This window comes from Salmonella enterica subsp. diarizonae, from assembly GCF_008692785.1.
Classification (GTDB): domain Bacteria; phylum Pseudomonadota; class Gammaproteobacteria; order Enterobacterales; family Enterobacteriaceae; genus Salmonella; species Salmonella diarizonae.
This window is the reverse complement of the sequence record NZ_VXJV01000002.1, coordinates 172,111-285,856: the sequence shown is the minus strand read 5'-3', so window position 1 is coordinate 285,856 and position 113,746 is coordinate 172,111. Positions and strand designations below refer to the sequence as shown.

The 113,746-nt window shown below is 51.2% G+C and carries 117 protein-coding genes, 2 tRNA genes and 2 pseudogenes (2 of these 121 running past the window's edge); 64 read left to right on the top strand and 57 right to left on the bottom strand.

Annotated elements, in window-relative coordinates; genetic code table 11:
- The 3 genes from ydeE to F4V72_RS24720 form a co-directional block, all read left to right on the top strand.
- Positions 1-738, top strand: the 3' portion of a protein-coding gene (gene ydeE, locus F4V72_RS05380) for an efflux MFS transporter YdeE (RefSeq protein WP_136058265.1). Its footprint begins 450 nt before the window's first position; 738 of the gene's 1,188 nt are visible here — the last part of the coding sequence; its start codon lies off the left edge, out of view; it ends in the stop codon at positions 736-738.
- A gap of 248 nt (positions 739-986) precedes the next feature.
- Complete coding sequence (gene mgtS, locus F4V72_RS05375) at positions 987-1,082, top strand: protein MgtS (RefSeq protein ID WP_000901531.1); 96 nt, start codon at positions 987-989, stop codon at positions 1,080-1,082.
- The gene (locus tag F4V72_RS24720) at positions 1,082-1,207 is read left to right on the top strand and encodes a hypothetical protein (protein ID WP_418895914.1); all 126 of its coding nucleotides are present in this window, start codon (positions 1,082-1,084) and stop codon (positions 1,205-1,207) included. The genes mgtS and F4V72_RS24720 overlap by 1 nt, the downstream gene beginning before the upstream one ends.
- A gap of 223 nt (positions 1,208-1,430) precedes the next feature.
- Here the strand turns inward: F4V72_RS24720 and F4V72_RS05370 are convergent, their stop codons facing one another.
- Complete coding sequence (locus tag F4V72_RS05370) at positions 1,431-1,823, bottom strand: YdeI family stress tolerance OB fold protein (RefSeq protein ID WP_023248381.1); 393 nt, start codon at positions 1,821-1,823, stop codon at positions 1,431-1,433.
- Between the two features lie 426 nt (positions 1,824-2,249).
- Here F4V72_RS05370 and F4V72_RS05365 point away from each other — a divergent pair, with 426 nt between their 5' ends.
- Positions 2,250-2,777, top strand: coding sequence for a 2-oxo-tetronate isomerase (locus tag F4V72_RS05365; RefSeq protein WP_053510174.1), 528 nt, complete (start codon positions 2,250-2,252; stop codon positions 2,775-2,777).
- A gap of 123 nt (positions 2,778-2,900) precedes the next feature.
- Here the strand turns inward: F4V72_RS05365 and F4V72_RS05360 are convergent, their stop codons facing one another.
- Entirely contained in the window at positions 2,901-3,083 is a 183-nt protein-coding gene (locus F4V72_RS05360; protein ID WP_000807641.1) for a general stress protein, read from the bottom strand.
- 343 nt (positions 3,084-3,426) lie between these two features.
- Positions 3,427-5,469 (bottom strand): peptidyl-dipeptidase Dcp, encoded by a 2,043-nt coding sequence (dcp, locus tag F4V72_RS05350; protein WP_136058264.1) that lies wholly within the window; start codon positions 5,467-5,469, stop codon positions 3,427-3,429.
- Between the two features lie 137 nt (positions 5,470-5,606).
- On the opposite strand from dcp, the gene ydfG reads away from it, so the two are divergent.
- The 3 genes from ydfG (at position 5,607) to ydfZ (ending at position 7,555) form a co-directional block, all read left to right on the top strand.
- Entirely contained in the window at positions 5,607-6,353 is a 747-nt protein-coding gene (gene ydfG / locus F4V72_RS05345) for a bifunctional NADP-dependent 3-hydroxy acid dehydrogenase/3-hydroxypropionate dehydrogenase YdfG (protein ID WP_023248384.1), read from the top strand.
- 130 nt (positions 6,354-6,483) lie between these two features.
- On the top strand, positions 6,484-7,170 hold the full coding sequence (locus F4V72_RS05340) for a GntR family transcriptional regulator (RefSeq protein WP_023248385.1): 687 nt from the start codon (positions 6,484-6,486) through the stop codon (positions 7,168-7,170).
- A 181-nt stretch (positions 7,171-7,351) separates the two neighbouring features.
- Positions 7,352-7,555 (top strand): putative selenium delivery protein YdfZ, encoded by a 204-nt coding sequence (ydfZ, locus tag F4V72_RS05335; RefSeq protein ID WP_000989267.1) that lies wholly within the window; start codon positions 7,352-7,354, stop codon positions 7,553-7,555.
- Between the two features lie 66 nt (positions 7,556-7,621).
- On the opposite strand, the gene F4V72_RS05330 is transcribed toward ydfZ, so the two are convergent.
- From F4V72_RS05330 to F4V72_RS05310, 5 genes are all read right to left on the bottom strand, one after another.
- Complete coding sequence (locus F4V72_RS05330; protein WP_070803532.1) at positions 7,622-9,088, bottom strand: mannitol dehydrogenase family protein; 1,467 nt, start codon at positions 9,086-9,088, stop codon at positions 7,622-7,624.
- Between the two features lie 169 nt (positions 9,089-9,257).
- Complete coding sequence (locus tag F4V72_RS05325; protein WP_023248387.1) at positions 9,258-10,799, bottom strand: MFS transporter; 1,542 nt, start codon at positions 10,797-10,799, stop codon at positions 9,258-9,260.
- Positions 10,800-10,825: 26 nt separating this feature from the next.
- Positions 10,826-12,229, bottom strand: a complete 1,404-nt coding sequence (gene uxaC / locus F4V72_RS05320) for a glucuronate isomerase (protein ID WP_114048790.1) — start codon at positions 12,227-12,229, stop codon at positions 10,826-10,828.
- Positions 12,230-12,276: 47 nt separating this feature from the next.
- Positions 12,277-13,491, bottom strand: a complete 1,215-nt coding sequence (gene rspA, locus F4V72_RS05315) for a starvation-sensing protein RspA (protein ID WP_063390424.1) — start codon at positions 13,489-13,491, stop codon at positions 12,277-12,279.
- Positions 13,492-13,610: 119 nt separating this feature from the next.
- A complete protein-coding gene (locus tag F4V72_RS05310) occupies positions 13,611-13,937 on the bottom strand; it encodes a YnfA family protein (RefSeq protein ID WP_000921382.1) in 327 nt (108 codons plus the stop codon).
- Between the two features lie 155 nt (positions 13,938-14,092).
- Here F4V72_RS05310 and F4V72_RS05305 point away from each other — a divergent pair, with 155 nt between their 5' ends.
- Together F4V72_RS05305 and speG are read left to right on the top strand one after the other, a co-directional pair.
- Complete coding sequence (locus F4V72_RS05305) at positions 14,093-14,434, top strand: DUF1283 family protein (protein ID WP_023248390.1); 342 nt, start codon at positions 14,093-14,095, stop codon at positions 14,432-14,434.
- A 35-nt stretch (positions 14,435-14,469) separates the two neighbouring features.
- Positions 14,470-15,030, top strand: coding sequence for a spermidine N1-acetyltransferase (gene speG / locus F4V72_RS05300; RefSeq protein ID WP_023248391.1), 561 nt, complete (start codon positions 14,470-14,472; stop codon positions 15,028-15,030).
- 40 nt (positions 15,031-15,070) lie between these two features.
- Here the strand turns inward: speG and F4V72_RS05295 are convergent.
- The 3 genes and pseudogenes from F4V72_RS05295 to F4V72_RS05285 form a co-directional block, all read right to left on the bottom strand.
- A pseudogene (locus F4V72_RS05295) lies at positions 15,071-15,316 on the bottom strand (YnfC family lipoprotein); the annotation flags it as partial.
- A gap of 71 nt (positions 15,317-15,387) precedes the next feature.
- Positions 15,388-18,345: an RHS repeat domain-containing protein gene (locus tag F4V72_RS05290; RefSeq protein WP_136058263.1), complete on the bottom strand. Its 2,958-nt coding sequence runs from the start codon at positions 18,343-18,345 to the stop codon at positions 15,388-15,390.
- A gap of 67 nt (positions 18,346-18,412) precedes the next feature.
- Positions 18,413-18,668 (bottom strand): annotated as a pseudogene (locus tag F4V72_RS05285) (YnfC family lipoprotein); the annotation flags it as partial.
- A 104-nt stretch (positions 18,669-18,772) separates the two neighbouring features.
- Between F4V72_RS05285 and F4V72_RS05280 the strand changes: the two are divergent.
- The 11 genes from F4V72_RS05280 to clcB all read left to right on the top strand — a co-directional run bounded on the left by F4V72_RS05280 (position 18,773) and on the right by clcB (position 31,523).
- Positions 18,773-19,081, top strand: a complete 309-nt coding sequence (locus tag F4V72_RS05280; RefSeq protein ID WP_077918492.1) for a DUF1161 domain-containing protein — start codon at positions 18,773-18,775, stop codon at positions 19,079-19,081.
- A gap of 150 nt (positions 19,082-19,231) precedes the next feature.
- Positions 19,232-21,670, top strand: a complete 2,439-nt coding sequence (ynfE, locus tag F4V72_RS05275; protein WP_023249037.1) for a selenate/tellurate reductase subunit YnfE — start codon at positions 19,232-19,234, stop codon at positions 21,668-21,670.
- A 99-nt stretch (positions 21,671-21,769) separates the two neighbouring features.
- Positions 21,770-24,205: a selenate/tellurate reductase subunit YnfF gene (gene ynfF, locus F4V72_RS05270; RefSeq protein WP_053508036.1), complete on the top strand. Its 2,436-nt coding sequence runs from the start codon at positions 21,770-21,772 to the stop codon at positions 24,203-24,205.
- Between the two features lie 10 nt (positions 24,206-24,215).
- Positions 24,216-24,833: a dimethylsulfoxide reductase iron-sulfur subunit DmsB gene (gene dmsB, locus F4V72_RS05265; protein ID WP_023249039.1), complete on the top strand. Its 618-nt coding sequence runs from the start codon at positions 24,216-24,218 to the stop codon at positions 24,831-24,833.
- Between the two features lies 1 nt (position 24,834).
- Positions 24,835-25,689 carry a dimethyl sulfoxide reductase anchor subunit family protein gene (locus F4V72_RS05260; RefSeq protein ID WP_023249040.1) on the top strand — a complete coding sequence of 285 codons (855 nt, stop codon included), beginning with the start codon at positions 24,835-24,837 and terminating at the stop codon, positions 25,687-25,689.
- A gap of 42 nt (positions 25,690-25,731) precedes the next feature.
- Positions 25,732-26,346, top strand: coding sequence for a Tat proofreading chaperone DmsD (dmsD, locus tag F4V72_RS05255; RefSeq protein WP_023249041.1), 615 nt, complete (start codon positions 25,732-25,734; stop codon positions 26,344-26,346).
- Positions 26,347-26,651: 305 nt separating this feature from the next.
- Positions 26,652-27,362: an osmoprotectant ABC transporter permease OsmY gene (gene osmY / locus F4V72_RS05250; protein WP_023249042.1), complete on the top strand. Its 711-nt coding sequence runs from the start codon at positions 26,652-26,654 to the stop codon at positions 27,360-27,362.
- A 28-nt stretch (positions 27,363-27,390) separates the two neighbouring features.
- Positions 27,391-28,293: an osmoprotectant ABC transporter substrate-binding protein OsmX gene (gene osmX / locus F4V72_RS05245; protein ID WP_023249043.1), complete on the top strand. Its 903-nt coding sequence runs from the start codon at positions 27,391-27,393 to the stop codon at positions 28,291-28,293.
- Positions 28,294-28,302: 9 nt separating this feature from the next.
- The gene (gene osmW, locus F4V72_RS05240; protein ID WP_000379677.1) at positions 28,303-28,950 is read left to right on the top strand and encodes an osmoprotectant ABC transporter permease OsmW; all 648 of its coding nucleotides are present in this window, start codon (positions 28,303-28,305) and stop codon (positions 28,948-28,950) included.
- Positions 28,950-30,098 (top strand): osmoprotectant ABC transporter ATP-binding protein OsmV, encoded by a 1,149-nt coding sequence (gene osmV / locus F4V72_RS05235; protein ID WP_000593095.1) that lies wholly within the window; start codon positions 28,950-28,952, stop codon positions 30,096-30,098. Before osmW ends, osmV begins: the two co-directional genes overlap by 1 nt.
- Before the next feature lie 135 nt (positions 30,099-30,233).
- Complete coding sequence (clcB, locus tag F4V72_RS05230) at positions 30,234-31,523, top strand: voltage-gated ClC-type chloride channel ClcB (protein ID WP_064055874.1); 1,290 nt, start codon at positions 30,234-30,236, stop codon at positions 31,521-31,523.
- Here the strand turns inward: clcB and bioD are convergent.
- From bioD to F4V72_RS05215, 3 genes are all read right to left on the bottom strand, one after another.
- Positions 31,479-32,174: a dethiobiotin synthase gene (gene bioD / locus F4V72_RS05225; protein ID WP_023249047.1), complete on the bottom strand. Its 696-nt coding sequence runs from the start codon at positions 32,172-32,174 to the stop codon at positions 31,479-31,481. The genes clcB and bioD overlap by 45 nt on opposite strands.
- Before the next feature lie 125 nt (positions 32,175-32,299).
- Positions 32,300-33,520, bottom strand: coding sequence for a sugar metabolism global transcriptional regulator Mlc (gene mlc / locus F4V72_RS05220; RefSeq protein ID WP_053508043.1), 1,221 nt, complete (start codon positions 33,518-33,520; stop codon positions 32,300-32,302).
- Positions 33,521-33,647: 127 nt separating this feature from the next.
- Positions 33,648-34,547 carry a LysR family transcriptional regulator gene (locus F4V72_RS05215; protein WP_023249049.1) on the bottom strand — a complete coding sequence of 300 codons (900 nt, stop codon included), beginning with the start codon at positions 34,545-34,547 and terminating at the stop codon, positions 33,648-33,650.
- A 119-nt stretch (positions 34,548-34,666) separates the two neighbouring features.
- On the opposite strand from F4V72_RS05215, the gene F4V72_RS05210 reads away from it, so the two are divergent.
- The gene (locus F4V72_RS05210) at positions 34,667-35,920 is read left to right on the top strand and encodes an MFS transporter (protein ID WP_023249050.1); all 1,254 of its coding nucleotides are present in this window, start codon (positions 34,667-34,669) and stop codon (positions 35,918-35,920) included.
- Between the two features lie 67 nt (positions 35,921-35,987).
- Here the strand turns inward: F4V72_RS05210 and F4V72_RS24225 are convergent, their stop codons facing one another.
- A complete protein-coding gene (locus tag F4V72_RS24225) occupies positions 35,988-36,080 on the bottom strand; it encodes a KPN_01571 family protein (protein ID WP_001068154.1) in 93 nt (30 codons plus the stop codon).
- Between the two features lie 234 nt (positions 36,081-36,314).
- Between F4V72_RS24225 and asr the strand changes: the two genes are divergently transcribed.
- Both asr and F4V72_RS05200 read left to right on the top strand, forming a co-directional pair.
- On the top strand, positions 36,315-36,578 hold the full coding sequence (gene asr, locus F4V72_RS05205; protein WP_136058612.1) for an acid resistance repetitive basic protein Asr: 264 nt from the start codon (positions 36,315-36,317) through the stop codon (positions 36,576-36,578).
- Positions 36,579-36,849: 271 nt separating this feature from the next.
- Positions 36,850-37,671: a trypsin-like serine peptidase gene (locus F4V72_RS05200; RefSeq protein ID WP_023249052.1), complete on the top strand. Its 822-nt coding sequence runs from the start codon at positions 36,850-36,852 to the stop codon at positions 37,669-37,671.
- Between the two features lie 44 nt (positions 37,672-37,715).
- On the opposite strand, the gene mdtI is transcribed toward F4V72_RS05200, so the two are convergent.
- The 3 genes from mdtI to F4V72_RS24715 all read right to left on the bottom strand — a co-directional run bounded on the left by mdtI (position 37,716) and on the right by F4V72_RS24715 (position 38,676).
- Positions 37,716-38,045 carry a multidrug/spermidine efflux SMR transporter subunit MdtI gene (mdtI, locus tag F4V72_RS05195; protein ID WP_136058262.1) on the bottom strand — a complete coding sequence of 110 codons (330 nt, stop codon included), beginning with the start codon at positions 38,043-38,045 and terminating at the stop codon, positions 37,716-37,718.
- On the bottom strand, positions 38,032-38,394 hold the full coding sequence (gene mdtJ, locus F4V72_RS05190; RefSeq protein WP_023249054.1) for a multidrug/spermidine efflux SMR transporter subunit MdtJ: 363 nt from the start codon (positions 38,392-38,394) through the stop codon (positions 38,032-38,034). The genes mdtI and mdtJ overlap by 14 nt, the downstream gene beginning before the upstream one ends.
- Before the next feature lie 111 nt (positions 38,395-38,505).
- The gene (locus F4V72_RS24715) at positions 38,506-38,676 is read right to left on the bottom strand and encodes a hypothetical protein (protein ID WP_001539987.1); all 171 of its coding nucleotides are present in this window, start codon (positions 38,674-38,676) and stop codon (positions 38,506-38,508) included.
- Between the two features lie 135 nt (positions 38,677-38,811).
- Here F4V72_RS24715 and F4V72_RS05180 point away from each other — a divergent pair, with 135 nt between their 5' ends.
- Positions 38,812-39,846: an AI-2E family transporter gene (locus F4V72_RS05180; protein ID WP_023249055.1), complete on the top strand. Its 1,035-nt coding sequence runs from the start codon at positions 38,812-38,814 to the stop codon at positions 39,844-39,846.
- Between the two features lie 174 nt (positions 39,847-40,020).
- Here F4V72_RS05180 and pntB read toward each other — a convergent pair whose 3' ends face one another.
- Positions 40,021-41,409 carry a Re/Si-specific NAD(P)(+) transhydrogenase subunit beta gene (gene pntB / locus F4V72_RS05175; protein WP_000014056.1) on the bottom strand — a complete coding sequence of 463 codons (1,389 nt, stop codon included), beginning with the start codon at positions 41,407-41,409 and terminating at the stop codon, positions 40,021-40,023.
- Between the two features lie 10 nt (positions 41,410-41,419).
- A complete protein-coding gene (gene pntA / locus F4V72_RS05170) occupies positions 41,420-42,949 on the bottom strand; it encodes a Re/Si-specific NAD(P)(+) transhydrogenase subunit alpha (RefSeq protein ID WP_150342431.1) in 1,530 nt (509 codons plus the stop codon).
- A 526-nt stretch (positions 42,950-43,475) separates the two neighbouring features.
- Here pntA and ydgH point away from each other — a divergent pair.
- Positions 43,476-44,420, top strand: coding sequence for a DUF1471 family protein YdgH (ydgH, locus tag F4V72_RS05165; protein ID WP_053508048.1), 945 nt, complete (start codon positions 43,476-43,478; stop codon positions 44,418-44,420).
- Positions 44,421-44,717: 297 nt separating this feature from the next.
- Positions 44,718-46,100: an amino acid permease gene (locus F4V72_RS05160; RefSeq protein ID WP_023249058.1), complete on the top strand. Its 1,383-nt coding sequence runs from the start codon at positions 44,718-44,720 to the stop codon at positions 46,098-46,100.
- A 61-nt stretch (positions 46,101-46,161) separates the two neighbouring features.
- Here the strand turns inward: F4V72_RS05160 and F4V72_RS05155 are convergent, their stop codons facing one another.
- On the bottom strand, positions 46,162-46,497 hold the full coding sequence (locus F4V72_RS05155; RefSeq protein WP_079836385.1) for a GlpM family protein: 336 nt from the start codon (positions 46,495-46,497) through the stop codon (positions 46,162-46,164).
- 126 nt (positions 46,498-46,623) lie between these two features.
- Between F4V72_RS05155 and rstA the strand changes: the two genes are divergently transcribed.
- From rstA to tus, 5 genes are all read left to right on the top strand, one after another.
- Positions 46,624-47,358, top strand: a complete 735-nt coding sequence (gene rstA / locus F4V72_RS05150; RefSeq protein ID WP_023249059.1) for a two-component system response regulator RstA — start codon at positions 46,624-46,626, stop codon at positions 47,356-47,358.
- Positions 47,359-47,829: 471 nt separating this feature from the next.
- Positions 47,830-48,981 (top strand): porin OmpS2, encoded by a 1,152-nt coding sequence (gene ompS2, locus F4V72_RS05145; protein ID WP_023249061.1) that lies wholly within the window; start codon positions 47,830-47,832, stop codon positions 48,979-48,981.
- Between the two features lie 151 nt (positions 48,982-49,132).
- Entirely contained in the window at positions 49,133-50,839 is a 1,707-nt protein-coding gene (locus F4V72_RS05140) for an amidohydrolase (protein WP_136058260.1), read from the top strand.
- Positions 50,840-50,950: 111 nt separating this feature from the next.
- Positions 50,951-52,252: a two-component system sensor histidine kinase RstB gene (gene rstB, locus F4V72_RS05135; protein WP_053529759.1), complete on the top strand. Its 1,302-nt coding sequence runs from the start codon at positions 50,951-50,953 to the stop codon at positions 52,250-52,252.
- A gap of 74 nt (positions 52,253-52,326) precedes the next feature.
- Entirely contained in the window at positions 52,327-53,256 is a 930-nt protein-coding gene (gene tus / locus F4V72_RS05130; RefSeq protein WP_053529760.1) for a DNA replication terminus site-binding protein, read from the top strand.
- Here the strand turns inward: tus and fumC are convergent.
- Entirely contained in the window at positions 53,253-54,656 is a 1,404-nt protein-coding gene (gene fumC, locus F4V72_RS05125; protein ID WP_070801200.1) for a class II fumarate hydratase, read from the bottom strand. The genes tus and fumC overlap by 4 nt on opposite strands.
- A 167-nt stretch (positions 54,657-54,823) precedes the next feature.
- The gene (gene fumB, locus F4V72_RS05120) at positions 54,824-56,470 is read right to left on the bottom strand and encodes a class I fumarate hydratase (RefSeq protein ID WP_053508056.1); all 1,647 of its coding nucleotides are present in this window, start codon (positions 56,468-56,470) and stop codon (positions 54,824-54,826) included.
- 199 nt (positions 56,471-56,669) lie between these two features.
- On the opposite strand from fumB, the gene manA reads away from it, so the two are divergent.
- Positions 56,670-57,845 (top strand): mannose-6-phosphate isomerase, encoded by a 1,176-nt coding sequence (gene manA / locus F4V72_RS05115; protein ID WP_053529763.1) that lies wholly within the window; start codon positions 56,670-56,672, stop codon positions 57,843-57,845.
- 102 nt (positions 57,846-57,947) lie between these two features.
- Positions 57,948-59,456, top strand: coding sequence for a YdgA family protein (locus tag F4V72_RS05110; protein ID WP_023248124.1), 1,509 nt, complete (start codon positions 57,948-57,950; stop codon positions 59,454-59,456).
- A gap of 57 nt (positions 59,457-59,513) precedes the next feature.
- Here the strand turns inward: F4V72_RS05110 and F4V72_RS05105 are convergent, their stop codons facing one another.
- On the bottom strand, positions 59,514-60,542 hold the full coding sequence (locus F4V72_RS05105; protein WP_136058259.1) for a Mal regulon transcriptional regulator MalI: 1,029 nt from the start codon (positions 60,540-60,542) through the stop codon (positions 59,514-59,516).
- 172 nt (positions 60,543-60,714) lie between these two features.
- Between F4V72_RS05105 and malX the strand changes: the two genes are divergently transcribed.
- From malX to add, 3 genes are all read left to right on the top strand, one after another.
- Complete coding sequence (gene malX, locus F4V72_RS05100; protein ID WP_023248122.1) at positions 60,715-62,307, top strand: maltose/glucose-specific PTS transporter subunit IIBC; 1,593 nt, start codon at positions 60,715-60,717, stop codon at positions 62,305-62,307.
- Positions 62,308-62,316: 9 nt separating this feature from the next.
- Positions 62,317-63,489 (top strand): MalY/PatB family protein, encoded by a 1,173-nt coding sequence (locus tag F4V72_RS05095; protein ID WP_023248121.1) that lies wholly within the window; start codon positions 62,317-62,319, stop codon positions 63,487-63,489.
- A 216-nt stretch (positions 63,490-63,705) separates the two neighbouring features.
- Positions 63,706-64,707, top strand: a complete 1,002-nt coding sequence (gene add / locus F4V72_RS05090; RefSeq protein ID WP_053508060.1) for an adenosine deaminase — start codon at positions 63,706-63,708, stop codon at positions 64,705-64,707.
- A gap of 74 nt (positions 64,708-64,781) precedes the next feature.
- Here the strand turns inward: add and F4V72_RS05085 are convergent, their stop codons facing one another.
- Complete coding sequence (locus F4V72_RS05085) at positions 64,782-65,822, bottom strand: oxidoreductase (protein ID WP_170245742.1); 1,041 nt, start codon at positions 65,820-65,822, stop codon at positions 64,782-64,784.
- Positions 65,823-66,029: 207 nt separating this feature from the next.
- Between F4V72_RS05085 and blr the strand changes: the two genes are divergently transcribed.
- The 12 genes from blr to gstA all read left to right on the top strand — a co-directional run bounded on the left by blr (position 66,030) and on the right by gstA (position 76,367).
- Positions 66,030-66,155: a division septum protein Blr gene (gene blr, locus F4V72_RS05080; protein ID WP_023179784.1), complete on the top strand. Its 126-nt coding sequence runs from the start codon at positions 66,030-66,032 to the stop codon at positions 66,153-66,155.
- 298 nt (positions 66,156-66,453) lie between these two features.
- Positions 66,454-66,669, top strand: a complete 216-nt coding sequence (gene ydgT, locus F4V72_RS05075) for a transcription modulator YdgT (RefSeq protein ID WP_136058258.1) — start codon at positions 66,454-66,456, stop codon at positions 66,667-66,669.
- 88 nt (positions 66,670-66,757) lie between these two features.
- Complete coding sequence (locus F4V72_RS05070) at positions 66,758-67,198, top strand: DUF2569 domain-containing protein (protein ID WP_000214061.1); 441 nt, start codon at positions 66,758-66,760, stop codon at positions 67,196-67,198.
- Positions 67,199-67,274: 76 nt separating this feature from the next.
- Positions 67,275-67,856 carry an electron transport complex subunit RsxA gene (rsxA, locus tag F4V72_RS05065; RefSeq protein ID WP_000133179.1) on the top strand — a complete coding sequence of 194 codons (582 nt, stop codon included), beginning with the start codon at positions 67,275-67,277 and terminating at the stop codon, positions 67,854-67,856.
- Positions 67,856-68,434: an electron transport complex subunit RsxB gene (gene rsxB / locus F4V72_RS05060; RefSeq protein WP_053508062.1), complete on the top strand. Its 579-nt coding sequence runs from the start codon at positions 67,856-67,858 to the stop codon at positions 68,432-68,434. The genes rsxA and rsxB overlap by 1 nt, the downstream gene beginning before the upstream one ends.
- The gene (gene rsxC / locus F4V72_RS05055) at positions 68,427-70,538 is read left to right on the top strand and encodes an electron transport complex subunit RsxC (RefSeq protein WP_150342430.1); all 2,112 of its coding nucleotides are present in this window, start codon (positions 68,427-68,429) and stop codon (positions 70,536-70,538) included. Before rsxB ends, rsxC begins: the two co-directional genes overlap by 8 nt.
- Complete coding sequence (gene rsxD / locus F4V72_RS05050; protein ID WP_053508065.1) at positions 70,539-71,597, top strand: electron transport complex subunit RsxD; 1,059 nt, start codon at positions 70,539-70,541, stop codon at positions 71,595-71,597.
- Between the two features lie 3 nt (positions 71,598-71,600).
- The gene (rsxG, locus tag F4V72_RS05045; protein ID WP_023187185.1) at positions 71,601-72,221 is read left to right on the top strand and encodes an electron transport complex subunit RsxG; all 621 of its coding nucleotides are present in this window, start codon (positions 71,601-71,603) and stop codon (positions 72,219-72,221) included.
- Positions 72,222-72,223: 2 nt separating this feature from the next.
- The gene (locus F4V72_RS05040; protein ID WP_001289628.1) at positions 72,224-72,916 is read left to right on the top strand and encodes an electron transport complex subunit E; all 693 of its coding nucleotides are present in this window, start codon (positions 72,224-72,226) and stop codon (positions 72,914-72,916) included.
- On the top strand, positions 72,916-73,551 hold the full coding sequence (gene nth / locus F4V72_RS05035; RefSeq protein ID WP_001030318.1) for an endonuclease III: 636 nt from the start codon (positions 72,916-72,918) through the stop codon (positions 73,549-73,551). The genes F4V72_RS05040 and nth overlap by 1 nt, the downstream gene beginning before the upstream one ends.
- A 600-nt stretch (positions 73,552-74,151) precedes the next feature.
- On the top strand, positions 74,152-75,657 hold the full coding sequence (dtpA, locus tag F4V72_RS05030; protein WP_000100918.1) for a dipeptide/tripeptide permease DtpA: 1,506 nt from the start codon (positions 74,152-74,154) through the stop codon (positions 75,655-75,657).
- Between the two features lie 104 nt (positions 75,658-75,761).
- Positions 75,762-76,367 (top strand): glutathione transferase GstA, encoded by a 606-nt coding sequence (gstA, locus tag F4V72_RS05025; RefSeq protein ID WP_053529770.1) that lies wholly within the window; start codon positions 75,762-75,764, stop codon positions 76,365-76,367.
- 58 nt (positions 76,368-76,425) lie between these two features.
- On the opposite strand, the gene pdxY is transcribed toward gstA, so the two are convergent.
- The 5 genes from pdxY to anmK all read right to left on the bottom strand — a co-directional run bounded on the left by pdxY (position 76,426) and on the right by anmK (position 81,000).
- On the bottom strand, positions 76,426-77,286 hold the full coding sequence (gene pdxY / locus F4V72_RS05020) for a pyridoxal kinase PdxY (protein ID WP_000789736.1): 861 nt from the start codon (positions 77,284-77,286) through the stop codon (positions 76,426-76,428).
- A 59-nt stretch (positions 77,287-77,345) separates the two neighbouring features.
- Positions 77,346-78,620 (bottom strand): tyrosine--tRNA ligase, encoded by a 1,275-nt coding sequence (tyrS, locus tag F4V72_RS05015; RefSeq protein WP_053529771.1) that lies wholly within the window; start codon positions 78,618-78,620, stop codon positions 77,346-77,348.
- A 126-nt stretch (positions 78,621-78,746) separates the two neighbouring features.
- Entirely contained in the window at positions 78,747-79,403 is a 657-nt protein-coding gene (gene pdxH, locus F4V72_RS05010; RefSeq protein ID WP_023248113.1) for a pyridoxamine 5'-phosphate oxidase, read from the bottom strand.
- A 58-nt stretch (positions 79,404-79,461) separates the two neighbouring features.
- Positions 79,462-79,791, bottom strand: a complete 330-nt coding sequence (gene mliC, locus F4V72_RS05005; protein WP_023248112.1) for a C-type lysozyme inhibitor — start codon at positions 79,789-79,791, stop codon at positions 79,462-79,464.
- Between the two features lie 87 nt (positions 79,792-79,878).
- Positions 79,879-81,000: an anhydro-N-acetylmuramic acid kinase gene (anmK, locus tag F4V72_RS05000; RefSeq protein WP_136058257.1), complete on the bottom strand. Its 1,122-nt coding sequence runs from the start codon at positions 80,998-81,000 to the stop codon at positions 79,879-79,881.
- 271 nt (positions 81,001-81,271) lie between these two features.
- Between anmK and slyB the strand changes: the two genes are divergently transcribed.
- Positions 81,272-81,739 carry an outer membrane lipoprotein SlyB gene (gene slyB / locus F4V72_RS04995; RefSeq protein WP_023248110.1) on the top strand — a complete coding sequence of 156 codons (468 nt, stop codon included), beginning with the start codon at positions 81,272-81,274 and terminating at the stop codon, positions 81,737-81,739.
- A gap of 47 nt (positions 81,740-81,786) precedes the next feature.
- On the opposite strand, the gene slyA is transcribed toward slyB, so the two are convergent.
- Entirely contained in the window at positions 81,787-82,227 is a 441-nt protein-coding gene (gene slyA, locus F4V72_RS04990; protein WP_077918455.1) for a transcriptional regulator SlyA, read from the bottom strand.
- A gap of 194 nt (positions 82,228-82,421) precedes the next feature.
- On the opposite strand from slyA, the gene F4V72_RS04985 reads away from it, so the two are divergent.
- From F4V72_RS04985 to F4V72_RS04975, 3 genes are read left to right on the top strand one after another with little or no spacing between them, the layout of a single operon-like run.
- Entirely contained in the window at positions 82,422-82,658 is a 237-nt protein-coding gene (locus tag F4V72_RS04985; RefSeq protein ID WP_023248108.1) for a DUF1656 domain-containing protein, read from the top strand.
- Positions 82,659-82,660: 2 nt separating this feature from the next.
- Positions 82,661-83,521 (top strand): efflux RND transporter periplasmic adaptor subunit, encoded by an 861-nt coding sequence (locus tag F4V72_RS04980; protein ID WP_053529773.1) that lies wholly within the window; start codon positions 82,661-82,663, stop codon positions 83,519-83,521.
- Positions 83,521-85,560: an FUSC family protein gene (locus F4V72_RS04975; RefSeq protein WP_023248106.1), complete on the top strand. Its 2,040-nt coding sequence runs from the start codon at positions 83,521-83,523 to the stop codon at positions 85,558-85,560. Before F4V72_RS04980 ends, F4V72_RS04975 begins: the two co-directional genes overlap by 1 nt.
- Here the strand turns inward: F4V72_RS04975 and sodC2 are convergent.
- From sodC2 to F4V72_RS04960, 3 genes are all read right to left on the bottom strand, one after another.
- Positions 85,536-86,057 carry a superoxide dismutase [Cu-Zn] SodC2 gene (gene sodC2, locus F4V72_RS04970; RefSeq protein ID WP_000826818.1) on the bottom strand — a complete coding sequence of 174 codons (522 nt, stop codon included), beginning with the start codon at positions 86,055-86,057 and terminating at the stop codon, positions 85,536-85,538. The two genes, F4V72_RS04975 and sodC2, sit on opposite strands and share 25 nt — an antisense overlap.
- A gap of 79 nt (positions 86,058-86,136) precedes the next feature.
- Complete coding sequence (locus tag F4V72_RS04965; RefSeq protein WP_023248105.1) at positions 86,137-87,033, bottom strand: aldo/keto reductase; 897 nt, start codon at positions 87,031-87,033, stop codon at positions 86,137-86,139.
- A 50-nt stretch (positions 87,034-87,083) separates the two neighbouring features.
- The gene (locus F4V72_RS04960; protein ID WP_001663937.1) at positions 87,084-87,323 is read right to left on the bottom strand and encodes a DUF1289 domain-containing protein; all 240 of its coding nucleotides are present in this window, start codon (positions 87,321-87,323) and stop codon (positions 87,084-87,086) included.
- A 102-nt stretch (positions 87,324-87,425) separates the two neighbouring features.
- Here F4V72_RS04960 and F4V72_RS04955 point away from each other — a divergent pair, with 102 nt between their 5' ends.
- The 4 genes from F4V72_RS04955 to rnt all read left to right on the top strand — a co-directional run bounded on the left by F4V72_RS04955 (position 87,426) and on the right by rnt (position 90,405).
- The gene (locus tag F4V72_RS04955) at positions 87,426-88,025 is read left to right on the top strand and encodes a TetR/AcrR family transcriptional regulator (protein WP_023248104.1); all 600 of its coding nucleotides are present in this window, start codon (positions 87,426-87,428) and stop codon (positions 88,023-88,025) included.
- A 58-nt stretch (positions 88,026-88,083) separates the two neighbouring features.
- Entirely contained in the window at positions 88,084-89,181 is a 1,098-nt protein-coding gene (locus F4V72_RS04950; protein WP_023248103.1) for an alkene reductase, read from the top strand.
- Positions 89,182-89,249: 68 nt separating this feature from the next.
- The gene (gene gloA, locus F4V72_RS04945) at positions 89,250-89,657 is read left to right on the top strand and encodes a lactoylglutathione lyase (protein WP_001237787.1); all 408 of its coding nucleotides are present in this window, start codon (positions 89,250-89,252) and stop codon (positions 89,655-89,657) included.
- 100 nt (positions 89,658-89,757) lie between these two features.
- Entirely contained in the window at positions 89,758-90,405 is a 648-nt protein-coding gene (gene rnt / locus F4V72_RS04940) for a ribonuclease T (RefSeq protein ID WP_001282270.1), read from the top strand.
- A gap of 77 nt (positions 90,406-90,482) precedes the next feature.
- Here rnt and grxD read toward each other — a convergent pair whose 3' ends face one another.
- The gene (grxD, locus tag F4V72_RS04930; protein ID WP_000108176.1) at positions 90,483-90,830 is read right to left on the bottom strand and encodes a monothiol glutaredoxin 4; all 348 of its coding nucleotides are present in this window, start codon (positions 90,828-90,830) and stop codon (positions 90,483-90,485) included.
- Positions 90,831-91,163: 333 nt separating this feature from the next.
- Between grxD and F4V72_RS04925 the strand changes: the two genes are divergently transcribed.
- Positions 91,164-91,988, top strand: a complete 825-nt coding sequence (locus F4V72_RS04925) for a C40 family peptidase (protein ID WP_023248102.1) — start codon at positions 91,164-91,166, stop codon at positions 91,986-91,988.
- A 126-nt stretch (positions 91,989-92,114) separates the two neighbouring features.
- Entirely contained in the window at positions 92,115-92,696 is a 582-nt protein-coding gene (sodB, locus tag F4V72_RS04920; protein ID WP_023248101.1) for a superoxide dismutase [Fe], read from the top strand.
- A gap of 82 nt (positions 92,697-92,778) precedes the next feature.
- Here sodB and F4V72_RS04915 read toward each other — a convergent pair whose 3' ends face one another.
- Positions 92,779-92,868 carry a YnhF family membrane protein gene (locus F4V72_RS04915; RefSeq protein WP_000102276.1) on the bottom strand — a complete coding sequence of 30 codons (90 nt, stop codon included), beginning with the start codon at positions 92,866-92,868 and terminating at the stop codon, positions 92,779-92,781.
- A 295-nt stretch (positions 92,869-93,163) separates the two neighbouring features.
- Here F4V72_RS04915 and purR point away from each other — a divergent pair, with 295 nt between their 5' ends.
- Positions 93,164-94,189, top strand: a complete 1,026-nt coding sequence (gene purR, locus F4V72_RS04910) for an HTH-type transcriptional repressor PurR (protein WP_000190992.1) — start codon at positions 93,164-93,166, stop codon at positions 94,187-94,189.
- Here purR and punR read toward each other — a convergent pair.
- Positions 94,186-95,118, bottom strand: a complete 933-nt coding sequence (gene punR, locus F4V72_RS04905) for a DNA-binding transcriptional activator PunR (protein ID WP_023248100.1) — start codon at positions 95,116-95,118, stop codon at positions 94,186-94,188. The genes purR and punR overlap by 4 nt on opposite strands.
- 112 nt (positions 95,119-95,230) lie before the next feature.
- Between punR and punC the strand changes: the two genes are divergently transcribed.
- Positions 95,231-96,436: a purine nucleoside transporter PunC gene (gene punC, locus F4V72_RS04900; protein ID WP_150342429.1), complete on the top strand. Its 1,206-nt coding sequence runs from the start codon at positions 95,231-95,233 to the stop codon at positions 96,434-96,436.
- Positions 96,437-96,725: 289 nt separating this feature from the next.
- Positions 96,726-97,874, top strand: a complete 1,149-nt coding sequence (gene cfa, locus F4V72_RS04895) for a cyclopropane fatty acyl phospholipid synthase (RefSeq protein WP_023248098.1) — start codon at positions 96,726-96,728, stop codon at positions 97,872-97,874.
- Between the two features lie 41 nt (positions 97,875-97,915).
- On the opposite strand, the gene F4V72_RS04890 is transcribed toward cfa, so the two are convergent.
- Positions 97,916-98,557: a riboflavin synthase subunit alpha gene (locus tag F4V72_RS04890; RefSeq protein ID WP_150342428.1), complete on the bottom strand. Its 642-nt coding sequence runs from the start codon at positions 98,555-98,557 to the stop codon at positions 97,916-97,918.
- A 216-nt stretch (positions 98,558-98,773) separates the two neighbouring features.
- Between F4V72_RS04890 and mdtK the strand changes: the two genes are divergently transcribed.
- The 3 genes from mdtK (at position 98,774) to F4V72_RS04875 (ending at position 100,462) form a co-directional block, all read left to right on the top strand.
- Positions 98,774-100,147, top strand: a complete 1,374-nt coding sequence (gene mdtK, locus F4V72_RS04885) for a multidrug efflux MATE transporter MdtK (protein WP_136058255.1) — start codon at positions 98,774-98,776, stop codon at positions 100,145-100,147.
- A 151-nt stretch (positions 100,148-100,298) separates the two neighbouring features.
- Positions 100,299-100,375: transfer RNA gene (locus F4V72_RS04880), tRNA-Val, on the top strand.
- Positions 100,376-100,385: 10 nt separating this feature from the next.
- Positions 100,386-100,462 (top strand) — tRNA-Val (locus F4V72_RS04875).
- A gap of 179 nt (positions 100,463-100,641) precedes the next feature.
- Here the strand turns inward: F4V72_RS04875 and F4V72_RS04870 are convergent.
- From F4V72_RS04870 to sseF, 19 genes are all read right to left on the bottom strand, one after another.
- A complete protein-coding gene (locus tag F4V72_RS04870; protein WP_136058254.1) occupies positions 100,642-101,697 on the bottom strand; it encodes an EscU/YscU/HrcU family type III secretion system export apparatus switch protein in 1,056 nt (351 codons plus the stop codon).
- On the bottom strand, positions 101,694-102,473 hold the full coding sequence (locus F4V72_RS04865) for an EscT/YscT/HrcT family type III secretion system export apparatus protein (RefSeq protein ID WP_053508075.1): 780 nt from the start codon (positions 102,471-102,473) through the stop codon (positions 101,694-101,696). The genes F4V72_RS04870 and F4V72_RS04865 overlap by 4 nt, the downstream gene beginning before the upstream one ends.
- On the bottom strand, positions 102,474-102,740 hold the full coding sequence (gene ssas, locus F4V72_RS04860; RefSeq protein ID WP_023248094.1) for an SPI-2 type III secretion system apparatus protein SsaS: 267 nt from the start codon (positions 102,738-102,740) through the stop codon (positions 102,474-102,476).
- Positions 102,737-103,384 (bottom strand): SPI-2 type III secretion system export apparatus protein SsaR, encoded by a 648-nt coding sequence (ssaR, locus tag F4V72_RS04855; protein ID WP_023248093.1) that lies wholly within the window; start codon positions 103,382-103,384, stop codon positions 102,737-102,739. The genes ssas and ssaR overlap by 4 nt, the downstream gene beginning before the upstream one ends.
- A gap of 64 nt (positions 103,385-103,448) precedes the next feature.
- Positions 103,449-104,417 (bottom strand): YscQ/HrcQ family type III secretion apparatus protein, encoded by a 969-nt coding sequence (locus F4V72_RS04850; RefSeq protein ID WP_053529777.1) that lies wholly within the window; start codon positions 104,415-104,417, stop codon positions 103,449-103,451.
- Complete coding sequence (gene ssaP, locus F4V72_RS04845) at positions 104,398-104,769, bottom strand: SPI-2 type III secretion system apparatus protein SsaP (RefSeq protein ID WP_023248091.1); 372 nt, start codon at positions 104,767-104,769, stop codon at positions 104,398-104,400. The genes F4V72_RS04850 and ssaP overlap by 20 nt, the downstream gene beginning before the upstream one ends.
- Positions 104,750-105,127, bottom strand: a complete 378-nt coding sequence (gene ssaO, locus F4V72_RS04840; protein WP_024149674.1) for an SPI-2 type III secretion system apparatus protein SsaO — start codon at positions 105,125-105,127, stop codon at positions 104,750-104,752. The genes ssaP and ssaO overlap by 20 nt, the downstream gene beginning before the upstream one ends.
- A 2-nt stretch (positions 105,128-105,129) precedes the next feature.
- Positions 105,130-106,431 carry an EscN/YscN/HrcN family type III secretion system ATPase gene (locus F4V72_RS04835; protein WP_023248089.1) on the bottom strand — a complete coding sequence of 434 codons (1,302 nt, stop codon included), beginning with the start codon at positions 106,429-106,431 and terminating at the stop codon, positions 105,130-105,132.
- A complete protein-coding gene (gene ssaV / locus F4V72_RS04830; RefSeq protein WP_070801194.1) occupies positions 106,421-108,466 on the bottom strand; it encodes an SPI-2 type III secretion system apparatus protein SsaV in 2,046 nt (681 codons plus the stop codon). The genes F4V72_RS04835 and ssaV overlap by 11 nt, the downstream gene beginning before the upstream one ends.
- Entirely contained in the window at positions 108,451-108,819 is a 369-nt protein-coding gene (locus F4V72_RS04825) for a type III secretion system apparatus protein (RefSeq protein ID WP_023248087.1), read from the bottom strand. Before F4V72_RS04825 ends, ssaV begins: the two co-directional genes overlap by 16 nt.
- Before the next feature lie 58 nt (positions 108,820-108,877).
- A complete protein-coding gene (locus F4V72_RS04820; RefSeq protein ID WP_136058252.1) occupies positions 108,878-109,870 on the bottom strand; it encodes a SepL/TyeA/HrpJ family type III secretion system protein in 993 nt (330 codons plus the stop codon).
- Positions 109,860-110,534 carry an SPI-2 type III secretion system apparatus protein SsaK gene (gene ssaK / locus F4V72_RS04815; RefSeq protein WP_023248085.1) on the bottom strand — a complete coding sequence of 225 codons (675 nt, stop codon included), beginning with the start codon at positions 110,532-110,534 and terminating at the stop codon, positions 109,860-109,862. Before ssaK ends, F4V72_RS04820 begins: the two co-directional genes overlap by 11 nt.
- Positions 110,531-111,100, bottom strand: coding sequence for a type III secretion system domain-containing protein (locus tag F4V72_RS04810; protein WP_072162076.1), 570 nt, complete (start codon positions 111,098-111,100; stop codon positions 110,531-110,533). The genes ssaK and F4V72_RS04810 overlap by 4 nt, the downstream gene beginning before the upstream one ends.
- Positions 111,097-111,846, bottom strand: coding sequence for an EscJ/YscJ/HrcJ family type III secretion inner membrane ring protein SsaJ (gene ssaJ / locus F4V72_RS04805; RefSeq protein ID WP_023248083.1), 750 nt, complete (start codon positions 111,844-111,846; stop codon positions 111,097-111,099). Before ssaJ ends, F4V72_RS04810 begins: the two co-directional genes overlap by 4 nt.
- Entirely contained in the window at positions 111,843-112,109 is a 267-nt protein-coding gene (gene sctI, locus F4V72_RS04800) for a type III secretion system inner rod subunit SctI (protein ID WP_023248082.1), read from the bottom strand. Before sctI ends, ssaJ begins: the two co-directional genes overlap by 4 nt.
- Complete coding sequence (locus F4V72_RS04795; RefSeq protein WP_024149673.1) at positions 112,106-112,396, bottom strand: EscG/YscG/SsaH family type III secretion system needle protein co-chaperone; 291 nt, start codon at positions 112,394-112,396, stop codon at positions 112,106-112,108. The genes sctI and F4V72_RS04795 overlap by 4 nt, the downstream gene beginning before the upstream one ends.
- Positions 112,374-112,589: a type III secretion system needle filament protein SsaG gene (ssaG, locus tag F4V72_RS04790; RefSeq protein WP_023248080.1), complete on the bottom strand. Its 216-nt coding sequence runs from the start codon at positions 112,587-112,589 to the stop codon at positions 112,374-112,376. The genes F4V72_RS04795 and ssaG overlap by 23 nt, the downstream gene beginning before the upstream one ends.
- Positions 112,590-112,682: 93 nt before the next feature.
- Positions 112,683-113,378 carry a pathogenicity island 2 effector protein SseG gene (sseG, locus tag F4V72_RS04785; RefSeq protein WP_023248079.1) on the bottom strand — a complete coding sequence of 232 codons (696 nt, stop codon included), beginning with the start codon at positions 113,376-113,378 and terminating at the stop codon, positions 112,683-112,685.
- Positions 113,375-113,746 carry the final stretch of a type III secretion systems effector SseF gene (sseF, locus tag F4V72_RS04780; RefSeq protein ID WP_063390402.1) on the bottom strand. Its footprint extends 417 nt past the window's final position, so 372 of the gene's 789 nt are visible here — the last part of the coding sequence; the start codon falls outside the window, past its right edge; the stop codon is at positions 113,375-113,377. Before sseF ends, sseG begins: the two co-directional genes overlap by 4 nt.

The window sequence follows — 113,746 nt, the reverse complement described above, 5'->3', positions numbered from 1 at the left end:
CTCGGCACGCTGCTGGTCATGCAAAGCATCAATTTACCCTTCTGGCTTGCCGCCATCTGTTCCGCATTCCCGCTGGTTTTTATTCAGGTATGGGTTACACGATCGGTTGCCGCCAGCGAGGGAAAAAACGCCGCAATCTGGTCTCCCTCCGTTCTGCTGCGCGACAAAGCATTATTGTGGTTTACGTTTTCGGCATTTCTGGCCTCCTTTGTAGGAGGCGCATTTGCGTCCTGTATTTCACAGTACGTTATGGTCGTTGCCGATAGTGGTTTCGCGGAAAAAGTGGTAGCCGTCGTCCTGCCGGTTAATGCGGTTATTGTGGTCAGTTTGCAATACGCCGTGGGCCGCCGACTTACCGCCGTCAATATTCGACCGATGATGACGACAGGCACCGTCTTTTTTATCGCCGGGCTCATCGGATTTATTTTTTCAGGCGACAATCTGCTTTTTTGGGGGCTTTCAGCGGCGATATTCACGATTGGCGAAATTATTTATGCCCCTGGCGAATATATGTTGATTGACAACATTGCACCTGCCGGCATGAAAGCCAGCTATTTTTCAGCGCAATCGCTGGGCTGGCTGGGTGCGGCAGTAAACCCGCTGGCCAGCGGCGTGATCCTGACGACGCTTCCCGCCTGGTCGCTTTTCGTTGTCCTGATCATCGCGATTGTATTCGCCTGGTCGCTGATGTTAAAAGGAATGCGGATTACCCCTACGCAACAGGCTATCGCCTGTTAATTATCTGCAACCGATGATGTGCGCAGTTTCTGGCGCACCTGGTTACCCCTATATATTGCAGGCTAATTATCTGCTATTAATGCAGTAATTCAGGAATATTCCTGGGCGCTGACGAAAATATTCTAATACTTTACCCTTCCAGTAAAATAAATAAGTAATTCAGACTTTGTTTAAGTATAAATTAGTACTATAGTCACTACGAGGTTTTTTTAGAAAAGAGGATGCACGCAAAAATAAGGAGAAACGAGATGTTAGGCAGTATCAACCTTTTTATCGTTGTATTAGGAATTATTTTATTTTCCGGATTTCTGGCCGCCTGGTTCAGTCACAAATGGGATGATTAATGAACGGAGATAATCCCTCACAGAGCCGGCCCCTTGCTGCATCGCTGCACAAGGGGCCGATTTTGTCTGGATTTCGGGCAAAAAAAAACCGCCGGTTCACCAGCGGTAAATGCTTGCATGGATAGATTTGTGTTTTGTTTATACGCTACCGGGCAAATTCTTGCGAGGATAACGGATCGCTAATGACTGTAGCACCGTCAATATCAATGAAGGTTAAACAATACGTAACCAGGCCTGAATAAGACATTATGAAACCTTTTGTCCCCCTGGCGCATTTTACAAGGCCCATCGTATCAGGCCAGCCGCGTCCCCTGCATAACTGACCTGGAGATTGCCGGTTAGCGCGCGTTACTTTTGCAGCCGGTTCACGCGAACAAGCGATTCCTTCGCTTTCTTGTCCAGACTACCGTTTATGTTGATCATTTGATCCGGCTGAACTTCCCGCCCATCAAATACAGCGGAAGGGATTATCACGTTAATCTCGCCGGATTTATCGCGGAACACATAGCGATCATCGCCTTTATGATCAATAAGGTTGCCGCGCAGCGAAACGGTCGCGCCATCATGCAGGGTTTTTGCCTGTTCGATGGTCATTTTTTCTGCATCGTCCGTACCGCGATAACCATCCTCAATAGCATGAGGCGGCGGCGGTGCCACGTCTTTTTTTAATCCCCCTTGATCATCCGCTAGCGCATAAGGCATTATCAGAAAACTTAAAAATGCAGCCACCTGTAGTTTCATGCTCTCTCCTTAATAACGTCCATTTGACGTATTAAGTCTGGTCGCTATTTTTAATTTTTACAAACATGAATTTACCAACAGAATATTAAGTAACAAAATCAACCCACCCGGGTTAATACACAACAAATATCAACGCGGGTTAACGCTAAAACGCAACGGCGAAATATAGAGTTGGCCACATAGCTGGGGTAGTATACTTCAATGTCTGGATGACAATTCAGAATAATCGGCTTTATTTTTTGAAGATAATGATTTTACGCATACTCAATGACATTTATCACCGTAGAAAAGTAAGCATGTTATGGAGAGGCTGGTTTGCTGGTGACTGGATAAAATGATCACTCGCTGACAATGTCACAAAGTAAATATGCCATACTTGAGAAGAACGAACAGGTTTCTTTTGTCTCTGTAACGGAAAAATAAACGATGAGATTAGATCAGCACGATATTGCCCCCCTTGATGAAGCCGAATCCGTCGATAGCCTGACAAAAAAACTCGGTGATTTACTGGTTAACCAAAAACTCCGTCTGACCACTGCAGAATCCTGCACCGGCGGGAAACTGGCTTCAGCATTGTGCGCAGCGGAAGATACGCCCTCTTTTTACGGTGTAGGTTATGTCACTTTTACTGATGAAGCCAAAGCAAAAATCTTACGCGTACAACGCCGCAGTCTTGCCGAACATACCGCCGTCAGCGAAGCGGTCGTCATTGAAATGGCTCAGGGAGCTAAAGATCAGGCTGAGGTCGATATCAGTATGGCGATCAGTGGCTATGGCGGTCCGGAAGGCGGCGAAGATGGCACTCCGGCGGGAACCGTTTGGTTTGCCTGGAACATTAACAACATAACTTTTACAAGCCGACAACATTTTAGCGGAGATTGTCAGGAAGTATTAGAAAAATGTGTACGATTTGCCCTCGCTGAATTGCTCTTTCTGTTAACAAAGAAAGCATAAAGAATAATTGCACCTGACCGGCCAGAATAACTCACGGTCAGAATAAATAAAAAAATGCGAGCCTTAGGCCCGCATTGTCTACGCAATATTTCAGAATATATTTACAAGATATCAGGAGTAAAATTAATTGTCGGATTTACGTCCGCCACTGTGGCTATTCTGCCCACCTTTTTTACCCGCTTCAGATGCACGCTGTGGATCGTTTTTAAAGTTCCCACCACTATGCTGGCCGCCTTTACGACCTGCTTCTGAGGCTTTCTCTTTATCTTCTGCAAAGTTACCGGAACCGCCGCGATGTTCTGCCATAATATAATCCTCATGATGATGTTGCGTTTTAAATATGATATGTCTTCTCATATCATGTGATACAGTTCTAAATTTAGTCGCCCTGCGCGCAGTGTCAAATTCATTTCTGCATTATTTACATAATACCACCGCTTGCCGGAAAATATATTTTTAAAAATGTTAATAGCGAAGCGGTAATAAATCTTTGGCAATCAATCCACCACGGAAAAATAAGTAGAAAAATCCGAATGCACGTCCTCTTTATATTCAGACAATTTGCCCCCATAAATTTAATTGGCTGTCGTCAGGAGTGTAGGATTCATTTTCAGGCGGTTGTTCGACAATGCCGAACAACCGTATCAGCTTAGTGATCGAGTCCGCGATATTGCAACATGGGATCAATATGCGGCTCATGTCCACGCCAGGCTGAATAAAGCGTTTCTAAATCAGTACTATTCCCCCGGGAAAGGATGTCATCACGAAAACGCTGCCCGTTTTCACGCGTCAGGCCGCCCTGCTCTACAAACCATTGATAACCGTCATCCGCTAACATTTGCGTCCACAGATAGGCGTAGTATCCCGCTGCGTATCCGCCGCCGAAGATATGGGCAAAGTAACTGCTGCGATAGCGGGGCGGCACTGCCGGTAAATCAAGATGCTCAGCGGTCAGCGCCTGCTGCTCGAAATCAGCGACAGACTGCTCCGCTACGCTCTCCTCCAGCATATGCCAGTGCATATCCAGCAATGCGGCGCCGAGCAATTCAGTCATATCGTAACCTTTATTAAATAAACTCGCCTTGCGCATTCTTTCCTGTAAATCAGCAGGCATTTTTTCACCGCTGTCGACATGACGCGCATAACGTTCGAATACACGCGGATGACTCGCCCAATGCTCATTAATCTGGGAGGGAAACTCGACAAAGTCACGGGGCGTGTTAGTCCCTGAAAGCGTGGCATAACGCTGCACGGCAAACAAACCGTGTAACGTATGACCAAACTCATGGAAGAGCGTAATAACGTCGTCCCAAAGCAGTAATGCAGGCTGCCCATCGACAGGTTTCTGATAGTTACATACATTGTATATAACAGGCCGGGTTTCGTTGAGGGTGGATTGCTCTACAAAATTCCCCATCCACGCGCCGCCACTTTTCGAGTCCCGCGCGAAGAAGTCGCCATAAAATAACGCCATACCGACGCCATCGGAATCGAAAATCTCCCACACCCGAACATCAGGATGGTACACCGGAATGTCAAAACGCTCGACGAAGGTGATGCCGAATAGCTGGTTGGCGGTCCAGAAAACCCCCTCTTGCAACACCGTATTTAAGGCAAAATAGGGCTTCAGTTGCGCTTCATCCAACGCATATTTTTCCCGCCGCACCTGTTCGGCATAGAACATCCAGTCCCAGGCCTGAACGGTGTAACCGCCCTGCTCATCATCAATGACGTGCTGAATTTCCGCCTGTTCATTGAACACACGCTGACGCGCTGGCGGCACAATACCACGTATAAAGTTCAGCGCGGCTTGCGGAGTTTTCGCCATCTGATCGGCGATTTTCCATGCGGCATAATTGGGGAACCCCAGCAGTGTAGCCTGACAGCGACGAATCTCTACCAGACGCTGAACGATCGCGCGGGTGTCGTGGGCATCCCCTTTTTCCGCCCGAGTCCATGACGCTGTGAATAAATTTTCGCGGGTCTGGCGATCGCGCAGCGCAGCAAGCGCAGGCTGTTGCGTCGTATTAAGGAGCGGAATGAACCAGCGATTCTCGAGGCCTTTTTCACGCGCCGCATCGGCAGCGACGGCAATATCTTCCGGGCTTAATCCTTCCAGGCAATACGCATCATCTACCGCCAGCCCGCCCGCTTTACTTGCCGCCAGCAGGCGCTGATTAAACTGGCTCATTAAGGTCGCGGATTCGGTATTCAATACTTTCAGTCGCGCTTTATCCTCTTCGGCAAGCTGCGCGCCTGCCAACACAAAACGCTGGTGGATAACGTCGACCAGCCGTAGCGATTCATCATCCAGCCCCAGTGAATGACGCTGCTGCCAGACGGCATCCACGCGAGCGAATAACGCGCTATTCAGATAAATATCGTTGGAGAGCGCCGCCAGTTCGGCAGAAAACGCCTCATCTAACCGCTGGAGTTCATCGTTAGTGTGCGCGGCGGTCATCGCGAAAAAAACGCTGGTGACGCGTGACAGTAACGCCCCGCTTTGCTCCAGCGCCAGAAGCGTATTCGTAAAGTCAGGGGCCGCCGGATGATTGACGATGGCCGCGATTTCCACGCGTTTTTGTCGCACGCCCTCATCAAAAGCAGGACGATAATGGCAATCTTTGATCCGATCAAAACGCGGCGCCTGATAGGGCAACATACTCTGGTCTAAAAAAGGATTCGTCGACATTCTTCACTCCTGAAAATAGGTTGATCATAAGAGTAAGCTTCCCCTATGCTGACCGCAATCGTGTTAACCAGGATTACCCTTTCATAAACGCCGCGTGCTATGGTAATACAACACAAAAAGCGTTGAGGAACAGTGTGATGATCGTTTTAGTAACTGGAGCAACCGCAGGGTTTGGCGAGTGCATTGCACGCCGTTTTGTTGAAAATGGACATAAAGTCATTGCCACGGGACGTCGTCATGAACGCCTGCAAGCGCTAAAAGATGAGCTTGGCGATAACGTATTGACCGCCCAACTGGACGTGCGCAACCGCGCGGCCATTGAAGAGATGATGGCCTCTCTGCCCGCGCAGTGGCGCGATATTGATGTGCTGGTCAATAACGCCGGCCTGGCGCTGGGTCTTGAACCGGCGCATAAGGCCAGCGTGGAAGACTGGGAAACTATGATCGATACCAATAATAAAGGCTTAATTTATATGACCCGCGCCGTGCTGCCGGGAATGGTCGAGCGTAACCGCGGTCATATCATTAACATCGGTTCGACCGCCGGTAGTTGGCCTTATGCCGGTGGCAACGTCTATGGCGCGACGAAAGCCTTTGTGCGTCAGTTTAGCCTGAATTTGCGCACGGACTTACACGGTACGGCGGTTCGCGTGACCGACATTGAACCGGGTCTGGTTGGCGGTACCGAGTTTTCCAGCGTGCGTTTCAAAGGCGACGATGAAAAAGCGGGTAAAACCTACGAAAATACCACCGCCCTCACGCCGGAAGATATTACCGAAGCGGTATGGTGGGTGGCCACACTCCCCGCGCATGTGAATATTAATACCGTTGAAATGATGCCCGTTACCCAATCCTTCGCAGGACTCAGCGTCCACCGTAGCTAAGGGGTTATACCCGGTCTACAGGCCGGGTAATCCATGGCAAACGTATCTGCAACCAGAAACATGATCGGTATGGACCACAACGGAAAAGTGATAGAGTATCCGGGTCAACCGCCTAAAAAAGTAAGAATGAATGACCGTTGAAACGCAGCTTACCCCTACACAGCCTGTCAACCAGCAAATTTACCGTATTCTTCGACGTGATATCGTGCATTGTCTGATCCCGCCTGGCACGCCGCTATCAGAAAAAGAGGTCTCAACCCGTTTTAACGTTTCGCGTCAGCCGGTACGCGAGGCTTTTATAAAGCTGGCGGAGAATGGGTTGATTCAGATCCGCCCTCAGCGCGGTAGTTATGTGAATAAGATTTCGCTTTCTCAGGTACAGAATGGCTGCTTTGTACGGCAAGCTATCGAATGCGCGGTGGTCCGCCGTGCGGCGTCGATGATCACCGACAACCAGTGCTATCAACTGGCGCAAAACCTGCACCTGCAACACATTGCCATCGAGCACAAACAGATTGATGATTTTTTCCAGCTTGATGACGATTTCCACCAAAAGCTGGCGCAGATCGCCGATTGCCAGTTAGCGTGGGATACCATTGAAAATATCAAAGCCACGATTGACCGGGTTCGCTATATGAGTCTGGATCATGTTTCTCCGCCGGAGATGTTGTTGCGCCAGCACCATGATATTTTCTCCGCGCTGGAAAAACGCGACGGCAATGCGGTTGAGAGCGCAATGACTCTGCATTTGCAGGAAATTAGCGAATCCGTCCAGCTTATCCGTCAGGAAAACAGCGCCTGGTTTAGCGAAGACTAACCCCCCTTTAACTTCGGGGTGAGACTCCTTCTCCGCTCTCTCACCCTGCACATTCCTGCTTAAAAAGCCGTGAGCTTGATCAAAAACAAAAAAAATCCGCAACGATAAGCGTATTTATATGTCGCCCGTCATGTGGGGAAACCCACGGGCTTTGGCAGTAAGTTTGAAAGGAGAAAACACCATGATGACATACGATCGTAACCGTAACGCAATCACTACCGGTAGCCGGGTCATGATAAGCGGCACGGGCCATACCGGGATTATCAAAGCCATTGAGAGCGAAGGTCTGGATGCTGGACAAATTCGCCGCGGCAAAACGGTGATTGTCGAAGGCTGTGAAGGTAAATTCGCGCCAGTCGAACTGATTCGTCTTGGCATGAACTGATACCACTGGCCGCTAAGATCCGCCCCGGCTTTCCCGGTAGCATAATGCTACCGGGTACCTGTTGCGCTATTTCAACCGTTCGGCATATTTCGCCACGCTCGCTTTCGCTCCATATGTCAGTAACCTGTCATAGGCTTCTTGCACTTTTTGCGTAAACCGCGCCGCCTGCGGTAAATCGTTGCCGAAAATTTCTGCCATTCCCAGCAGCGCCTCAACACGACTTGCGCCTTCTTCACTGTTTGCCACGGCACGCTGAATAACCGGCAATAGCGGATCGCTGACGTCGATCGCCTTGCCCTGCTCATCCACGCCGCCAACGTAACGCATCCACCCCGCCACGCCCAGCGCCAGCAAATCAAAATCGCTATGATTAGCAAGATGCCAGCGAACGGAGTCCAGCATACGCTGCGGAAGTTTCTGGCTGCCATCCATCGCTATCTGCCAGGTACGATGACGCAGCGCCGGATTACGGTAACGCGCAATCAACTGATCGGCATAACGCTGTAAATCTACCCCCTGGACTTTCAGCGTTGGCACCTGCTCGCGTAACATTAACGCCTGCGCGGTCAAACGATAGTTATCGTCAGCCATACAATCATTAATATGCAGATAGCCGGCAAGATACCCCAGATAAGCCAGGAAAGAATGACTGCCGTTAAGCATTCGCAGTTTCATCTCTTCAAACGGAATCACGTCGGCGACCAGCGTCGCGCCCGCACTCTCCCATCGCGGACGACCGGCCACAAACGTATCTTCTATCACCCACTGACGAAACGGTTCGCAGGCAACGCCCGCCGGATCGCGCACACCGGTCAAATGCGCCATTTTATCCAGCGTCTCCGGCGTGACCGCAGGGACAATCCGGTCAACCATCGTTGACGGAAATGTCACATTTTGCTCGATCCATATCGCCAGTTCCTCATCCACCGCCCTGGCGTAAGCCGTCACCACATGACGCGTCAGTTGCCCGTTTTCCGGCATGTTATCGCAGGACATCACGGTAAATGCCGGTAAGCCTGCAGCTTTACGACGCGCTAACGCTTCGACAATAATACCCGGCGCCGTTACCGGTTGATGCGGATTTCGCAGGTCGGCGGCAATCATGGGATGCTCCAGCAGAAGCTGGCCCGTGGCTGGCGAATGACAATACCCTTTCTCGGTAATGGTCAAAGACACAATCGCTATCTGCGGTTCACACATCGCCGCCAGCACACGTTCCAGGCCATCAACCTGTACATGCAACGCCGCTTTGACGACGCCCACCACACGCGCCGTCCAGGCATCAGCCGACATCTCCGCCACGGTATAGAGGTTATCCTGCTGCTTTAGATCGGCAATCTGCTGTTCGCCGCCAATAAGGTTAACCTCATAATAGCCCCAGTCGCTATGATGCTCCGCGGCCAGAATATCTGTATAAACGCCCTGATGCGCGCGATGAAACGCACCAAAACCGAGATGGACAATGCGCGGCACCAATGTGCTGCGATCGTAGGTCGGGAGAGTTGCCTTAGCGGTTAATAGTTTATTCTGCATCTTTTGACTCACTGTAGAGAATGGTGATTGCCATACCTGATTAACGAGTTCAACACGAAAGATTCTGATTTGCATTAATATATGCAAAATTGGTGTGACATTATTTTCAGGCTGTGTAACAGCATAAACAAAAGTCGGCGACCGTTGTTTATGCCGTCACGTCAGGTTGTTAGTTCACTTGTGCCGGTCGATAAAGCCTGGATTCCGCTTTTTGCGGTTCATTCCACAGATTTTCATAAGCGTAACCGGTCAGGTCTTCCACCACACGGCGCGTCTCCGGGGTGACGTCCTGTTTTGAACCGTGCGCTTTCAGACGATCGACCTCGTCGACAAAAACCTTGTGAGTACGCTTGTTGAGGTGAAATGTTACCGCCTGCCACAGTGCAATCAGCAGCAGCCCAGCAGTACCAACAAACAGCAGGATTGCGATGGTGTTTACGGCGCTCTCCGGCTGGATCTGGCTCCCCTTCACAAATCCGCCTTCCTGCAACATAACGCCCACGATAAAGGTTGCAATCGCCACCGTCGTTTTGCGTGAGAAAGTCATCACCGCCGCGAACAGCCCTTCACGACGCTGGCGGGTGATCATTTCATCAATGTCCGGAATGAACGGGAACACATTCCACGGCGTGAACTCCAGAACACAACGCCCCACCTGGTACAGCGCAGCCAGTACCAGCAGAATGGTGACGTTATTGTCGGTCGGGAAGTGGTAAACCATAAACAATCCGGCCAGACACAATATCATCAGGGTATAAGCAAATACATACAGACGCGACGGACCAAATTTAATGATCGCGACACCGGCTAACAGCGTGACCGGCAGGCCGACAATGCTCATCGACAGCAGGGTTCCTGAAAGCGAAGACGGCACGTTCAGGCAGTAAACACAAAAGAAAACGAAAACGGTGTTATAAACATCTTTCGCGGTAAAGGAGAACAGATAAATCGCCAGATGTTTACGGAACGCGCGCACCTTCAGAGTGGAGTAGTACTCTTTAAACAGTTTCCCGGTCGCCACAACCTTCGCCATAAAGGACGTGGGTTGACGAGTGTTTTCCAGCTCGACGAGCATCTCCGGCGTCAGTTCGCGCTCCCAAGTCACCTTCCAGGAAATAAACACGCAGAACATAAACAGCACTGCAAAGACGACGCCATTAATAAAGTACGCATGCGGATCGTGTTCACCAAAATAGCTGATTAACAGGCCCGGAATAAAGGTCGCCAGGAAAGTCCCGGATGCCGACAGGAACATACGACAGGTTGATAATTTAGTACGAGAGTTAAAGTCCTTAGTCATTTCTGACGGCAGCGTTTCCCATGGAATGAGCACCATCGCGGCAATCACTTCGAAAGCCAGATAGACAGCCAGATAGAACCAGAAGCTCATGCCTGTGACCCACAGCAGGATATACACCAGCATCAGCGGCGCACCGGCTAATAAGAAGAAGCGGCGGCGACCAAAGCGTTTGCCCAACGGGTTTTTATAGAAATGGTCAGTAAAGCTGCCCATAAACAGGCTGACGACCGCATCCACAATACGGGCGATGGCGACAATGGATGCTGCTTCGACTGGTGACAAACCGACGAAGGTGGTGTAAAAGAATAAAAGCCAGGCACCAATGACGGTAAACGCGCCGCCCCCCATGATATCTGTTAAGCCATAGCCAATACTGACCGGAATGGTTATTTTTTTATTAGTACGAGACATGTTCTACCCTCATTTAAGGAAGGACGTTAGAATCTGAAATAATTAACTGCATTATCGTGACATATATTTTTAACCATCCGTGTCAAGATCCGCTTATTATCAGGGATTTCACCACGCTCAACCCAGCCACCAATCAAATTACAAAGGATGCGGCGGAAATAATCATGACGCGGATAAGAAACCAGGCTGCGTGAATCCGTCAGCATACCGACGAAGTGCATTAATAACCCCTGATCGGCCAGACTATTTAACTGCTTTTCCATACCACGGCGAGTATCGTTAAACCACCAACCGGAACCAAACTGCATAGGCGACTTCACGCCGTCCTCGCCGGACTGGAAATTAGCAATTATCGTGGCGACAATGTCGTTATAACTACCATTCAGGTTATAGAGGATGGTTTTAGGCAACCCGTTGTTCTGCAGCATCGCATCCAGCAAACGGTTAAGGCCCGCCGCCAGATTGTTCTGGTCGGTGATGGAATCAAAGCCGGTATTGATTCCCAACTGTTCACACATTTTTCTGTTATTGTTGCGGAGCGCGCCGAAGTGAATTTGCATTGCCCAGCCGCGTTTTTTGTACTCCCGCCCCAGCATGACAAACATGGCGCTGTTAAGCTGTGCCGTCTCGCCGTCGGTGAGCTCGCCACCGCGTCGCTTCTGAGCAAACAGCGATGCAACAGTCAGCGCATCGGCAGGTTGATACTCAACGGCTACCGGGCCGTGGTCGGAGATACGGCAGCCTACTTCGTGGAAGAAATCAATACGTTCGGCCATCGCGGCGGTAAAGTCGGCGTAGGTATGAATATCACGCCCCGTCACCTGCGCCAGCCTATCAATAAAGGTAGCAAGCACCTGTCCTTCGGCAAAAATATCGTCAGGGCGAAAGGTCGGCAGCACCCGTGTGGTAAAGGTCGGGCCCTGTTGCAGCAGGCGATGATATTCCAGCGTATCCAGCGGCGCATCGGTAGTACAAATGACTTCAACGTTGGAGCGCGTAATCAGGCTACGGGGTTTAAAATCTTCTCCACCAATAAGCTGATTACAATGATTCATTATCTCTTGCCAGTTATCACTGTCCAGCATTTCGTTACAGGAGAAATATTTATTTAATTCTAAATGTGTCCAGTGATAAAGCGGATTACCAAATGCCGCTTCAACCGTTTCAGCATAAGCTTTAAATTTCTCTTCTGGCGTAGCGTCTCCGGTAATATAGCGCTCGGCAATACCGTTCGCGCGCATAGCGCGCCATTTATAGTGATCGCCCGCTAGCCATAATTGGGTGATATTATCGAATTTTTTATTTTCGTAAATTTCTTTTGCGTCAAGATGACAGTGATAGTCGATGATCGGTAATTTTGCGGCAACTTCTTTATATAACCGAACACCGACTTCACTATCGATCATGAAACGACCGGTAATGAAGTCCATATTATTTCTCTCGTTAATATAAAATTTATTTCAGGTCGATGATATAATTACCAGTTCCATAACGTGCCGTCTTCCAGGCGGGCCACCGGCAAACAGGCTGGATCGTAGGGATATTTCTCCGCCAGTTTTTCATCGAACTCAATACCCAACCCTGGCTTGTCGCCCGGATGCATATAGCCCCCTTCGAACGTCCAGTTATGCGGGAAGACCTCCAGCATCGGCTCGGAGTAGCCCATAAACTCCTGCACGCCGAAGTTGGGCACCCACAAATCAAAATGTAATGCAGCGGCCATGCAAACCGGCGACAGATCGGACGGCCCGTGCGAACCGGTACGCACCTGATAGAGCGAGGCGAAATCGGCGATACGGCGCATCCCGGTAATGCCACCGGCATGGGTAATCGTGGTGCGGATATAGTCAATTAATTGCTCTTCAATGAGCTGTTTGCAATCCCAGATACTGTTAAAGACTTCGCCTACGGCAATCGGCGTGACCGTATGCTGGCGGATCAGGCGGAAGCACGCCTGGTTTTCAGCCGGCGTCGGATCTTCCATCCAGAACAAACGATAGTCTTCAATACGTTTGCCAAAGCGGGCAGCCTCAATGGGTGTCAGCCGATGGTGCATATCGTGCAGAAGATGTTCATTAAAACCAAACGTATTACGCACGGCGTCAAACAGCTTTGGCGTAAAATCGAGATACTTTTCCGTTGACCACAGTTGCTCTTCCGGCCATTGCCCTTTTGTCGCAGGCTCATAAGCCAGCCCCTTGCTTTTCGCCATACCGTAGGTAGTTTTCATCCCCGGAACGCCGCACTGCACGCGGATAGCTTTAAATCCCAGCTCTTTATGACGCGCATAATCTTCCAGCACATCATCGATGGTGTGGCCTGTAGTATGGCAATACACCATAACGCCTTCACGAGAGGCGCCGCCAAGCAACTGGTACAGCGGCATATTGGCGGCTTTGGCTTTAATATCCCATAGCGCCATGTCCACGGCGGAGATGGCTGACATGGTGACAGGCCCGCGACGCCAGTACGCGCCTTTGTAGAAGAATTGCCAGATATCTTCGATGCGGTGAGCATCCCGTCCAATCAGTTGCGGGCACAGGTGATCGGTAAGGTACGAGGCCACCGAGAGCTCGCGTCCGTTCAGGGTGGCATCCCCCAGACCGGTGATCCCGTCTTCTGTGGTTATCTTTAAAGTGACGAAGTTACGTCCAGGACACGTAACAAAGACTTCAGCCCCTACAATCTTCATTTTTATTCCTTACATCGCATTATGGGATGCAGAAAATTTACCCAACTGAGCTACTACCATACAAGTATATTTATCAAAAAAGCGATACCAGATCACAAAATGTTCTGGTCGCGGCAACGTTAAGTACGTCCCCATCCGACGACGATAATCAGCATGCCGCACAGCGCGATCAGCGCGCCGCACCAGTCATAAACCGTGAGCCGGACGCCATCGACAACGCGTAGCCAAAGGAGCGCAGTACAGACATATACCCCACCGTAAGCCGCATAAACCCGCCCACTCGCAGCCGGATGCAAGGTCAAAAGCCAGACAAATAACGCGAGTGATGCCGCGGCGGGCAGAAGCCACCACACGCTGGCGCCACGCTTAATCCATAGCCAGGGAAGAAAACACCCTATGATTTCACAGAGCGCGGTGACAAAGAAAAGCAGCGTCGTCTTTAGCATGAGATTCATTTGATTACGAAAAGATAAGTGATAATACGACAGAATATCGCTACACGGTTATCCCGTCATTCTTGTGTATATGCCAGGCATAAGGATTGGTGTAGAATTTAAAGGTGTTTTACCGCTTTTTTCCCCTCTTATGAAAGGATATTGTGATGAACAATACGCTGAGCAAACGCCTGTGCCTGACGGCAATGCTTACGCTGGCTGCCGTTGTGTATACCACTTCCGCATTCGCTGAAACCAGTAAACTGGTGATTGAATCGGGAGATAGCGCACAAAGTCGTCAGGAAGCGGCGATGGAAAAGGAACAATGGAACGACACTCGCAGTCTGCGTCAGAAAGTGAATACCCGCGCAGAAAAAGAGTGGGACAAAGCCGATGCCGCCTTTGATAGCCGCGATAAATGCGAGCAGAGCGCCAACATCAACGCCTATTGGGAACCCAATACTCTGCGGTGTCTGGATCGTCGTACAGGTCGCGTTATTACGCCCTGATGCAGGATAACGAAAAAGAAGTGTAAGGATACAGTATGACAAGCGACTACAACGTTAGACTGCGCCCGCTTGAGCGGGAAGATTTACGATTTGTCCACCAGCTTGATAACAATGCCAGCGTCATGCGGTACTGGTTTGAAGAGCCGTATGAGGCTTTTGTCGAACTGTCGGATCTCTATGACAAACACATCCACGATCAAAGCGAGCGGCGCTTTGTCGTCGAATGCGACGGCAAAAACGCCGGGCTGGTGGAATTGGTTGAAATTAACCATGTGCATCGTCGGGCTGAATTTCAGATTATTATTTCGCCGGAGTACCAGGGGAAAGGTCTGGCGTCACGCGCGGCCAAACTGGCGATGGATTACGGATTTACCGTACTCAATCTCTATAAATTGTATTTGATCGTCGATAAAGAGAATGAAAAGGCTATTCACATCTACCGTAAACTCGGGTTTAGAGTAGAGGGTGAGCTGATACATGAGTTCTTTATTAACGGCGAATACCGTAACACCATCCGCATGTGTATCTTCCAGCAGCAGTATCTGGATGAACATAAAACGTCCGGTACTACGCTCCTGAAACCCACCGCGCAATAAACGCGGCGCGGTAGTCACGGAGAGTCGCACAACACCCAGTTTAATAGTAATCGATACGGTTTTTAATTGTGTGATGGTGGGACACTGTCGGCTTAACGCTCTCATCGACGATAACAAGCCGGCAGTCAACGGGATTAGCGTTGGCATCATATTCGCTGCTCTGTCTGACGTTGCCGGCCTGCCGATCATCCACCCAGCTTACTGCCGTATAATCCAGCTTTTTACGGGAGGCCGCGGAGGGTTTTGCCGTCACAGATAGCGTTTTATATGAGACAAAAGCACCCGGTGAGACAGAAAAACTGTCTCACCGGGTTGCCTGCTTTGGGTTTACCTTAATAAGGTATAAAGTCGTTATGATTAATGCATGTTTCGCCGTTTATCAAGAAGTTCAGCGTGTCGGGGAGTTGCAACCATTCCTTTCCCTCTATCAACAAAATCCTGGGACCAGTGTTCAGGAAGAGGGGTGTTTGTAGATTTATAAAAATTAAACAGTTCCTTACTATTGTCAAAAACAGTCCATTCGCCCTGATGTACCATTGCCACAGGGAATGGCCCCGGACGAGCTACCACTCCCAGATAACCATTATCCTTTACAACTTTATCGTGCTCATGTTCCCACATATAGGGAACAAAGTTTACCTGAGGACCATGGCGAATAACGTTCATCGCTGTATACTCAAAGGGTCTGGAAGGATCGACTTTCGCAATACCTTTATTAATTAAATCCTTTACTCCTCTTTCCTCATTACTTTCCGCCATGGGAACATGCCCTTTCCCATGAGAGAATTTAATAATATCGTGCATGTCATAATCACCGGTATAGGGCGTGATGATTTTAAATTTTATCCATGCATTAACAAGTTCATTAGCAAAAGTATTTTCCAGGCTGACTGGATAAGCCAAATCCTCACCACCCAGTCTGTTGTGTGCATAAATTCCCCGTACGCCAGATGCATCCCACTGACCTACTCGGCCAACGAAACCGCTACGTTTTGCCTGCCCAAGAATAGATTCAGCGTTATCACTATAGATAGCCTTTAGTGAACCAGGTTTAATAGTCTTCTCAAGAATATTATGGCCTTTTGCTGCCGCACCTTCACCGAGTGCTGAAATAGTATAAATGCCCGCCTCCCTTACGCTCATTGAAAGATTTTCCTCTAAAGAAATTCGTTCAAAGACAGGCATATGCAAAGGGTGAACAAATGCTTCGCCCACTAATTTTCGGGCTTCCTGACCAGTACTGAGCAACCCATTGCTGTCAATCAACGTGACGGGATTATTCCGTACCATCCTGAACAGGTTCAGCCCGTCCGCCGTCCCCGCCGGGTCTGCACCCAGCCAGCGTCCCGCCCACGGCTGGTAATAACGGTATCCGTAGTAATACAGCCCCGTCGCGTCACGCTCCTTGCCCGAGTAACGCACGGTTTTGTAATCCGCCCCGGTCTGGCTGCGCGCCGTCAGAACGGCCGTACCGCCGTACGGATAATACTCTTCCATGCTGATGATATTCCCGTCGCCGTCCAGCTCCAGACCGCTGCTCCCGGTCAGGTTGTCATAGCTGTATCTGGTCTGGTCGCCGGTGAGTTCCGCCGGCCTGCCTGCTGTCCAGTGCAGTACCCGCACCTGCGCACATCCTGCCTCGCCCACCGTGATTACCTCCAGACTCTCCGTTTCCTTACCGCCGCTGACTGTGGTCCGCAGCTCCAGCCCGGGCAGGTACAGCGTACGCTGCGTCTGCGTGCTGCTGCCGGTGTTCTGCACACTCACCTTCAGGCAGCGCTGGCTGCCACCGTCATACCGGTAGCTCTCCCGGTCATCCGTACTGCCGTCACGCACCACCGGCGTCACCTTCAGCAGCTCGTTGCGCGGCGTCCAGACCAGGTTCTGCCCCGGCTGGAGCTGCTTCTGTTGTCCCCCCGCAGTGAACAGCGCGTCCACCCCTGACGGATTTTCCGTCAGCGTGCTCAGCACGCCCCGGTTGCTGCGGTCGCTCACCGTGATGTCCGTGGTGTAATTGTTGCCCGTGGCCGGGGCGCTGTGGCTTATCTGCGTCAGATTTCCGGCGCTGTCGTAGGTATAGGTACGGGTGTAGTTTGTGTATGCGGAACTGTCTGCGGGAAGGGGAATGGTGGCTGAGGGGAGATTACAGCCCTGCCGACCGGCGTTTGCCATTTCGCGCCCGGTGGCGCTGACCAGCCGGTACAGGCTGTCACAGGTATACCTGTTCTCCGGCACCACTTTCTGGTTGCGCCAGAAGCGGGTCTCTTCCGCGTCGTTGCTGATTTTCAGCACGTTGCCCACCGGGTCGTACTCGTAGCGCAGGTCCTGCAGTACCTTTGCGCCTGCGGCGTGGCCGGCCGGACGTTCCGTTTTAATCCCGACCAGGCGCTGCGTCTGTGGCTCGTATTCGTACGTGGTCACCACGCCGTTGCCGTGCTCCCCGCGCAGCTTCTGCCCGGCGGCGGAATACGTCAGGGACTTCACGATAACCTGTTCCGTACCATCCTTCAGCGTCAGCCATCTGCCCGAGAGCAGGCCTGCCACATCGTATGCCACCCGCTGCCTGTTACCCTGTGCATCCGTCGTGGTCAGCACCGCCCCGGTGGCGTCAGTGGTGGTCAGGGTGGTGAACCCCCCGTCACCGGGCAGCGTGTTCCGGACGGAGGCATCCGTACCCTGCCAGTCGGCCACGATATCGGGGTTGTCCGCATCCTTCAGCAGACGGCGGGTGACGGAGAGCGGTACGCCGGTCAGGGCCACGCTGTCAGTCTGCATCAGGCCTGCGGTGTCGTAATGGCTGACACACTGGCCTGCCAGATTCAGCGCCTTCTCCTCAGGAGAGTTGCCGGCCCAGACGAAGCGCTCCGTGATACGCGCGGCTTCGCCGGAGACCTGCTCCGTAATGCCCACCGGGCGGCCCGGCAGAGAGACACCTTCATACTGCCAGGTGCGGGTCATTGCCTGACTGGCGTCTTCCGTGCCGTCGTCAGCAGTGCCGATATTACTGACGGTCATAAACGGCCGGCCTGCGGCGTCGTTCAGCGCCACAGTGATGCCGTTATCCACCCCGTGCGTGCGCAGGACGTTGCCGGCCAGGTCCGTGAGGAAACTGAAGTTTACCAGCCCGGCCTCATTCAGGCGCGGGTCGGCGCTCTGCGTCAGAAAGCCGCAGGCGTCGTACTGATGGCGGGTGATGCGCTCACTGGTCACATGCGGGGAGTCGGGGTGGCGGTAATACGCGTTGTCGCGCACGGTCAGTCCGCGGTTGTCGAGGACCGTGACCGTCGGGGTGTTACTGAACAACGAAGTGCTCATGGTATTTTCCTGTTTAGGTTATGCTGCCAGTCAGGCTGACTGGGCTGGGAATCATAACGCAATCAAGAGAATTATTCTCCAGCTCGTGTAACTCAAGCGTATCAAAACAGCCATCCTGTGAAAGCGTACCGGTGACCTGCTTCGCCACCTCGCCGTTCTCATTCATCAACGTCTGGCTGAAATCCTTTACCGGACCACGTTGGATCAAAATCAAATTCATTCGAAAAACGGGCCATTTCCGGCGTATAAGACCCAGAGGATTTCGGGTTATCTCAACCTGCTGGCATCATGCACAATAACGTCAGTAAAATGGGTTTCTTCACGCGTGTCACCAGGATGAAACGATATTTATCAATCATATTAGTAAATACAGTTATTTACACGAAAAATGCTAAGCTTAGAACATCGTCATTAATCACAGGAGTTCATGATGAAAATCGCAACTGCAATAGCCGCTCTGGCGTTAATTAGCGCCCCCTCGCTGGTGATGGCGGCACCGGGATCGTGCGAGAGAGTAAAAAGCGATATTGAACAACGTATCATCAATAACGGCGTACCGGCGGATAATTTTACGCTCACTATTGTTCCTAACGACCAGGCCGATCAGCCGGATTCACAGGTGGTGGGTCATTGCGCGAACGACACGCATAAAATCCTTTATACCCGCACCAACAGCGGCAATGCGCCAGCCAATACCCCACCCGCTCAGGACGGTTCATCCGCCGAACCGCAATAAAATCCTCCTACCCTCCGGGTCCGGAGGGTAATGCTCTTTGACATGGATTAATAACCCTTACTCCCAAAGGGGTAAACTCATTATATCATTAGCATGATAATAATTTCGCTATAGATATCAATATATAGCGAAACGATAATGGAGTGAGTGATGCCCGGAGAAAAGCAACAAACAGGCGTTAGCCGCAGGACGTTAGTGAAATCAGCGGCGCTTGGCTCACTGGCGCTGGCTGCCGGAGGCGTATCTTTGCCGTTTGGGATGCGTACCGCGGCCGCAGCAGTACAGCAAGCAGTGCGCGACGAAAAAGATAAAATCGTCTGGGGCGCCTGTTCTGTCAACTGCGGCAGTCGCTGCGCCTTGCGTCTGCACGTAAAAGATAATGAAGTCTGGTGGGTTGAAACTGATAACACTGGCGACGATGTTTACGGCAATCATCAGGTTCGCGCCTGTCTGCGGGGCCGTTCAATCCGTCGGCGTATTAATCATCCGGATCGCCTTAACTATCCCATGAAACGCGTTGGTCGCCGTGGCGAAGGTAAATTTGAACGCATTAGCTGGCAGGAAGCGTTGGACACCATTAGCGCCAGGTTGAAAAAAACGGTGGAGACCTATGGCAATGAAGCTGTCTATATCCACTATTCATCCGGCATCGTAGGCGGCAACATAACCCGCTCGTCACCTGCCGCCTCGCCGGTGAAGCGTTTAATGAACTGCTACGGCGGTTCGTTGAATCAATACGGCTCATACAGTACCGCGCAAATTTCTTGCGCCATGCCCTACACCTATGGCTCCAACGACGGCAACAGCACGTCTGATATCGAAAACAGTAAACTGGTGGTCATGTTCGGCAATAATCCCGCTGAAACTCGCATGAGCGGCGGCGGTATTACCTGGTTTCTGGAGCAAGCGCGTGAACGCTCAAATGCGCGCATGATCGTGATAGATCCGCGCTATACCGATACCGCCGCCGGACGTGAAGACGAGTGGATACCGATTCGCCCTGGTACCGACGCCGCGCTGGTGGCGGGAATTGCCTGGGTGTTGATTAACGAAAATCTCGTCGACCAGCCTTTTCTCGACAACTATTGTATCGGCTACGATGAAAAGACCCTTCCGGCTGACGCGCCTCCAAATGGCCATTATAAGGCTTATATTTTGGGCCATGGTGAGGACGGCATCGCCAAAACGCCGCAGTGGGCATCACATATTACCGGCATCCCCGCCGATCGGATTATCAAACTGGCGCGCGAGATAGGCAGCGTTAAGCCGGCCTACATCTGTCAGGGTTGGGGGCCGCAGCGTCAGGCGAACGGCGAACAAACCGCTCGCGCTATCGCCATGTTGCCGATTCTAACCGGCAACGTCGGTATTCATGGCGGTAATAGCGGCGCACGCGAATCCACTTACACCATTACTATTGAACGTCTGCCTGTCCTGGACAACCCCGTTAAAACCGCCATCTCCTGCTTTAGCTGGACAGACGCCATTGCGCGTGGCCCGGAAATGACCGCCCTGCGCGACGGCGTACGCGGCAAAGATAAGCTGGATGTCCCGATCAAATTTCTATGGAACTACGCTGGCAACACCCTGACTAATCAGCATTCGGATATTAATAAAACCCATGAAATTCTTCAGGATGAAGCGAAATGCGAAATGATTGTGGTCATCGACAACTTTATGACCTCTTCCGCGAAGTACGCCGATATTCTGCTGCCGGATCTCATGACCGTCGAACAGGAAGATATCATCCCCAATGATTACGCCGGTAATATGGGATATCTGATTTTTATCCAACCGGCGACGACGCCTAAGTTCGAGCGCAAGCCCATCTACTGGGTACTCAGCGAAATCGCCAGACGTCTCGGCGACGATGTGTATCAGCGCTTTACCGAAGACCGTACACAGGCGCAGTGGCTGCAATATCTGTACGCCAAAATGCAGGCAAGAGACCCGGCATTACCCGCTTATGACGAGCTGAAAAAAATGGGCATCTATAAACGCAAAGATCCCAACGGCCATTTTGTCGCCTATAAAAAATTTCGTGAAGATCCGCAGGCCAATCCGTTAAAAACACCGTCCGGTAAAATCGAAATCTACTCCAGCAAACTCGCTCACATCGCCAGTACCTGGGAGCTGGCGGAAGGTGATGTGATAAGCCCACTGCCGATTTATACCCCCACCTTTGAAGGATGGGACGATCCAAAACGGAGCACCTTCCCGCTACAGCTGTTTGGCTTTCACTATAAATCCCGTACCCATTCAAGCTACGGCAATATTGATGTTTTGCAGGCCGCCTGTCGCCAGGAAGTGTGGATAAATCCGCTTGATGCGCAAAAACGCGGCATCGCGAATGGCGATAGGGTTCGCGTCTTTAACGATCGTGGAGAGGTACGTCTATCCGCCAAAGTCACGCCACGTATTCTGCCGGGCGTCAGCGCGATGGGCCAGGGCGCATGGCATAATGCGGATATGACTGGCGATAAAATTGACCACGGCGCCTGCATCAATACGCTCACGACGCAGCGTCCTTCCCCCCTGGCAAAAGGGAATCCTCAACATACAAATCTGGTGGAAATCGAAAAAATCTAAGCCGCCTGCTCCGGGGCGTTTTTGCGCTCCCGGAGCTCCCCGTTTTGCGAACACAACAACATTTAAAACTCTTTTTTTGGATGAGCATAGTGAGCTGTTATGAAAATCACCACCCCTGAGGCATTAATGGCGGCCAGTATCAGCCGACGAAGCCTGGTGAAAACCTCCGCCATCAGTAGCCTTGCGCTTGCCAGTAGCGCTTTCACCCTTCCGTTCTCCCGCATCGCCCACGCCGCAGCAGGCCTCGCATCCGGCAACGTTGCAGAAAAAGCGGTCTGGAGTTCATGTACCGTTAACTGCGGCAGCCGCTGCCTGCTGCGCCTGCACGTAAAAGATGACACCGTATATTGGGTTGAGTCGGATACCACGGGCAACGATGAATATGGCAACCATCAGGTACGCGCCTGCCTGCGCGGTCGTTCTATTCGTCGCCGGATGAATCATCCCGATCGCCTGAAATATCCGATGAAACGCGTTGGTAAACGTGGAGAAGGCAAATTCGAACGTATCAGTTGGGATGAAGCGTTGGATACCATCGGCGATAACCTGAAACGTATCCTCAAGGACTACGGCAACGAAGCGATACATGTGCTTTACGGTACCGGTGTGGACGGCGGCAATATTACCAATTCTAACGTACCGTATCGCCTGATGAACGCCTGCGGCGGCTATCTCAGCCGTTACGGTAGCTACAGCACCGCCCAAATCAGCGCGGCCATGAGCTATATGTTCGGTGGCAATGACGGCAACAGTCCGGATGATATCGCCAATACAAAACTGGTGGTGATGTTTGGCAATAACCCCGCTGAAACACGTATGAGCGGCGGCGGCGTGACATACTATGTCGAACAGGCGCGCGAGCGCTCCAGCGCCCGGATGATCGTGATCGACCCGCGTTATAACGACACTGCCGCCGGTCGCGAAGACGAGTGGCTGCCGATTCGCCCTGGTACCGATGGCGCGCTGGCGGCGGCAATCGGCTGGGTGCTGATTACCGAAGATCTTATTGATAAACCGTTTCTGGATAAATACTGCATCGGCTACGACGAAACCACTCTGCCCGCCTCAGCCCCGCGTAACGCACACTATAAAGCCTATATTTTGGGTCAGGGCGAAGACGGTATCGCGAAAACGCCGCAATGGGCCGCGCAGATTACCAGTATTCCGGCGGAAAAAATCATTCAACTGGCGCGGGAAATCGGCTCGGCGAAACCGGCTTATATTTGCCAGGGCTGGGGACCTCAACGCCACTCTAACGGCGAACAGACCGCACGCGCAATCGCCATGTTGTCTGTACTCACCGGTAACGTCGGCATAAATGGCGGTAATTCCGGCGTGCGCGAAGGCACCTGGGATCTGGGCGTCGAATGGTTTTCTATGCTGGAGAACCCGGTAAAAACCCAGATTTCGGTCTTTACCTGGACCGACGCTATCGATCATGGCGCGGAAATGACCGCCACACGCGACGGCGTGCGCGGAAAAGACAAGCTCGACGTGCCGATCAAATTTTTATGGTGCTACGCCAGTAATACGCTGATCAATCAGCACGGCGATATCGCCCACACCCACGAGGTGCTTCAGGACGACAGTAAATGTGAAATGATCGTCGGCATTGAGCACTTTATGACCGCATCGGCAAAATATTGCGACATTCTGCTGCCTGATTTAATGCCGACCGAGCAGGAAGATCTGATTTCCCACGAATCCGCAGGCAATATGGGCTATGTCATTCTTGGTCAGCCCGCCACCTCGCCGAAATTTGAAAGAAAGCCCATTTACTGGACGCTCAGTGAAGTGGCTAAACGGCTTGGTCCGGACGTATACCAGACCTTCACAGAAGGCCGCACGCAGCATGAGTGGGTCAAATACCTGCACGCAAAAACCAAAGCGCGTAATCCGGAAATGCCGGATTACGAAGAGATGAAACAGACAGGGATTTTCAAGAAAAAATGCCCGGAGGAGCACTACGTCGCTTTCCGCTCATTCCGCGAAGACCCTGCCGCAAATCCACTGAAAACGCCGTCCGGTAAAATCGAAATCTATTCCGAGCGGCTGGCAACCCTCGCCGACACGTGGGAGCTGAAGAAAGATGAGATTATCCATCCTTTACCCGCCTATACGCCAGGCTTTGACGGTTGGGACGATCCGCTTCGTCAGCGCTACCCGCTACAGCTAACCGGCTTCCACTATAAAGCGCGTACCCACTCCAGCTACGGCAATATCGACGTCCTGCAACAGGCATGTCCGCAGGAGATCTGGATCAACCCGATTGATGCGCAAGTGCGCGGCATTCAGCACGGCGACACCGTGCGGGTCTTTAACCAGAACGGACAGATGCTCATTCCGGCAAAAGTCACGCCGCGCATATTGCCTGGCGTCACCGCTATCGGCCAGGGCGCCTGGTTAAATGCCGACATGTTTGGCGACAAAATCGATCGCAGCGGCTCCATTAACATTCTGACCTCGCACCGACCTTCCCCGTTGGCGAAAGGCAATCCGTCGCACAGTAATCTTGTTCAGGTTGAAAAGGCGTAAGGAGTAACCGATGACAACCCAGTATGGATTTTTTATTGATTCCAGCCGTTGCACCGGTTGCAAAACCTGCGAACTGGCCTGCAAGGACTACAAAGATTTGACGCCGGATGTCAGCTTCCGCCGCATTTATGAGTATGCGGGCGGCGACTGGCAGGAGGATAACGGCGTCTGGCACCAGAACGTCTTTGCCTATTATCTCTCCATTTCGTGCAACCACTGCGAAGACCCGGCCTGTACCAAAGTCTGCCCGAGCGGCGCGATGCACAAGCGCGATGACGGTTTTGTGGTGGTGAACGAAGAGGTCTGTATCGGCTGCCGCTACTGCCACATGGCCTGCCCGTACGGCGCGCCGCAGTACAACACGGCCAAAGGTCATATGACCAAGTGCGACGGCTGTTATGACCGGGTGGCGGAAGGCAAGAAACCGATTTGCGTGGAATCCTGCCCGCTGCGGGCGCTGGATTTCGGCCCGATAGACGAACTGCGTAAAAAACACGGTGAGCTGGCCGCCGTCGCGCCGCTGCCGCGCGTGCATTTCACGAAGCCGAATATTGTGATTAAACCCAACGCCAACAGCCGCCCGACCGGAGACACCATCGGTTATCTGGCCAATCCGAAGGAGGTATAAGATGGGAAGTGGATGGCATGAATGGCCGCTGGTCCTGTTTACGGTGCTGGGTCAATGTGTGGCCGGGGCGCTGATCGTGAGTGGGTATGGCTGGTTAACCACCAAAGACGATGTGGCAAAACAACGTATCGTGCGTAGTATGTTTTTTCTGTGGCTGGTGATGGGACTGGGGTTCCTCGCGTCGATTATGCATCTTGGCTCGCCGATGCGCGCGTTTAACTCGCTTAACCGCGTAGGCGCTTCCGCACTGAGTAATGAAATCGCCGCAGGATCGGTGTTCTTTGCCGTAGGCGGCATCTGGTGGCTGGTGGCGGTACTCGGTAAAATGCCCCCGGCTCTGGGTAAAGTGTGGCTGCTGGTCAGTATGGCGCTCGGCGTTGCATTCATCTGGGCAATGACGCTCGTTTATCAGATAGATACCGTGCCGACCTGGTATAATGGCTACACCACGCTGGCCTTTTTCCTCACGGCATTCCTGTGTGGCCCTGTGTTTGCGGCGCTACTGCTACGCATCGCGCGCGTCCCATTTTGCAGCGTGACGTTTGCCAGTATTAGCGGCCTGGCGTTGGTGGTGTGCGTGACGGTCATCGTCCTACAGGGACTGTCCCTCTCAACCCTTCACAGTTCCGTGCAACAGGCCAGCCATCTCGTACCGGATTACGGTATGCTACAGGTCTGGCGCATTGTCTTGCTTGCTGCCGGATTAGGCTGCTGGCTATGTCCGCTAATCCGTCGCCGCGAACCGCATACTGTTGGTTTGCTGCTCGGTGTCGTGCTGATGCTGGCGGGCGAAATTATTGGCCGCGGACTTTTTTATGGCCTGCATATGACCGTAGGTATGGCCGTCGCAGGTTAATTTATGCGTGCGGGGCGACCCGCACCTTTCGGGATTGTTTGAATGACCACTTTTTTACAACGTGATGATTTTGCAGTAACGGCGCGTGTTCTTGGCGCGTTGTTTTATTATTCGCCGGAAAGCCACGAAACCGCTCCTCTGGTTCAGGCGCTATTAACCGACGACTGGCAGGCGCAGTGGCCGCTTGATGCCGATACGCTTGCGCCTGTGGCGGCTATGTTTAAGACCCACAGCGAAGAGTCGTTGCCACAAGCCTGGCAGCGCCTGTTTATCGGCCCTTACGCTCTGCCGTCTCCGCCGTGGGGTTCCGTCTGGCTGGATCGTGAGAGCGTATTATTTGGCGATTCTACGTTGGCGCTACGTCAGTGGATGCGCGAAAACGGGATTCAGTTTGAAATGCAGCAAAACGAGCCAGAAGATCATTTTGGGTCGCTGTTGTTGCTGGCGGCCTGGCTTGCCGAGAATGGCCGTCATCATGAATGTGAACAACTCCTGGCCTGGCATCTGTTTCCGTGGTCGTCCCGCTTTTTGGACGTATTTATCGATCATGCCGGGCATCCGTTTTATCAGGCGTTGGGGCAACTGGCGCGTTTGACTCTGGCGCAATGGCAAGCTCAACTCATTATTCCCATCGCCGTAAAACCGTTATTCCGTTAATCCCCACAAAAGGCAGGATTTTACCTGCCTTTTCGCCCATTGCGGCCTATTTTTACCTACAATAAGTGACAACGTCACATAGCCATTCTATTTTTAAGATAATTCTTTATCGTGAATGGTCACGCTAAGCCGCGTAAGGGCAAAACACAATTGTTAATAGATGTTTAACAGTGTTAAAAATCACGCCTCGCTGGAATCCTTCCCAACCTGTTGCTATAGCTCAAAGCACCCTGCCGGAACATGGCATAACAACACGCGACGTCTTTACGTCGCCATAACACATGCAAACAGGGAGACACACCGCAATGCACACCTTCACCCTAAAACGCGTACTTGGGTTCACTATCGTCATTTTGCTGTTACTGGCGCTGTTTATCTGGGGAATCGGTCTGGAGACGCTGAAAGCGCGTCAGGTCGATCTGCTGTATCTGGGGCAACGACATTTGATGCTGGTCTTTACGTCCATGTTTTTTGCTTTATTGGTCGGCATCCCGAGCGGGATTTTACTCAGCCGTCCTGCGGCAAAAGGATTTGCTGAATATGTCATGCAAATTTTTAATGTCGGCAATACGTTGCCGCCACTGGCCGTCCTGGCCTTAGCGATGGTGATTATCGGGATCGGCGATACCCCCGCCATTGTCGCGCTATTTTTGGCTTCACTTCTGCCTATCGTCCGCAATACCTATGCGGGTCTCTGCTCCGTTCCCGCCTCACTGATTGAAGCGGCGAACGGGATTGGGATGACAAAATGGCAGCGGCTTCGCCAGGTAGAGCTACCCAATGCGTGGCCGGTAATGCTGTCCGGTATTCGCATCGCGACCGCCATCAATGTCGGCACCGCGCCGCTGGCCTTTCTGATCGGTGCCAGCAGCTATGGCGAGCTGATTTTCCCGGGGATTTATCTCAACGATTTTCCTACGTTGATTCTGGGCGCAACGGCCACGGCGTTATTCGCGCTGGTTCTTGACACCCTGCTTGCCTGGCTTGGGCGACGTCTTAGCCCTCATACCGCCTGAACGCATAAATAACAATAAGGAGCGTTAAATGAGATTCAAAAAACACCTGCTGGGATGGCTTGCCGCAACGCTGTTGTTCAGTAGCCAGACGCAGGCCGCGCCGCTGGTTCTCGCCACTAAAAGCTTTACCGAGCAGCATATTCTCTCGGCCATGACCGTGCAGTATTTGCAGAAAAAAGGCTTTCAGGTTCAGCCGCAGACCAATATCGCCGCGGTAATTTCACGTAATGCGATGGTGAATAAACAGATTGATATCACCTGGGAATACACCGGTACATCGCTGATTATTTTCAACCGTATCGATAAGCGCATGAACCCACAACAAACCTACGACACGGTAAAACATCTGGATGCGAAGCTGGGTCTGGTATGGCTCAAACCGGCTGACATGAATAATACTTACGCGTTCGCGATGCAGCGCAAACGCGCCGAGGCGGAAAATATCACCACCATCTCGCAAATGGTGGCAAAAATCGAACAGGTCCGACAGAACGATCCTGACCACAACTGGATGCTCGGTCTCGATCTGGAATTTGCCGGGCGCAGCGACGGGATGAAGCCCCTTCAGCAAGCCTATCAGATGCAGCTCGATCGCCCGCAAATACGACAGATGGACCCGGGGCTGGTCTATAACGCCGTCCGGGATGGTCTGGTTGACGCCGGGCTGGTCTATACCACCGACGGACGGGTTAAAGGATTTGATCTGAAAGTGCTGGAAGATGATAAAGGCTTCTTCCCAAGTTACGCTGTCACGCCGGTGGTGCGTAAAGAAGTGCTGGAAGCCAATCCTGGCCTTGATGATGCCTTAAACACCCTTTCTGGCCTGCTCAATAATGATGTGATATCGACCTTAAACGCCCAGGTCGATATCGATCATCGCACGCCGCAACAGGTAGCCCATCAATTTTTGCAGGACAAAGGTCTACTGTAAGGAGCGCCTATGGATACGATACATTATATGCTGGATAACGCCGGCTACCTCGCCAGCCTTACCTTTCAGCATCTCTGGCTGGTCGCGTTGGCCGTCGGTCTGGCGATTATCATCGGCGTACCGTTAGGCGTTTTGATTGTACGCCACAAATGGCTGGCAACGCCGGTATTGGGCGCCGCCACGCTACTTCTTACTATTCCGTCTATCGCGCTGTTTGGGTTAATGATTCCGCTCTTTTCGCTGATCGGACATGGTATTGGCGTTCTGCCCGCCGTAACGGCCGTTTTTCTCTACTCTTTACTGCCGATTGTCCGTAATACCCATACTGCGCTTGATAGTCTGCCGCCCGGTCTGCGTGAAGCGGGACGCGGCATTGGTATGACTTTCTGGCAACGGCTGCGCTGGGTCGAAATTCCAATGGCCCTACCGGTTATTTTCGGCGGTATCCGCACCGCGGTAGTGATGAATATTGGCGTGATGGCGATTGCCGCGGTTATCGGCGCCGGCGGTCTGGGGCTGCTACTGTTAAACGGCATTAGCGGCAGCGATATTCGCATGTTAATTGCCGGCGCGCTGATGATCTGTCTACTGGCGATTGTGCTTGACTGGCTGTTGCATCGTCTGCAAGTCGTACTGACACCTAAGGGGATACGATAATGATAAAACTGGAAAATCTCACCAAACAATTTGTACAGAAAAAGGGTCAGCCGCTAAAAGCCGTCGACAACGTCAACCTGAACGTACCGGAAGGCGAAATGTGCGTATTGCTCGGCCCCTCCGGCTGCGGCAAAACCACCACGTTAAAGATGATCAACCGGCTGATCGCGCCCAGCAGCGGTAATATTCTTATTAACGGCGAGAATACCAACGATATGGATACGGTAACGCTACGCCGCAATATTGGGTATGTTATCCAACAGATCGGCCTGTTTCCTAATATGACGATTGAAGAAAATATTACCGTTGTGCCGCGCATGTTGGGATGGGACAAAGCGCGATGCAAGCAACGCGCCGAAGAGTTGATGGACATGGTGGCGCTGGATGCCAGAAAATTTCTGCATCGCTATCCAAAGGAAATGTCCGGGGGACAGCAACAGCGTATTGGCGTGATCCGCGCTCTGGCCGCCGATCCGCCGGTACTGCTGATGGATGAGCCCTTCGGCGCTGTGGACCCAATTAACCGCGAAGTGATCCAGAACCAGTTTCTTGATATGCAGCGTAAGCTAAAAAAGACGGTGATGCTGGTCAGCCATGATATCGACGAAGCGCTAAAGCTCGGCGACCGTATCGCCGTGTTCCGTCAGGGGCGAATTGTACAGTGCGCCAGTCCTGATGAACTGCTGGCCAAACCGGCTAACGAATTTGTCGGGTCGTTTGTCGGCCAGGACAGAACGTTAAAGCGTCTGCTACTGGTCTCCGCAGGCGATGTTACCGACCAACAGCCAACCATTACCGCGCGGCCTTCCACGCCGTTAAGCGAGGCGTTCGGCATTATGGATGATCACGATATTCGCGCGATTACCGTCATTGACAACGACGGTAAGCCACTGGGATTTGTGAAGCGCCGGGAAGCGCGGAACGCCAGCGGAACCTGCGCCGATATCACCCATCCTTTCCGTATTACGGGCAAAGCGGAAGATAACCTGCGTATTGTGCTGTCCAGATTGTACGAAAGTAATACTAGCTGGATGCCGATCGTTGATGAAGACGGACGCTATAACGGTGAAATCTCTCAGGATTACATCGCCGATTATCTCAGCTCAGGCCGCACGCGTCGGGCGCTAAATATTCACGAAAGCAGCTAACGCCGCCGCCGGATGGTGTCTCGCTATCCGGCAATATCATTATTGTACGCAATATTATATCGCACATAGTGCTTTTGCGTCTGACGCCATTTCCCCGCAGAATAGGCTATCCTGAAACTCCCTGTTTACCCGCTCATGCATCGTTTACACGCTTACCCGGATCTGCGCGCGATGTTTCGTCGCCTGCTGATCGCTATGCTCATCGGTATTCTCGCGGCGCTGGCTGTCGCCGCCTTCCGTCATGCGATGCAATTGCTGGAGTGGATTTTCCTGAGTAATGACACTGGCAGTCTGGTGAATGCGGCTGAGGGGCTTTCGCCCTGGCGACGGCTGATTACGCCTGCGCTTGGCGGCCTGGCCGCTGGTCTGTTGCTGTGGGGGTGGCAAAAAATGAACCAACAGCGTCCCCATGCGCCCACTGACTATATGGAAGCATTGCAAACCGACGGGCAATTTGACGTTGGCGCCAGTCTGGTGAAATCGCTGGCCTCGCTGCTGGTCGTGGTCAGCGGCAGCGCAATTGGTCGCGAAGGCGCAATGATCCTCCTCGCCGCGCTGGCGGCATCCGGCTTTGCCCGACGCTTCACGCCGCGCGAGGAATGGAAATTATGGATCGCCAGCGGCGCCGCTGCGGGCATGGCGGGCGCTTACCATGCACCGCTGGCGGGCAGCCTGTTTATCGCGGAAATCCTGTTCGGTACCTTAATGCTGGCTTCCCTCGGCCCGGTTGTCGTTTCCGCCGTCGTCGCCCTGCTAACCACCCATGTATTAAGCGGTAGCGATTCACTACTCTATACCGTACATCTGAACGTTGATCTCCACGCGCGGGAGTACGTCATGATAGTCAGTACCGGCCTGGTCGCCGGTCTGTGCGGCCCGTTGCTGATGTGGCTGATGACGGCCAGCCATAATAGCTTTTTACGCTTAAAACTGTCGCCGCCCTGGCAGCTGGCGTTGGGCGGACTTATTGTCGGAATACTGTCGTTACTGACGCCTACGGTATGGGGAAACGGCTATAGCGTCGTACAATCATTTCTGCTCTCCCCGCCGCTATTCTCGCTGATTGGCGGAATTTTTGCGTGCAAAATTCTGGCTGTGCTCGCCAGCAGCGGCTCTGGCGCGCCGGGCGGCGTCTTTACGCCAACATTATTTGTCGGATTATCAATTGGAATGTTTTTAGGGCGGATATGGGGATTCTGGCTGCCAGGCTCGAATGAAATAGTGATTTTATTGGGACTGGCGGGTATGGCGACGCTACTGGCGGCGACAACCCATGCGCCGATTATGTCTACCCTGATGATTTGTGAAATGACCGGCGAGTATCAGTTGCTCCCCGGTCTGCTGATTGCCTGCGTAGTCGCGTCAGTACTCTCGCGAACGTTACGCCATGATTCTATCTACCGCCAGCACGCTGCCGAGCATTGACAAACGAATATACTGCCCCAGTTCACGCTGCTCAGCGCGCGGCAGGTATGGCAACTCGCCAATCAGCGGCGCTGGCAGTTTTTTTCCAAGTACATCAATAATTTCAGCATAATGCGCCAGGCCAGGATTAATGCGATTCGCCACCCAGCCAATTAATGGCAGTCCATCGTTAGCGACAGCTTGCGCAGTCAGTAGCGCGTGATTAATGCACCCCTCCTGAATCCCTACCACCATCAATACCGGTAATTGTTCCTGTACCACCCATTCGGACAACGGACGTAAATCATTCATCAGACTACGCCAGCCGCCAGTGCCCTCCACAACAACGTGATCCACTTTATCGCTCAGGCTTGCCAGCCCGTTGGACAGCAAGGTGTAATTAATAGGACAGCTATGCGCTACGCTGCTTTCCTCTTCGCTTAACGCGATCGGATTAATCGCCTCATACGGCAATTCCAGAGAAGAGACGCTTTGCAATACCAAAGCGTCTTTGTTGCGCATCCCTTCCGGGGTCTCTTTGCTCCCTTTGGCGACAGGTTTATATCCTGCCACGCTCTTACCACTCGACGCTAACGCTTGTAGTAATGCGCGGGAAACCACCGTCTTCCCAACAGAAGTGTCTGTACCTGTAATAAAGAAACGCTTCAGCATCACTAACTCCACCGTTATGCTTCGAAAATATAAGTCAGGAAAATAATACAGTGGAGAAAGTCTAAGGTATGGCAAGGGCAATCAGCTTGAGTTAGCGCAAATTTTTGTACAACAGTTAAAAAATGTTAACCCTGTAATAGACGAATCAACAAAGAGCCGTTATACATCGCATCTTTTACCAACGCCGCCCCCGCCATCGTGCCCTGGTTGGTAAACTGCGTGCTTTCCACTACCGTGTTCTTACTGTAGGCGGGCAGCGCCTGCTGACGAATACTGTCGGCAATCGCCGGAAAAAGGATATCGGCCGCTTTACTTAGCGGCGAACCAATAAGAATTTTTTGCGGATTAAATAAATTCACCATAATAGCCAGAATGCGTCCAACATGCGCGCCAACGCCGCTAATGATATCTTTTGCTAATAGATCTCCCTGTATCGCTGCCTGACACAGTGAATCTACCGTTAACGGCTGGCCGTGTAGCATTGAACTCATAGACTGATTAAGCCGAAGCTGCGTAAGCTCCAGTACGCTATCGACGCTGGCTATGGTCTCCAGACAGCCATGATTACCGCAATAACAGCGCTTACCATAAGGATCGACCTGGGTATGCCCAATCTCCACCAGGCTGCTACTGCCCGCATGAAGCAAATGGCCGTCGGTGATAACACCCGCCCCCACATTATGATCAATCACCACCTGAATAACGTCGCGCGCACCGCGTGAGGCGCCAAAAAGCGCCTCCGCCATCGTCCAGGCGCTGATATCATGCTGAATGTAAACCGGTACGCCGGTATGACGCTCCAAAGCATCACCTAAAGGCATTTCTTTGACATCCTCATAAAACGGCATCCGATGCACAATGCCGTTTTCGGTATCGATAATGCCCGGCAACGTAATCGCAATAGAGGTCAGACGCTCCAGTTTTTGCTGATGGCGGGTAAAAAACCGATCAACGTGCGTGATAATTCGCTCAAGCAACGGCGTAGCTTCGGTTAACGGCAGCTCCAGACACTCTTCTACCACCAGCTTGCTACTAAGATCGCGCAGCGCAAGGAAAATTTCGCCACGGCTAATACGAATAGATAAATAGTGCCAGGCTTCAGTTTCCACTACCAGCCCGACGGCGGGACGGCCACGACTGCCCACCTCTTTAATTTCAAGTTCCTGAACCAAATGCGCTTCCAGCATTTCGCGGACAATTTTCGTAATACTGGCAGGCGCCAACTGCGCCAGACGAGACAGGTCAATTCGCGATACCGGTCCGAGCTGATCAATCAGGCGATACACTGCGCCAGCATTGGTCTGCTTAATTTGATCGATATGCCCAGGCTGACTATCAGCAACCACCGCTCACTCCCTTTATTTTCGCGCTCCGAAATAATCTGTGTGCTATGGTGAAACACTTCAATACTCGCCGTCAACTTTTTGCTTAGCCGTGTGATTAACTGCACATTTTCACCCTTTTTAAGTAAAATTAATCCTGCCGGGCAGCCATTAATAGCAGTTGGCAAAACCGCTGTACGGCATGACTCTGTTCATGATGCTTTGGCCATACCAGCCACATTTCAGATACGGCGTCTTCTTCCGCCAGAGGGACCCAGCGCATCTCACTCATCTGCACGCGCTTAAAGGATGCCGGCAGAATCGAGACGCCCAGTCCCGCCGCCACCAGACCGATAATGGTCATTGCCTCGCCAACCTCCTGCGTGATGGTCGGCGTCAGGTTATAACGCCGCATCAGGCCGAGAATATCGTCGTAAAGGCCCGTCCCGACATGCGGATCGAAAAAGACGAAAGGCTCTTTCGCCAGCTCTGTCAGACTGACGACCGGCTTTTGCGCCAGCCGATGCTCGCGCGGGATCATTGCCATAAGCGGCTCATGCAAAATCACCTCGCGATTAAGCGTGTCGGGCAGCGGCGTATTACGTAGCAAGCCAATATCAAGTACGCCTTCGTTGAGCGGCGCGATTTGCTCACGCGTATTCATTTCACGCGTTTGCATATGCACCCCCGGGTAGGACTGGCGGAACAGCGAAAAGGTATTCGATACCGCCCGAATAAAAGGCGCTGAAGACGTAAAGCCAATACGGATTTCGCCCGCTTCTCCCTGATGCAACCGCTCGGCGCGAGCGGCGGCGTCGTTTACCAGACTCAGGATCTGTCGGCTATCCGCCAGAAACTGTCGCCCGGCGGCCGTTAAGGCTACGCTGCGGTTGGTCCGCGCCAGTAATCGCGCGCCGACCTGCTGCTCCAGAATTTGTATCTGCTGACTCAGCGGCGGCTGCGAGATATTGAGGCGCGCGGCGGCGCGACCAAAATGCAGCTCTTCTGCTACCGCCACAAAGTAACGTAAATGACGTAATTCGATATTCATATTTTTAACGTCTTATTTGAGACAATTAATATATTAGACAGAATATTTTGCTTTTTCTATGCTTTATCTGTCGGTTATACCCGTCTCCTGTTTACGGAGATGTAAAGCAAGGATTTAACGTGAGTCGTACAACTATTCTCGATGACGCCACGGCGAGCGATATCGATGAACAACGCCATTCTCAGCCGGTTCAATTTATTAAACGCGGTACAGCGCCTTTTATGCGCGTCACGCTGGCCCTTTTTTCCGCGGGTCTGGCGACTTTCGCGCTTCTTTACTGTGTTCAGCCTATATTACCGGTACTTTCCCAGGAGTTTGGCGTCTCCCCCGCCAGCAGTAGCGTGTCACTTTCTATTTCTACCGCCATGCTGGCCATCGGCTTACTTTTTACCGGCCCGCTTTCTGATGCGATAGGCCGTAAACCGGTGATGGTCACCGCCTTGTTATTAGCCTCCTGCTGCACATTGTTATCAACCATGATGACCAGTTGGCATGGTATTCTGATTATGCGCGCGCTGATCGGTCTATCGTTAAGCGGCGTCGCCGCCGTGGGAATGACCTACCTGAGCGAAGAAATCCATCCCAGCTTTGTCGCCTTCTCCATGGGGCTCTATATTAGCGGTAATTCCATCGGCGGGATGAGTGGGCGTTTATTAAGCGGCGTCATGACCGACTTTTTTAACTGGCGAATCGCGCTGGCGACCATCGGATGTTTTGCGCTGGCGTCTGCGCTGATGTTCTGGAAGATTTTACCCGCCTCGCAACATTTCCGTCCCACGTCGTTACGACCTAAAACGTTATTTATTAATTTCCGTCTCCACTGGCGCGATCGGGGACTACCACTGCTGTTTGCCGAAGGCTTTTTACTGATGGGGGCGTTCGTGACCCTGTTTAACTACATTGGTTATCGCCTGATGCTCTCCCCCTGGGAATTAAGCCAGGCCGTGGTCGGACTGTTATCAGTAGCCTATCTCACCGGCACATGGAGCTCACCGAAAGCTGGCGCAATGACCTCGCGCTATGGCCGGGGACCGGTCATGTTGTTCTCTACCGCGATAATGCTGTGCGGGCTTTTACTGACGCTTTTTACCTCGCTTTGGCTGATTTTTGCCGGAATGCTGCTTTTTTCCGCCGGCTTTTTCGCCGCGCACTCCGTGGCCAGCAGTTGGATTGGCCCGCGTGCGCGTCGGGCGAAGGGACAGGCCTCGTCACTTTATCTTTTCAGCTATTATCTGGGTTCCAGTATCGCCGGGACGCTAGGCGGCGTATTCTGGCATAGTTACGGCTGGAACGGCGTAGGCGGTTTTATCGCGCTAATGCTGGTGCTGGCCATCCTGGTCGGGACGCGGTTACATCATCGTCTTCACGCCTGAAAGAAAGTCACCCGGCGATAGCAACGTACGCTATCGCCGGGCTGGTTTTCACTCCACGACTCACTGTTCACCATAGACCTGTCAGGCTTGATACGCCCATCACTTCTCTGATTGCATCCAGCGCCAGAAGCGTAAATACCACCCAGATTATTGGATTCATATATGGTGTGCTTTTTATTCTGGAGGGCAGATATTACCGTCTCTGAGACTAAAAAAGGGAACGGCAACAAAAAACTACCCATTATGGTGGGCTTACGCCGCGTTATCGCTGTCATTGTACATATCGTTACATGCCGATACCAATCACTCACGGAAGCCCTTTGATAACAGCGATATAGTTATTTCACCGGCCCCGCAGTGGGGTTGAATGAAAAACCAAATCGAGGGTATCAAAATGAAAAAAGTATTAGCTCTGGTTGTTGCCGCTGCAATGGGTCTCTCTTCCGCAGCATTCGCGGCTGAGACTGCGACGCCTGCGAAAACCGCAGCGCCAGCCAAAACAACCCAGCCCACCCAGCACCACAAAAAACAGCATAAAAATACGCATAAGAAACCCGTTGAGCAAAAAGCGCAGGCGGCTAAAAAGCACCAGAAAAAAGATGGCAAAAAAGCCCCAGCCAAATCTACATCAAAAACAACTTCGCAGCCGACTGCGTAAGTCGTCATAACATGCTGTGGCGCGCCCCCGCGCCCGTTTTTACGGCGCTAGATCATTCTGGTTTAGCGCCGCCGTTTGGGAGGGCAAAAAAGTGTCTCGCTACCGCTTTGAGCTCATTCTTATCGCGCTTATTTTATGCGCCGTTATTGCCACGCATTTCTATCTTTCCTGAGTGTAGTTATCTGATTTTACTCCCACTTTCTTACCGTCACGTCTATAGTAATACTGAGGGTTTGTTGTTAATAATCATAATTACCCACCAGAGTGTGATATGCATAAAACCATTGCTGTATTACTGGGCATAGTTTGTTTTTTACCGGTCATGGCGGATGCCAACGAGTCTGATACCAACGCCACGGATGCCAGCGACGTCAAAACGCTTTTTTTTAACCATGACGATCGGGTGCCCGTCGCCGATCCCACCCAATCGCCGTGGGATGCCATCGGGCAACTAGAGACCGCCAGCGGCAATTTGTGTACGGCAACGCTTATCTCCCCACATATCGCCCTAACAGCAGGCCACTGCCTGCTAACGCCGCCAAAAGGAAAACCGGACAAAGCGGTTGCGCTGCGTTTTGTGGCGCAAAAAGGAATATGGCGCTATGAAATCCACGGCATTGAAGGCCGCGTTGAACCGTCGCTGGGCCGGCGCCTGAAAGCGGATGGCGATGGCTGGATTGTGCCGCCTGCCGCGGCAAGCTGGGATTTTGGTCTGGTAATATTACGCTACCCACCTTCCGGTATCACGCCAGTGCCTTTATTTACCGGCGATAAAGCGGCGCTCACTGCGGCGTTGAAAGCCGCAGACCGAAAAGTCACGCAGTCCGGTTATCCGGAGGATCATCTGAATGCGCTCTATTCCCATCAGGATTGCATCGTGACCGGCTGGGCGCAGAATGCCGTACTCTCACACCAGTGCGACACGTTACCTGGCGACAGCGGCTCGCCGCTATTATTGCACACGGATAGCGGATGGCAGCTCATTGGCGTACAAAGCTCCGCCCCTGCGGCTAAAGATCGCTGGCGCGCCGATAACCGCGCTATATCCGTCACCGGCTTTCGCGATAAGCTGAAAGCGCTGGCGCAGGATTAATATTGTGAGTCGCGGGAATCGCTGCCTAACCGGCAGCGCGTGTATCAGGCAAGTTTTATCATAATCATCCCGGCGAGCAGCAATATCACGCCAACCCAGCCTTTGGGATTTAAGCGCTGGCCGAAGAGCACCCAGCCAGCCGCCAGCGTGGCGGCGATACCAAAACCGCCCCATAACGCATACGCCACCGACAGATCTATCCCTTTTACCGCCTGGGAAAGCGCACTGAAGGCGGCCAGAATAGCGGCAAGCGATAAGATGCCATAGCATTTACGGCGAAAACCGTCCGAAAATTTCAACAATACGTTAGCCGCGATTTCCAGCATTATTGCCAGCCCAAGCCAGGCGCCGTGTACCCATTCAAATTGTTGCACGGGTCGCCTCCTTCACCGGTTTACCGGGTTTACGTGTCCCTGATTTGATCAATACGATGCCGGCGACCAGCGTCAGCAAGCCGGCAATCTTCATGGTTGATAATGCTTCATCAAATAACAGCACGCTAAAAACGGTAATAAATAAAATGCCGATCCCTTCCCATAAGGCATACGCCACACCCAGGGCAATCCTTTTTACCGCAAAAGAAAGAAATATATATGACAGCGTGATCATCACCAGCATTAAAATAAAACCCGCATTACCATTACCCACGCTAGCCCATTTCATTGAGAGCGTGCCGGTAATTTCAGTCGCGATAGCCAGAGCTAATAAAATCCAGTAAAACATGACACTTCTCCTGCATGAGAATATACTCTTTCGAGTCTGCTGCACGCAGCAAACTAAAAAATAAAATCAGTTAGCACAGCGCGTTGCGCCAGCTCAGGCAGAAGTTAGAGACTAAAGCGCGTTACGCCAGTGCTGCTCGCCGATCAGCAGGAAAAAGGAGGTAGAGTGAAGATGCGTTTGAGTGGAGAAAAAAGCGCTGAACATATTGTCCATAATATTACAATTATCCGCAGTGTTGCTTCTCGTCATCGCGGATGATAATTGTCCTCGGTAGTTGAACACGCCTGATTTGTATCATAAGCCAGGAATTAACTCAAAATCTTTTCACTTCTTTACCTGAAGTGTTTGATTTTAACCAGAACAGGTCGACCGGCATCACATTATTATTCGTGTCGGCATCAGAAAACAGGGAATGATATGACAAAACCGATCATCACGCTCAATGGTCTAAAAATCGTCATTATGCTGGGAATGCTGGTGGTTATTCTGAGCGGTATCCGCTTCGCCGCAGATATCATTGTTCCCTTTATTTTGGCGTTATTTATTGCAGTAGTTCTCAATCCTGTTGTGCAACGGATGACCCGATGTCGAATTCCGCGCGTTATCGCCGTGTCATTGCTTATTGTGATTATTGTTATGTTAATGGTACTGCTGCTGGCCTATTTGGGCACATCATTAAATGAACTGGCCCGTACCCTGCCGCAATATCGCTCCTCATTGGTCATACCATTGCAACGTATTGAACCGTGGTTACAGCGGGCAGGCATTGGCGTGTCGGTTGATGAGCTGGCGAAATATATCGATCCAAACGCCGCCATGACTCTGGTAACGAACCTGCTCACCCAATTGTCCAATGCCATGTCGTCTATCTTTTTATTGTTATTGACCGTGGTATTTATGCTGCTGGAGGTTCCACAACTGCCTGAGAAACTGCAGCAGATGATGAGCCGCCCGGTGGAAGGCATGGCGGCGATTCAACGCGCGCTTGATAGCGTTTCCCATTATCTGGTGCTAAAAACAGCGATCAGTATCGTGACAGGGCTGGTCGCATGGGGAATGCTGGCCGCGCTGGATGTCCGCTTCGCCTTTGTCTGGGGGCTACTGGCCTTCGCGCTGAACTATATTCCTAATATTGGATCGGTGCTCGCTGCCCTGCCGCCCATTATTCAGGTGCTGGTGTTTAACGGGTTTTATGATGCGCTGCTGGTGCTGGCGGGCTATCTGCTGATTAATCTGGTCTTCGGCAATATCCTTGAACCACGCATTATGGGGCGTGGTTTAGGACTTTCGACCTTAGTTGTATTTTTGTCGTTAATTTTCTGGGGCTGGCTATTAGGTCCGGTGGGCATGTTGCTCTCCGTTCCGTTAACCATCATTGTCAAAATCGCCCTGGAACAGACCACTGGCGGGCAGAGTATCGCCGTTCTGCTTAGCGATTTAAACAAAAGATAAAATGCAATATATACACAAAATCATTCAAGATGCATCGCGGCGGCAAGGGAAGAAATCCCCGGGAGCATAGATAACTATGTGACCGGGGTTTCTGAGCGCAGCCAACAAAGAGGCAGCTTAAAGAATGAAGTGTATAAAAACGGCCTCCAAAGAGGCCGCCGCACATTGAAAAGATTAAAGCGCTTTCAGAATCGCATCCACGCTGGCTTTGGCATCGCCAAACAGCATTTGCGTATTCTCTTTAAAGAACAGCGGGTTCTGTACACCAGCATAACCGGTATTCATTGAACGCTTAAAGACCACGACATTCTGCGCTTTCCACACCTCGAGAACCGGCATACCGGCAATCGGGCTGCGGGGATCGTCTTGTGCCGCCGGGTTCACCGTATCGTTCGCGCCAATCACCAGCACGGTATCGGTATCCGCGAAATCATCATTGATTTCGTCCATTTCCAGCACGATGTCATAAGGTACTTTCGCCTCCGCCAACAGCACGTTCATATGCCCCGGCAGGCGACCCGCCACCGGATGAATGCCGAAACGCACGTTGATACCGCGCGCACGCAGTTTTTCGGTGATTTCCGCCACCGGATACTGCGCCTGCGCCACCGCCATCCCGTACCCCGGCGTAATAATGACGGAGTGGGAGTTTTTCAGCATCTCAGCGGTCTCTTCCGCCGTGATTTCGCGATGTTCGCCAGCTTCCTGATCGTCGCCCGTTGAGGAGCCGTCAGTACCGAACCCACCAGCAATAACGCTGATGAAAGAGCGGTTCATCGCTTTACACATAATGTAAGACAGGATCGCACCTGATGAACCGACCAGCGCACCGGTCACAATCAGCAGATCGTTGCTCAGCATAAAACCAGCCGCCGCGGCAGCCCAACCGGAATAGGAGTTCAGCATTGAAACAACCACCGGCATGTCCGCCCCGCCGATAGAGGCGACCAGATGCCAACCAAACGCCAGCGCGATAATGGTCATCAGCAGCAGCGCCAGAACCTGTAGACCCACGCTTTCGGTGCGGACAAAAACCAGCAGCAACAGGAAAGAAACAACCAGCGCCGCCAGGTTCATTTTGTGACGGTTAGGCAACATCAACGGCTTAGAAGAGATTTTACCGCGCAGTTTACCAAACGCCACGATCGATCCGGTGAAAGTGACTGCGCCAATAAAGATACCGAGGAAGACTTCGGTCAGATGGATATTCACCAGCACCGGCGCCAGACTGGCGTCATGGTACAGATAGCTGTTAAAGCCAACCAGTACCGCCGCCAGGCCCACGAAACTGTGCAGAATCGCGACCAGCTCCGGCATCTCGGTCATCTCAACTTTTTTCGCCATGCGGATGCCAATCGCGCCGCCAATAATCATGGCGACCAGAATCCATGCCACGTTGCCGGTATCCGGCCCGAAAATGGTCGCCAGCAACGCGATCGCCATCCCGGCAATACCGAAGTTATTCCCCTGGCGGGACGTTTCATGCTTTGAAAGCCCGGCAAGACTGAAAATAAACAGGATCGCGGCAACAATGTATGCAGCTGTAACTAATCCTCCAGACATGTGTTACCCCTTAGTTTTTCCGGAACATTTTCAGCATACGCTGAGTCACGGTGAAGCCACCGAAAATATTAATGCTGGCGATAAGCACCGCGATAAAGCTCAGGAAGCTGACCCAGCCGCCCTGACCAATTTGCAATAATGCCCCGACAACAATAATCCCTGAAATCGCGTTGGTCACCGACATTAATGGTGTATGAAGCGCATGAGACACGTTCCACACCACGTAATAACCAACCACGCAGGCGAGCGCAAATACGGTAAAATGGCCGAGGAACTCTTTTGGCGCGACATCGGCCAGCCAGCCAAAAAGAATGATTGCCAGCGCCATAAGCGCATATTTTCGCCAGGGTGAAGCGGGCTTTTCCGGCTCTTTTGGCGCAGGGGCTGCTTTAGGCGCGGCCTGAGGCTGCGCGGAGACCTGGATTGGCGGCGCAGGCCAAGTAATATCGCCGTCGCGAATCACCGTAACGCCTCGGATCACGACATCGTTAAAATCTACGTCAATATTGCCGTCTTTCTCTTTACACAGCAGCTTCAGCAGGTTGACCAGGTTGGTGCCATAAAGTTGGGAGGACTGCGTCGGCAAACGCCCCGGCAGATCGGTGTAGCCAATCACTTTCACGCCATTGTCCGTCGTCACAACCTGATTGGCGACGGTATATTCGCAGTTACCGCCGTTCTGCGCGGCCAGGTCGACAATCACGCTGCCGGCCTTCATAGAATCGACCATATCGCGGGTAATCAGCTTCGGCGCAGGTTTGCCCGGAATCAATGCGGTGGTAACAATGATGTCGACCTCTTTGGCCTGGGCGGCAAAGAGCGCCATTTCCGCTTTGATAAACGCCTCGGACATCACTTTGGCGTAACCATCGCCGCTACCGGCTTCCTCTTTAAAATCCAGTTCGAGGAACTCTGCCCCCATACTCTGGACCTGCTCTTTGACTTCAGGACGAGTGTCAAACGCGCGGACAATCGCCCCCAGGCTGTTTGCTGCGCCGATAGCCGCAAGACCCGCAACCCCGGCACCGATAACCATCACCTTCGCAGGCGGCACTTTCCCGGCGGCGGTGATTTGCCCGGTAAAGAAGCGCCCAAATTCATGCGCGGCTTCTACAATGGCGCGATAACCCGCGATATTCGCCATTGAGCTTAACGCGTCGAGCGACTGTGCGCGGGAAATGCGCGGCACGGAGTCCATTGCCATCACCGTGACCTTACGTTCGGCGAGTTTCTCCATTAACCCAGAATTTTGCGCGGGCCAGATAAAACTGACCAGCGTAGTCCCGGGGTTAAGTAAAGCGATTTCATCTTCTTCAGGCGCATTAACCTTGAGAATAATTTCCGACTGCCAGACGGCATTGCCGTCTACAATATCCGCGCCAGCCTGCGCAAACGCTTTGTCGTCAAAACTTGCCAGTTGACCCGCCCCGCTTTCGATAGCGACGCTAAAACCCAGCTTCAGTAGCTGCTCTACCGTTTTCGGCGTCGCAGCGACACGGGTTTCATTGGGTAACCGCTCTTTTGGTATGCCAATTCGCATAAATGTTCCCTTCCATCGGTATTTTTGATGATGGTTTGTCAGTAAGCGCGGGAAGCGTACGCCTGCCCGCGTTTGAGGTAAATGTTACCCCAGCAGAATAAAACCGTTACAAACTCTCTATAACCTACTGAAAATAACGCCTGTGATCTAGCGCCAAAAAACAGAATTTTTTATCAAATTTGCAAAATATGAACGATTCAGCCGCTAAACAGCCATAATGCCTTGAAAACGGCCTGCGAGGGCTGATAATTCGCTCAAATTTGACAACAAAACATAATTAAACCCCGGGCGCGATCAAGGAATTAACATTAAATTAACTTATTAAATTCATGTGCTTCATCAGCTTAGCCACCCAGCCGCCGTTTTTTTCGACATAGGGATAAATGTTATCATCGAAGATACGGTACATGACACGATGCGTGAAAAATCCCGCAGACATCCATACGGTTTAAATGCAATAATCAGCCACGTTTCTAGTCAATAACAATACCAGTACCTGGTTTGCGCAAGGCGAAGGATTATTTTTATGAAGCTTAAGAACACTCTCCTGGCGTCGGCACTGCTTTCTGCGGCTGCTTTTTCTGTCCATGCAGCAACAGAACTGACGCCGGAGCAAGCGGCTGCACTAAAACCTTATGACCGCATCGTTATTACCGGTCGTTTTAATGCTATTGGCGATGCGGTCTCCGCCGTGTCCCGCCGCGCGGATAAAGAAGGTGCAGCCTCCTTCTATGTTGTCGACACCTCGGAGTTCGGCAATAGTGGTAACTGGCGTGTTGTGGCGGATGTGTATAAAACCGACGCGCCGAAAGCTGACGCGCCCAAAAATCGTGTCATTAATGGCATCGTGGAATTACCAAAAGACCAGGCCGTGCAACTGGAACCATACGATACCGTCACCGTTCAGGGCTTCTACCGTAGCCAGCCGGAAGTCAACGATGCCATTACGAAAGCAGCGAAACAGAAAGACGCATACGCTTTCTATATTGTTCGTCAGGTGGATGCGAACCAGGGCGGGAACCAGCGCATCACTGCGTTTATCTATAAACAAGATGCGAAAAAACGCATCGTCCAGAGCCCGGACGCTATTCCGGCAGATTCTGAAGCCGGTCGCGCCGCGCTGGCTCAGGGCGGCGAAGCTGCGAAGAAAGTCGAAATTCCAGGCGTCGCCACGTCAGCCTCGCCGAGCGCCGAAGTAGGCCGTTTCTTTGAAACGCAATCCACCAAAGGCGGACGTTACACTGTCACACTTCCGGATGGCACAAAAGTTGAGGAGCTGAATAAAGCGACCGCCGCGATGATGGTGCCTTTCGACAGCGTTAAGTTCACCGGCAACTACGGCAATATGACAGAAATCTCCTACCAGGTCGCCAAACGCGCGGCGAAGAAAGGCGCGAAGTATTATCATATTACGCGTCAGTGGCAGGAGCGCGGCAACAACATCACCATCAGCGCCGACCTCTATAAATAAGACGCGCGTCGCCATCAGGTTTTCTCGCCGGATGGCGGCATAACTGCCTTATCCGGCCTACACGATCGTTCAACGGTAGGCCTGATAAGCCACCATCAGGCATTTCTCGCGGGATTCCAACTCCGTCAAATATCGCGATGAATCTCACTTTTCGCTTTTTTAGCGATAAATCTTATCCAGGCCGTTGCATGCGGTCCCTTCTCTCCGTAAAATCCCGCGCCTTAGTGGCTTTCACCATTTTTATGCGTTTTGCCATAATAATTATTCTTCCAATTTCATTTTTATAGCTGGATACCGATGGAAAAAAAACTGGGACTGAGCGCGCTGACCGCGCTGGTTTTAAGCTCAATGCTTGGCGCAGGTGTTTTCAGTCTGCCCCAGAATATGGCCGCCGTTGCCAGTCCGGCTGCGCTGTTAATTGGCTGGGCCATTACCGGCGTAGGGATACTTCTACTGGCATTCGCCATGTTAATCCTTACGCGTATTCGTTCCGAACTTGACGGCGGTATCTTTACTTACGCCCGCGAAGGCTTCGGCGAACTCATTGGCTTCTGTTCTGCCTGGGGCTATTGGCTGTGTGCGGTCATCGCCAACGTATCGTATTTAGTTATTGTCTTTTCAGCGCTGAGTTTCTTTACCGATACGCCTGCGCTGCGTCTGTTTGGCGACGGTAATACCTGGCAGGCTATTGTCGGCGCTTCAGCCCTGCTCTGGATTGTCCATTTCCTTATCCTGCGCGGCGTACAAACGGCAGCCAGCATCAATCTGGTCGCGACTCTGGCGAAACTGTTGCCGCTCGGCGCGTTTATTGTGCTGGCTATCATGTTGTTCAAACTTGATACCTTCACACTGGACTTTACCGGTGTTGAACTCGGTATCCCTGTATGGGAACAAGTCAAGAACACCATGCTCATTACGCTGTGGGTATTTATTGGCGTTGAAGGTGCCGTCGTCGTCTCGGCCCGAGCGAAAAATAAACGCGATGTAGGCCGCGCCACGCTACTGGCGGTCCTCGCGGCGCTGGGAATATATCTCCTGGTCACGCTGCTTTCTCTTGGCGTCCTCGCCCGTCCGGAACTGGCGGAGATGCGCAACCCGTCGATGGCCGGTCTGATGGTGAAAATGATGGGGCCGTGGGGCGAAATTATTATTGCGGCGGGACTGATTGTGTCTGTCTGCGGGGCTTATCTAAGCTGGACTATCATGGCGGCGGAAGTGCCGTTTCTGGCAGCAGCCTATAAGTCCTTCCCGGGAATCTTCGCGCGACAAAATGCTCAAGGCGCGCCTTCTGCGTCGCTATGGCTCACCAATATCTGTGTGCAAATCTGTCTGGTGCTGATCTGGCTTACCGGTTCGGACTACAATACGCTATTGACGATTGCGTCAGAAATGATTCTGGTGCCCTACTTTCTGGTCGGCGCATTTCTGCTGAAGATTGCAACACGTCCCCTACATCGTGCGGTAGGTATCGGAGCCTGTATTTATGGCTTATGGTTGTTATACGCGTCGGGCCCCATGCACCTGTTGCTCTCGGTCGTACTGTATGCGCCTGGATTACTGGTTTTCCTGTATGCGCGTCGGACGCACAAGCATGACAACGTATTAAATCGTCAGGAAGTCGTGCTGATTGGTTTATTGCTGATCGCGGCGGTTCCGGCTACGTGGATGCTGGTGGGATAAATGCTTCCCCATCGTAATACATACGGATATTACGATGGGAAAACCACTGTCTTTGCCAATATTAATGCCATTTAATCCAGCAAAAAATCAGCAGCCACGCGCTTAGCCCCCAGCAGACCACCGCACCACCAAGCGCGACAGGCAGGCGTATCACGCCGCTGAAATACCATAGCGTTGCAAGATAAATAAAATAAGGAATGATCGACCACATACTAAAGACGATGGTGGTACGCATCGCGTCGATGCCCCGCTCGCTGGCAACGATATAGTGCGCGATAAGCGCAAACGTTGGAAACAGAGGGATTAATCCGGCGATATAATAATTTTTCGTTTTTGACAGCAGACCAATCAATACGACAACCAGCGCCCCCAGGGCAGCTTTAATCACGAGTCCCATTACCTTGCCTTAACACGTTAATAACAACAGCGTGTAGCATAACGGAACCGCTCTCGTTTAGAAAAGATTTATGGAAGGGAAAACAGAGGCGGTGTATGTTGGCGTTTTCTATTCTCCATTTATAATATGAACCGCATTGTATTTGTTGAAGACGACGCTGAAGTAGGTTCTCTCATTGCCGCTTATCTGGCGAAACATGATATTGATGTCATTGTTGAGCCGCGTGGTGACCAAGCGGAGGATCTTATCCTCACCACTCAGCCCGATCTGGTTTTACTGGATATTATGCTTCCAGGTAAAGATGGCATGACGATATGCCGCGACTTACGCCACCGCTGGCAAGGCCCGATTGTCTTGCTCACCTCGCTGGATAGTGATATGAATCATATACTGGCGCTGGAGATGGGTGCCTGTGACTATATCCTCAAAACTACGCCTCCGGCCGTTTTACTGGCGCGCCTGCGCTTGCACCTGCGGCAAAACGAACAGGCGCAACAGACAAAAAGTCTACAAGAGCGCGCGCTTACACCGCATAAAGCGCTGCGTTTTGGCGCGTTAACCATCGATCCCCTTAACCGGGCGGTCCAGCTCAATGGCGAGCTCATATCGCTTTCTACCGCCGATTTTGAGTTGCTCTGGGAGCTGGCGACACACGCCGGACAAATTATGGATCGCGACGCGTTGCTAAAAACGCTACGCGGTGTCAATTACGATGGTCTGGATCGCAGCGTGGATGTGGCGATTTCTCGCCTGCGTAAGAAACTGCTGGATAGCGCTGCTGAACCCTATCGTATAAAGACCATTCGCAATAAAGGCTATCTTTTTGCCCCTCACGCCTGGGACGAGACGACAACGGAGTAAATTAGCCGTCAGGTTTTACCCGCCTTTCTCAAGTTATAGTGGCGATGCACGCCGCCACTACTCAAAAAAACACCGTATATATGAATGCGCTTTTTATTGGTCGAAACAGACTCTTTATTAGCATTTTCTCAGCCCTGCGCTTCAGCATTACGTCGTTTTTGCCCCCAAATTTAAATAAAAAAACTCAAAGCCGACTCACAAATTTGATAATAGAATGGCTGCCTTTCAATATATTGCCGTTTTTTCCCGCAAAATGTGAAACCAAAAAAATCATATATATGAATATATTGTCACTAATGTATTCATATAAAATATATTCATTTCCAACGGTAACTTTCGTATTAATTAATAACATATAAAAAAAGTTAGCGTTTGCTGAAATAATATTATTCGGATTAGGATGCCTTTGATTCAACGAATCTGTAGAAGTTCAATCTTTTGCAAAAAAGTTAAGTTTTTAAGGATAAAAAAATGAAAAGAAAAGTATTGGCACTTGTCATCCCGGCTCTGCTGGCTGCTGGCGCGGTACACGCCGCTGAAGTTTATAACAAAGACGGCAATAAACTGGACCTTTATGGTAAAGTAGACGGCCTGCACTATTTCTCTGATGACTCTTCTAAAGATGGCGACCAGACCTATGTTCGTTTCGGTTTCAAAGGCGAAACGCAGATTAACGATCAGCTGACCGGTTACGGCCAGTGGGAATATAACGTACAGACGAACACTTCCGAAGGCGATGGCGCTAATTCCTGGACTCGCCTGGCATTCGCTGGCCTGAAATTCGGTGACTACGGTTCATTCGACTACGGTCGTAACTACGGCGTCCTGTACGACGTAGAAGGCTGGACCGATATGCTGCCAGAGTTCGGCGGCGACTCCTATACTTACGCCGACAACTATATGACCGGCCGTGCTAACGGTGTGGCAACCTATCGCAATGCTGATTTCTTCGGTCTGGTAGACGGTCTGAACTTTGCGTTGCAATATCAGGGTAAAAATGAAAGCCAGAGTGCTGACGATGTAAATATCGGTACCAATAACCGTAATGATGGTGACGACATTCGTTACGATAATGGGGATGGCTTCGGTATTTCCACTACCTATGATATTGGCATGGGTTTCAGCGCAGGCGCTGCATATACCACGTCCGATCGTACTAATGAGCAAGTCAATGCCGGCGGTACTATTGCAGGCGGCGACAAAGCTGACGCGTGGACAGCAGGTTTGAAATATGATGCCAACAACATCTATTTAGCCACTATGTATTCCGAAACCCGTAATATGACGCCTTATGGTAAAACGGATGCAGGTTACGCTGGCGGCGTAGCAAACAAAACGCAAAACTTCGAAGTTACAGCCCAATATCAATTTGACTTCGGTCTGCGTCCGGCAGTTTCCTTCCTGATGTCTAAAGGTAAGGACCTGACCTATAACAACGTTAATGGCGATGATAAAGACCTGGTTAAATATGCTGACGTAGGTGCTACCTACTATTTCAACAAAAACTTCTCCACCTATGTTGATTATAAAATCAACCTGCTGGATGACGACGATCAATTCTATAAAGATGCTGGTATCAGCACTGATGATATCGTCGCGCTGGGTATGGTTTACCAGTTCTAATTTTTATTAATTATTCTCAAGCCCGCTATTTTGGCGGGCTTTTCTATTTTTGTCACTACTGTTCTAAAAACAGAACGCACCGTTCCCCGGGCACGAATTGAACAATTTTTGTTCACCCCATATCTTTTGCTCATCGCCCGAAAAAAGGAACATGCTAATGCTCAGTCTCGCCCCATCTCTGATTTCCAGAACCGCTCTCCTTTTTCTGCTCACGGCCACAGGCGCAGCCACCGCCGCCCGCCCCGCAGCCGATATTATTTTGCATAACGGTAATATCATCACTCTGAATGATGCCCAGCCGCAGGCCAGCGCGCTGGCGATTTCCGGCTCGCGGATTGTGGCGATTGGCGATGATACGGCGACAGATGAATGGCGCGGCAACCATACCCGTACCATCGATCTACAGGGTAAAACCGTGATACCCGGTCTGACAGATACCCACATCCATGCCATTCGCGGCGGACAAACCTGGACATTCGAAACCTACTGGTACGACAGCCCTTCGCTTAAAGACGCGCTGGATAAATTACGCGCGGACGCTAACCGTCGTCCCCACGATCAATGGGTAGCCGTAGTGGGATCGTGGATACCAGCGCAATTTGCAGAAAACCGGGCACCGACGGTAGCCGAACTTAACCACGCTCTTCCCGAACACCCGGTTTATATCCAGTATCTTTACGACTATGCATTGGTGAATCAGCGCGGTATAGACGTACTTGGCCTTAACGCCGCCCCTCCTCCTGATTTAGCGGGAATCCGCGTAGAGCGCGACGCAAAAGGTAGCGCCACAGGGAAATTATTTGGCGATATCGCCGCATTTAACCAGCTTTTTGCCAGCATAAGTAGTGATGCCGATCATGAGGGCGGTCTGCGGCAATTTTTCGCTGATATGAACGCGCGCGGCGTGACCGGCATCATCGACCCCTCTGCCGGACCTGCCGCCGCTTATGAGCCATTATTTGCAATGCGAAACCAGGGGGATTTACCGCTGCGCGTGGGGTATCGCATTCCGGTACAGCCGGAAGCGAAAGGTCATGAAGCGCAGTGGTTCAGCAACCTCATGGCCTTTCGCCCGCCGCGCGCCGATGATGGGCAACTGGCTTTTCTTGGTCTGGGGGAAAGCCTGGTGGCCAGAATGAATGACGGCGTGCGGATGGCCCCAGGATTTTCTTCCTCAGAGCAGGACAAAACCGCACTTCGCCAGGTCGCGATGTTTGCGGCAAAACGGGGAATACCGCTTGAGATCCACGCTTATACCGACGACAGCGCCGACACGATATTGACGATTTTTGAGCAGGTAGCGCAGCAGTACGATCTGCGCCCTCTCCGCTGGTCTATTGCGCATCTGAATACCGGCTCGCCACAGACACTTGAACGAATGCGTAAGCTGGGCCTGGCATACACTGTGCAAATGGGGCCTTACTTTGAGGGGCTTGCCATCCGCGACGCCAACCCACCCTACGCGACAGACAATTCGCCGCCGGTTCGACTGGCGCTGGATAAAGGGCTTGTCGTGGCTGGCGGCACCGATTCGACGCGTATTGGCATTGCCGGCGTCTGGCACGCTATTGAATATCATATCACGGGCATAGCATCAGGCGGTTCCGTGCGTAAACCCGCCAGCGAACGGCTCACGCGTCTGGAAGCGCTAACGTTATATACACGCCATGCCGCCTGGCTCACCTTTGCCGAACAAAACCGAGGGCAGCTTAGCATCGGCAAACAGGCCGATCTGGCGGTACTCAATCAGCCATTTATGACGATGCCGGAAGACAGAATTGATACCATCCGCGCTCTTTTGACGCTTGTCGATGGACGCATTGTTCACGAAAGTCCGGACCTTAACACCGGACAATGAGGTTGTCAGTTGACGCAAAGCCTGCTTTTATAACCCACCAACGGCACTGACGGGAAATCTTTTCCGCCAGCGCCGCGATAGAGTTAATGTATTGATATCCGGTGGGTGTTGATGAAAAAGCTGTTTGTGCAGTTTTACCTTTTGCTGTTCGTCTGTTTTCTGGTCATGACATTATTGGTCGGGCTGGTGTACAAATTCACCGCCGAACGCGCGGGCAGACAATCGCTTGACGATCTGATGAAAAGTTCGCTTTATCTAATGCGCAGCGAACTGCGGGAAATTCCGCCGCGTGAATGGGGGAAAACGCTGAAAGAGATGGACCTGAACCTCTCTTTCGATTTACGCGTTGAACCGTTAAATCACTATAAGCTTGATGCCGCTACCACTCAGCGACTGCGTGAAGGCGATATTGTCGCGCTTGACGAGCAATACACCTTTATTCAGCGTATCCCGCGCAGCCATTACGTCCTGGCAGTCGGCCCTGTTCCCTATCTCTATTTCCTGCATCAAATGCGACTGCTGGATATCGCCTTAATGGCACTCATCGCGTTTTCTCTCGCCTTTCCTGTGTTTATCTGGATGCGCCCGCACTGGCAAGAGATGCTCAGGCTCGAATCCGCCGCGCAGCGCTTTGGCGAGGGTCATTTGACTGAACGCCTGCATTTCGATAATGGCTCCAGTTTCGAACGTCTCGGCGTAGCGTTCAACCAGATGGCGGATAATATTAATGCCCTGATCGCCAGTAAAAAACAGTTGATTGACGGTATCGCCCACGAGCTTCGCACACCGCTGGTACGTTTACGCTATCGGCTTGAAATGAGTGAAAATCTGACACAGCCGGAATCACAGGCGCTCAATCGCGATATTGGTCAACTGGAAGCGCTGATTGAAGAGCTGCTCACCTATGCGCGCCTTGACCGACCACAAAATGAACTGATGCTGACCGAACCCGATCTCCCCGCCTGGTTGAGCGCGCATTTGCAGGATGTGCAGAGCGTGAACCCGGAACGCGCCGTAAACCTTCTTATCTGTGTAACCGGCGATTATGGCGCGCTTGATATGCGGTTAATGGCGCGAGTACTGGATAACCTGCTGAATAATGCGCTGCGCTACAGTCGTACCACCGTTCAGGTCAGTCTGTTACTCGACGGTAGTCAGGCAACGCTGATAGTCGAAGATGATGGCCCCGGCATTGAGGCGGATGCGCGAGAGCGCGTATTTGAACCTTTTGTCAGACTCGACCCCAGTAGAGACCGTGCGACAGGCGGCTGCGGGCTTGGGCTCGCCATCGTACACTCTATCGCGCTGGCGATGGGCGGTAGCGTCGCCTGTGACGATAGCGAACTGGGTGGCGCAAAATTTAGCTTTCGCTGGCCGGTCTGGCACGCGATTCCCGGTATGACCACTGCCTGACTTTTTTGCACGCTGGTTGAGCTGCGGAAATTGTGCTATACAGATAGTATGTTGTAACTAAAGTGAATGATACAATGTCCCGCTACGATCTCGTTGAACGCCTGAATGGCACTTTTCGCCAGATAGAACAACACCTGGCGGTGCTGACGGATAATCTACAACAGCATTCGCTACTTATCGCCCGTGTCTTTTCACTGCCTCAGGTGACCAAAGAGGCGGAACATGCGCCGCTGGACACTATCGAGGTGACGCAACATCTGGGGAAAGAGGCCGAAACGCTGGCGCTACGTCACTATCGTCATTTGTTTATTCAACAGCAGTCCGAAAACCGCAGCAGTAAAGCCGCCGTCCGCCTGCCTGGCGTCTTATGCTATCAAGTGGATAATGCAACGCAGTCAGATCTGGAAAATCAGGTACAACGCATTAACCAGTTGAAAACCACCTTCGAGCAGATGGTTACGGTAGAGTCCGGCCTTCCCTCGGCGGCACGTTTTGAGTGGGTGCATCGGCATCTACCCGGCTTAATTACGCTGAACGCTTACCGCACGCTGACGCTTATCAATAACCCCGCCACCATACGTTTCGGTTGGGCAAATAAACATATTATTAAAAACTTAAGCCGGGATGAGGTTCTGAGCCAGTTGAAAAAAAGCCTCGCGTCGCCTCGTAGCGTCCCGCCGTGGACGCGCGAACAATGGCAATTCAAGCTGGAACGGGAATATCAGGATATCGCCGCCTTACCGCAGCAGGCCCGACTCAAGATTAAGCGCCCGGTTAAAGTACAGCCGATCGCCCGCATCTGGTATAAAGGCCAGCAGAAACAGGTGCAACACGCCTGCCCCACGCCGATTATCGCGTTAATCAACACGGACAATGGCGCTGGCGCGCCGGATATTGGCGGGCTGGAAAACTATGACGCAGATAATATTCAGCACCGTTTTAAACCACAGGCGCAGCCGCTGCGACTGATTATCCCGCGACTGCACCTGTATGTGGCGGATTAACGTCCCGGCGTCATACTGCCAACCATCAACTCCGGACGTACCCAGGCGTCGAACTCCGCGTCGCTAAGGTACCCTAATGCCACGGCTGAGGCTTTGAGCGTCAGCCCTTCTTTATGCGCCTTCTTCGCAATCTCCGCCGCTTTATCGTAACCAATGTGCGTATTGAGTGCAGTGACCAGCATCAGCGACTCATTCAGCAACTGCGTAATACGCTCGCGGTTTGGCGCGATTCCTGACGCACAGTGTTTATTGAAACTCTCCATGCCATCGGCCAGCAGGCGCACCGTTTGCAGAAAATTATGAATAACCATCGGACGATACACGTTGAGCTCAAAGTTGCCTGATGCGCCCCCCATATTGATGGCCACATCGTTACCCATCACCTGGCAGCATAACATCGTTACCGCTTCACACTGGGTCGGGTTCACTTTACCAGGCATGATAGAGCTCCCTGGCTCATTCTCCGGGATAGCAATCTCGCCAATGCCGCAGCGCGGGCCGGACGCCAGCCAGCGAACATCGTTGGCGATTTTCATGAGCGAGGTCGCCAGTCCTTTTAATGCGCCATGCGCCTGTACCAACGCGTCACAGGTTGCCAGCGCTTCGAATTTATTGGGGGCGGTAACAAACGGCGCAGCGGTAATTATCGCCAGTTCCTCGGCGACGCGCCGGGCATATTCCGGGTGGGTATTGAGCCCTGTCCCCACTGCGGTTCCGCCGAGCGCCAGTTCCGCGACATGCGGTAAACTGTGCTCAATGTGCCTGAGGTTATGTTCCAGCATAGCTACCCAACCGGAAATCTCCTGGCCTAAAGTGAGCGGCGTCGCATCCTGCAGGTGAGTACGGCCAATTTTGACAATATCGGCGAAAGCGTGGGATTTATCGCGAAGCGTATCCGTTAATGCGGATAATTGCGGGATGAGGTGTTCGCGTAACGCCAGCAACGCCGCTACGTGCATCGCGGTTGGGAAAACATCGTTTGAGCTTTGACTCTTATTGACGTCATCATTGGGATGCACCTTGCGTTCCATACCGCGAACGCCACCCAAAATTTCACTGGCGCGGTTCGCTAACACTTCATTCATATTCATGTTGCTTTGCGTACCGGACCCGGTCTGCCAGATCGCCAGCGGAAACTCATCAGCATGTTTTCCCGCCAGCACTTCATCAGCCGCCTGGATAATCGCGCTGGCTTTTTCCGCCGCCAGCAACCCTAAATCCTGGTTGACCTTCGCAGCGGCGCGCTTGGTCAACGCCAGCGCGTGGATGAGCGAGACGGGCATTTTCTCCGTGGAAATCCGAAAATGTTCCAGCGAACGTTGAGTCTGCGCCCCCCACAGTTTATCTGCCGGGACTTCAATCGCGCCCATTGAATCTTTCTCGCGGCGTACCGTTACCATTACCTGCTCCTTACTCAAGTTGATGAGGTCATGTGTCAACATTGCCCACATGTTTGCGGTCTTATGAGTATTAACGATAACAACACAACGGTGTAGACCGGATAAAGCGCTTGCGCCGCCCTCCGGCAAAATAGCGAATAATGTTACCGCCCCGCAGGGCGGCAATGTTACTTAACGCAGCGTGCGCACTGCGATGTCTGAATCTGCTGGAAGAAATCGTTGCCTTTATCATCCACCAGAATAAAGGCCGGAAAATCCTCCACTTCGATTTTCCAGATAGCCTCCATGCCCAGTTCAGGATATTCCACACACTCCAGGCGCTTGATACTGCCCTGCGCCAGGACGGCTGCCGGGCCACCGATACTGCCCAGGTAGAAGCCGCCATGTTTCTTACAGGCATCGGTTACCTGCTGGCTACGGTTGCCTTTCGCGAGCATGATCATACTGCCGCCCTGCGACTGGAGCTGATCAACATAGGAGTCCATCCGCCCTGCAGTAGTCGGCCCAAGCGACCCGGAGGCGTAACCTTCCGGCGTTTTTGCCGGCCCCGCATAATAGATAGGATGATCTTTGATGTACTGCGGCAAACCTTCGCCTCTGTCCATCCGCTCTTTCAGTTTAGCGTGCGCAATGTCACGGCCTACAATAATCGTGCCGTTCAGCGACAGGCGCGTTGATACCGGATACTGCGACAGTTGTTGCAGTATCTCGCTCATGGGACGGTTAAGATCAACGCGCACCGCCTCGCCCTCTCCCGCCTGGCGCAGCGCCTCTGGAATATATTTACCGGGATTGCGCTCCAGCTTCTCGATCCAGATCCCTTCCCGGTTGATCTTCGCTTTAATATTTCGATCCGCGGAGCAGGACACGCCCATACCTACCGGACACGATGCCCCGTGACGCGGCAATCGGATAACACGAATATCGTGAGCGAAATACTTGCCGCCGAACTGCGCGCCTAAGCCAAGATTTTGCGCCTCAAGCAACAATTCTTTTTCCAGCTCAATATCGCGGAATGCCTGCCCGTGTTCATTTCCTTCGATCGGTAGCGCATCATAGTATTTTGCCGAGGCCAGCTTAACGGTTTTCAGATTCGCTTCCGCCGAGGTGCCGCCAATGACAAACGCAATGTGATACGGCGGACAGGCGGCAGTGCCCAGCGTACGCATCTTATCGACGAGATAATTTTTGAGCTTACCCGGCGTCAAAAGCGCTTTTGTTTCCTGATAGAGGTAGGTTTTATTCGCCGATCCGCCGCCTTTAGCGATACAGAGGAATTTATATTCATCGCCATCGACGCTGTAGAGATCGATCTGCGCCGGCAGGTTGGTACCGGTATTGACCTCTTTGTACATATCCAGCGCCGCGTTTTGCGAATAGCGCAGGTTGTCTTCGATATAGGTGTTATACACGCCACGAGCCAGCGCCGCTTCATCACCTCCGCCAGTCCAGACGCGTTGGCCTTTTTTGCCGACAATAATGGCCGTACCGGTATCCTGGCAGGTGGGCAACACGCCCTTAGCCGCGATATCGGAGTTTCGCAGGAATTGCAGCGCGACATATTTGTCGTTTTCACTGGCCTGCGGATCGCGCAGAATATCCGCCACCTGCTGCTGATGCGCCGGACGTAGCATAAAAGACGCATCATGGAAGGCCTGACGCGCCAACAACGTTAACGCTTCCGGCGCGACTTTCAGGATCTCTTGTCCTTCAAATTCAGCGACGGAAACATGTTCGCTGGTCAACAAGTAATACTCGGTAGCGTCCTTTTTGAGGGGAAAAGGGTCTTGATAAAAGAAGGGTTTGTTTGACATTGTGCTCTCACTTACCGCTCGGTATGGTTATTCTCTGGGCAGGTGTTCCATTGCCCGACTAAAAGCGAGTTACACTATCCTACACAATTTTTTAACAAAAACTGAGACAAGTACGACTTTTTACGCCCGGAGGTTACTTCATGCGGGTTTCTTGGTTTAATACCTCCCATTGATTTCCACATTGAAACAGGGCTTGATAATGCAAAAACTCATTAACTCAGTGCAAAACTATGCCTGGGGAAGTAAAACTGCGTTAACGGAACTTTATGGCATAGCAAATCCGCAGCAGCAGCCACAGGCTGAACTCTGGATGGGCGCGCATCCCAAAAGCAGCTCGCGAATCACCACTGCCCACGGCGAAACCGTCTCCCTGCGTGACGTCATCGAAAATAATAAAACCGCCCTGCTGGGCGAAGCGGTCGCCAACCGTTTCGGCGAACTGCCGTTTCTGTTTAAAGTACTGTGCGCCGCGCAGCCGCTCTCTATTCAGGTGCACCCGAATAAGCGCAACTCCGAAATAGGTTTCGCTAAAGAAAATGCGGCGGGTATACCAATGGACGCCGCAGAGCGGAACTATAAAGATCCTAACCATAAACCAGAGCTGGTTTTTGCCCTGACGCCTTTCCTGGCGATGAATGCGTTCCGCGAATTTTCTGACATTGTCTCTTTACTGCAACCTATCGCTGGCGCGCATTCCGCTATCGCCCACTTTTTGCAGGCGCCGAACGCTGAACGTCTGAGCCAGCTTTTCGCCAGCCTGTTGAATATGCAAGGCGAAGAAAAATCCCGCGCGTTAGCCGTACTCAAAGCGGCACTTAACAGCCAGCAAGGCGAACCGTGGCAAACGATCCGCGTGATTTCAGAGTATTATCCTGACGACAGCGGGCTTTTCTCTCCTTTGTTGCTGAATGTGGTCAAACTGAATCCCGGCGAGGCGATGTTCCTGTTTGCCGAAACACCTCATGCTTATTTGCAGGGCGTTGCGCTGGAAGTCATGGCGAACTCCGATAACGTTCTGCGCGCTGGCCTTACGCCAAAATATATCGACATCCCTGAGCTGGTCGCGAACGTGAAGTTCGAACCTAAACCTGCCAGCGAGTTGCTGACTGCCCCGGTGAAAAGCGGCGCGGAGCTGGACTTCCCAATTCCGGTTGACGACTTTGCCTTTTCACTGCACGACCTGGCGCTTCAGGAGACGAGCATCGGCCAACACAGCGCCGCGATTCTGTTCTGCGTTGAGGGTGAGGCGGTGTTACGGAAAGATGAACAGCGTCTGGTACTGAAGCCGGGTGAATCTGCCTTTATCGGCGCGGATGAGTCTCCGGTTAACGCCAGCGGCACGGGCCGTTTAGCGCGTGTTTATAACAAGCTGTAGCAACATACTGAATTTTTTAACAACTCTTGCTAAGCTTATAAGAGACGTAAAACTCCTCCAGGCGGTTTAATCCGCCTGGTTTCATTTTTATGGACAATTGATATGAAAAAAACACTGGTAGCTGCAGGTGTAGTGATTGCACTTGGCATCGTCTGGACAGGCGGCGCCTGGTATACGGGGAAAAAGCTGGAGAACCATCTTTCAGAAATGGTGACTCAGGCCAATGAACAGCTCAAGCGTACTGCGCCGGAGGCCGGTGTTGAATTAAGTTATCAAAACTACCAGCGCGGCGTGTTCAGTAGCCATCTGCAACTGGTCGTCAAACCGGTTGCCGGCGCAGACAATACCTGGTTGAAACCCGGGCAAAGCATTGTGCTGGACGAATCTGTTTCACATGGCCCCTTCCCGCTCGCCCAGCTCAAAACGCTCAATCTGATCCCTTCTATGGCATCGGTAAAAACCACGCTGGTGAATAACGATGCGGCAAAACCACTCTTTGATATCGCGAAAGGCGACGCGCCCTTTGTCATCAATACCCGCATTGGTTATGGCGGCGATACCCGCTCCGATATCTCTCTCAAGCCGTTAAACTACGAGAATGCCGGTGAAAAGGTCGCCTTTAGCGGCGGGGAGTTCCAGCTTAACGCCGATAAAGACGGTAATGTGGTTTCGCTGTCAGGCGAAGCGCAGAGCGGTCTGGTCGATGCCGTTAACGAATATAATCAAAAGGTGCAACTCACCTTTAATAATTTGAAAACAGACGGTACCAGTAAACTGGCAAGCTTTGACGAGCGTGTAGGCGACCAAAAGTTAACGCTGGATAAGCTGTCCATCGCCATTGAAGGTAAAGAGATGGCGGTGCTGGAAGGGATGGAAATTGCCGGCAAGTCCGATCTGGTCAATGACGGAAAAACCATTAATAGCCAGTTGGATTACTCGCTTAACAGCCTGAAAGTACAGAATCAGGATTTGGGCAGCGGTAAATTAACGCTGAAAGTCGGTCAAATCGACGGCGAAGCCTGGCACCAGTTTAGCCAGCAATATCATGCGCAAACGCAGGCGCTGCTGAATCAGCCGGATGTGGCGCAGAATCCTGAGCTTTATCAGCAAAAAGTCACCGAAGCGTTCTTTAGCGCCCTCCCCGTGCTGTTAAAAGGCGATCCGGTGCTGACCCTGGCGCCGCTTAGCTGGAAAAACGCCAAAGGGGAAACCACGCTGAATCTGTCGCTGTTCCTGAAAGATCCGGCAACCACAACGGCACAACCGCAAACGTTGGCGCAGGAAGTCGACCGCTCCGTGAAATCGCTGGATGCGAAACTGGCAATTCCGATGGACATGGCGGTCGAGTTTATGACGCAGATAGCAAAACTGGAAGGCTATCAGCAGGATGATGCGGAAAAACTGGCAAAACAACAGGTGCAGGGGCTGTCTGCAATGGGTCAGATGTTCAGACTGACAACGCTGAAGGATAATACCATCGCCTCCAGCTTGCAGTACGCCAATGGCCAGATCATGCTCAACGGACAAAAAATGCCGTTGGAAGACTTTGTCGGCCTGTTTGGGATGCCGGCGCTTTCCGTACCGGACGTTCCGGCGTTGCCGCAACAATAATCGCCTTGCCGGGTGCAGCGACGCTGCACCCGGTCTACGCCGAACAACGCTCAGCCTCTACTTTTGCGTCACCAGGCGAGCGGCTATCGTTTGACTCCGCAAATGGTGCTCGTCGTGAGCAATACGCTGCAACATTCGTTCGGCCAGGGTATAGCCTATTTCTCGCGCCGGCGTACTGGCCCAGATAATCGGCAGGTCGTCGAGGGCATTCTCCGCAACATCAGCAAACGTCGCCAGCGACACCTGCTGCTCAAAATAACGATCGACACCGCTCTCGCCACTCTGTCGTCCTGCTCTCAGTAGCCCAAACCACGCCCCCATCGCAATGGTTTCGTTGTAACAAACGACAGCGCTAATGGTCGGATTGTATCGCAACAGCGCGGTAATACTTTCTGCTGCCTGTTTCTGACTGGAAGTGCATTCCACGACCCACTCGCTGTGAAACGGTAGACCGTATTTTAACAACGTCGCGCAATAGCCGCCCACGCGCTCCGCGCGGGTTAAAGATGCGCTTTGCCCTCCCAGCCAGGCGATGCGCTGATGGCCCTGACGAATAAGGTATTCCGTCAGGAGCTGCGCTGCCTGCATGTTATCAGGCCGAACGATATCCGCATCATCAAGATAGCTGGCGCGTGACGCAAACACGACGGGAATCCCTTGTGCGTCGGCCTGGGCTCTCAGCGCTTCGCTACTGCCCGCCACACCGGCGATCACCACGCCATCCACCCCCTGATTGAGCAACATGGTAAAACGTTGGTTTAGCTGTTCGCCATCTTTACCCCCGTGCAGGAGAAAAACCATACGGCCTTGTGCTTCCAGTGCTTCCGTTAATCCTGCGGTCAATTCGGCATAAAACGGTGCCGATAAATCGCGAACGATCAAACCGATAACGCCGCTTTGCCCGCCACGCAGCGCGGACGCCTGGCGGTTACGCACAAAGCCCAGTTGTTCAATTGCCGCGTTCACACGCTCGCCGGTCGCGGACGATATTCGCCCCTTGCCGCTCAGCACTAAGGAAACGGTGCTCACCGACACGCCGGCCGCCAGCGCAACATCGTGGATAGTGATTTTTTTGGCGATAGCCATGGCAACAAATCGCTCCAGAGTCTGACAGATAAAACGTTTTACCTATCTGTTATCTTTATACGCGTTATTATCGGTCAGTAATGTGATTAATGCCGCACTAAAATCTGGTAAAACGTTTTATCTTCTCGCCATCATAACCTGACACCGGTCTTTATTAACAAGGAGTCGTTAGATGACGACGAAAACCACACCAAGAATAACGCTATGGGAATTTTTCCAGCAATTGGGCAAAACGTTTATGTTGCCCGTCGCCTTGCTCTCGTTCTGCGGCATTATGCTCGGTATCGGCAGCTCGCTCAGTAGCCACGACGTTATTACCCTGCTCCCTGTGCTGGGTAATCCATTGCTACAGGCTATCTTCACCTGGATGAGTAAAGTAGGTTCTTTTGCCTTTAGCTTCCTGCCGGTGATGTTTTGTATCGCGATTCCGCTCGGTCTGGCGCGAGAAAACAAAGGCGTCGCCGCGTTTGCCGGGTTCGTCGGTTACGCGGTAATGAACCTTGCGGTCAACTTCTGGCTCACGGCAAAAGGCATTCTGCCGACCACCGATGCGGCGGTGCTGAAAGCCAATAACGTACAAAATATTCTGGGCATCCCCTCGATCGATACCGGCATCCTCGGCGCCGTTATCGCTGGTATTATTGTCTGGATGCTGCATGAACGGTTTCACACCATTCGTTTGCCGGATGCGCTGGCCTTTTTCGGCGGTACGCGTTTTGTACCTATCGTTTCCGCCGTCGTGATGGGGCTTGTCGGCCTGGTTATCCCGCTCGTATGGCCAGTTTTTGCGATGGGAATTAGTGGACTGGGTCATATCATCAATAGCGCCGGCGACTTTGGCCCGATGATTTTCGGCACCGGCGAGCGCCTGCTGTTGCCTTTTGGTCTGCACCATATTCTGGTAGCGCTGATTCGCTTCACCGAGGCGGGCGGTACGCAAGAAGTGTGCGGGCATACCGTTAGCGGCGCGTTGACTATTTTCCAGGCTCAGCTCAGTTGCCCAACGACGCACGGCTTCTCTGAAAGCGCCACTCGCTTCTTATCGCAAGGCAAAATGCCGGCGTTTCTCGGTGGTTTGCCGGGCGCCGCGTTGGCAATGTACCACTGCGCCCGTCCAGAAAACCGCCCTAAAATTAAAGGATTATTGATTTCCGGTTTAATCGCCTGCGTTGTCGGCGGTACAACGGAGCCTCTGGAGTTCCTGTTTCTGTTCGTGGCGCCGGTACTGTATGTTATTCATGCTCTGCTGACCGGGCTGGGCTTTACCATCATGGCGATTCTCGGCGTCACTATCGGCAATACAGATGGCAATATTATTGACTTTGTGGTGTTCGGCATCCTGCATGGTCTGTCAACAAAATGGTATCTGGTGCCGGTAGTGGCAGCGATGTGGTTTGCGGTTTACTACGTCATTTTCCGCTTCGCCATTACACGCTTTAACCTCAAAACACCGGGGCGCGAGGCGGAGATCGCCACCAGCATTGAAAAAGCGATCGCTGGCGCGCCAGGAAAATCCGGCTACAACGTGCCTGCTATCCTGGCGGCATTAGGCGGCACAGAAAACATCGTGAGTCTGGACAACTGCATCACCCGCCTACGTCTGTCAGTGAAAGATATGTCGCTTGTAGATGTCCAGGCATTGAAGGACAATCGCGCGATAGGCGTCGTACAGCTCAATCAGCATAATTTGCAGGTCGTTATCGGCCCGCAGGTTCAGTCTGTAAAAGATGAAATGGTTGGTTTGATGCATACCGTTCAGGCATAAGGAAGAGATATGTTCGATTTTTCACAGGAAGTTGACCGTCGCGGTACATGGTGTACGCAGTGGGATTATGTCGCCGATCGTTTTGGCGAAGCCGATCTGCTCCCCTTTACTATTTCGGATATGGACTTTGCCACCGCGCCATGTATCCTGGAGGCCCTAAACCAGCGCCTTTCCCACGGAGTACTAGGCTATAGCCGCTGGAAAAATGAGGCGTTTTTAGGGGCGATTTCCCACTGGTTTGCGACACGTCATCAGACCACGATTGATACACGCGCCCTTGTATACGGCCCTTCCGTTATCTATATGGCGTCCGAGCTTATCCGCCAGTGGTCCGACGAAGGCGACGGCGTGGTAGTTCATACTCCCGCTTATGATGCTTTTTATAAAGCGATTGAAGGCAACCATCGCATCGTCACTCCCGTCCCGCTGGAGAAAGAAGGCAACGCCTGGCATTGCGATATGGCAAAACTGGAGACGGCGCTGGCGCGTCCGGAAAGCAAAATCCTGCTGCTGTGCAGTCCGCAGAATCCCACCGGTAAAGTGTGGACGCGTGACGAGCTGGAAACGATGTCAGCGCTGTGCGAGCGCCATGGCGTACGGGTGATTTCCGATGAAATTCACATGGATATGGTATGGGGAAACCAGCCGCATATTCCCTGGAGCAATGTCGCGCGCGGAGACTGGGCGCTGCTCTCCTCCGGTTCGAAAAGCTTCAACATCCCGGCATTAACCGGCGCTTATGGAATCATTGAAAATAGCGCAAGCCGTGAACGCTACCTGGCCGCCTTAAAAGGTCGTGACGGCCTCTCCTCGCCAGCGGTGCTCTCGCTCACGGCGCATATTGCCGCATATCAGCACGGCGCGCCGTGGCTGGATGCGTTACGCGTCTATCTGGCGGCTAATATGCGCTATATCGAGCAGGCGCTGAATGACGCCTTTCCGACGTTGAACTGGCAAGCGCCGCCATCGACCTATCTGGCCTGGATTGATCTCCGTCCGCTCGGCATTGACAATCAAAAATTACAGAACGCGCTCATTCACCGGGAGAAAGTCGCCATTATGCCCGGCGATACCTATGGCGCAGAAGGCCGGGGATTTGTACGTCTGAATGCCGGATGCCCTCGCCTGAAACTTGAAAAAGGCGTCAACGGATTAATTAATGCTATCCGCACCGTTCGCTGATACCGTCTACAAGCGGGGGGTTGACCCTTTATCCTAAGATGCGATGACAGCAACTCCCCCTGTGAGCTGACCGGGGCGCGATAAAGAAAATGGTACAAAATTTCTCCCGCGCCCTCGCGAAGTTGCAACGTAATGGCTCCGTTTTTCCAAAATCTCCAGAGGATTACCAATCTGTAGTATAATGGTGCGCACTTTTATTAAAAATTGAGTGCGCCCATGATTGATATTACGCTTCCTTTGACTGACATCCACCGCCACCTTGATGGCAACATTCGCGCCCAAACAATTCTGGATCTTGGTCGCCAGTTCAACATCGCCCTTCCCGCCCAAACGCTGGAAACGCTGATTCCGCATGTTCAGGTCACCTCAACCGAACCCGATTTAGTAAGCTTTCTCTCTAAGCTCGATTGGGGGGTAAAAGTCCTGGCATCGCTTGACGCCTGCCGTCGCGTGGCCTTTGAAAATATTGAAGATGCCGCACGTAACGGCCTGCATTACGTTGAGCTTCGCTTTTCGCCCGGTTATATGGCGATGGCGCATCAGTTACCGATTGCAGGCGTGGTTGAAGCCGTTATCGACGGCGTACGCGACGGCTGTAACACGTTTGGCGTCGAGGCGCGACTCATTGGCATTATGAGCCGTACCTTCGGCGAGGCGGCATGTTTACAGGAGCTTGATGCGCTGCTGGCGCACAGAGAGAAGATCATCGCGTTGGATTTAGCCGGTGATGAGCTGGGCTTTCCCGGCAGTCTGTTTTTGTCGCACTTTAACCGGGCGCGCGATGCGGGCTGGCATATTACCGTTCACGCTGGCGAAGCCGCAGGACCGGAAAGTATCTGGCAGGCAATTCGCGAACTGGGGGCCGAACGTATCGGACATGGCGTAAAAGCCGTTGAAGATCGCGCGTTAATGGATTTTCTTGCGCAGCAACGTATCGGTATTGAATCCTGTCTGACCTCGAATATTCAGACCAGTACCGTCGCATCGCTGGCAGACCATCCGCTCAAAATCTTCCTTGAGCATGGCGTTCTCGCTAGTCTTAATACGGACGATCCGGCTGTTCAGGGCGTAGATATTATCCATGAATATCACGTTGCCGCGCCCGCGGCAGGCTTGAGCCGCGAACAGATTCGCCAGGCACAGATTAACGGTCTGGAAATGGCGTTCCTGAGCGATGGCGAAAAACGTGCGCTGCGCGAAAAAGTGGCCGCGGCATAAGATTGCTTTATTGACGCTAACGCCCTCTCTCCGCCTGCGGTTTAATGCTATCCCAGGCGGAGAAATGCTAAATCTCAGGCAAGACACAGCGTCGCGCGATGTTTTGCCGATTCCATGCCCAGTTCAATTAACTCCATAATTTGAATCGCCTGACTTGCCGGCACGGGATTTTCACCATTACCGTTTAACGCATCGCGGATGGCGGCATAATATGCCGGATAGTTACCCGGCAACGTAAGCCAGTTCTCTTCTTTGCGTGTCTCTCCCTCAACCAGGGTCAATACGCCGTCACGCATATCATATCCCCAGTCTTCCTGCGGTAAACGCTCGCCGTTTTTTAGCCGTTCTTCCTGGGGATCAAGGCCATATTTTACATAGCTGCCGCGCGAACCATGAACGATGTATCGCGCTGACTCCGCTGCGGCAAGCATCGTACCGTGCAAAATCACGCGGCGCTGAGGATAAGATAAAATCGCGTGGAAATAGTCCGTAGATTGCGCGCCCGGACGCAGTTGCGCTAAATCCACCGTCATGCTGACCGGCAGACCAAAAAGTTGAATGGTCTGATCCAACAAGTGCGGCGCCAGATCGTACCAGATACCACTTCCCGGCCCGCCTTGCTCGCGCCAGCGGTCGCGCACCTGAGGACGGAAACGATCAAAGTGGGATTCAAACAAAGACACCTCGCCGAGCACGCCATCCGCCAACAAGGCTTTCAGCGTCAAAAAATCGCTGTCCCAGCGGCGGTTATGGAAGACTGAAAGTACCCGGCCGGTGCTCCGCGCAAGCGCATCCAACTCTCGTGCCTGTGACAGTGTCACGGTAAAGGGCTTATCAACCACCACATGCTTACCGGCTTCCAGCGCGGCTTTCGCCAGCGGGAAATGGGTATCGTTGGGCGTCGGGATCACAATCAGGTCGATATGCGGATCGCTAAATAAATGTCGGGGCTCAGAGACCACGGACACCGCCGGCCAGTCTGCTTTCACTTTCGTTTCATCGCTGCTGGATACCGCCGCAAGTTCTAACCCTGGCGTTCCCATAATTAAGGGCGCATGAAAGGTTTTACTGGCGTAACCATAACCTATTAACCCAACGCGGATTTTGTCATTCATCTCACTGCCTCCGGTTTTAGATATCGCTATTCCACACCATCGTACCATTAGCCGCAATAGCGTCCTGACCAACAACGTAGCATCTGATGATTAACTTGTTACAGAACAGAGTTTGAAATCGTTCCCATCCCTCTTGCCGACCGTTCGCCAGGAAAGTAACATTTACTCTCTGTGTTTATGGATAAATCAAAGCAAATGTCGTCAATAATGAATCGTCTGATTGAATTAACAGGGTGGATAGTTCTCGTTATCTCGGTCATTCTTTTAGGTATTGCCAATCATATTGACAATTACCAACCGCCAGAACCCGTTGCTTCCGTTCAGAAGAAGTAAGCATCAGATAACGCAAAGGCGTTTTCGCACGGCACGGTGAACGGTGTCGTAAGGCGTGCCGGGAAAAGTCAAAAATCGGCCAAAAAAACGAAATATGTTCTATCCTGGTCTGACGTTTATTGCCTGTTGTAGGAAAGCGCGTTAACCTTTCGCCCCAGGCGCCATTTGGCGCCTGACTCTTTACCGGTAAGAATATTCCCGTTTTACCTGCACCCCTGACCTCTCACTGGTGCGATTTTGTTTATTTTTTATCAGTGACTACTTCGTTGGCATTATATTTAATATGGATCAACTTTATATGACTGTTCAGGATTATCTATTAAAATTCCGCAAAATTAGTTCGCTCGAAAGTCTGGAAAAACTGTTCGACCACCTTAACTATACCCTTACTGATGACAGGGATATTATTAATATGTATCGCGCTGCGGATCACCGCCGTGCCGAACTGGTCTCCGGAGGACGCTTGTTTGATGTAGGTCAGGTCCCGCAATCCGTCTGGCGCTATGTGCAATAAAGAAAGTAGCGTTTGACATTAAAAACCTTATAATATTTGCCCCAAAATGAGCGGCATAACCGTTAACGCGCGTAACCCCGGAGAAGATATGACCACAACACCGCCACAACGAATCGGAGGCTGGCTTCTTGGCCCGTTAGCCTGGCTGTTAGTCGCGTTGTTGAGCGCCTCGCTGGCGTTATTACTCTACGTTATGGCGCTTGCCACACCGCAAACGTTCAAGACGCTTAGCGGACAGGAAACCGGTAATTTACTGCTATGGGGCATTTCATTTATTACCGCTATCGCTATGTGGTACTATACCCTGTGGTTGACGATTGCATTCTTCAAGCGCAGACGCTGCGTGCCGAAGCATTACATTATCTGGCTGCTGGTGTCGGTTTTACTGGCGGTTAAAGCATTTGCCTTTTCGCCCGTATCAGATGCCTTTGCCGTGCGCCAGCTACTCTTTCCACTGTTGGCGACGGCGCTCATTGTACCTTATCTCAAACGTTCAGCGCGCGTCAAAACAACGTTTGTTAATCCGTAATAACCCTACAGTTAACCTGTTGTCGCCTGTGGTAGTTTGACAGATAATAGGCGGCTTTTTTATTTCAGGCCGAAACATGACTGATTACCTGCTGCTCTTTGTCGGAACTGTACTGGTCAATAACTTTGTACTGGTCAAGTTTCTGGGCCTTTGTCCCTTTATGGGCGTATCCAAAAAGTTGGAAACCGCCATGGGGATGGGCCTCGCGACGACCTTTGTCATGACGCTGGCGTCGATATGCGCCTGGCTTATCGACACCTGGATACTTATTCCGCTGGATCTGATTTATCTGCGGACGCTGGCCTTTATCCTCGTCATTGCCGTGGTCGTGCAATTTACCGAAATGGTTGTACGAAAAACCAGCCCGGCATTATACCGCTTGTTAGGCATCTTCTTACCACTGATTACCACTAACTGTGCGGTTCTGGGCGTAGCGTTACTGAATATTAATCTCGGTCATCACTTTCTTCAGTCGGCGCTGTACGGATTTTCCGCCGCCGTCGGTTTTTCATTGGTAATGGTTCTGTTCGCCGCCATCCGCGAACGCCTTGCCGTGGCGGATGTGCCGGCGCCTTTTCGTGGTAACGCGATAGCGTTGATTACCGCAGGATTAATGTCTTTGGCCTTTATGGGCTTTAGTGGTTTGGTGAAGTTGTAATGAATACTGTCTGGATTGCCGTTGGCGCCCTGACCTTTCTGGGCCTGGTGTTCGGCGCCATTCTGGGTTATGCCTCTCGCCGATTCGCGGTTGAAGATGACCCGGTAGTTGAAAAAATCGATGCAATTTTGCCACAGAGCCAGTGTGGTCAGTGCGGCTATCCCGGTTGCCGTCCCTACGCCGAAGCCGTGGGTCTCCAGGGTGAGAAAATCAATCGTTGCGCGCCCGGCGGCGAGGGCGTCATGCTGAAAATTGCAGAGCTGCTAAACGTAGAGCCGCAGCCATGCGATGGTGAAGAACAGCAGGCCGCGCCGGTACGTATGCTGGCAATTATTGATGAAAATAACTGCATTGGTTGCACAAAATGCATTCAGGCCTGCCCGGTTGACGCTATCGTCGGCGCAACGCGCGCCATGCACACGGTCATGAGCGATCTCTGTACCGGCTGTAATCTGTGTGTCGCTCCGTGTCCGACGCACTGCATCGAATTACGTCCGGTGAATGAGACGCCCGACAGTTGGAAATGGGATTTGAACACCATTCCCGTTCGCATCATTCCCGTGGAACAACATGCTTAAACTATTTTCTGCTTTCAAAAAAGATAAAATCTGGGATTTCGACGGTGGTATTCATCCGCCCGAAATGAAGGCCCAGTCAAACGGCACGCCGCTGCGCCAGGTGCCTTTAGCACCGCGCTTCGTTATCCCCTTAAAACAGCACATTGGCGCTGAGGGCGAGCTGTGCGTTAGCGTCGGCGATCGCGTGCTGCGCGGCCAGGCGCTCACCCGTGGACGTGGGAGAATGCTGCCGGTACACGCGCCCACCTCCGGGACGGTTATCGCTATTGCGCCCCACTCGACGGCGCATCCTTCGGCGCTAGCGGAGTTAAGCGTCATCATTGATGCCGACGGCGAGGACCGCTGGATTGAGCGCGAGGGCTGGTCTGATTACCGTGCCCACAGTCGTGAAGCGCTCATTGAACGCATTCATCAGTATGGCGTTGCCGGGCTTGGTGGCGCAGGGTTTCCCACCGGCGTTAAATTGCAGGGCGGCGGCGATAAAATCACCACGCTTATTATTAATGCCGCAGAGTGCGAACCTTACATTACGGCGGACGATCGTCTGATGCAGGACTGCGCCGCGCAGATTGTGGAAGGTATCCGCATCCTGGCGCATATTCTGCAACCGCGTGAGGTATTAATCGGCATTGAAGATAACAAACCGCAGGCTATTTCCATGCTGCGCGCCGTACTGGCTGACGCCCACGATATTTCGTTACGCGTTATCCCAACCAAATACCCTTCCGGCGGTGCAAAACAGCTCACTCAGATACTGACGGGAAAACAGGTTCCCCACGGCGGGCGCTCCTCTGATATTGGCGTGCTGATGCAAAACGTCGGTACGGCTTATGCCATTAAACGCGCCGTGGTTGACGGCGAACCGATCACAGAACGCGTCGTCACCTTAACGGGTGAAGCGGTAAGCCGTCCGGGTAACGTCTGGGCGCGGCTCGGCACTCCCGTTCGTCATTTGCTTAACGATGCCGGTTTCTGCCCTTCCGCCGACCAAATGGTCATCATGGGCGGTCCGTTAATGGGATTCACCCTTCCCTGGCTTGACGTACCGGTTGTAAAAATCACCAACTGCCTGCTGGCGCCATCCGTGACTGAAATGGGAACGCCTCAGGAAGAGAAAAGCTGTATTCGTTGCAGCGCTTGCGCTGACGCTTGCCCTGCCGACCTTTTACCGCAGCAGCTTTATTGGTTCAGCAAAGGGCAGCAGCATGACAAGGCTACCACTCACCATATTGCCGATTGTATAGAATGCGGCGCCTGCGCCTGGGTCTGCCCCAGTAATATTCCGCTCGTCCAATATTTCCGTCAGGAAAAAGCGGAGATTAATGCAATAAGGCTTGAAGAAAAACGCGCCGCCGAAGCAAAAGCGCGTTTTGAGGCTCGTCAGGCAAGACTGGAGCGCGAAAAAGCCGCCCGCCTTGCACGCCACAAGAGTGCGGTCGTACAACCTGCGGCAAAAGATCAGGATGCCATTGCCGCTGCGCTGGCACGGGTAAAAGAGAAACAGGCGCAGGCCACGCAGCCGGTGATTATTCAGGCTGGTAGTCTGCCGGACAATAGCGCCGCGATCGCGGCCCGTGAAGCACGTAAAGCGCAAGCGCGCGCTAAACAAGCCGGTCATACGATGGCTGACAGCGCGATATCTGGCGACGATCCGCGCAAAGCCGCAGTGGAGGCAGCTATCGCCCGCGCCAAAGCCCGTAAGCAGGAACAGCAGGCCGTAAAACCTGTCGAACAGGTCGACCCGCGCAAAGCCGCGGTGGAGGCAGCTATCGCCCGTGCCAAAGCCCGCAAGCAGGAACAGCAGGCCGTAAGTGAACCTGTCGAACCGGTCGATCCGCGCAAAGCCGCGGTGGAGGCAGCTATCGCCCGTGCCAAAGCCCGCAAGCAGGAACAGCAGGCCGTAAGCATTCCTGTCGAACCGGTCGACCCGCGCAAAGCCGCGGTGGAAGCGGCTATCGCCCGTGCCAAAGCCCGCAAGCAGGAACAGCAGGCCGTAAGCATTCCTGTCGAACCGGTCGACCCGCGCAAAGCCGCGGTTGCTGCGGCGATCGCCCGCGTCCAGGCAAAAAAAGCAGCACAGCAGCAGGTTGTTAACGAGGACTAAATGGTATTCAGAATCGCAAGCTCGCCTTATACCCATAACCAGCGCCAGACATCGCGAATCATGTTGCTGGTGTTAATCGCCGCTCTGCCGGGGATTGCCGCGCAGACGTGGTTTTTTGGTTGGGGAACGCTTTTCCAGATCGTTCTGGCTGCCATCACGGCGCTCGTCGCAGAAGCCATTGTCCTTAGGCTGCGCAAACAATCGGTCGCCAGCCACCTGCAGGATTATTCCGCGTTATTGACGGGGCTTTTGCTGGCGGTCAGTATCCCTCCGCTCGCGCCCTGGTGGATGGTCGTGCTGGGAACGGGATTCGCCATTATTATCGCCAAACAGTTATATGGCGGGCTGGGACAAAACCCCTTTAATCCGGCAATGATCGGTTACGTGGTGCTATTAATCTCCTTTCCGGTGCAAATGACAAGCTGGTTGCCGCCTTATGAAATAGCCGCAACAACGCCCGATATGCTGGACACGTTGCGGATGATTTTTACCGGGCATACCGCCAGCGGCGGCGATATGACGCTGCTACGTATAGGAATTGACGGTATCAGCCAGGCGACGCCGCTGGATACGTTTAAAACGTCCTTGCGCGCCGGGCATTCCGTTGAGCAAATTATGCAGTACCCGATATACAGCGGCATGCTGGCCGGCGTAGGCTGGCAGTGGGTTAACCTCGCCTGGCTTGTCGGCGGCGTATTCCTGCTGTGGCAAAAAGCTATCCGCTGGCATATCCCGGTCAGTTTTCTGCTCACGCTGGCGCTATGCGCCGCGTTAGGTTGGCTTTTCTCGCCCGCTACGCTGGCCTCGCCACAGTTGCATCTTCTGTCAGGCGCCACCATGCTGGGCGCGTTTTTTATCTTAACGGATCCGGTTACCGCCTCCACGACCAACCGTGGACGTTTAATTTTCGGCGCGCTGGCTGGGGTATTAGTGTGGCTGATTCGTAGCTTCGGCGGTTATCCGGACGGCGTTGCTTTTGCTGTCCTGTTGGCGAATATCACGGTTCCTCTGATCGACTACTACACGCGCCCCCGCGTCTATGGACATCGCAAAGGATAAACCATGCTGAAAACGATTCGTAAACACGGTATTACGCTGGCGCTTTTTGCCGCAGGCTCTACGGGATTGACCGCGGTGATTAATCAGATGACCAAATCAACCATTCACGAACAAGCGCTGCAACAACAGCATGCCTTGTTCGATCAGGTATTGCCGCCAGATCGTTACAATAATAATCTGCAAGAGAGTTGTTATCTGGTTGATGCGCCCGCTCTCGGCAAAGGCATACACCGTGTTTTTATCGCTCGCAAGGATGATAAACCCGTAGCGGCCATCATTGAGGCCACCGCGCCAGATGGCTATTCCGGCGCTATCCAGCTTATCGTCGGCGCAGATTTCAATGGTACCATCCTGGGGACGCGCGTGACGGAACATCATGAGACGCCAGGATTGGGTGATAAAATTGAGCGCCGTTTGTCTGACTGGATTACCCACTTTAGCGGTAAAACCATCAGCGGTGAAAATGATACGCACTGGGCGGTGAAAAAAGATGGCGGTGATTTTGATCAATTTACCGGGGCGACAATAACGCCGCGCGCCGTGGTGAATGCAGTTAAACGCGCCGGGCTGTACGCCGAATCACTGCCCGCTCAGCTCCCCCATTTAACCGCCTGTGGAGAATAACCATGAGCGAAATAAAAGATATTGTTGTTCAGGGGTTATGGAAAAATAACTCCGCTCTGGTGCAGCTACTTGGCCTGTGCCCATTACTGGCGGTGACGTCTACGGCAACCAATGCTCTGGGGCTGGGTCTGGCCACGACGCTGGTATTAACGCTGACCAACCTGACGGTTTCCGCACTACGTCGCTGGACGCCGGCAGAAATCCGTATCCCGATTTACGTTATGATCATTGCCTCGGTGGTAAGCGCCGTACAGATGCTGATCAATGCCTATGCATTCGGTTTGTATCAGTCTTTAGGGATTTTTATTCCGCTGATTGTAACGAACTGCATTGTTGTCGGTCGCGCCGAAGCGTTTGCCGCGAAAAAAGGACCGTGGCTTTCCGCGTTGGACGGTTTTTCCATCGGCATGGGCGCGACAGGCGCGATGTTCGTGCTGGGCTCGCTGCGCGAGATCCTCGGGAATGGCACGCTTTTCGATGGCGCGGATAGCCTGCTGGGAGGCTGGGCAAAAGTATTACGGGTCGAGATATTTCACACCGACTCGCCTTTCCTGCTGGCGATGCTACCGCCAGGCGCGTTTATCGGCCTGGGACTCATGCTGGCGGTAAAATATCTTATTGATGAAAAAATGAAGAAACGCCGCGCCGAAACCGCGCCTTCCGCTGTTCCGGCAGGTGAAACAGGGAAAGTCTGATGAACAAAGCAAAAAGGCTGGAAATTCTGACGCGCCTGCGCGACAACAATCCGCACCCCACAACAGAACTCAATTTCACGTCGCCGTTTGAGTTGCTGATTGCCGTGTTGCTTTCCGCCCAGGCAACTGACGTCAGCGTGAACAAGGCTACCGCCAAACTTTACCCGGTTGCCAATACGCCAGCCGCGATGCTGGAACTGGGCGTAGAGGGCGTGAAATCCTATATCAAAACCATCGGCTTATTTAACAGTAAAGCGGAAAACGTGATTAAGACCTGCCGTATTTTACTGGACAAGCATAATGGCGAAGTGCCGGAGGATCGGGCGGCGCTGGAAGCGCTTCCCGGCGTGGGACGTAAAACGGCTAACGTGGTGCTGAATACCGCCTTCGGCTGGCCAACCATCGCTGTTGATACGCATATATTTCGTGTATGTAACCGAACGCAGTTCGCGCCGGGTAAAAATGTCGAGCAGGTAGAAGAGAAGCTACTGAAAGTGGTGCCGAATGAGTTCAAAGTGGACTGTCATCACTGGTTAATTTTGCATGGACGCTATACCTGTATCGCCCGAAAACCCCGCTGCGGCTCCTGCCTCATTGAAGATCTTTGCGAATACAAAGAAAAAGTCGATATTTGATATTGTCGGAGTGCGTCCGTCACGCCAGCGCACTCCCACCTTCTGCCTGGATCTATTTTAGCCATTAATCATTCCAGTCTCTGTCCTTTTTCTGATGTAATGTGCTTTCGTTTTCCCCCCACGTCAGGTTAATCATTTTTTAATCGCAAAAATTTCTATCTATCCGTGATCAGGATCACTTTGATAACTTCATGTGAAATTTAGTGACATCTAAGGTTACATTTACAACCGGATAGACTGACGCCCCGTTTTCACTACAAAACATTACTCTGCCATTTTTTCAGATAATGGCCTATATCACTGCCTTTTACCTTAAATAGCAGAAGATATCGCCTTTCACCCAAAATTATGGCCTTTTCGCAGTGTAATAATCTGCCATTCTTCAAATGAAAAAATTTAACTCTGGATAACATTTCTGACGCCGGACGATTCAACCAGAGGAGTTATATGTAACAGATTATTACAAAGGTCTTGTCTGGAGAGGAAAGATAGTGAACATTACCTGCCGTTTCCCCTCCAATATAACAATCGGACGGATGAGTCTGACTCATCACGCGCCAGACAATCCCTGTTAATACGGGGCGTAAAAAAGAGGTAAAAGTGTCTACTGCAAACAATAAACCAACTGAAAGCGTCAGTTTGAACGCTTTCAAACAACCGAAGGCGTTCTATCTCATCTTCTCGATAGAGTTATGGGAGCGTTTTGGTTATTACGGCCTGCAAGGCATTATGGCCGTCTACCTGGTAAAACAACTGGGTATGTCAGAAGCGGATTCCATCACCCTTTTCTCTTCCTTCAGTGCACTGGTGTACGGCCTGGTCGCGATTGGCGGTTGGTTAGGTGATAAAGTTCTGGGTACCAAACGCGTTATTATGCTGGGTGCCGTGGTGCTGGCTATCGGTTATGCGCTGGTCGCATGGTCTGGCCATGACGCTGGCGTCGTCTATATGGGCATGGCGGCTATCGCTGTGGGTAACGGTCTGTTTAAAGCTAACCCGTCTTCCCTGTTGTCTACCTGTTATGCGAAAGACGATCCACGTCTCGACGGCGCTTTTACGATGTATTATATGTCCGTCAACATCGGCTCCTTCTTCTCTATGCTCGCGACGCCGTGGCTGGCGGCGCGTTATGGCTGGAGCACCGCGTTTGCGCTTAGCGTCGTCGGTATGCTGATAACCGTCGTTAACTTTGCTTTCTGCCAGCGCTGGGTGAAAAGCTACGGTTCCAAACCCGACTTTGAACCGATCAACTTCCGTAACCTGCTGCTGACGATCGTGGGCATTGTCGTGCTGATTGCGGTTGCCACCTGGCTGCTGCACAACCAGGATATCGCGCGTATGGTGCTGGGCGTAATCGCTCTTGGCATCGTCATTATCTTCGGTAAAGAAGCGTTTTCTATGCACGGCGCGGCTCGCCGTAAAATGATCGTCGCCTTTATTTTGATGCTGCAGGCGATTATCTTCTTTGTACTGTATAGCCAAATGCCGACATCGCTGAACTTCTTTGCCATTCGTAACGTCGAGCACTCTATTCTCGGTATCGCTTTCGAACCGGAACAGTATCAGGCTCTGAACCCGTTCTGGATCATTATCGGCAGCCCGATTCTGGCCGCTATCTATAACAGGATGGGCGATACGCTGCCGATGCCGATGAAATTCGCCATTGGTATGGTGCTGTGTTCCGGCGCATTCCTGATTCTGCCGCTGGGCGCCAAATTTGCGAACGATGCTGGCATCGTATCCGTAAACTGGCTGATCGTGAGCTATGGTCTGCAAAGTATCGGTGAGCTGATGATCTCCGGTCTGGGACTGGCGATGGTCGCACAGTTGGTTCCGCAGCGTCTTATGGGCTTCATCATGGGTAGTTGGTTCCTGACAACGGCAGGCGCTAACATCATCGGCGGTTATGTCGCCAACCTGATGGCCGTGCCGAGTGACGTGACTGACCCACTGATGTCCCTGGAAGTCTATGGTCGCGTATTTATGCAGATTGGCGTAGCAACCGCAGTTATCGCCGTCCTGATGCTGCTGACAGCGCCTAAGCTGAACCGTATGACCCAGGACGATGATACCGCTGAGAAAGGCTCTAAAGCCGCTACAGTTTAATTTTCCGGGAAACAACATTCAGGCCGCTAACTGTGCGTTAGCGGCTTTTTTTTTGCCCGTCCCCGCACTACCATACTTTAAACCTCAGCAAAAAGGAGTTACCGATGAAACTGTTCTACAAACCGGGTGCCTGCTCTCTTGCTTCCCACATTATCCTGCGCGAAATTGGCAAAGACTTTACGCTTGATGGCGTCGATCTCGCAAAAAAACGCCTGGAAAACGGTGATGATTACCTGGCAGTAAACCCTAAAGGACAGGTTCCGGCTCTGCTTCTGGATGACGGCACGCTGTTGACTGAAGGCGTCGCCATTATGCAGTACCTCGCCGACAGCGTCCCCGACCGACAGCTTCTGGCGCCTGTAAGTAGCCTTGCTCGCTATCATACGCTGGAATGGCTCAACTATATTGCAACGGAACTGCATAAAGGTTTTACCCCGCTATTCCGCCCTGACACGCCGGAAATGCTTAAACCCGCCGTTCGCGCCGGTCTGGAAAAGAAATTTCAGTATGTTGATGAGTCGCTTTCAGACGACCAGTGGATTTGCGGCCAGCGTTTTACCATCGCAGACGCTTATCTGTTTACCGTATTGCGTTGGGCATATGGCGTAAAACTGAATATGGACGGGTTAACGCATATTGAAAGTTATATGCAGCGTGTCGCGGAAAGACCGACCATTGCGGCAGCGCTTAAAGCGGAAGGACTGAATTAATGTCATGTTGCCGGATAGCTCGCAGTACCGCCATCCGGCATCTTTTCAGCAGCAATAATTAGAGCCGCGTTGCGCTGAAGTAATGTTCAGGATTAGCGATCCGATCCTGGGCCGCCACGACCTGCAGTTCGTACTCCTGCATCGTTTTGGTGGCGATCATAATCTCATATACTGCCGCCGTAACGTGCTCCAGCGCCTGCTGCAACGTCGCGCCCTGCAAAAGTTTGACCAGCAATAAACCACTGGTGACATCGCCAACGCCAACCGGCTGACGTGAGCCGAAATCCACCAGCGGACGGCTAATATGCCAGGCTTCCTGCGCTGTCACCAGCAGCATTTCAAAGCGTTCTGAACTGTAACCGGCACGGGCGAGATGTTTTACCAGTACAATCTCTGGCCCCTGAGCAATCAGTTCACGCGCCGCCTGCACGGCGTCATTCACATTATTAACGCTATGTTTGCTGAGAATTTCCAGTTCAATCAGGTTAGGCGCGATAATATCGCTGGCGGGTAGCGCATAACGCACATGGAACTCTGCGACGCCGGGCGCCACGATACAGCCCTTTTCCGGATGCCCCATCACAGGATCGCAGAAATATTTTGCCTGCGGATTTGCCGCTTTAACCTGGCGCACAATACCGAGAATGTGTTCTCCCTGCTCGGCAGATCCCAGGTAACCGCTAAGTACGGCGTCGCAGTGCGCTAACTGGCCAATGTCCGCAATCCCCTGGACAATCTCAGTCAGATGGCTGGGCGGCATGACACAGCCGGTCCATTTACCATATTGCGTGTGGTTAGAAAACTGAACGGTATTCAGCGGCCAAACATTCGCGCCAAGACGACGCATGGGAAATTCGGCAGCGCTGTTGCCCGCATGTCCGAAAACAACATGGGACTGGATAGCGAGGATATTCTTCATTTTTTTACCTGAACATCAAAAATAAGGGAGTGATTTCTCACTCCCTGTTACTTAATGCCTTATTTCCAGCAAATCAGACAATAGTTCTTTTTGCCGCGACGCAATAAGGTATAGCGGCCAAACAGACGGTCCTCATCGTTAAAGATGTATTCAGGATCGGATTGTTTTTCACTATTGATAGTGACTGCGTTGGAGGCGATAGTCTTACGCGCCTGACCACGCGACGGCTGGAGTTCGGCGTCTACCAGCGCCTGCATCAGATCGGTGCCTTTTTCCAGTTCGATCATCGGCACGCCGTCCTGAGCGAGTTGCTCAAAATCCGCTTCGCTCAGTTCGCCCAGGTTGCCGTTAAAGAGGCTTTCAGTAATACGTTTTGCCGCAACCAGCCCCTCTTCGCCGTGAACCAGACGCGTCACCTGCTCGGCCAGCACATACTGAGCGCGCGGCGCTTTACCGCTGTTTTTATCTTCTTCTTCCAGGGCATTGATCTCTTCAATGTCCATAAAAGTGAAGAATTTCAGGAAACGATAAACATCGGCATCCGCGGTATTAATCCAGAACTGGTAGAATTTGTACGGACTGGTTTTCTTCGGGTCCAGCCAGACAGCGCCGCCTTCGGTTTTACCAAATTTCGTGCCGTCAGCTTTGGTGATCAGCGGAACGGTCAAACCAAATACCTGATTCTGGTGAAGACGACGGGTCAGGTCGATACCGGAAGTGATGTTCCCCCACTGGTCAGAACCGCCAATCTGTAAGGCAACGCCGTGCAGTTTATTCAGACAAGCGAAGTCGTACCCCTGTAGCAGGTTATAAGAGAACTCCGTGAAAGAGATACCCTGATCGTCACGGTTCAGACGCTGCTTCACCGCTTCTTTGTTGATCATCTGATTAACGGAAAAATGTTTACCGATATCGCGCAGGAAAGTCAGCACATTCATGCTGCCGAACCAGTCATAGTTATTGGCCGCGATGGCGGAGTTTTCGCCGCAATCAAAGTCCAGGAATGGGGCAACCTGTTTACGAATTTTCGCCACCCACTCCTGAACGGTCTCTTCAGTGTTCAGTTTACGCTCGGCGGCTTTAAAGCTCGGGTCGCCAATCAGACCGGTCGCTCCGCCTACCAGCGCAACAGGTTTATGCCCTGCCTGCTGGAAGCGTTTCAGGCATAACAATGGAACCAGATGCCCCAAATGCAAGCTGTCAGCGGTAGGATCGAAGCCGCAATAGAGCGCGATCGGGCCTTGCGCCAGTCGCTCTGCCAACGCGTCTTCGTCCGTCACCTGGGCTACCAGCCCCCGCTCTTGCAATTGTTTAATCAAGTTACTGCTTGCCATCAAAATCTCCATGTATAAAACGACTGCACCTTTGCCGGTACACGACTTTTCGCCAGACGCGAAAGAGACATAGCATAAAACGGCGGATTCATCCGCACCAGTGCTTAAAACAAGAATTTTGCATCTTTAGGGCGCAAGACGGTCGATTTTCCACGCGCCGTCGTCGCGTTGGTATAAAAAGCGATCGTGCAGACGATGTTCGCCGCCCTGCCAGAACTCCATCTGTTCGATACTCACGCGAAAACCGCCCCAGAAGCTGGGCAACGGAACTTCGCCCTGTTGAAACTTCTGCTTGAGCTCCAGGAATTTGCTTTCAAGGATACCGCGCGCGGAAATGCGGCTGGATTGTTTAGAGACCCATGCGCCGATCTGGCTATCACGCGGACGGCTGTGGAAATACCTCACCACCTCAAGTGTGGAGAGACGCTCGGCTTTGCCTGTCACCATCACCTGGCGTTCAAGCATATGCCAGGGAAATAACAGACTGATACGCGGATTGTGCTCAATTTGATGCGCCTTGCGGCTTCCCAGGTTGGTATAAAAGACCAGGCCTTTTTCGTCATAATGCTTGAGCAACACAATACGCTGGTACGGTTGCCCCTTGTCATCTACGGTCGCTACAACCATTGCCGTCGGATCGGCCAGCCGGGCGTCGCACGCCTGCCCAAGCCAGCGCTCAAACAAGATTAACGGTTCAGCGGGTAAATCGCGGCGACGCAAGCCGCCTTTCGTGTATTCACGGCGCAGATGCGCGATCTGCTGCAATTGGTCGTTATCAGACATGGCGTTGATCAGAAATAATCAGTGGGTGGCGCTATTGTGCGCCCCCGTAATGAAAATCTCAACGCTTCGGATTTTGTAACTGACAGTTATTTAGCACAATTCTGTCTCGTTTATAGACTGTGGCGCGCTCACCTTGCGACCAGAAAACATAAATCCCGTCGGTATAACGCGCGCCCGAGGCCGAGATTCCTTGCTTCAGGGCCAGCAGCTTATTGTCATAAACAAAACTGACTTCTTCACGCGGGTTATTGACTTTAACGGTAAGCGGCTTCTCATCACACTGGTATTCCAGTGTATCCGTTTGCATACGTTCAACAAATTGTTGATAAACGCTACAGCCGGTCAGAAGCACAGGTAAACACATTATTACTATCTTTTTCATAGGTATATCCCGAAAGCTCTCCTGCTTCTGGAGGGGCAAACGCCCCTTCCTGACCTTCCTAGTTTACCGATATATCGTCCGGGAAAAATTCAGTTAACTCTGAGTTCTTGGGTTAGCAGGGTAAACAGCGCCTAAAACACTGGCTTCTGTAGCGCCCGTCACGGAAGGTAAATTTCCCGGCAGGCCCGCAAGGGTTCGCCATGCAAGCCATGCAAAGGCCAACGCCTCCATATCATCGCCACTGATCCCCGCCTTATCGGTGGTCGAAACCTCGATACCCGGCAACAGCGCTGCCAGACGAGCCATCACTAACGGATTCCGGCTTCCGCCGCCACAGACCATCAGCCGCTCGCAGCCGCCGTTGAGCAGCACCTGTTGGGCGATAGAGACCGCCGTCAGCTCAGCCAGCGTGGCCTGTACATCGCGCACGCCTGCGCCGGGGAAAGCCATAAGGTGACGCTCTAACCAGCCATAGTTGAAGTACTCACGTCCTGTACTTTTGGGCGCCGACGCAGCAAAGTACGGATCGCTCAACATCTTTTGCAGCAATGGAAGAATAACCTGACCTTCTTTCGCCCATGCCGCGTCTTTGTCGTAGGGCTGCGCACATTGCCGCCAAATCCACGCATCCATCAACATATTGCCCGGCCCCGTATCGTATCCGCGCACCGCCTGCCCGGGGAAAAGCAGAGATAAATTGGCGATACCGCCGATATTCAGGACCATCCGTTTTTCCGTCGGATGTCCCAACAGCGCGTGATGAAAAGCGGGCACCAGCGGCGCGCCTTGTCCGCCCAGCGCAATATCCCGCCGCCGAAAATCGCCGACCACCGTAATCCCCGTATGGGCGACGATATGATTATTATCGCCAATTTGCAGAGTATGCGGGGCATCTCCGCTCGGTTCATGCCAGACCGTTTGCCCATGACAACCAATGGCGACGATATCCCGCGGCTGCAAACGTTGTTGCGCTAACAGCGCATTAACCGCCTGTGCAAAAAGCCGGCCTAACTGGGTATCAAGCTGACCGAGTTGCGAGAGCGTAAGCGGCTGCCCCTGACAAATATCAAGAATGCCTTTTTTCAGATGAACGGGAATAGGCCAGGTGAGACTTGCCTGTTGCGCAACCATTGTTTCATCAATTGCCGCCAGTACAACATCAACGCCATCAAGGCTGGTTCCGGACATAACGCCAATAAAACGGCCCGATTTCATACCTCTTCCTTTTAAGCTGGGTTAAGCCTTAACACTCGGCATAACGTATTTTGACATGCTATGCCTGCGTCACGTTTTTTGCCGTGCCGTCCACGGATATCAATAACCTATCTTTTCTTGCTTCCCACTTCGTTTAAGGTTAGTTAATGAACTTCTGATTATGATTTTTACATTCTTTCAGCAGAAGATATGACCTTAACTGCATAAATGCCATATAATTTAGCTATAGGGATGCTGAAATAGCGTTTCGTGAAGAACAGGAGATTGGTAAATGATTAAACGTGTACTGGCCGTTTCACTGATGGGGTTATCCTTAGCTGGATGTGTTAACAATGATAGCCTTTCGGGCGATGTGTATACCGCATCCGAGGCTAAACAAGTTCAGAATGTAACGTACGGTACTATCGTTAACGTTCGTCCGGTTCAAATTCAGGGCGGTGATGATTCTAACGTGATTGGCGCTATCGGCGGCGCGGTGTTGGGCGGATTCCTCGGCAACACTATCGGCGGCGGTACTGGTCGTTCACTGGCGACCGCGGCAGGCGCGGTGGCTGGCGGCGTAGCGGGCCAGGGCGTCCAGGGCGCAATGAATAAAACCCAGGGTGTGGAACTGGAAATTCGTAAAGACGATGGCAACACCATTATGGTTGTGCAGAAACAAGGAAATACGCGTTTCGCGGCAGGTCAGCGTGTCGTGCTGGCCAGCAACGGCAGCCAGGTTACTGTCTCTCCACGCTAAAACAGGCTTTACGTGTGGTCACATGACCACACGTATGCCTCTGCGCCTCAATCGTGAGAGTGCAATTCCATAATGTTGTGTTCAAGTTTGGCGATAAGTTTAATCAGAAGCTCAATCTCCTCTGAAGAAATCCCGTCCAAAATTTCACCGCGCGTTTTATGAATGACCGCTTCCATCTCGGTGATCAGCGGCTCCGCTTTCTCAGTCAGTTTAATGCGCTTAGCGCGACGATCGCTGGCGCAGGTTTGCCGCGAAATTAGCCCCTTATCTTCAAGTTGATCCAACGTGCGTACCAGCGATGGCTGCTCAATGCCTATCGCTTTAGCCAATTGAATCTGCGACTGGTCAGGCGGCAATTGATGAATATTGTGCAGCGTGACCCAATGTGTCTGCGTCAATTCCAGAGGCTTGAGGCGATGGTCAATCAGAGCACGCCAAATGCGCACCAACCGTGCCAGATCAGAACCTAGTGGCGATTCCAATTTCATCTCCTTATAATTAGCTTGCTAAGTTATTATACTGATTTTAGAATAGTGTGCAGTATTTGCATTCTCAAAACAAATGTATTGCTAAATTTGCTTACCAATAGACATTTTTTCAGACATAGTGCGCAATCGGCACCTATAGCTTCGGTTTTGGCTAAAACTAAAGCATCGTCGTCTGACGCAAAGGAACATTGCTTGTGAAGTGTATACTCAACGCCACAGGATTGCCCTTACAAGATCTCATGTTGGGAGCATCTGTTTACTTTCCGCCGTTCTTTAAAGCCTTCGCGCTTGGATTCGTTATCTGGTTGTTTATTCACCGACTCCTGCGTGAATGGATATACTCTGGTGAAATCTGGCATCCCCTGTTAATGGATCTCTCCCTCTTTACGCTTTGCGTGTGTCTGGGCCTCGTTTTACTGATCGCGTGGTAAATATGTCATTAAAAACAATAAAATATTTTTCTACTCTCATTGTCGCCGTCATCGCCGTTCTGGCCGCGTGGTGGTTATGGAATTACTATATGCAGTCGCCGTGGACGCGCGATGGTAAAATCCGCGCGGAACAGGTCAGCGTAACGCCGCAGGTCTCTGGCAGCATTACCCAACTCAATGTCAAAGATAATCAGTTCGTCAACGCGGGGGACATTCTTTTTGTCATTGATAAAACGCCCTTCCATATTGCGGAACTTAACGCGCAGGCGCAGTTGGCCAAAGCGCACTCCGATCTGGCAAAAGCGAATAATGAAGCCGAGCGACGTCGACATTTATCGCGTAACTACATTTCTGCTGAAGATCTGGATAGCGCCAATCTGAATGTTAAAGCGATGCAAGCCAGCGTAGATGTCGCACTGGCAACGTTAAAACAGGCGCAGTGGCAGCTTAGCCAGACAGAAGTAAAAGCGCCGGTATCCGGCTGGGTGACCAACCTTTCCACGCGTACCGGTGATTATGCCAGTACCGGTAAGCCGCTTTTCGCATTGGTAGATAGCCATTCATTTTATGTAATGGGATATTTCGAAGAAACCAAACTACGCCATATTCACGAAGGGGAGCCAGCATTAATAACGCTGTATAGTGGCAATATTAAGTTACAGGGTCACGTTGGCAGTATCGGGCGCGCTATTTACGACCAAAGCGTGGAGAGCGATTCCGGTTTAGTACCAGATATCAAACCCAACGTGCCGTGGGTACGTCTGGCGCAACGCGTTCCGGTGCGTATCGAATTTGACGCTTTGCCGCAGGATATCACGCTGGTCTCCGGCACTACCTGTAGCGTGGCGATTGGACACCGGTAATGAAACTCTCCCTGCCGGCACTGCGAAATACGCCCTGGGTTAAAGCAACCTCCGGCCAGTGGCGTTACGCGTTGCGTAATACTATTGCCATGTGTCTCGCGCTGACATTCGCTTATTATCTCAATCTGGATGAGCCCTACTGGGCGATGACTTCGGCCGCAGTGGTGAGCTTTCCGACCGTAGGCGGCGTAATCAGTAAAAGTCTGGGGCGTATTGCCGGGAGTTTACTCGGCGCGACCGCTGCGTTGATTATTGCCGGCCATACGCTAAATGAACCCTGGTTGTTCTTGTTTAGCATGGCCGCCTGGATCGGTTTTTGTACCTGGGCCTGCGCGCATTTTACCAATAATGCCGCTTATGCTTTCCAGTTGTCCGGCTACACGGCGGCGATCATCGCGTTCCCGATGGTCAATATTGTAGAAATCACGCAGTTGTGGGATATCGCCCAGGCGCGCGTATGTGAAGTTATCGTCGGCATCCTCTGCGGCGGCATGATGATGATGATTCTGCCCAGCACGTCGGATGGCACCGCCCTGCTCACCGCGTTGAAAAACATGCATGCGCGCTTGCTGGAACATGCCAGTCTACTTTGGCAGCCGGATACCACCGACGCCATCCGCTCAGCGCATGAGGGCGTCATTGGGCAAATCCTGACCATGAACCTGTTGCGTATTCAGGCTTTCTGGAGTCATTACCGTTTTCGCCGCCAGAATGCGTTGCTCAATTCATTGTTACATCAGCAATTACGGCTAACCAGCGTGATCTCCAGTCTGCGTAGAATGCTTTTAAACTGGCCGACGCCGCCGGAAAACAGCCGCGAAGTCATTGAACAACTCTTAGCTGCGCTGGCGAAACCGCGCGCGGACAGCTACACCGTGGCGCGGATTATTGCGCCGCTACGCCCGCAGGATGAACAGGATTATCGTCGCCTCGCGTTCTGGCAGCGATTACGCTATTTTTGCCAGTTATACCTGCGCAGCAGCCGCCAGTTATATCTAATCGAAAACGGTGCGCCGGTGGATAAAATCAACATCCGCCGCACTCCTGGCCTTGCGCGGCATACGGATAACGCAGAGGCCATCTGGAGCGGTGTGCGTACCTTTTGTACGCTCACGGTTATTGGCGCCTGGAGTATTGGCGCACAATGGGAATCAGGGTCCGGCGCATTAACACTGGCGGCGATCAGTTGCGTCCTCTACTCCATCGTCGCCACGCCGTTTAAGTCGCTCTCCTTATTGATGCGAACTTTAGTGCTGCTGTCCTTATTCAGTTTCGTGGTGAAATTTGGCCTGATGGTGCAAATCACCGATCTGTGGCAATTCTTACTTTTCCTTTTTCCGCTGTTCGTCACGATGCAACTGCTTAAACTGCAGATGCCTAAGCTGGCGGGACTGTGGGGGCAGCTTATTGTCTTTATGGGCTCGTTCATCGCCGTGACCAATCCGCCAGTGTACGATTTCGCTGACTTCCTTAACGATAATACCGCTAAGATCGTCGGCGTCGCGATTTCCTGGCTGGCGTTTGCGATTTTGCGTCCCGGTTCCGATGCCGTAAAAAGTCGCCGCCATATCCGCGCGCTACGCCGGGATTTCGTCGATCAGCTTAGCCGTCACCCTTCCCATAGCGAAAGCGAGTTTGAATCGCTAACCTATCATCACGTCAGTCAGCTCAGTAACAGCCAGGATGCGCTGGCGCGCCGGTGGTTATTACGTTGGGGAGTGGTATTGCTGAACTGCTCGCATGTGGTGTGGCAGCTACGCGCCTGGGAGTCGCGTTCCGATCCGCTTTCCCGGGTGCGGGATATTTGTATCTCCCTGCTGCGCGATGTGATGAGCGAGCGCGGCGTGCAACAACGTCCGCTTGCCGCCACGCTACAGGAATTACAGCGTATCTGTGACACGCTCGCGCATCATCATCAACCCGCAGCGCATGAGCTGGCGGCGATTATCTGGCGTTTACACTGTTCGCTGTCACAGCTGGAGCAGGCGTCAGCGCAGGGAACGCTGTCTCCGGGTTATTTAATGACGCCGCAGGCGTAACGCGTCCCGCCGCCGCCAAGCGGTTTCGGTTGATCGGACATATTATCGCCGCCCACATGGATCATTAGCGCTTTATCTTTCACTTCATCAAGAGACTTCAGACGCGGCGCAGTAACCGGTTCGGTAGCGATACCATCATTATTAACGACTAACACCGGGAGATCGCCCAGATGTCCCTGGCCCTCCGGTCCTTCATGCTTGCCGGTATTTTGTGGGTCCAGATGACCACCAGCGGCTTCTGCCGCAACCGCTTTGCCATCTTTAATCGCGGGCTGGCAGCTACCTTTGGCATGAATGTGAAAACCATGCTCGCCAGGCGGTAACGCTTTAAGGTGCGGGGTAAATTTTAAGCCGCCTTCGGTTTCATCGATGACCACGGTGCCGATAGACTGTCCTACGCCTTGCGCCGTCACCAGATTCATCTCTACTTTCTCGCTTGCGGCCTGCGCACCCGCACAGGCCAGCAGCGTCACCATTGCTAAACTTAATCGCTTCATAAAACCTCCGTTACAAGTGGTAGCCTGTTAAGTGTAAACCACTGGCGGAAACATGAACGGAAAGTCAACGAGTTGGCGATTACGGCACGTCATAGCCCAATGCCGCCTTGCGGATTCGGAACCACTGTTGACGCGACAATGACAGCGTTTCCGCTTCTACCGCAGCGCGTACGCGTTCGATTTTACCCGAGCCAATAATCGGCAGCGGCTGCGACGGCAAACGTAAAATCCAGGCATAGACCACCTGTTCAATAGAACTGGCGTTGAGTTCTTGCGCGATAACGGAAAGCTCCTGTCGTAATGGCTGATAAGTCTCATCATTAAACAGCCGACCGCCGCCAAGACATGACCAGGCCATCGGACGAATACGCAGTTGCTGTAATTGATCTAATGTGCCGTCCAGCAACAAAGGCTGGTGAACTGGCGAGATCTCCACCTGGTTGGTCGCCAGGGTAAAAGGCAGGCGCGATTGCAGCAACGTAAATTGCGCTGGCGTAAAATTAGAGACGCCAAAATGGCGTACTTTGCCGCTTTGGTGCAGATGTTGAAACGCCTCGGCCACGTCATCCGCATCCATTAACGGATCGGGACGGTGGATTAGCAACATATCCAGATAATCTGTCGCCAGATTTTTTAATGATTGTTCTGCGCTCAGAATAATATGGTGGCGATCGGTAATATAATGACCGAGTTTATTTTCCGCTCTGGCGGTGGTCGCAATACCGCATTTGGTAACGATTTGCAGTCTTTCCCGCAAATACGGCGCCAACGTTAACGCCTCACCAAACGCTGCTTCGCACTGATAACCACCATAAATATCCGCATGGTCAACGGTAGTGACGCCCAAATCCAGATGTTCTTCGATAAAACTCACTAACTGACGCGCGGACATATTCCAGTCCATCAAACGCCAGTAACCCATAACAAAACGCGAAAACTCCGGGCCTTGTGGAGCGATGGTGACACGCTGAACCATAACAGATTCCTCATAGAGAATAATGAGGTTGAGTATACGCAATTCCGCGTTTAAAAGAGTGAGGGTTGTTGAGGATCTTCCGCTGGGAGGGGCTTGTTTGCGCGTATTTTACGCAAGAAACGCTGGCGACAAAGCCGCAGTACATTTTGTTTCTCGGCATCGCTCATTTTTTGCCAGTTAAAGCGTTCGTCGCGACTGCGCATACATCCCCGACAAAAGCCACGCTCATCAGACTGGCAGATACCGCGACATGGGCTTGCTACAGGAAAAAACTCCAACTGCTCGGCCACATCCCCTCCTCAACGTTTGACGCTTATGACTATTGAAGACGCTAACTGGCATTATGGCAACTCTGCTTGCTGTAGACCGACTGGTCTACTATACTGCCTGTCATGAATAAGCAAACCGAATACGATACTCGCGAACATCTGCTGGCCACCGGTGAGCAACTATGTATGCAACGGGGTTTTACCGGCATGGGTCTTAGCGAGTTACTCAAAACCGCTCAGGTGCCTAAAGGATCGTTTTATCACTACTTTCGCTCGAAAGAAGCCTTCGGCGTCGCCATGCTGGAGCGACATTACGCCTGCTATCATCAGCGTCTTACGGCGCACTTTACCTCCGGTCCCGGTAATCATCGCGATCGTCTTCTCACCTGGTATCAGGAAACGTTGAATCAGTTTTGCCAGCAAGGCACCATCAGCGGCTGCCTGACGGTGAAACTGTCAGCGGAAGTCTGCGATCTGTCGGAGGATATGCGCTCTACTATGGATAAAGGGGCGCAGGAGATCATTGCACTGCTCGCGCGCGCGCTGGAAAACGGTCGCAATAGCCACTGTTTACATTTCACCGGCCAGCCGTTGCCACAGGCGCAGGTGCTTTACGCCCTGTGGTTGGGCGCCAATTTACAGGCCAAAATATCCCGTAGCGCCGCGCCGCTGGAAAATGCGTTGGCGCATGTTAAGACCATCATTACAACGCCTGAGCAGTAACAGGCGTTTTCATTTCCTTTATTACAAGACGACCGGTCTACTTATACCAGGAGCCACTATGTCATCAGCAAAACTGTTTACCCCCCTCAAGGTGGGCGCCATCACGGCGACAAACCGGGTATTTATGGCGCCTTTGACGCGTTTGCGGAGTATTGAACCGGGCGATATTCCTACGCCGTTAATGGCGGAATATTACCGTCAACGCGCCAGCGCCGGATTGATCATCAGCGAAGCCACGCAAATCTCCGCACAGGCGAAAGGTTACGCCGGCGCGCCGGGATTACACCGCGATGAGCAGATCGCTGCCTGGAAAAAAATCACTCAGGGAGTGCATGCTCAGGGCGGTCATATTGCGGTACAACTGTGGCATACAGGCCGTATTTCACACGCCAGCCTGCAACCAGGCGGACAAGCGCCTGTCGCGCCATCCGCTATCAATGCGGGAACCCGCACCTCTTTGCGTGATGAAAACGGTCAGGCAATCCGCGTAGAAACTTCCACACCGCGCGCGCTGGATACTCACGAGATCCAGGGGATCGTCAACGACTTCCGCCAGGCTATCGCCAATGCCCGAGAAGCAGGCTTCGATCTGGTGGAGCTGCACTCCGCGCACGGTTATCTGCTACATCAGTTCCTCTCACCTTCTTCTAATCACCGTACCGATCAGTACGGCGGCAGCGTAGAGAATCGCGCCCGTCTGGTGCTGGAAGTGGTTGATGCCGGCATTGAGGAATGGGGCGCGGATCGTATCGGCATCCGCCTTTCTCCTGTCGGCACTTTCCAGAATGTCGATAACGGCCCAAATGAAGAAGCCGATGCCCTCTATCTTATTGAAGCGTTAGGCAAACGCGGCATTGCTTATCTGCATATGTCTGAACCAGACTGGGCGGGCGGCACGCCTTATAGCGAAGCATTCCGTAAAAAAATCCGCGCGTGTTTCCCCGGTCCCATCATCGGCGCTGGCGCCTATACGCCAGAAAAAGCGGAAACGCTGATCGAAAAAGGGCTAATTGACGCCGTGGCGTTTGGTCGCGATTACATCGCTAACCCGGATCTGGTGGCGCGTCTGCAACGTAACGCGAAACTCAATCCACAGCGTCCCGAAAGTTTTTATGGCGGCGGCGCGGAAGGCTACACTGACTACCCTACTCTGTAATTCCATTGATAGCGGCCTCACATCGCCGCTATACTTTGAATATCTTGACTATTTTAAGGACAACGAAAATGCGTTTATTGCATACTATGCTGCGCGTCGGCGACTTGCAGCGTTCCATCGCTTTTTACACTAACGTTCTGGGCATGAAACTGCTGCGTACCAGTGAGAATCCGGAATACAAATACTCGCTGGCCTTTGTGGGATATGGTCCGGAAACGGAAGAAGCGGTCATCGAACTTACCTATAACTGGGGCGTTGAGAGCTACGACATGGGCAATGCGTATGGGCACATCGCGCTGAGCGTTGACAATGCCGCTGAAGCCTGTGAACGTATTCGTCAGAACGGCGGCAACGTGACCCGTGAAGCAGGGCCGGTGAAAGGCGGTTCAACCATCATCGCCTTCGTTGAAGATCCGGATGGCTATAAAATCGAATTGATTGAAGCTAAAGACGCAGGCCGCGGTCTGGGTAACTGATTCCCCGTCGGGCGCAGGTCACTGTGCCCGTTGTTTTACTGCATCCCGGCGTAAAATTTGCCATAATGCGCGCTGCATTTTTTCGTATTAAGAGACTCAGATGTCCGATAACGCTCAACTTTCCGGTCTGTGCGACCGTTTTCGTGGTTTTTATCCTGTCGTCATCGACGTTGAAACTGCAGGGTTTAACGCTAAAACCGATGCGCTGCTCGAAATCGCCGCCATCACGCTGAAAATGGATGAACAAGGCTGGCTGATGCCGGACATGACGCTGCATTTCCATGTGGAGCCGTTCGCTGGAGCCAACTTACAGCCGGAAGCGCTCGCGTTTAACGGTATCGATCCCTCTAACCCACTACGCGGCGCGGTGAGTGAATATGAGGCGCTACATGCTATTTTCAAAATGGTGCGTAAAGGTATCAAAGAAAGTGGCTGTAGCCGCGCCATTATGGTCGCGCATAACGCCACTTTTGATCACAGTTTTATGATGGCCGCCGCAGAGCGCGCCTCGCTGAAACGTAACCCGTTTCATCCGTTCGTCACCTTTGATACCGCGGCATTGAGCGGACTGGCGCTGGGACAAACGGTGTTGTCAAAAGCGTGCCTGGCGGCGGGTATGGAGTTTGACGGCGAAAAGGCCCACTCTGCTTTGTATGATACCGAGCGGACAGCGGTGCTGTTTTGTGAAATCGTCAATCGCTGGAAGCGCCTGGGCGGCTGGCCGTTACCCTTGCCGACAGACAAATAACGTGGCTAACGACGCCGCTTTTGCTCACTATGACGGTAAAAAAGCGACCTTTACAGGTCGCTTTCCCCTTTCACAGATTATTCTGCGTCCGGCTCCTGAGTTTTATATTTTGCGGCAGTTTCTTTAATAAGCTGCTGCAACTCGCCACGCTGATACATTTCAATCACAATATCACACCCGCCGACCAGCTCGCCATCCACCCACAGTTGTGGGAATGTCGGCCAGTTGGCGTATTTCGGTAATTCTGCGCGAATATCCGGGTTTTGCAGGATATCAACATAGGCAAAACGTTCCCCACAGGCGGAAAGCGCCTGAACGGCCTGCGCAGAGAAACCACAGCTTGGCAGTTTTGGTGAACCTTTCATATACAGGAGAATCGGGTTTTCAGCGATCTGGCGCTGGATTTTTTCGATAGTGGTGCTCATTGTCTCGCTTCCTTAACTTCTTTTACGACCGAAGCCTGTCATTGTAACGGGTCAGGCTGGCAACGGAAAATAACATTTTCATCATGCCTTATTATTTTACCGTCTGCGGGAATAAGTTGCATACAAAATATCTTTTAAGCGGGTTGCCACGCAGTGATTCGTAGATAACGCGTTCGTGTTTAGCATTAATTGCTATTTTTTTTACATCTGTTAACGAAACACAGCTTCAGAAACCAAAAGCAATTACCAATCTGTGCTTTTGTAGATTAGAATTATCAGGTTTTGTAAATCATACGCAGGCATGATCGCCTGCCTTTAACAGAGGATTGCTCAGTGGCGCGGATAAACAAAATCTCGATCACGCTCTGTGCTTTACTTTTTACTACTCTCCCTTTTACGCCAATGGCCCATGCTTCCAGGCAAGCCAAAGCGACGCCTGCTGTTTCTCATGTCACTAAAACGGCAGATAAAAAGAAAAGCACAACGCCCAAACAGATCAGTAAGACCAACAAAAAAAACGTAAAAACAACCTCAAAAACCAGCCGTTCTTCTTCCGCTTCTACGCCAAAACGTACCATCGCTTCCACGAAATCTCGTCATACGACACATCGCCGTAACAGAACCGCGCCCACGTCAATCGCCGCCCTCGACGTGACGGAAAAATGCACGACGCGTAAAGGCCGTAAGCCGCACTGCGTGAAGGGGAAAGGAACATTGCCGCTCTCTATTGCCGATGCGCATCGGACTAAAGTACAAAAAGCGACGAAAACCGCGATGTCCAAGCTCATGAATCAGATTGGTAAGCCGTATCACTGGGGAGGCGCGTCGCCGCGCACCGGTTTTGATTGCAGCGGTCTGGTTTATTATGCCTATAAAGATTTAGTGAAGATCCGTATCCCCCGAACGGCGAATGAGATGTATCACCTGCGTGACGCGGCGCCCATTGAGCGCAGCGAGTTGAAAAACGGCGATCTGGTGTTCTTCCGTACGCAGGGGCGCGGCACCGCCGATCACGTTGGCGTCTATGTCGGCAACGGTAAGTTTATCCAGTCTCCGCGCAGCGGTCAGGAAATTAAGATCACCTCGCTGAACGAAGAATACTGGCAGCGCCATTATGTCGGCGCCCGCCGGGTGATGACCCCTAAAACAATTCGCTAATATTTTATCCTGTCGTTTAACGACAGGATAACTTCTTCTTTTGCGCCCCCGCTCAATTTGCTACCCTATCCTTACGCGCACCAGGGTTATTGTGCGTGCGCAATATTAATAATAAGGAGAGAAGCAATGTCGTTCGAATTACCTGCATTACCGTATGCCAAAGATGCTCTGGCGCCGCATATTTCTGCTGAGACGCTGGAATATCACTATGGCAAACATCATCAGACTTACGTGACCAATCTTAATAATTTGATCAAAGGCACGGCGTTTGAAGGCAAATCGCTGGAAGAGATCGTGCGTGCTTCCGAAGGCGGCATCTTTAATAACGCCGCTCAGGTGTGGAACCATACGTTCTACTGGAACTGCCTGGCACCAAATGCTGGCGGCGAACCGACCGGGAAACTGGCTGATGCTATCGCGGCATCTTTTGGCAGCTTCGCGGAATTTAAAACGCAGTTCACAGATGCCGCTATCAAAAACTTTGGTTCCGGCTGGACATGGCTGGTAAAAGGCGCTGATGGCAAACTGGCTATCGTCTCTACCTCAAATGCCGGTACGCCGCTGACCACAGATGCGACGCCGCTGCTGACGGTTGATGTGTGGGAACACGCGTATTACATCGACTACCGCAACGCCCGTCCAAACTATCTGGAGCATTTTTGGGCGCTGGTTAACTGGGAATTTGTCGCGAAAAATCTCGCCGCATAAGTCTGAGCACGCAGAAGGTACGCCTTCTGCGTTTTAGAGAGGGATAGAATAGAGGAAACGCCCTCCCTCAGAAGAGAGGGAATCAGTGCAGAGCGGCCGTTAATCCACCTGCGACAATCAAGCCCAGAACAATAAGCGTAGTGATCAACGAAAATTTCAGGTCGGTACTCATCAAGTTTTCTCCTTTTTATTCCCACACAAAAAGTGATATAGCGCATTTTTGCACATTCCCGCACAAAAATCTCTCATGTTTTATATTGATAACTGTTTTTAACGCTTCCCCTTTTCCTCAAGATCAGACAAAATTCCAGGCTTACTGAATTAGCGTAACGGCCATTGACCCCTTCCTGACGTTCCGTGTCGTTTTTCCGGCATGCCGCAACCCTGACGTTGCGATTAGGGTGTGTGTAGGCAAACGTTTACCTGGCGTTTCTCAGGAGCTTAGCGAGGGTCTGGAGTGAAATGTAATGGCAACAATTAAAGATGTAGCGAAACGAGCAAACGTTTCCACTACAACTGTATCACACGTAATCAACAAAACGCGTTTTGTCGCTGAAGAAACGCGTAACGCGGTCTGGGCGGCGATTAAAGAGCTGCACTACTCTCCCAGCGCCGTCGCGCGTAGCCTGAAGGTCAACCATACCAAATCGATAGGCTTACTGGCGACCAGCAGCGAAGCGGCCTATTTTGCAGAAATTATCGAGGCGGTTGAAAAAAACTGCTTCCAGAAAGGCTATACGCTGATTTTGGGCAACGCCTGGAATAACCTGGAAAAACAGCGCGCCTACCTGTCCATGATGGCGCAAAAGCGCGTGGATGGCCTGCTGGTGATGTGTTCTGAGTACCCGGAACCTCTGCTTTCCATGCTGGAAGAGTATCGCCATATTCCGATGGTGGTGATGGACTGGGGTGAAGCGAAGGCCGATTTTACCGATACGGTGATTGATAACGCCTTTGCAGGCGGCTATATGGCGGGTCGTTATCTGGTTGAACGCGGTCACCGGGATATCGGCGTTATTCCCGGTCCGCTGGAGCGCAACACCGGCGCGGGTCGGCTGGCAGGCTTCATGAAGGCAATGGAGGAGGCGTTGATCAACGTGCCAGACAACTGGATTGTTCAGGGCGACTTCGAGCCGGAGTCCGGTTACCACGCGATGCAGCAAATCTTATCGCAGTCACATCGCCCTACCGCCGTTTTCTGCGGCGGCGATATTATGGCGATGGGCGCGCTTTGCGCGGCAGACGAAATGGGGCTTCGCGTACCGCAGGACGTTTCGGTGATCGGTTATGACAATGTGCGTAACGCCCGCTTCTTTACCCCGGCGCTGACGACGATTCACCAGCCCAAAGACTCTTTAGGCGAAACCGCATTTAATATGCTTTTGGATCGCATCGTCAATAAGCGCGAAGAGTCACAGTCTATTGAAGTTCATCCACGCCTGGTTGAGCGTCGCTCGGTCGCTGACGGCCCGTTCCGCGACTATCGACGTTAATCCCCGCTGTCGGGAGCCTCTTCAGGCTCCCGCAACCACTCCCGATTCAACGTTTCGCTATCGCCCAAATAATCCAGCAGCCATGCCAGCGCGGGCGAGGCCTCGTTTTGCTGCCACGTCAGGCAACAGGCCGCATCGGGAAACGGATTCTCTAACGTCAGCGCCACCCATTTTCCGCTGTCTATCCACTGTCGGGCAAAGTGCGTCGGCACCATTCCCACGCATAATCCTGCTGACAGGCAGGTTGCCGATGACTCCCAGTCCGGTACTACAACCCTTTTTTGGTTATCCAGTAACCAGGTAATCCGTTTCGGTAAGGTTCGCGAGGTATCTTCTCTGACCAGCGACGGCCAGTTGCGCAGGGTATCATCGCTTAACGGTCCCGGCATCGCCGCCAGCGGGTGATCGCTTGCCACTACGCAACTCCAGCTCAGGGTACCCATATCCCGAAAAGCATAACGTCCCCCTACCGGAATCGCCTGCGTCGCCCCAATAGCCAGTTCGACTCGCCCGTCGGAGAGCGCGTCCCAGACGCCGTTAAACACCTCCTGAAAAACCAGCAGTTCCACATCGTCAAAATGGCGATAGAAATCGACGATCATCTGCCGGGTACGTTCTGGTCTGACGATATTATCCACCGCAATAGCCAACTGCCCGCGCCAGCCATTAGCAATTTGCTGACACTGTTGACGAGTGATCTGCATTTTTTTGATAACAGAACGCCCTTCTTTTAAAAACCAGACGCCAGCAGGCGTAAGTTCAACATCACGGTGACGTCGTACAAAAAGCGGTACGGCCAGCCACTCCTCTAACTGACGAACGGTGTAACTGACTGCCGAAGGCACACGGTGCAGTTCCTGCGCCGCCGCGCTAAAACTGCCATTGCGCGCCACGGCGTCAACCACTTCAAGCGAGTATTCCGACCACATAATTTGCCTACAAAAATTTTGAATTCACTGGACAAATATTAACGTTTCACAACCGTAATTTCACTCCCTACACTCTGCGACAATGTCTGTCTGATAAGAAAGAGAAACAAATATGCAACCTGGAAAAGGTTTTTTAGTCTGGTTAGCCGGTCTTAGCGTGCTGGGGTTTCTGGCTACGGACATGTACCTGCCCGCGTTTGCCGCCATACAGGCGGATTTACAAACGCCTGCTGCCGCTGTCAGCGCCAGCCTCAGCCTGTTTTTAGCTGGCTTTGCCGTCGCACAACTACTCTGGGGACCGCTATCGGATCGTTATGGCCGTAAACCGATTTTACTGCTGGGGTTATCCATCTTTGCGCTCGGAAGTCTGGGGATGCTGTGGGTAGAAAGCGCGGCAGCACTGCTGACGCTACGCTTTGTGCAGGCCGTCGGCGTTTGTGCGGCAACGGTAATCTGGCAAGCGCTGGTGACCGATTATTATCCTTCGCAAAAAATTAATCGTATCTTCGCCACTATCATGCCACTGGTAGGATTATCCCCGGCGCTTGCGCCCTTACTGGGAAGCTGGATACTGACGCATTTCTCATGGCAGGCGATTTTCGCCACTCTGTTTGCGATTACGTTGTTGCTGATGTTGCCAGCGCTGCGCTTAAAACCATCGGTAAAAGCACATGCCGAGGGACAGGATAAACTCACTTTTGCGACGTTGCTACGCTCTAAAACCTATCGCGGTAATGTACTGATTTATGCCGCCTGTTCCGCCAGCTTTTTTGCGTGGTTAACGGGTTCCCCGTTCATTCTCAGCGCGATGGGTTACAGCCCGGCAGTGATTGGCCTGAGCTATGTTCCTCAAACCATCGCTTTTCTGATTGGCGGATATGGCTGCCGCGCGGCGCTACAAAAATGGCAGGGTTACCAATTGCTTCCGTGGCTGTTAGGGCTGTATGCGCTGAGCGTTATCGCCACCTGGGGAACGGGCTTCCTGAATAATGCCTCACTGGTGGAGATCCTGATTCCGTTCTGCGTAATGGCGATTGCTAATGGCGCAATCTACCCTATCGTCGTCGCGCAAGCGTTACGCCCTTTCCCTCAAGCCACGGGGCGTGCTGCGGCGCTGCAAAATACGCTGCAACTGGGGGTATGTTTCCTGGCAAGCCTGGTGGTTTCATGGCTCATCAGCACGCCGCTGCTGACCACCACCAGCGTAATGCTCTTTACCGTTGTTCTGGCGGCGTTAGGCTACAAAATGCAGTCTCATGCAGCGTGCAATGAGGCCGGATTTGCGCATGCCGATGTCGCCCACGAGAAGTCTCACTAGAGGTTTGTTAATCCCGAGTAATTAGCACGCTAACAATTTTCGGTTGAATCATCAAAAATTGCGGCCTATACTGATTCCCGGTTGTTTATATTACGATAATTATTAGGCATTAACGGGAACCGGAGCGTTCCCGATTCACCACGGATGGCCTTTTCGGCAAGGGTTCCTCCCTTCCTCTGTTCTACGTCGGATAACTGGCTCACGGAATTGTCCGTGGGATTTCTCACAAAGCCAAAAAAGCGTCTACGCTGTTTTAAGGTTCTGATCACCGTCCAGTGATGGAGAAGCTATGAGTTCATCGTGTATAGAAGAAGTCAGCGTACCGGATGATAACTGGTACCGAATCGCCAACGAATTGTTAAGTCGTGCGGATATTACAATTAATGGTTCCGCCCCGTCTGATATTCGTGTTAAGAATCCCGATTTTTTTAAACGCGTCCTGCAGGAAGGCTCGTTGGGATTAGGTGAGAGTTACATGGATGGCTGGTGGGAATGCGAGCGTCTGGATATTTTCTTCAGCAAAGTCTTACGTGCCGGTCTTGAAAATCAACTCCCCCACCATGTTAAAGATACGCTCCGCATCCTCGGCGCGCGTCTGATTAATCTACAAAGTAAAAAACGCGCCTGGATTGTCGGCAAGGAACATTACGATCTTGGTAATGACCTTTTTTCCCGTATGCTCGATCCCTATATGCAATATTCTTGCGCCTACTGGAAAGATGCCGATACGCTTGAAGCTGCACAGCAAGCCAAGCTGAAATTAATTTGCGAAAAGCTACAGCTACAGCCAGGGATGCGTGTGCTGGATATCGGCTGCGGCTGGGGCGGCCTGTCGCAATATATGGCGACCCATTATGGCGTTAGCGTGGTGGGCGTAACAATCTCCGCTGAACAGCAAAAAATGGCGCAGACGCGTTGTGAGGGTCTGGATGTTTCCATTCTCCTGCAAGATTATCGTGACCTTAACGATCAGTTTGACCGAATCGTCTCCGTCGGAATGTTCGAACATGTCGGGCCGAAAAACTACAACACCTATTTTGAGGTTGTCGACAGGAATTTAAAACCGGATGGTCTTTTCCTGCTCCATACTATTGGTTCTAAAAAAACCGATCATAATGTCGATCCGTGGATCAATAAGTATATTTTCCCCAACGGTTGCTTGCCGTCTGTTCGTCAAATCGCCGAGGCCAGCGAATCACACTTTGTAATGGAAGACTGGCATAACTTTGGCGCCGACTACGACACGACTCTGATGGCGTGGCACGAGCGCTTTATCAATGCCTGGCCGGAAATTGCGGGCAATTATAACGAGCGCTTCAAACGTATGTTCAGTTATTATCTCAACGCCTGCGCCGGTGCGTTTCGCGCACGTGATATCCAGCTTTGGCAGGTCGTATTTACGCGCGGCGTTGAAAACGGTCTGCGCGTTCCTCGCTAATCACCGCCCCCCGCATTTCATGCGGGGGTTTTTATTTTCCGTTAGCCAATGTCGGCCTGATTTCTGACCGCATTTTCTCGTGCAGCCAGTACGCGTTCTACGGTATCGACAATCGCCTGCGTTTGCGGATCGATCTCGATATTCACACGTTCACCCAGTTTTTTTCTGCCAAGCGTAGTACGCTCCAGCGTCTCCGGAATCAGATGCACGCAGAAGCGCGTTGGCGTTACCTCGCCGACGGTCAAACTAATACCGTCGACGCCGATAAAGCCTTTGTACAGGATATACTTCATCAGTGACGCATCCTGCACCTTAAACCATACCTGATGGTTATTTTCGGATGTCAGGATTTTCGCGATCTCCGCCGTCGTAATAACATGCCCCGACATCAGATGTCCGCCGATTTCGTCGCTGAATTTAGCGGCGCGCTCTACGTTGACCTCGTCACCCACCTTCAACGCGCCCAGATTGGTGATGCGCAGAGTTTCTTTCATCAGATCAAAACTTATCTGATTGCCGTTTATTTCAGTCACGGTCAAACAGCATCCATTATGCGCCACGGATGCCCCCGTCTCCAGCCCCTCCAGCATGTAGTCCGGTAACGTCACCACATGGGTGCGAAAGTTGGGTTTTTCATCAATCGATACCAGTTTCGCGGTACCTTGTACGATCCCCGTAAACATATCTTCAACTCCTGAAATAAATAAAAGCAGAACTGCTCAGCACAATAGCAGGTGGAAAAACAGCTTGCCAGCAATGCCCCGTCAACAACTGTTTTTTCACTGGAGAAATAGTAATACCCCGCTACAATAGACTGAAATTTCCCCTGCTATTTCTTTTGGCTGCCACTACGGCGGCTTTTTAGTCTTTCATATAACAACAAAATAAAAGGTGAATACGTGCAGAAGTATACCAGTGAAGCGCGTCAGTTATTAGCGTTAGCTATACCGGTGATCCTTGCGCAAGTGGCTCAGACCGCAATGGGATTCGTCGATACCGTCATGGCAGGAAGCTATAGCGCTACGGACATGGCGGCCGTCGCTATCGGCACCTCTATCTGGCTTCCCGCCATTCTGTTTGGACACGGCTTACTGCTGGCCTTGACGCCTGTAATTGCACAGCTCAATGGCTCCGGCCGTCGTGAGCGTATCGCGCATCAGGTTCGACAAGGATTCTGGCTGGCGGGCTTTGTCTCTGTGCTGGTGATGATCGTCCTGTGGAACGCCGGATACATTATCCGCTCCATGCATAATATTGATCCGGCGCTGGCCGATAAAGCCGTGGGCTATCTTCGCGCGCTACTGTGGGGCGCGCCGGGATACCTTTTCTTTCAGGTAGCGCGAAACCAATGCGAAGGTCTGGCCAAAACCAAACCGGGTATGGTGATGGGATTTCTGGGCCTGCTGGTCAATATTCCGGTGAACTATATATTCATCTATGGGCATTTTGGTATGCCGGAACTCGGCGGCATCGGCTGCGGCGTTGCCACTGCGGCAGTCTATTGGGTGATGTTTATCGCCATGCTTTCTTACATTAAACACGCGCGTTCAATGCGTGATATTCGTAATGAAAAAGGCTTTGGCAAACCCGATAGCGTCGTCATGAAACGCCTGATTCAACTGGGGCTGCCGATTGCGCTGGCGCTGTTCTTTGAAGTCACGTTGTTTGCGGTTGTCGCGCTGCTGGTTTCGCCGTTAGGTATTGTGGATGTCGCAGGTCATCAGATTGCGCTTAACTTTAGCTCGCTGATGTTCGTACTGCCGATGTCGCTGGCTGCGGCGGTAACGATTCGAGTGGGCTATCGTCTGGGCCAGGGCTCGACGTTGGGTGCGCAAACCGCAGCACGCACCGGTTTAGGCGTCGGCGTTTGTATGGCTGTGGTTACTGCGATCTTTACCGTCACTCTGCGTAAGCATATTGCTTTGCTCTACAATGACAACCCCGAGGTCGTGGCGCTTGCCGCGCAATTAATGCTGCTCGCTGCGGTTTACCAGATTTCCGACTCTATTCAGGTTATCGGCAGCGGTATTCTGCGCGGTTATAAAGATACGCGTTCCATCTTTTTTATCACTTTTACCGCCTACTGGGTGTTAGGCTTACCCAGCGGTTATATCCTTGCGTTAACGGATCTGGTGGTTGATCGCATGGGACCGGCAGGGTTCTGGATGGGGTTCATCATCGGCCTGACCTCGGCGGCGGTGTTAATGATGCTACGGATGCGCTATCTACAACGTCAGCCGTCCTCCATTATTTTGCAGCGCGCTGCGCGATAATACGGCAATAGCCGTCGCATGGCGGCTATTTTCTCGACATGTTGCATATTTCCACCGCAATCAGGTGATTTCAGGAAGAAAATTGCGATTTCCCTCTTGCCTCATTGCGGTTGTGACGCTAATATTCGTCCCCGTTGTCACCTACAACGTTGCGTTCATAGCTCAGTTGGTTAGAGCACCACCTTGACATGGTGGGGGTCGTTGGTTCGAGTCCAATTGAACGCACCATCATTTTAATGCGTCTGTAGCTCAGTTGGTTAGAGCACCACCTTGACATGGTGGGGGTCGATGGTTCGAGTCCATTCAGACGCACCAATCCATTATCTTTCGCGATTGTTTGATTTTATAAGGCGCTATCTGGTGTTTATTCCAGGTTAAAAAATATTATATTCAGTATCTCACCTTTATCGCCAAACAAATCAATTATCTGTTCTACACTCTATTGCCTATCTTAATATTCGCAGTGGTTTGAAGAGGTATACCGAAGGCATTTATTATGTTTCAGTAGAATGCGCATAATCTATCTTCATCACCATACGTAACAAAGCTGCAACGGGTTCAAATAAAGTTTCAGGAATTTTATCTCCACGTTCCACTTCAAAAAATAATGAGCGGGCCAGATCAACATTTTCAACAACAGGAATGCAGTTGCGTTCTGCGATGTTAACAATATAGTTAGCTTGAGTATCACTACCTTTTTCCAGAACGCGTGGTATTGGCATATCGGTGGGATGATAGCCAAGACAAACTGCAATATGCGTTGGATTACGAACTACCGCAACAGATTGTTTAACAGATTGAGCTAAACTACCACTTTGTATTTCACTCTGCATTTCCCGACGCCGTGTTTTCATTTGAGGGTCGCCCTCCAGATCTTTATGCTCCTGTTTTACATCATCTTTACTCATTTTTAGATCTTTTCTAATCTTATAATATTGGAAAGAATAGTCCAGTATGCCAACGACTATATAAAAAGCCATCACCCCTACCCATAACCATTTTATTAAACACGAAACCACAGGCAGGGTACAGGCTAACCCACAGTACGGTAGCGCCCGAAAAGTACTGGCATAATAATAAAAGAAAAAGACAACGATAAGAGATAATATGATAACTTTCAAGCTGGATTTACATAATTCCACTACGCTATGTAAAGAGAATAGCTGCTTAAAGTTACTTACAGGATTTATATGATCGCTTTTAAAACCAATGGCTTTACTGGCAATCACCAACCCCACCTGAAGAAACACGCTACCAATAGTGGCAATTATTATCCCTGCTCCCAGAAACAGAATTGCAGAAGTCAATGAATCCACTAAAGAATAACTCAATTGCGTTAATGCATAAGCAAATGGTTTATTTATTAATTGTAATGTAAAAGTCACTGACTCAATAAACCTCAAGATAATATATTCAGTAAAGAAATGAAAATATAAAAAAAGCGCAATAAGCTGGAACAATGACGTTAGCTCAATGCTTTTGACTACCTGCCCTTCCTTACGGCCGTCACGTAATTTCTTTTCTGTGGGTTGCTCTGTTTTTTCGCTCATACTGCTGGAAACCAATTTTTCAGATAAATATAAAATTTATCGCTCTCAATCAAATAGTGATGAAGAGCATAAGGAAATGATATCAAGAGCATTAGTAGAACCAATATACTTTTGAGCGGCATTGAGAAGAAAAACACATTCAATTGTTGCGCTGAGCGGTTTAAAAGACCTAACGCCAGGTCAGCTAATACCATACATATTATGGCAGGAAGAGAGAAGCTGATACATAGTTGATAAAGTGTTCTCCACTCTATCTGTATATATTTAAGGAATTCGCGGCCGAATAATAAATCATGCCCCGGAGGTAAATATTGGTAGGATTCATACAAAATGTTTAATATAAATTCCATACCACCACTTATAAAAAAAATAACACACAGAAACTGACTGAAAAGCAAGCCAAAGAGTGAGGTTTCAGCTTCCATTGTGGAGTTGAATATTGTACCCATTGTCGCCCCCCGTAAAGTATCAAGCAGAAATCCAGCCATATCAACTGCCCAAAAGGGTACCGCTGCACAAAATCCAATCAAAAAGCCAATAATTACCTCTCCTGTAATTAACCCCAACCAACTGTAGTCTTTACCAACATGTATAAAAATATGTTGTTGATAAATAATCGGCAATACGGGAAAGGTAAGAGATATAAGAACGCCATTACGTAAAAGCGCGGTCCCCAAACTACCAGTTTTTAGCAGTGGAAGTAATAAAGAAAGGCCTAATGGTCTAATAAAAGCCACAGCCAATACAATAAGCCATTCATTGAGCTGGTGCGTCATTCAACCATGCTCTCCAATTCGTAGCATTATTTGACGAGTATAATTTAGCAGAATGCCGCTAAGCCATGGATAGCTGACCATTAAGGTTATTGCAATTGCCAATAATTTAATCATGAATTGTAGCGTTTGGTCCTGTATTTGAGTCAGGGCCTGAACAAGGCTTACGATGACACCAACTAGCGATGCCACTAACACCACGGGCATAGAAGTAAAAAGAACGATCCATAAAAGTTGTATTACAAATTGCGTCAGCTCAGAATCGTTCATGAAAAGCTCTGTACTAATTGCGCCAGTGTCAGATCCCAGCCACCAGCCAGTAAAAATATCAGCAGCTTAAACGGTAATGAAATGGTCATAGGCGATACCATCATCATTCCCATAGCCAGCAATATATTTGAAATAAGTAGATCAATAGCCAGAAAAGGAAGATAAATAAGTAATCCAATCCGAAATGCCTGCGTTAATTGACTCACAGTAAATGCCGGAATTAATATCAGCAAAGAATCAGGATTTATTTTTCTTTGTATGTCTTCAGGCCAGGTTCGTTTTATCAAATTCCGAAAATAATTTGCTTCCTTTTCTTCAGAGTTTTTTTGCAAAAATTGTCGATAAGGCGCTAATGCTTTGCTGTCCCATTCAGACATCCAGAATGGAGCGCCAGCGACCTGAACGGGATGCCAGCGCTCTTTTACAGCTAATAGCGTCGGTCCCATAATGAATAAGGAAAGTACAAGCGCAAGGCCATAAAGTGCAATATTGGGGGGGACTTGTTGAATACCCAGAGCATTTCGTAAAATCGAAAATACCACCGCCAGTTTCAGAAAAGAGGTTCCCATTACGATAGCGAGAGGCAGTATTGAAAGCAGAAACAATATACCAATCAGTTGCAAAGGCGAATCGGGTAAGGACATATATTAATCTCATGACACGACCGGAAATTAATTATACCGTTTGCATATTGTTTTTTTATCAGGTTTATACTGTATTTTGGGATAGATACCAACGTGTAATACGCACCATGAATTCATTCCCACAGGCAATCAACTCACCTTGTCCAATAACACGACCATTTACCCTTATCGTCACTTCTGGTGCAAAGCATCCCCCTACAGGCAAAACGTCCCCCGTTTTAAGTTTTCGTAATTGTCCGATTTCTACACTCGCACGACCGATCTCAAAGAGCACACTTTGCGGTATCTGCTCGAGTTCGATAGAAGACTCTCCATCACTCTTTAACAATGGACTCCCTTGCGCAAGCAGCGTTTCGATATCTTGTACTAATTCATCAAATTTCATCATATTATCCGCTGTCAGCAAAACCCTGGCATATATACCCCCAGGTAATTGAATAACAAAAAAACCGAGCCTGATATCACCAAAGCAATGAATCCGAATGCCCATTCCGATTTCGATAGACTCAAGTTCAGTTAACGTAAGCTGGCACCAACCCAAATATACGGCAACCACTATGGGAGGAGCTGGATAAATCTGTTGACGGTCAGCAGAAAACTCTCCGACTATATTTCGCAAAAACGCAGTTGGCCACTTAAAAATAATGCCATGAAACTCATGTTCCTCAACTATCCATTTGATATGCAACGTTAGCTGATGTGGTACATTACTGCAAGATGTCGGAGGCTCGTTCTGGCAGAGGGTCGCATCACTGGCTTGTAATAATGGCGCCAGCCCCCATTCAGCTATTCCATATAGCAATTCAGGATCGATAGCTGATCGATTAGCTGTGCCAATTAACTCTTCACACCAGCGCTGCCAGCATTGTTCTGCAATCCATACCCTACCCAGCTCATTATTATAATTTATGGTAAATAACGTCCCTTCCTGTACCGGATATTGTTGCATACTCAATGTCAGCGCACCAATGGTAGCACCTTCCGTTGGGAGTATATCCATCCACGGACGCTCTTCATTCGCTATTCTTAACATAGAATATCTCCAGGCAGATTACATACCCCATATTCAGCAACTGAGATTCCAGCCACTGCTTTAGCATTTTCATCGAACGATAAATCTCATGATGAGGAACATTAATTTTAAGTTGAATTTGCTCTCCTGATTCACATACTTCACATTCTACACCGTCAAGATAACCGCCAATAACGCGAAAGCGTTGCGTGAAAACTACATTCTTATTCAACAAGGTAAGGTTATTCTCACTAACGGGTAACGCCTGGTAAATGAGTTGCTCAAAGTCCGTACGTCCCGCTTCCGCCTCGTTATCATCCTGATAAGATTTACGTGGCACCCCAAGACTTCCTTCAACTTTGGTAATACGCATCGTTTAATACCATAGTGATTTTTTCTTTTTTTTTCATAAGCGCATTGAAATTCTCCTGTAATTTGCTTCTCTGGGAGACAAGCAGTTGATATTGATTCTCTAACTGCTGCCGCTGGGTCAAAAAGCTCTGTGCCTGAGTGAATAGCCCGGCCATTTGTTGTTTCTTATCCAACAGTAAATGACAAGATAACGTTCCTTGCCAATCCATTAACTCTTTCAATCTGGCATTCACGGCTAAAGTACGCGTCTGGCAAATCTGTTGTTCAGAAATAAGCGCCTGTTGTTGCAGATCAAGTACGGCAAGTTTGCCGCGTAATTGCTTTTCACGTCGCGCTATTATTCCCAGCAAGGTTTCCAGGATCACTCGGTGAGTATTTGTTGTAATTTTTCTATTAGTAACTCGGGTCCGCATACTTCATCCTTATTTTGTCGCAAAAATGTGCAAATATTCGGATACGTATCAATGGCTTTATCAGCCGCAATATCAACCCCTCGCTGGTATTCCCCAATGCGTATTAACAGCTCAACTTCCTGGTAGAGCGCCAGGTGTCGCCGCAGCGTTATCGCCAATTGACGATGCCCATGACTGGTAACGACTGGAAAAACGCGACTTAACGTTGCCAACACGTCAATTGCAGGATAATGCCCCATTTCTGCAAGCCGCCGGGATAGCACAATATGTCCATCAAGCAGTGAACGGACTTCATCCGCCAGCGGCTCATTCATATCATCGCCTTCAACCAGTACCGTATAAAACGCGGTAATACTACCTTTTTCTCCCATTCCTGTACGTTCTAAAAGTCGTGGCAATGTACTAAAGACGCCAGGTGGATATGCTCCAGAAACAGCGGTCTCCCCGGCGGCCAGAGCAATTTCCCTTGCGGCCCTGGCATAACGCGTCAGTGAGTCGGCAAGCAAGACGACTCGCTTTCCATCATCGCGAAAAAACTCCGCTATCGTGGTAGCCACAAACAGCGCTCTCACCCGCTCTAAGGCTGGTCTGTCAGAGGTTGCGACAACAATAACACAACGTTTTCGCGTCTCTTCATCCAGTGTAAAATCAATGAATTCGCGGACTTCTCGTCCACGTTCACCAATTAAAACCAGAACATTAATATCTGCACCAGGGGCATTACACAACATCGCCAGAAGCGTACTTTTACCCACGCCTGGAGCAGAAAAAATTCCCACTCGTTGCCCTTCGCCACAGGTCGCAACGCTATCTATAGCACGAATCCCCGTCATTAATGGTTGAGTGATAGGCCGTCGAACCATCGCGGGAGGAGGCATTGCATCATAGTCTTTCCAATAAACTTCTGGCAGTTCGCGGCCATCAAGGGGACGACCAAGGCCATCAATGACTCGCCCTAATAACGCTTCTCCCACAGGAACCTGATGACGTCGCCTTAAGGCCATCAATTGCTGCCCACAGTGCAGTCCGGTAGTACTCGTAAAAGGAGATAGCAATGCTTTGCTGCCGTTAATCCCCACGACTTCAGCAAGTTCTCCGCCTGGCTTTATACAGCACAGTTCTCCCATAAATACCCCAGGCAACCACGCATTTAACAACGTTGCGCTAATATCCTGAATTCGGCCCCATCGCCGATAACCATCGGGGGGAGGATATTTCAGCCTCAGTCGTTGCATCAATTCATTCTTCATTGTCCGCCAACTCCTCTTCGCTAAGGTCAATACTTTCCACCACTTGTACAAAGCTCTCCTCTCCTAATTCCTGCCAAGACAAAATCGGTACGTCGAACAAGGTGGCTTCTGTAATTTTTCGCAAGAAACGTCGGGTGTCGACAGAGGTGACAATGAGCAATTGGGCTGAATGCTTGAGCGCTTGCTCGATCAGTTGCAGAATCTGCGACTTATGACGAGACGACAGCGCAGTATAGGTCCCCATTGCCGTCTGGCGAATGGATTCACGCACGAGATTCTCAATACCCTCGCCGATCCGCAAAATCGGCAACGGTTTTCCTTCCGGATTAAGACGACGTAGAATATGACGACGAAGCGCGATACGGACATATTCTGTCAACATCAGGACATCTTTTTCACGTGGCGCCCAGTCAATTAACGTGCCGAAAATAAGGCGTAAATCTCTAATAGAAACCCGTTCTGATACAAGCCGCTGCAAAGTTTCAGCGATTTTGTTGATGGGTAACTGACGCTGAAGCTCTTTTACCAGTTCAGAGTAGTTTTTTTCCATTGCATTCATCAGATAACGCGTTTCCTGAACACCAATAAACTCTCCCATATAACGAAGTAATGCACATTTTAGTAGGGCAGTGATACGTTGGCTGCCCGCGAAAACGTCCAGCCCAAAACCTTGCGCCTTATGGCCCATGTCTTTTGAAAGCCAACAGATCTGCCCCATTCCGTTCGGTAACGTCTGGCTGTTACCCACCACACTAGCGTCCGCGCCCATCAATAAATAATCCGCCTGGGCGGGAATAGATAAACTAAATACGGGTTCCTGATATAGCAGTACCGTCAATTTTTCGGTGGGCTCAGGCAAAACCTCAATATTAACTTCAGGAAGAGGGACCCCTGTGTCCTCAAATAATAACCATCTCATGGCATCAATATCACGTATCAGGTCAGCAGAATGTAACATCGGTGTAAGACGTAAGATTAGGGGACATGCACCGGGAGCCATACTATCTTTTTCCGGCGCCTCTACTCCACTTGCGGAGACCACCGTTTTTTTGCGGCGAATGAGGATAATTGGCAACGTCAACAAAGCTGAAAAAAAAGCGAGAATGATAAAAGGGAAGCCTGGAATAAAAGCGAGGAGCATCAAAACAACAGCGGTTAATATGAGTGACTGAGGTTGTCTGGCAATCTGAGAACTCAACTCTGTCGCCAAATTTTGGCGTTTCTCGCCAGGAACACGGGTAACAATAATCCCCGCGCTAAGTGAAATAAGCAGGGATGGAATTTGACCACATAAACCGTCCCCGATTGAAAGTACGCTATAAGTGTGAACAGCATCACTCATCGACATATCATATTGTACGATAGCGATAATGATACCACCGATAATATTCACCAGTACGACAATAATACCGGCAATCGTATCACCTTTAACAAATTTCATCGCACCATCCATCGCGCCGAGAAAGCGGCTTTCCTGCTGGACGTGCTGTCTTAATTTACGGGCGTGGTCTGCATCAATGACTCCGGCACGCAGATCGCCATCAATACTCATTTGTTTGCCTGGCATACCATCAAGTGAGAAACGTGCGCTGACCTCCGCTACCCTCTCGATACCTTTTGTAATGACAATAAACTGTACGATAGTAATGATAGTAAATACGACCAACCCAACGGTGAGATTTCCCCCTACGACAAACCTACCGAAAGCGTCTACGATATTACCGGCGTTGTGTTGCAACAATACCAACCGTGACGTGCTAATTGTGAGTGACAAACGATATAACGTGGTAATAAGTAATAAAGACGGAAATACAGATAAATCGAGTGGGTCGCTAATATAAATGGCGATTAATAGCAGGATCACTGAAAACATAAGGTTGATAGTAATCAGGATATCGACCATCCAGGTCGGTAAAGGTAACAACATCATCACAATAGCGATTAATAACACCGTCGCCAGAACCATATCCTGCCGACCCGCACATACTTTGAGCCACTGTTGCGCCCTGATTCCCTCACCTAAACGTGAACGCATTGCGACTCCAGGAATTTTATTTGTCGATGATGTAATCGTAACCAGAGCTCGGCAGAGCTAGAGGGAGGAGGAGAACAACTAATCGCAAGCCCATCGCGCAACAAAAATAATCGTTGAGGAATGCCCATAAACCCCGCAGGTTTCCAGTTAGTCAACGCTTTAAACAGCAGGTCTTCGTCTAAGAAGGTCTGCTGGAGTATCTGACATAAGTGAACACGACCATTCTGATAGTTTAGATAGGTTTCATATTGTCCTTGCCGCCAGAACATATTTGGTGATAAAGGCCGTTCAGTTAACCCTGATAATCGAATAAAAAGCTGAATATTACGTTCAGTAATGAGATCCCAATCCATTCTGTCGCCTCAATGATGAGCCACAAAACAAATTTACCGAAATGTTGAAAACCTGGTATCAGAATAAAACCTGATTTACCTTTAATTCACGAAGAGTTTCGAGGATTTGTTCACGTTGATCTTCATCGTTAAAACAATTATCTGGTATCAGCATAAACTGCGCATCAAGTTGTTGGAGTAACCGATTAAACATCCGCGATGAAGGAACTACAGCGGTAAGTCTGTCAAGCAACCAATCACTGAAAAGCCAACGCTCACAAATGATATCAAGTAGCAACGGCAGTAATGTATTAGGCGGCAACTGGCAAATCCATTCCTCACGTTGGCACTCTTTTTCAAGGCCAAGGAATAACAGCAAACGACGCAAACGTACTAATGCTGCAGCCAAACGACTTTGCTGCGAGGATTCGATACATATGCTAAGTTCAAATGCTATTGCTCTTAGCAAAATACGGACCCGCTCACAACGATCCGGCCAGTCAGCCACGCGTCTAAACCACTGCGATAAGGGCATTTCATCGTTGTCTATCGACTGTTGCATAAAACGTTTCAGAGAGGCCAGCGTAGCAGTATCCACTTCGCCAAGTTCCATTAAACTAAAAACGGCAAGTTCCCATCCCTCCTCCGCTGTGAGCGTATCCAGTTGCGATTGCAAATCTCGTTTTTTCTTTTTTGACAACCCGCCAGCAGTAAGCGCCATTGCAAGAGAGATAATTTGATGCGCATTCTGCAAATTAGGATCGCCATTTTCTTCGGTAAGCGGACGCAATGTTACGCCATTATCCTCCTGTATTTGTTTTATTAAACGCAGCAACGCCTGCTGTCTGCGCTCCAGTTTCTCAGCATCAATAAATTTATATTTTTCCCGGAGTTTACCACTCAGCGCCATCCCTATTTCTTCCATCGTCTCATAGAGCGAAGTCCCCGTCGTTTCCTGTAATTCCTGAAGAGCCAACATTGAAGGCGAGGTAACCTCTTGTTCCTCTATAAGCTGACCAGGGGTAAACTCTGTAGGAGGCGTTATTTTTATTTCATTAACTTTAATATTCATCACTACCTCTATTATCTTCACCGTTACGTAGCCATTTCAGTAACGCATTGAAATGGCGAGAGAGTGAAAATTCAACTGAATATCGAGTTGAGGAAAGCTCAGCCTGATCGGTAGAGAAACCAGGCTCGATAATCAGCGTAAACCGTTTTCCAAAAGTTTCACGCATCAATGCCTCTTTTTCAGGGTGAATACGCAAATAAAGCCCCCCCTCTTCCGCCATAGCCGTGGCCTGGCGTGCCAGACGATGACACATAACACTGTCTACCGACTGTTGGTCGAACCAGGCCATCAGAATCTGTTCTATACTATTTTTAATATGATGCTCAGCTTGATCGACCAATAAAAGAAATTGACTTTCATCTTCTTGTAGATGTTTTACATATTGTTCTAACCACTCCACCTCCATTTTTTCCAGCGTATCTTTACGCAACCGCGATATTTCCTGCTGTAGCTCCATTTTTTGTTCACGCTGGTAACGATAGGCGTCCCGGATGATTTTTTCAGCCTTCCGGTAAGCAGCATTCACTACAGCTTGTGAAACTTTATTGGCCTGTTGCTCTTGCGCGAATAAAGTTAATTGTAAAGTTACCCAGTGTGATTCAATAATATTTTGAGCCGGCAGTTTATGGTTAATTTCCATTAACGGGAGTGAAGTGAAACTCATAGTAAATGCTCCATAAAGATAATCTCGGTAAGAGAAGTCTTCGGCCAAAGTACACGCAGTGGGGGGGGTAATAGCACTAATAACGCATGTAAAACCACATCGTCATACGCTTCCCGATTAAGAATGGCGGTACCGATTTGCAACGCTGTTTGTTGCATCGCTTGCGGAGAAAGTAATTTGCCATCTCTTTGCCCCAACCAACCATATAGTTGCCAGATCTCATCCTCGCTAAACCACTGTAGAAGCAATTGCCGATACTCTGGCAGCATAAAATAGTCACTGCACCTGAGTTTGAATAACCCCAGTCCAAATGCAAATGCAGATATACGCGGCGCAAGACGAACCTGACGTTTTTGCCTGTCATTCAACCGGGCTGGAATAACAGAACTTCTCCTTAGTCTATACAATGATCTATTAAGCAGGCGATCCAACTCTGGTCGATCGCCATAACGCCAGCAACTGGAAGGATGAAAGCCCAGTTTACACAGCCATTCCGGTACAGCATAGCGAGCAGGCTGCCAGAAATAACGATAAAGTTGCAAAACCTCCGGGTCAGGTCGGCTCAGAAACGGCGTCTCAGGAAAAAATAGCCGATCAGGATGCCGCCCCCCAATAGCAGTCCTGTCATCGATAACATCAACTGATAAGGGTATTGGATCAACCACTTCACCACCTTTCCTTTATTGGCATTGATAACGTCCATAATCCAGAACGCTTGTCTCGCTGGTACGTCAGGTACCATCCTGAATTCAGCAGGTTGCATCAAGATACTGATCTTACTGTATTGCAACCCAGGGATTGACATCTCGATTAAATCTTTGATTTTTACCCGGAAGGCCTCCATATTGACCTGAGGTGAATATTTTATAAATACGGCGACAGAGCTCGGAGAAGAATGACTTCCCTCATCATAATCCGGTAGTGCAATGGTAACTTCTGCATTAATCACTCCCTCCATCTGACTCAGCATTCCTTCAATTCTTTGCTCTTTTAAAAAATTAATCTTCTGCTGTTCTTCCTGGGGTGATACCACTAACTGATTAGCTGGAAACATCTTATCTGCCGTCGTAAACTGGTGATGCGGGTAGCCATGAAGTCTAAGTAGCTCAACCGCATTAATAAATTGCGACTGCTCGACATGTAAGGTAATGCCATCCTCCTCCTGCTTTTTTTCCGCATTGATGCGATGCTGCATTAGTAATGCCAGCATCTGATTCGCCTCATCTTCCGGTAATGAACGATAAAGATCCACATCACATGCCGTAAGAAGGAACGCCAAAGCAATAAGAAATACTATACGATGAACCTTCATGTCATACTTACCAGCTTATTAAGCGCTTGTGATGCTGAGCCTGATATCCTGGCAAGAAAATCTACACCCACGGTCAATTCCATATAATCCATTTGCCTGGTCAGCATAACAGGAGGTAGTAAGACATTGGCGTTATTGACTGACACATCATCTGTCATTAATTGTTTAAAAAGATTAATTTGCTCCTGACCTGCCTCCGTAGAGGACATTACAGAAGATTGAGTGTTTACAGGCATTCCTCTGCTGATATCAGAAATATTCAATTTTTAAACTCCTCATTTGGCGCAGGAAATAACAAACGTAACGCCATAGCCTCTGGTAAATCAATACCCGCTAAAATTTCCCCGGCTTTTAGCGGTTCATTTAATCCCGCCAGCAATAATGCCAGGCATACCAACTGTAATTTTTTATCCGGAACAATAACAGATAGCGCTGGCAACATCGCATGTACCTGGGAAACAAGACTATGGTTAACGCCAGCAAACATAATTTCCAGTAGCAACCGTCGAACATCGTCGCTAATAATTTCAGATTTTAGCAATAATTCCACTAAGCATGTCCTTGATCATTTTGATCATTGAACTTTCGTAATTAATAAATGTAGAGTACTGCTGCAAGGCAAATTGCACTTTAATCATTGATTCTGGGTTGAGCAAATCATTGCCATTCATTTTGTCATTAATGGCCTGTCCCGCCTGGCGCGCCATGTGGGAGAGCATATCCACTAATTGTGCAATATCCATAATACTTTTCCTTAAAATAAATACATCGTAAGGATACTGGCAACATATCAAAATTTAGAAATAGATGAGCATCAGGTATATACCTGAAAATGGTCACTCCGGCGCACTTTGTTCTGGCATCACCTGAGCCAGCAAACGATATAATGGGCTACTGACCTGCATACCGGTCATTGCCATCCCATCCATACCAAAGCGAGTAAAACTCATTAGTCCGTAGGTAATATCATTAATACGCTCTAATAAATGAGACTGTAGTCCCAAAGTGCTACTCCAGTATGAATGCGTCATCACCGTCGCGGTTAAGGCTAATCTACCTCCCAGAGAGACAGCTTTAGCAATGGCCATACTTTTTCGTTGATTGACAAAGCAATTAGCAATATAAAAAACGGCGTTTCCTATACTATCGTGAGCCACAGGCAAGTGATGTTTATGGTGATAGATAAGACAGGCGACATCCGCAATGGCAATAGCAAGGCCAACTCCCGCCAGGGCCAGGAGTGGTGCGCCTCCACCGCTTAGCACTGTTAACGCTATTCCGGCGGAACAACATAAAACCTGTCCGCCCAAAATGACCATTTGCCAACTAAAAATTTCTTTTGGAAAAACCGCTATCATTCGTTTAGCAAGCCCGGTCAATAATCGTTCTTTTCCTTGTTGAGGATCTATTCTACCGATTTCTACATCCCTGGTGGTTTCCGGATGCGGCAATGAGGGACATGGAGATGAATCCGTAGGCGCGTAAACAGGAAGTTGCCCTCCCACCTGAGCATTTGGGCTAACAGGTTTCATGGTTCTCCGACTCCGCAATATTGATTACCCATACTTTCCATTGATGCAGGTAGAGTAACTGATTGACAGGACTCTATAATCTTTTCCGCCAATAACACACTGGGATCGGCAGGAAACTCATCAAAAGTATTTTCCTGATCGGCACTTGGGGTTCGGGCAAGGTAATAATCCAGTACCGCACCTATCGCTGTCAGACTAGCGGAGGTAATGACAGTCCCCATCTCCAAAGAGGCCGCGATATTTTCAGCGGCAGGCAGTGGAAATAGTAAGGGTATAACCAGGGAAGAAATAGCGATTCCTGAACGTATTAATAAAGAAAGACAGTTGGCAAGGGTGTTAGCGCAGGTAAGGTTTGCTCCACATTTTAA

What these genes read in the sequence shown, in the direction of transcription:
- gstA (WP_053529770.1), top strand. Translation starts at nt 75,762, where the DNA reads ATGAAACTGTTCTACAAACCGGGTGCCTGCTCTCTTGCTTCCCACATT.
- tus (WP_053529760.1), top strand. Translation starts at nt 52,327, where the DNA reads ATGTCCCGCTACGATCTCGTTGAACGCCTGAATGGCACTTTTCGCCAG.
- speG (WP_023248391.1), top strand. Translation starts at nt 14,470, where the DNA reads ATGACAAGCGACTACAACGTTAGACTGCGCCCGCTTGAGCGGGAAGAT.
- F4V72_RS05085 (WP_170245742.1), bottom strand. Translation starts at nt 65,822, where the DNA reads ATGAATGACAAAATCCGCGTTGGGTTAATAGGTTATGGTTACGCCAGT.
- ynfE (WP_023249037.1), top strand. Translation starts at nt 19,232, where the DNA reads ATGCCCGGAGAAAAGCAACAAACAGGCGTTAGCCGCAGGACGTTAGTG.
- blr (WP_023179784.1), top strand. Translation starts at nt 66,030, where the DNA reads ATGAATCGTCTGATTGAATTAACAGGGTGGATAGTTCTCGTTATCTCG.
- osmY (WP_023249042.1), top strand. Translation starts at nt 26,652, where the DNA reads ATGCACACCTTCACCCTAAAACGCGTACTTGGGTTCACTATCGTCATT.
- F4V72_RS04870 (WP_136058254.1), bottom strand. Translation starts at nt 101,697, where the DNA reads ATGAGCGAAAAAACAGAGCAACCCACAGAAAAGAAATTACGTGACGGC.
- ydfZ (WP_000989267.1), top strand. Translation starts at nt 7,352, where the DNA reads ATGATGACATACGATCGTAACCGTAACGCAATCACTACCGGTAGCCGG.
- F4V72_RS24225 (WP_001068154.1), bottom strand. Translation starts at nt 36,080, where the DNA reads ATGAATCCAATAATCTGGGTGGTATTTACGCTTCTGGCGCTGGATGCA.
- fumB (WP_053508056.1), bottom strand. Translation starts at nt 56,470, where the DNA reads ATGTCAAACAAACCCTTCTTTTATCAAGACCCTTTTCCCCTCAAAAAG.
- F4V72_RS05305 (WP_023248390.1), top strand. Translation starts at nt 14,093, where the DNA reads ATGAACAATACGCTGAGCAAACGCCTGTGCCTGACGGCAATGCTTACG.
- malX (WP_023248122.1), top strand. Translation starts at nt 60,715, where the DNA reads ATGACGACGAAAACCACACCAAGAATAACGCTATGGGAATTTTTCCAG.
- F4V72_RS05325 (WP_023248387.1), bottom strand. Translation starts at nt 10,799, where the DNA reads ATGTCTCGTACTAATAAAAAAATAACCATTCCGGTCAGTATTGGCTAT.
- F4V72_RS05370 (WP_023248381.1), bottom strand. Translation starts at nt 1,823, where the DNA reads ATGAAACTACAGGTGGCTGCATTTTTAAGTTTTCTGATAATGCCTTAT.
- F4V72_RS05180 (WP_023249055.1), top strand. Translation starts at nt 38,812, where the DNA reads ATGACAAAACCGATCATCACGCTCAATGGTCTAAAAATCGTCATTATG.
- dmsB (WP_023249039.1), top strand. Translation starts at nt 24,216, where the DNA reads ATGACAACCCAGTATGGATTTTTTATTGATTCCAGCCGTTGCACCGGT.
- F4V72_RS04950 (WP_023248103.1), top strand. Translation starts at nt 88,084, where the DNA reads ATGTCATCAGCAAAACTGTTTACCCCCCTCAAGGTGGGCGCCATCACG.
- F4V72_RS05290 (WP_136058263.1), bottom strand. Translation starts at nt 18,345, where the DNA reads ATGAGCACTTCGTTGTTCAGTAACACCCCGACGGTCACGGTCCTCGAC.
- dcp (WP_136058264.1), bottom strand. Translation starts at nt 5,469, where the DNA reads ATGTCGACGAATCCTTTTTTAGACCAGAGTATGTTGCCCTATCAGGCG.
- osmX (WP_023249043.1), top strand. Translation starts at nt 27,391, where the DNA reads ATGAGATTCAAAAAACACCTGCTGGGATGGCTTGCCGCAACGCTGTTG.
- sodB (WP_023248101.1), top strand. Translation starts at nt 92,115, where the DNA reads ATGTCGTTCGAATTACCTGCATTACCGTATGCCAAAGATGCTCTGGCG.
- asr (WP_136058612.1), top strand. Translation starts at nt 36,315, where the DNA reads ATGAAAAAAGTATTAGCTCTGGTTGTTGCCGCTGCAATGGGTCTCTCT.
- osmV (WP_000593095.1), top strand. Translation starts at nt 28,950, where the DNA reads ATGATAAAACTGGAAAATCTCACCAAACAATTTGTACAGAAAAAGGGT.
- add (WP_053508060.1), top strand. Translation starts at nt 63,706, where the DNA reads ATGATTGATATTACGCTTCCTTTGACTGACATCCACCGCCACCTTGAT.
- rstA (WP_023249059.1), top strand. Translation starts at nt 46,624, where the DNA reads ATGAACCGCATTGTATTTGTTGAAGACGACGCTGAAGTAGGTTCTCTC.
- F4V72_RS05200 (WP_023249052.1), top strand. Translation starts at nt 36,850, where the DNA reads ATGCATAAAACCATTGCTGTATTACTGGGCATAGTTTGTTTTTTACCG.
- F4V72_RS05340 (WP_023248385.1), top strand. Translation starts at nt 6,484, where the DNA reads ATGACCGTTGAAACGCAGCTTACCCCTACACAGCCTGTCAACCAGCAA.
- rsxC (WP_150342430.1), top strand. Translation starts at nt 68,427, where the DNA reads ATGCTTAAACTATTTTCTGCTTTCAAAAAAGATAAAATCTGGGATTTC.
- sseG (WP_023248079.1), bottom strand. Translation starts at nt 113,378, where the DNA reads ATGAAACCTGTTAGCCCAAATGCTCAGGTGGGAGGGCAACTTCCTGTT.
- ydgH (WP_053508048.1), top strand. Translation starts at nt 43,476, where the DNA reads ATGAAGCTTAAGAACACTCTCCTGGCGTCGGCACTGCTTTCTGCGGCT.
- purR (WP_000190992.1), top strand. Translation starts at nt 93,164, where the DNA reads ATGGCAACAATTAAAGATGTAGCGAAACGAGCAAACGTTTCCACTACA.
- ydgT (WP_136058258.1), top strand. Translation starts at nt 66,454, where the DNA reads ATGACTGTTCAGGATTATCTATTAAAATTCCGCAAAATTAGTTCGCTC.
- F4V72_RS05260 (WP_023249040.1), top strand. Translation starts at nt 24,835, where the DNA reads ATGGGAAGTGGATGGCATGAATGGCCGCTGGTCCTGTTTACGGTGCTG.
- rsxB (WP_053508062.1), top strand. Translation starts at nt 67,856, where the DNA reads ATGAATACTGTCTGGATTGCCGTTGGCGCCCTGACCTTTCTGGGCCTG.
- nth (WP_001030318.1), top strand. Translation starts at nt 72,916, where the DNA reads ATGAACAAAGCAAAAAGGCTGGAAATTCTGACGCGCCTGCGCGACAAC.
- pdxH (WP_023248113.1), bottom strand. Translation starts at nt 79,403, where the DNA reads ATGTCTGATAACGACCAATTGCAGCAGATCGCGCATCTGCGCCGTGAA.
- dmsD (WP_023249041.1), top strand. Translation starts at nt 25,732, where the DNA reads ATGACCACTTTTTTACAACGTGATGATTTTGCAGTAACGGCGCGTGTT.
- ssaP (WP_023248091.1), bottom strand. Translation starts at nt 104,769, where the DNA reads ATGCGTATTACCAAAGTTGAAGGAAGTCTTGGGGTGCCACGTAAATCT.
- F4V72_RS04965 (WP_023248105.1), bottom strand. Translation starts at nt 87,033, where the DNA reads ATGGTTCAGCGTGTCACCATCGCTCCACAAGGCCCGGAGTTTTCGCGT.
- cfa (WP_023248098.1), top strand. Translation starts at nt 96,726, where the DNA reads ATGAGTTCATCGTGTATAGAAGAAGTCAGCGTACCGGATGATAACTGG.
- F4V72_RS04825 (WP_023248087.1), bottom strand. Translation starts at nt 108,819, where the DNA reads ATGGATTGGGATCTCATTACTGAACGTAATATTCAGCTTTTTATTCGA.
- sodC2 (WP_000826818.1), bottom strand. Translation starts at nt 86,057, where the DNA reads ATGAAGCGATTAAGTTTAGCAATGGTGACGCTGCTGGCCTGTGCGGGT.
- rsxD (WP_053508065.1), top strand. Translation starts at nt 70,539, where the DNA reads ATGGTATTCAGAATCGCAAGCTCGCCTTATACCCATAACCAGCGCCAG.
- F4V72_RS04865 (WP_053508075.1), bottom strand. Translation starts at nt 102,473, where the DNA reads ATGACGCACCAGCTCAATGAATGGCTTATTGTATTGGCTGTGGCTTTT.
- F4V72_RS05105 (WP_136058259.1), bottom strand. Translation starts at nt 60,542, where the DNA reads ATGGCTATCGCCAAAAAAATCACTATCCACGATGTTGCGCTGGCGGCC.
- pdxY (WP_000789736.1), bottom strand. Translation starts at nt 77,286, where the DNA reads ATGAAGAATATCCTCGCTATCCAGTCCCATGTTGTTTTCGGACATGCG.
- F4V72_RS04980 (WP_053529773.1), top strand. Translation starts at nt 82,661, where the DNA reads ATGTCATTAAAAACAATAAAATATTTTTCTACTCTCATTGTCGCCGTC.
- F4V72_RS05365 (WP_053510174.1), top strand. Translation starts at nt 2,250, where the DNA reads ATGAGATTAGATCAGCACGATATTGCCCCCCTTGATGAAGCCGAATCC.
- F4V72_RS24720 (WP_418895914.1), top strand. Translation starts at nt 1,082, where the DNA reads ATGAACGGAGATAATCCCTCACAGAGCCGGCCCCTTGCTGCATCGCTG.
- F4V72_RS05095 (WP_023248121.1), top strand. Translation starts at nt 62,317, where the DNA reads ATGTTCGATTTTTCACAGGAAGTTGACCGTCGCGGTACATGGTGTACG.
- pntB (WP_000014056.1), bottom strand. Translation starts at nt 41,409, where the DNA reads ATGTCTGGAGGATTAGTTACAGCTGCATACATTGTTGCCGCGATCCTG.
- grxD (WP_000108176.1), bottom strand. Translation starts at nt 90,830, where the DNA reads ATGAGCACCACTATCGAAAAAATCCAGCGCCAGATCGCTGAAAACCCG.
- rspA (WP_063390424.1), bottom strand. Translation starts at nt 13,491, where the DNA reads ATGAAGATTGTAGGGGCTGAAGTCTTTGTTACGTGTCCTGGACGTAAC.
- gloA (WP_001237787.1), top strand. Translation starts at nt 89,250, where the DNA reads ATGCGTTTATTGCATACTATGCTGCGCGTCGGCGACTTGCAGCGTTCC.
- ssaR (WP_023248093.1), bottom strand. Translation starts at nt 103,384, where the DNA reads ATGTCCTTACCCGATTCGCCTTTGCAACTGATTGGTATATTGTTTCTG.
- F4V72_RS05110 (WP_023248124.1), top strand. Translation starts at nt 57,948, where the DNA reads ATGAAAAAAACACTGGTAGCTGCAGGTGTAGTGATTGCACTTGGCATC.
- F4V72_RS05155 (WP_079836385.1), bottom strand. Translation starts at nt 46,497, where the DNA reads ATGGGACTCGTGATTAAAGCTGCCCTGGGGGCGCTGGTTGTCGTATTG.
- bioD (WP_023249047.1), bottom strand. Translation starts at nt 32,174, where the DNA reads ATGCTGAAGCGTTTCTTTATTACAGGTACAGACACTTCTGTTGGGAAG.
- fumC (WP_070801200.1), bottom strand. Translation starts at nt 54,656, where the DNA reads ATGGTAACGGTACGCCGCGAGAAAGATTCAATGGGCGCGATTGAAGTC.
- rnt (WP_001282270.1), top strand. Translation starts at nt 89,758, where the DNA reads ATGTCCGATAACGCTCAACTTTCCGGTCTGTGCGACCGTTTTCGTGGT.
- manA (WP_053529763.1), top strand. Translation starts at nt 56,670, where the DNA reads ATGCAAAAACTCATTAACTCAGTGCAAAACTATGCCTGGGGAAGTAAA.
- F4V72_RS05280 (WP_077918492.1), top strand. Translation starts at nt 18,773, where the DNA reads ATGATGAAAATCGCAACTGCAATAGCCGCTCTGGCGTTAATTAGCGCC.
- slyB (WP_023248110.1), top strand. Translation starts at nt 81,272, where the DNA reads ATGATTAAACGTGTACTGGCCGTTTCACTGATGGGGTTATCCTTAGCT.
- F4V72_RS05040 (WP_001289628.1), top strand. Translation starts at nt 72,224, where the DNA reads ATGAGCGAAATAAAAGATATTGTTGTTCAGGGGTTATGGAAAAATAAC.
- F4V72_RS05070 (WP_000214061.1), top strand. Translation starts at nt 66,758, where the DNA reads ATGACCACAACACCGCCACAACGAATCGGAGGCTGGCTTCTTGGCCCG.
- F4V72_RS04820 (WP_136058252.1), bottom strand. Translation starts at nt 109,870, where the DNA reads ATGAATATTAAAGTTAATGAAATAAAAATAACGCCTCCTACAGAGTTT.
- rsxA (WP_000133179.1), top strand. Translation starts at nt 67,275, where the DNA reads ATGACTGATTACCTGCTGCTCTTTGTCGGAACTGTACTGGTCAATAAC.
- pntA (WP_150342431.1), bottom strand. Translation starts at nt 42,949, where the DNA reads ATGCGAATTGGCATACCAAAAGAGCGGTTACCCAATGAAACCCGTGTC.
- ssaK (WP_023248085.1), bottom strand. Translation starts at nt 110,534, where the DNA reads ATGAGTTTCACTTCACTCCCGTTAATGGAAATTAACCATAAACTGCCG.
- slyA (WP_077918455.1), bottom strand. Translation starts at nt 82,227, where the DNA reads ATGAAATTGGAATCGCCACTAGGTTCTGATCTGGCACGGTTGGTGCGC.
- F4V72_RS05310 (WP_000921382.1), bottom strand. Translation starts at nt 13,937, where the DNA reads ATGCTAAAGACGACGCTGCTTTTCTTTGTCACCGCGCTCTGTGAAATC.
- F4V72_RS05330 (WP_070803532.1), bottom strand. Translation starts at nt 9,088, where the DNA reads ATGCAGAATAAACTATTAACCGCTAAGGCAACTCTCCCGACCTACGAT.
- F4V72_RS04975 (WP_023248106.1), top strand. Translation starts at nt 83,521, where the DNA reads ATGAAACTCTCCCTGCCGGCACTGCGAAATACGCCCTGGGTTAAAGCA.
- punC (WP_150342429.1), top strand. Translation starts at nt 95,231, where the DNA reads ATGCAACCTGGAAAAGGTTTTTTAGTCTGGTTAGCCGGTCTTAGCGTG.
- osmW (WP_000379677.1), top strand. Translation starts at nt 28,303, where the DNA reads ATGGATACGATACATTATATGCTGGATAACGCCGGCTACCTCGCCAGC.
- F4V72_RS04835 (WP_023248089.1), bottom strand. Translation starts at nt 106,431, where the DNA reads ATGAAGAATGAATTGATGCAACGACTGAGGCTGAAATATCCTCCCCCC.
- mgtS (WP_000901531.1), top strand. Translation starts at nt 987, where the DNA reads ATGTTAGGCAGTATCAACCTTTTTATCGTTGTATTAGGAATTATTTTA.
- ssas (WP_023248094.1), bottom strand. Translation starts at nt 102,740, where the DNA reads ATGAACGATTCTGAGCTGACGCAATTTGTAATACAACTTTTATGGATC.
- clcB (WP_064055874.1), top strand. Translation starts at nt 30,234, where the DNA reads ATGCATCGTTTACACGCTTACCCGGATCTGCGCGCGATGTTTCGTCGC.
- tyrS (WP_053529771.1), bottom strand. Translation starts at nt 78,620, where the DNA reads ATGGCAAGCAGTAACTTGATTAAACAATTGCAAGAGCGGGGGCTGGTA.
- mdtJ (WP_023249054.1), bottom strand. Translation starts at nt 38,394, where the DNA reads ATGTTTTACTGGATTTTATTAGCTCTGGCTATCGCGACTGAAATTACC.
- ssaV (WP_070801194.1), bottom strand. Translation starts at nt 108,466, where the DNA reads ATGCGTTCACGTTTAGGTGAGGGAATCAGGGCGCAACAGTGGCTCAAA.
- F4V72_RS05215 (WP_023249049.1), bottom strand. Translation starts at nt 34,547, where the DNA reads ATGAATATCGAATTACGTCATTTACGTTACTTTGTGGCGGTAGCAGAA.
- rsxG (WP_023187185.1), top strand. Translation starts at nt 71,601, where the DNA reads ATGCTGAAAACGATTCGTAAACACGGTATTACGCTGGCGCTTTTTGCC.
- anmK (WP_136058257.1), bottom strand. Translation starts at nt 81,000, where the DNA reads ATGAAATCGGGCCGTTTTATTGGCGTTATGTCCGGAACCAGCCTTGAT.
- F4V72_RS04890 (WP_150342428.1), bottom strand. Translation starts at nt 98,557, where the DNA reads ATGTTTACGGGGATCGTACAAGGTACCGCGAAACTGGTATCGATTGAT.
- F4V72_RS05160 (WP_023249058.1), top strand. Translation starts at nt 44,718, where the DNA reads ATGGAAAAAAAACTGGGACTGAGCGCGCTGACCGCGCTGGTTTTAAGC.
- ydfG (WP_023248384.1), top strand. Translation starts at nt 5,607, where the DNA reads ATGATCGTTTTAGTAACTGGAGCAACCGCAGGGTTTGGCGAGTGCATT.
- F4V72_RS05360 (WP_000807641.1), bottom strand. Translation starts at nt 3,083, where the DNA reads ATGGCAGAACATCGCGGCGGTTCCGGTAACTTTGCAGAAGATAAAGAG.
- F4V72_RS04955 (WP_023248104.1), top strand. Translation starts at nt 87,426, where the DNA reads ATGAATAAGCAAACCGAATACGATACTCGCGAACATCTGCTGGCCACC.
- ompS2 (WP_023249061.1), top strand. Translation starts at nt 47,830, where the DNA reads ATGAAAAGAAAAGTATTGGCACTTGTCATCCCGGCTCTGCTGGCTGCT.
- F4V72_RS04915 (WP_000102276.1), bottom strand. Translation starts at nt 92,868, where the DNA reads ATGAGTACCGACCTGAAATTTTCGTTGATCACTACGCTTATTGTTCTG.
- F4V72_RS04850 (WP_053529777.1), bottom strand. Translation starts at nt 104,417, where the DNA reads ATGTTAAGAATAGCGAATGAAGAGCGTCCGTGGATGGATATACTCCCA.
- rstB (WP_053529759.1), top strand. Translation starts at nt 50,951, where the DNA reads ATGAAAAAGCTGTTTGTGCAGTTTTACCTTTTGCTGTTCGTCTGTTTT.
- punR (WP_023248100.1), bottom strand. Translation starts at nt 95,118, where the DNA reads ATGTGGTCGGAATACTCGCTTGAAGTGGTTGACGCCGTGGCGCGCAAT.
- ynfF (WP_053508036.1), top strand. Translation starts at nt 21,770, where the DNA reads ATGAAAATCACCACCCCTGAGGCATTAATGGCGGCCAGTATCAGCCGA.
- F4V72_RS05140 (WP_136058260.1), top strand. Translation starts at nt 49,133, where the DNA reads ATGCTAATGCTCAGTCTCGCCCCATCTCTGATTTCCAGAACCGCTCTC.
- uxaC (WP_114048790.1), bottom strand. Translation starts at nt 12,229, where the DNA reads ATGGACTTCATTACCGGTCGTTTCATGATCGATAGTGAAGTCGGTGTT.
- ssaJ (WP_023248083.1), bottom strand. Translation starts at nt 111,846, where the DNA reads ATGAAGGTTCATCGTATAGTATTTCTTATTGCTTTGGCGTTCCTTCTT.
- ssaG (WP_023248080.1), bottom strand. Translation starts at nt 112,589, where the DNA reads ATGGATATTGCACAATTAGTGGATATGCTCTCCCACATGGCGCGCCAG.